Source organism: Actinomadura sp. NPDC048021, assembly GCF_040653135.1.
Lineage (GTDB): Bacteria > Actinomycetota > Actinomycetes > Streptosporangiales > Streptosporangiaceae > Spirillospora > Spirillospora verrucosospora.
In genome coordinates, this window is the sequence record NZ_JBEZJQ010000011.1 from 126305 (window position 1) to 241647 (window position 115343).

Sequence of the window (115343 nt, forward strand, 5' to 3'; positions counted from 1 at the left end):
CGGCGGCCGGGCGGGCGGGTGTGGGAACCCGGTCTTTCTCGTGGCGAGGCTCCCCTGCGCATGTGAGGGGGCCACAGTTGGGCAGGACCGCTTCCACGACGCCGTTCGTACTGTTCGGGCCGATGGTCCGGCGGGTCGACCGGACGAGCGTCACCGTCGTCGTCGGCGTGCGGGAACGCTGCCAGGCGACGCTCAAGGTGTTCCCGGTCGGGGACGGGTCGGAGTACCCGAGAGGCGCGCCGGAGATGTCGGCCGCGGCGCCGACGGTCCGGTTAGGAGAGTCCCTCCACGTCGTGGCGGTGACGGTGCAGGGCACCCTGGCCGGGGGGCGGCTGTACGGCTACGACCTCGACTTCGGCGGCGACCGGGGGAGCCTGTTCGCCGCGGGCGTCGTGCACGCCGACCCGGCCGAGGCGGCGCGGGCGCTCACCTACCCGGACGGTCCCGGTTACCCGACCTTCCCGACGCCGCCGGACGATCCGAACGACCTGCGCGTCTTCCACGGGTCGTGCCGCAAGCCCCACGGCGAGGGGTACGACCTGCTGCCGTCGCTCGACCACGTCGTGCGCGTGAACGTCGGGGACCCGCGCCTGCGGCCCCAGCAGATGATCATGACCGGGGACCAGATCTACGCCGACGACGTGGCGGACCCGCTGCTGGTGATGATCCAGCAGGTCACCGCGCGGCTGGGGATGGCCGCCGAGACCCTGCCGGCGGACGGCGGCCCGGCCGACACGGCGCTGCGTCCCGGGCTGCGCGCCGACGTGGTGCACGGGCAGGCGCACTTCACCTCCGGCCACTGCGACAGCCACCTGATGTCGTTCCGCGAGTACGCCGGGATGTACCTGCTGGTCTGGTCGGACGTGCTCTGGGACGAGACCGTCCCGCGGTTCGAGGACGTCTTCCCCGAGGACACCGCGGTCCTGAAGGACCCGGCGCGGCGCAGGCCCGGCGAGGACGTCCACAGCCTGATCGTGCGGGGGCTGCCGTACCGGCCGTTCAAGCACCAGAAGGCGATCGCCGAACGGTTCGTCCGGTGGCGGGAGGCCGCGCCGCGGCTGGAGGAGTTCCGCGAGGGGCTCGGCCTGGTCCGCCGGGCGCTGGCCCACACCCCGACGTACATGATCTTCGATGACCACGACGTCTCCGACGACTGGAACATCGGCACCGACTGGATCACCAGGGCCGTCATCGCCGACGGGCTCGGCCGGCGGATGGTGCGCAACGCGCTGGCCGCCTACTCGGTGTTCCAGGGGTGGGGCAACACGCCCGACCGGTTCGCGGACGGGCGGCCGGGCCGGGCGGTGCTCGGGGCCCTGGAGCGGTGGCTGGCCGCGCCCGGCGCCGCGGACGACGCGGCGCTGCGCACCGCCCTCGGGCTGCCCCTGGAGCTGAAGTACGGCGTCCAGGTGAAGCCGCCCGCGGCGGACATGCTGGCGTACCACTACACGATCACGTGGCCGCGGTACCAGCTCGTCGTCCTGGACACCCGGACCTGGCGCCGGTACTTCGGCCAGCGGGGCGTGCTGCTGTACGACGACGGCCCGATGGAGGCGATGCTGGCCGCGGAGCCGCCGCTCGGCGACGACGCGGTGACGATCGTGGCGCAGCCGACCGCGTTCCTCGGGGTGCCGGTCGTCGAGCAGATCGTGCAGCCGCTCGCCAAGGCCGTCGGCGGCCGGTACGAGGCCGACGCGGAGGACGCCTGGTTCCACGACGACGCGTCGATGCACAAGACGATCGGCCGGCTCTGCGCCGCGGCGCCGCCCGGCGAGGACGGGGTGCGGCGGCGCCGCCTCGTCCTGCTCGGAGGGGACGTCCACTACGGCTTCGCGGAGCGGACGCGGTTCTCGGCGGTGCTCCCGTACGCCTGCGGCCCCGACCGGAGCAAGCCGTTCGAGGGGGAGAACCGGACCGAGGCGGTGCTGGCCACGTTCGTGGCGAGCGCGCTGCGCAACCAGGACTTCAAGACCACGCTGCTCAACTGGACGGGGTTCGAGGTCGGCGACGACGTCCCGCACCTGCACTACGTCGGCTGGGCCGCCGAGGACCGCGGCGGGGCGCGCCGGCAGGTGGGCGTCGAGGTGCCGCTGACGGGCGGCGACCCGGTCGGCTGGTCGGTGCAGGGCAAGCCGTCGGTGGGGGAGCTGACCCCGGGACGGATGTTGACCGTCAAGCCCGAATGGCGGCTGGCCTCCCGGTTCGTCCGGCACGTGGAGGACGATCCGCGGCGGCCCGCCGGGACGCCGGTCCCGGTGGGCGACCCGATTGGCAGGACCGGGCCGGAGGCGCTGGCCGAGTACCTGGCGGCGTCCCGCGACTTCGACGGCTACCTCGGCGACTGGGGCAGCGGCAAGGAGATCGTCGGCTACTGCAACCTCGGGGAGCTGCGCTTCTCGTGGGGGGACGGGGAGGCCAAGAAGGCCACGCAGATCCTCTGGTGGCATCTCGACGACCGGCCGGAGCCGGGCCCGCTGACGACGTTCGAGGTCGGCATGGAGTTCGGTCCGTCCCTCACCGAGGACATCCCCTACGGCTTCGTGCTGCGGGAGTACGACCACGACGCGCGCGGCGGCGACGAGGCCGTCTACGACGGGCTGCGCCGCCCCGCCTCCGTCTCCGCCGGGACGGCCGTGGAGCGGCTGCAGAAGGACCTGGCCGAACTCGGCTTCGGGGCCCCGCCGCCCCGCTACGGGACCTACGACACCGACACCGTCCGCATGGTGCGGGAGTTCCAGACCTACGCGCGGCGCGCCCGCGCGGCCCGCGACACGGGCGTCGCCGCCGTCCGCTACTCCGACCGCCTGGAGCCGGTGGACGTGCCGGACGCCGACCGGTACGTCGGCCCGGCGAGCGGGGTCGCCGACCTGCCCACCCAGCTCGCGATCGCGAGGTGGAAGCGGAACCGGTGGCGCTGCCCGGTGGTGGTCGAGGGCTGGCGGACGGCCGGGACGACCCTGGTCGAGCTGGTCGACGCCAACGTGTGGGGGGCGGGGCAGGCCTCGGCGTCCACCACCCTGTTCGCGCGGGACGTCGCCGGCGCCGCCGTCGGCCCGGCGCCGCCCGGCCATCCGGAGCTGACGCCGCTCGGCGCGGTCGCCGTCGACCCGTCCTATCCGGAGGGGGCGGGGCCGGTGGCGCCGGGACGTTCGGAGCTGCTGCCCGAGCACCTGCTGCCGCGGCTGCCGGACGGGCCGTCCGGGCCGACGCTGCCGCAGCTCGTCGCCGGCCGGTCCGACGAGCACGTGGCGAAGCAGCTGTCGACGTTCAAGGTGCTGCGGGGCGTCGCCGAGGCGACGGCCGGGGCCTGGTTCGACGCCGTCACCGCCAACGACGCCGCGCTGCTGCGCCTCGGGCCGTTCGGCTGGGCGGGCGACGGACCGTTCCCGCCCACCACGACCGTGCGGCAGCAGCGGGAGTGGTCGGGGGAGCTGTGGGCCTACCTGGCCTTCCTGCGCGCCACCGACCGCGACGCGTTCGACTCGCTGACGGGCGGCGGCGGGCTCGTCCCGCTGCCCGGCTGGGGGGCCGACGGCGCCGGGCTGCTCGACACGGGGCTGCGGGTGCCGAGGTCGCGCCCGACGCTCACCGCGGAGAACGGCAGGCCGGGCGCGCCGCTGACCCACGCGTTCACGCTGGGCGTGTTCCGCGACTGGCACTGGATCCACCGGTTCGTCACCGCGACCCGGACGGACGCCGCGGTCCGCCGCGGTTTCTGGAAGGCGGCGCGGCAGCGGCTGCACGACCTGCTCGCCGCGCCGTGGGACGGCCCGGCGGCGCCCTCGACCGTGCAGTACGTGCGCGGCGCCGACGGCAACCCGCGCCCGGCGCGGGTGGGGGACCTGTTCACCTCCGAGCGGGCGGCGGGGATGCTCGGCTGCGCGCACCTGCTCGAACCCGGGTTCGTCCTGTCGGCGGCCGACCCGGGCGCGGCCGAGCCGCCCGAGAGCCGGTTCGCGGGACGGGCCGCGACGCCCCTGCACCAGGTGCTGGAGGCCGCGAAGGCGACCGGCCCGGACTTCTCCGGTCCGGCCCACGACTGGACCGACGACCACGAGACCGCGCTGATCGCCGCGCTGGCACGCGCGACGGCGACGCGCGCCGCGCTCGCGGCACCGGTCGATTCGGTGCGGAACTGGCCCTCCTGGCCCACCGGAACCCCCTACACCCTGCCGATCGAAGCACTGCCTCCCGCCGAGCGGAACCTGTCCGGACTGCGCCGCTCCCTGCGCCTGGACACCGACGATCTGCCCAGGAGGCAGCCGTGACGGACAAGACGGACCCGGCAGCGGACAGCGCCACGGCGGTGTCCGGGGACCCCGAGCGCGGCGTCCTCGCCCAGATCCTCACCGAGTTCGCCCTCTTCGTGGAGCCGGCGCGGTCGGCGGCCGACCCGTGGCGGCGCAACCATCTGCTGCGCGCGCTGGGCTGGGACCTGGGCCCGCTGATCGGCTACGACTCGCAGGCCTTCCAGGAGTGGGCGGACGGGATCGACCGCGCGGTCAAGGACATGGCCGAGGCCGCCGCCGAACTGCCGCGCGACTCGCTCGGCGGGCTGATCAAGGCGTTCCAGAAGCTCGGCGAGGCCGCCGGGCCGCTGAAGGCCCTGCCGCCCAAGGTCGGCGGCGAGGTGCCGGACGCGCTGTTCGACGCCATGCTCGGCGACCTGCTGAACCATCTCCCGGCCGCCTACCTCGCGCGCCGCGCCCGCTGGACGCTGCCGGCCGCCGTGCTGCTGGGGATCGTGACCCCGGCGGCGGACCAGGCCGAGCCCGGTCCGCCGATGCCGCCCGGGGACAACCCGATCCGGCTGCCGCGGCGCCGGACCGAGGTCCACCCGGACCGGCTGATCGACCTGCTGTCCGACCCCGGCGCGTACTTCCGGGCGCTGTACGTGCCGGACGGACTGGACACGCCGGAGGCGGTCGACCGGGCCGCGGCCCGCATCCTCCCCAGGGCGGCGGAGCTGCTGCGCGGTCTCGGCCTGGACGCCGCCTGCGGCGTCCGGCCCGGCGTCGGCCCCGACCTCGGGCCGGACGGCGCGCGGCTCGCCGGTCACCTGCTGTCGGTGCGCGCCCGGATCCCGGACGCGGACGGCGGGGACGAGGTGGAGCTCGGGGCGAGCTTCGGCCTCGGCCTCATCGACGGAAGGCCGGCCCTGGTCGTCGTCCCGCGGCTGGCGGCGCACGTGGCGGGCCGGGCCGGCGGCTGGAACGTCAGCGGCGACCTGGAGGTGTCCGCCGAAGCGTTCGCGTTCGGTCCGGGCGGTGTCACGGTGGCGGGCGCGGACCCGGCGGTGCGGGTCGCGGCGGAGGTGGCGCGGATCTCGGCGCCCGACGGCCCGGCCTGGGTGGTGGGCGCGCCCGACGGCGTGCACCTGGCGGTCGGCGAGCTGGTGCTCGCCCTGCGCGCCGCGCTCGGCGCCGGGCGCGACGACATCGAGGTCGGCGTGCGGGCCGGCCGGGCGGAGGTCGTGCTCGCGGGCGGCGACGGCGACGGCTTCGTCAAGCGGGTCCTGCCGCACGAGAAGGTGTCGATCCCGTTCGAGCTCGGGGTGGCGTGGTCGCACCGCGCCGGCCTGCACCTCACCGGGGCCGCCGGCCTGGTCGCGGAGTTCCCGGTGCACGGCACCGTGCTCGGGGTGAGCCCGGAGCTCGTCCGGATCGGCGTCGACGCGTCCCTCGTGGACGAGGCGGTCTCCGCGTGGGCGACCGCCACCGTCTCGGTGCGGCTGGGCCGGCTCACCGCGGTGGTCGAGGACGTCGGCGTCGCCGCCGACCTCACCTTCCCCGCCGACGGCGGCAACCTCGGCCGGGCGAACCTGGCGCCGCGCTTCAAGGCGCCGTCCGGCCTCGGGCTCCACCTGCTGCTCGGCGTGGTGGACGGCGGCGGCTACCTGTCCATCGACGAGCCGCGCGGCATGTACTCGGGCGCGTTCCAGTTCGGGATGGCGAGCAGCATCGCGCCCGGTTCGAGCGGGTTCCGCCTCCAGGCGGTCGCCGTCCTCAACACGAAAACCGCGGACGGGAGGCCGCTCACCGGGCGGGACGGGGGCGAGAGCTACTCGCTGCTGGTGTCCGGGTCGTTCCAGTGGCGCCCCGGCCTGGTGCTGCCGGCCGGCATCACCCTCACCGGGCTCGGCGCCGTCCTCGGCCTCAACCGCCGCGCCAACCTGGAGGAGCTGCGCAACGCGACCCGCTCGCGGAGCCTGGACGCGGTGCTGTTCCCGGCGGATCCGGTGGGCAACGCCCCGGCGGTCGTCGCCACGCTCGGGCGGATGTTCCCGCCCGACCCGACGGGCACCCTCGTCGGGATCATGGCCCGGCTGGAGTGGCTGGCCGGCGTCGTCCGCGCCGACCTCGGCATCATGATCGAGTTCCCGGAGCCGATCCGGCTGATCGTGCTGGGCCGGCTGCTGATCAACTTCCAGGAGGCGGGGAAGTTCCAGCTCGACGTGGTCGGCACGCTCGACCCCGACGCGGGGGAGGTGTCCCTCGACGGCAGCCTCGTCGACTCCAAGCTGTTCGGCCGCCCGGTCAGCGGCGACATGGCGCTGCGGCTGCGGTGGAAGGGCGAGAAGAACTTCGCCGTCTCCATCGGCGGCTTCCACCCGGCCTTTCCCCCGCCCGTGGGCTTCCCGGAGCTGAAGCGCTTCTCGATCAACTTCAACAAGAGCAACGACCTGCTGCGCGTCGAGGCGTATCTCGCCGTCACGAGCAACAGCGTCCAGTTCGGCGGGGCGCTCAACCTGCACTTCGAGTTCTGGGAACTGCGCGTCGACGGCCGCGCCTGGCTGGACGCGGCCATCCAGTTCAAGCCGTTCTGGGTGACGGCCGAGCTGGGCGCGACGGTGTCGGTGAAGTGGGGCGACCGGACCCTGCTCGCCCTCACCCTCCTCATCGGGATCAGCGGTCCCGGCCCCTGGCGGGCGCACGGCGAGGTCAGCGTCCACCTCCTCTGCTGGGAGATCAGCAAGCGCTTCGACAAGGAGCTCGGCGACCCGGCCGAGAAGGAGCGGGAGGCGTTCGTCGACGCGGCCCTCCTGCTGCTGGAGACGCTCAAGCAGCCGGCGACCTGGGACGTCACGACCCCGGACACCGGCGGGGAGATGGCCGCGCTCACCGCTCCCGAGACGACCGCGGGGCAGATCGCGATGCACCCGGGCACCGTCCTCGGCGTCCGGCAGAACCTGCTGCCGCTCGGCGTGGACCTGGACCGCATCGGCACCAGCCGCGTCCAGGGCGCCCGCCGCTTCGACGTCACCTCGTTCACCCTCGGCGGGGAGCCCGGCGACCTCGGCGACCCGATCCACGACTACTACGCGCCGGGCCAGTTCTTCGACCTGACGATGCCGGAGATGGTCGAGCGGCCGCAGTCCGAGCGCCGCGAGGCGGGCCGCAGGCTCGTGGCCCGGCCCGGGACGGCCCTCCCGGACGCCGCGCTGACCGTGTTCGCCGCGGCGGGCGGCGACGAGTCCTACGACCGGATCGTCATCGACGACCCGGACGCGGCGGGCCGTCCCCTGCCCGAGGGCGCCGCCCTCCGCGACGGCGCCGGGCGCTCCGCGGCGCGCGACGGCGCCCTGCTCGCCGCGCTCGCCGGGAACGGTCCCGCCGCGAACGCCCGGACGCGGAGCACCGGTTCCGCCCGCTTCGCCGCGCGGCCGCTCGCCGCCCGGATCGACCACTCGGAGGTGTCCTGACATGGCGGCCGGACTGCGCTTCCTGCCCTGGGTCCGCGACGGCCTGGCCCGCGCCGTCACCGGGACCGACCCGCGGACCGGGCCCCTGCCGCGCGTGCGCGGCGAGATCCCGCTGCGCGTGGAGTTCACCGCCGACGACGGGCGGGTGGTCCCCGCCGCCACCACCGCGGTGATCCACGGCCCCGGCGACGTCACCGGCCTGGACGACCGCCAGATCATCCGGAGCTTCCCGGCGCCCGGCACCGACGGCGCGGAGGACACCCTGTTCGCCGCGGTGGAGTTCGACCGTCCCGACCTGCCCTGGGCGTTCACCCCCGCCGAGGCCGACGGCCAGGGGCGGCTCCGCCCCTGGCTGGTCCTGGTGGCCGTCCCGGCGGCGGACGCGGAGCTCGCCGCGCCCGCCGGGGCGCTGCCGACCCTCACCTGCGAGGTCGGCGAGCTGCCGCCGCTGGGGGAGTCGTGGGCGTGGGCGCACGCCCAGGTGCTGGTCACCGGGGACGGCGACGACGTCGAGGACGTCCTGCGCGACCACCCCGAGCGCACGCTGTCGCGGCTCGTCTGCCCCCGCCGTCTCCGCGCGGGCACGCGCTACCACGCGGCGGTGGTCCCCGCCTTCGAGGCGGGGCGGCTGGCCGGCACGGGCGGGCGGGCTCCGCAGGCCGGGGAGCTGGCGCCCGCCTGGGGGCCGGGGTCCCCGAAGCCCGACCCGGGGGACGTCGTCGTCCTGCCCGCCTACCACCACTGGTCGTTCACGACCGGCCCGGACGGCGACTTCGAGTCCCTGGTCCGCAGGCTGCGCGCGCGCCCGCTGCCGCCCGAGGTCGGCAAGCGGCCGGTGGACGTCTCGGCGCCCGGCGGCGGCCTGCCCGTCACCGAGCCCGCGGGCCGGGAGGGCACCTCGGTGCTCGGCTTCGAGGGCGCGCTCGCCTCACCGGCGATGGAACCGACCGTCTGGGACGAGGGAGTCCGGGCGTCCTGGCGGCAGGTCATCGAGCTGCTCCTGCAGGACACCGGCGAATGGCTCACCCCGCCGCTGTACGGGGCCGCCCACGCGGCGGCGACGGGCCTGCCCGCGGGCGAGCCGGAGTGGCTGCGGGAGCTGAACCTCGATCCGCGCCACCGGGCCGCCGCCGCGCTCGGCACCGAGGTCGTGCGGCGGCACCAGGAGGAGCTGGCCGCGGCCGCGTGGGAGGCCGCGGCCGCCGTCCGGGACCTGAACGAGCGGCTGCTGGCCGGGCAGGCGGCGCGGGAGGTGTCGGCCGCGCTGCACGCCAAGCGGCTCGACCCCAGGCAGCCCGGCCGGGCCCTCGGCGACGCGCAGATGCTCACCGTCGCCCGGCCGGTGCTCGGCGCGGTCGAGGCCCCGCCGGCGTCGTCCGGGGGCGCCGCCCGCGCCGCCGCGGGCCCGTCCGGCGACCCGCCCACCGTGGGCGACGAGCTGGCCGGCAACGCCGGGCTGCGGGCCGCCACGTCGGTGCCGATGCGCCGGCTGCTGCGGCCGCGCGGCCCCCTGGCCCGGCGCGCCGGGGCCGCGCCGGCCGCCGTGGAGCGGCTCGCGACCGGCGACACGGCCGTCCCGCCCGCCGACGTCCCCGCGGGCGGCGCGCCGTTCGAGCAGGTGACCGGGCGGCCGCTGGGAACGCTGGACGAGGCGTCCATCCGCGCCGCGATGGCCGACCCCTGGTGGGACACCGCCCACAGCGCCGCGGTCGCCGCCGCGAGCGTCCCGGCCGGCGTGTCCGATGAGGTGCCGCGGACCCTCGCCACCGCCGGCGGCGACATGGTGCAGGGCCGGTTCTTCGCCGCGACGGACGACGGCCATCTGTTCGAGCGGCGCCTGGTCGAGGGCGGCTGGTTCTGGTACGACCACGGACTGCCGCCCAGCGGTCAGAAAGTGGTGTCCCCCGGGGCCGCGCTGGACTACGGCGGGCCGGTCCGCGTGCTGGTCCGCACGGCCGACGGGCGGCTGTGGGAGCGGCGCTGGGACCGGGTGCCGGGCGCCTGGGCGTGGGAGGACCGCGGGTACCCGCCGAACGGCGTCCGGAGCGATCCGCTCGCCCACGGCACCGGCGTCTACGTGATCGGCGGTGACGGCGGCCTGCACGCCTGCGACTTCGATCCGGCGACCGCCGCCTGGACGTGGCGGGCGCTCGGCAAGCCGTCCACGATCAGCCCGAAGGAGGTGGCCGTCGGGCCGCTCGCGACCCGGGGCCGCGGCTTCCTCTACGTCAGGACCAACCTCGGCGGGCTCCACGCGTGCGTCCGGCAGGGGACCGGCGCCGCGCTGTGGACCGACCTCAACGTCGGGGACGGCACCGTGCCGCTCGTCAACGGCAACCTCTCGGCCGCCTATCCCGACTACGGCGCCTTCAAGGGCATGGCGTACGCCTCCGTCGACGGGAACCTGATCATCACCCGCGGCGACCTCCGCCCGATCGCGAACGCGTGGCGCCCCTACGACGGCACGTCCGTGGTGTCCGTGGCGCGGCAGAGCGGCAAGGACTTCTCGGGGCGCCCCACGATCGGCGTGCTCGTCGTCTCCGACGCCGATCCGAACGACCTCTCGCTCTGCCGGATCGACTCCGTCGCCGACCAGTGGAACTGGAGCGGCACGCGCCTGCGCCCGCCGTCCGGCGGGCTCGCGCTCCGGCAGCCGGGCCCGGTCGCGCTGCGCCCCGGCCGCGACAGCGAGCTGTTCGCCGTCGCCGCCGACGGGCGGCTGGTGTCGGTCGACCACAACGGCCAGTGGCGCGACCACGGCGCCCCCCGGGACCTGCGGGGCGCCGGCGCGCCGGCCGACGTCCCGCCGCCGGAGAATCGGTGGGCGGCCCGCGTCGGCCTGTTCTCGTCCCTGATCGTGGCGGACTTCTCCCGCGAGGGCGGCGCCGGGCACGTCCGGCACCGGGTCGCGCACGGCTTCGACGCGGAGGGACGGCTCGGCGGGTTCTCCGCCGCCCGCACCGGCCCCGACCTCGGCGGCATCGACGTGGAGGTGATGGCGGTCGCCGTGGGACGGATCACCGCGTCCGGCCCGCAGGCCATGGTGGTGCTGGGCAACGTGCTCGGCGACGTCGCCTACCAGGTCGGCTTCGACCTCGACGCCGAGGGCGTGCCCGCCCGCTGGGGCGCGCCGCGTCCCGTGCACGACCCGGTCGGCGCGTCCGTCCGGGGCGCCGACATCGCGCTCGCCGACCTGGACGGCGACGGCCGGGCCGAGCTGGTCTTCGTCTACACCTCCGGCGACAGGATCTGCTACCGGATCGGCTGGCGGATCTCCGACGACGGCGCCGTCACCGGCGGCTGGGGCGACACGGTGACGCTGCCCTACACGGTCGGCGGGCTCGGCGACGTGGCCGTGGACGTCGCCGACCTCAGCCAGGACCTGCGGCCCGACCTGGTCGTGCTGTGGACCGGCGGGAACGAGTGGGGCCGCACCGTCGCCCGGTACGGCGTCGGCCGGACGCTGAACCGCCGCGGCGTCGTCCTCGGCGGCTGGAGCGCGCCCGTCCCCGTCCCCGAGGACCGGGAGGCCGGCTGGGACCACGGCGCCGGGATCGTCGTCGCCGACTTCAGCGGCACGCGCCGGCCCGACCTGCTGGTCTACCGGGTGGGGAGCACCGCGGACGGCAACGACGCCGCCTACCGCATCGGGTTCGACCTCGACCCGGACGGGATCGCGACCGGCTGGGGCGAGTCGCGCCCCGTCGACCGGCTGCCCGGCGCGTCCGTCCGGGGCGGCGGCGTCGCGCTCGCCGACCTGCGGCCGAGCCTCGTCGCCGACCGCGCCGCCATGGGCGACGACTTCATGAAGGCGGCGCTGCGGCACCAGCGGTACCTCGCCCCGGCGCAGGCCCTGGCGCGGGACGCGCGCGGGGAGGCCGTCCCGGTGGACGCCACGGCGGCGGCGGTCCGCGACCGGCTCAGGCCCGAGGACACGGTGCCGCCCAAGGTCCTGGACGGCCTGAGGCTCGGCGACGGGCCGCTCGCCTCGGCGATCCCCGACACCGGCGATCCGCTGCGGCGGCTGCTCGCGGGCGTCGCGTTCAACGTGCCCGCCTACGAGCTGCTGCGCGGCCTGTCGCAGGAGAACGTCGTCCCCGGCCTGCCGGAGGTGGCGCCGGAGACGCTGACCGCGCTGGCCGCGAACCCGCGCTTCATCGAGGCGTTCATGGTGGGCCTGAACCACGAGACGAGCCGGGAGATGCTGTGGCGGGAGTTCCCCGCCGACCCGCGCAACACCTGGTTCCGGCAGTTCTGGGACGTGCGGAACGCGGTCTCGGCCGGCGCCCCGCTGACCGACATCCCGCCGTTCACCGACCCCGCGTGGGGCGCCGGGCCGCTCGGCGCCCACCTCACCGCCGTGGGCGGGCCGGACGAGCGGTCGCTGATCCTCGTCGTCCGCGGCGAGGTGCTGCGCCGCTACCCCGCCACCGCCGTCACGATGCGCGCGGCGACGTGGACGGCCGCCGGCCGGCGCGACGTCACCGGCCCGGACATCCCGCCGATCTTCCACGCCCGGCTGGACCCCGACCTGCTGCTGTTCGGCTTCCCGCTGACCGCCGGGCAGGCCCGGGGCGACGCCGACCCGGCCGCCGGAAGGCCGGGGTACTTCTTCCTGCTGCGCGAGCAGCCCACCGCACCCCGCTTCGGCGTGGACGACCCGCCCGAGGACTGGGTGCCGGGGACGCCCTGGTCGGGCGCCCACTGGGACGACCTGCACTGGGGCCACCTCCCGGCGGACGCGCGGTTCCTGTCGCCGGGCGCGGGCGGGTTCGGCGGCGAGCCCCTGGACGGCGCGGTCTTCGGCCGCAACGCCGCCGACATGGCCCGCGTCGTCCTCCAACGCCCCGCGCTCGTCGCCCGGCACGCGAGCGACCTGCTGCCACCCGACCCGCAGCCGGCCGCCCTCGCCGGAACCGCTGGAACTCTGCGAGCCCTTGGAGCCCTCCGATGACCCGACCGCTGACCGAGCAGGCCCCGGCCGCGGCGTGGACGCTGTCCACCCGGTACCCGGTGACGCTGCTGCCCGTCCGGCTGGAGACGAGGTTCGACGGCACCCGGCTGCTCGTCCGCGTCTACCCCGACCAGATCCACGTCGACTCGCACGAGGCGGAGCTGACCGCGGCGGAGCGGCGGGAAGGCCGCCGCTACTGGGAGCGCGGCGGCGAGCCGGACGCCTGGGAGGAGCTCGTCCGGTACCACGGCGCGCCCCGTGCCACCTGGATCGCCCGGGTGATGCAGCCGGACGCCACCGGGAATTTCCCCGGCCCCCTCGAACGCACCGGCACCTGGATGCGGGCACCGCGCGCCCGGGCGCTGCCCACCCGCTGGCGCTTCTTCGCCCGCTTCGCCGGGGGGCGCGGCATCGAGGCTGACTTCCCCAACGAGGTGCGGCCCGACCTGGCGGTCGGCCCGTCGCCCGTCCGGACCGGCGACGACGCCGCCCGCCCCCTCACCGACGAGGACCCTCCGGTCGACGAGGGCATGCGCTGGCTGGTTGACTTCCAGGCCGCGGTGGACGCCGGGATGGCGGCCGTCGTCGAGGGCGTCACCGAGCACGTCGCGTTCCTCGCCGTGTACGGCGTGGACGAGGGCGCCACCCCCGCGCGGGGCGCCACGATCCTGTCGGAGCTGCTGGAGGCGCAGGCCGCGACGGTCGGGCTCGGGTTCGTCCCGCCCGGCACCCCGACCAACAACACCGAGACCGTGTCCAGCGGCTACGCGCCCCGGTCGCGCGAGGCGGCGCTCTCGGCGCGGGTGACCGGGGCGCCCGCGACGGCGGCCCGCCCGGAGACCGCGGCGGCCCTGCTCGCGGACACGCTGGGCCTCCCGCTCGCCCACCGGGACGGCGACGTCCTGGAGCGGACGCGGCGCGGGCCCGTCCCGTCCGGGGCGGCCACCGCGCTCGGCCGCGCCCCGAACGGCGCCGACGACCTGCGCCGTCCCGGCGCGGCGGTGCGGCGGCTGCTCTGGCCGGTCGGGCTCGACTACCTCGTCCGCCACCTGGCGGACGGCGCGGAGGCGGGCTGGACCGCCGACCTGCCCGCCGTCCGCTCGCACTTCGTCTCCCACGTCCACCCCGACGGGCCGCTGCCCGCGCTGCGCGTCGGCGCCCAGGTCTACGGGGTGCTGCCGGTCGCGTCGATGGCCCGGTGGAAGTCCGGCGGCGCGGGGGAGGCCAGGGCGGTCGACCTGCTCGTCCGGCTGATGAACCGGGTGTGGTCGCGGTCGCCGGTGCCGCGGATCCGCCCCGGCCTCGCCGACCCCGACGGCGTCATGCTCGACATCCTCGCCACCGACGCGCTCCCGCGCGAGATGCGGGTGCGCGGCATGCTCGGCAACGAGTACGTCGCCTGGCTGTGGCGGTTCGCGCGCCTGGAGCTCGGCGGCGACTGGCGCGAGCAGGTGGCCGGGCCGACCCGGCGGCTGCTCGCCGACCTCGGGCTCGCGACCGGCGACGACCCGCGGCTGGCCCTGGCGGTCTTCGCCGACAAGTCGATCCGGCTCGGCACGCCGGTGGCGGGCGCCGACGCGGCGGCGATCCGGGCGTACCTCACGGAACTGGCCGCGCCGGGGCTGCGCGCCGACGAGGTCCCCGTGCCGTCCGGGCCGGCGCCGCTCTTCCAGCGGCTGCTGCGCGCGGCGCTGCTGGGCGAGCACTCCAACGCGGCCGGGCTGATCGAGGGCGTCGGGCAGGTCCCCGACCCCGAGCTGGTGGACGTCTTCCCCCGCGAGGTCACCTCGACGCTCGCGCGGCGCCTCGCGCGGCCGCTGCCGCTGCCCGGCGGCGGCACCGACCCGGCCCTGACGGTCGGCGACTACCTCGCCGCCGCGCAGCGGCCCGGCGACGAGCGGCACGCGGCCGTCACCGCCGGGATCAGGGAGTTCCGCGACGCGCTGGACCGGCTCGTGGACCTCCGGGTCGCCCCGGAGCGCCTGGAGCGTGAGGTGGCGGGCACGCTGGCCCTGACCGCCCACCGGCTGGACGCCTGGATCACCTCGTTCCCGGCGCGCCGGCTGGAACGGCTCGTCCGGGAGCGTCCCGCCGGAGACGCCGCCGGGACGCACATCGGCGGCTACGGCTGGGTCTGCGACCTGGCGCCGCCCTCCGTGGCCCGAGAGGAGGTCCCGCTGCCCGACGGCGTCCCGGAGGGGCCGCTCCAACCGGCCCCGGACGGCGCCGGGCACGTGCACGCGCCGACGCTCGGCCAGGCGGTCACCGCGGCGGTGCTGCGCAGCGGCTGGCGCTCCCACGGCGTCGCGGACGCGCAGCCGGACGATGATCCTGCGGGGCGCGACGAGCAGGGGAATCCGCTGGCCGTCGACCTGACCTCACGGCGGGTGCGGCTGGCCGAGCAGCTGGTCTCCGGCGTCCGCGCCGGGCAGCCCCTCGGCCTGCTGCTCGGCTACCGGTTCGAACGCGGCCTGCACGAGCACCCGGACGGGCCCTTCGACCAGCATCTGCCGCTGTTCCGGGCCGCCGCGCCCGTCCGCGCGCACACCGTCACGCCGGAGGGGACCGCGGAACCGGCCGTGGAGTCGACCGCGGTGACCGACGGGCTGGAGCTTCACCGGCTGTACCGCGCGGGCGACCTGGAGGAGGATCTCGCGTCGCTCCCGCCCGGCGACCGGACGGCGGTCGAGGACGTCCTCGCCGACGTCGCGGACGCCGTCGACGCGGTCGGGGACGCGCTGCTCGCCGAGGGCGTCCACCAGATCGCCCAGGGCAACGCCACGCGGGCAGCCGCCGCCCTCGACGCCTCCGCGCACGGCGCGAGCACCCCGCCGGAGCTCCAGTTCTGCCGCACGGCCGACAGCGGCGCGGCGGTCACCCACCGGGTGCTCCTGCTGTTCAACCACGACGCACGGTTCGACAAGCTCCGCTGGGGCGCCGCCGTGGGCGAGCAGCCGCGGGTCGTCGCCGCGGCCCCCGCCGACGTCCTCGCCACCGCGCTGCTGCCGCCGAACTGGCGGGTCAAGTGGCGCAACACCTGGCGCTCGCCGGACGGGACGCGCACCGCCGTCCAGCCGCCGCTGAGCCTCGACTACCTGCAGATCCCCGCCGTCGACCACGTCGCCGCCCCGGTCCGGGGCGCCGTCCCGGACGCCGGCGCCGAACTGGAGCGACGGATCGAGGCGGCCGCCTGGCCGCGCCGGGACGCCTCGAAGATCGGCGAGGACTGGACGCTGGAGCCGGGCTTCGAGCGCGACCCCGCCTGGCCGTACGACCAGGTATCGCTCGCCGAGTTCCTGGAGGCGGCCTCGGCGGTGCGGCGGCTGCTCACGCAGTCGCGGCAGGTGGAGGCCGCCGACCTCGACGGGCCCGGGTCCGCCGCCGAGAGCGGGTTCGACCAGGCGACGCGCAACCGCGCCGACTTCGCCTGGCAGCTCGCCGGCACGGCCATCGCCGGCCTCGCCGGGGCGACCGCCGCGGCGGTGCGCCCCGCCCTGCGGACCGCCGCCGGGTTCGGCGTGCTCGGCGCGGTGGCCCCGCCGCCGAGGTCCGGCACCGAGCAGCAGGTGCTGGAGCAGGCCGCGTCCGCGCGGGCCGAGCTCCGGCAGCGCCGGCTGGCGCACTGCCGGCTGGTCGCCGAGTTCCGGGGACGCCCGCTGACCTGCACCGCCGAGACGTGCGGCTGCGCCATCGCCGACTTCGACGTCCCGGCGGCCGGCCCCGCCCGGCGCCGCGAGTTCCAGACCGCCCGGCTCCGGACGCTGTTCGGCCAGGACCTCCCCGTCCTGCAGTCGGTCACCCTGCCCGCCCCGGGCCCGCTCGCCGCCGCCCTCGCGGCCGGGAACGAGCTGGAGGGCGGGTCGGCGCACGACGTCCGGCGCTGGCTGGCCAAGTACGCCCGGGTGCGGCCGAAGCTGGCGAACCTCCAGAAGGTCCTCACCTACACCGAGGCGCTGACCGGGGCCGGCGCGGCGACCGTCCCCGCCACTCCGCGCGCCGTCCAGCTCCCCGGGAAGCCGGGCGAGCGGTGGGCCGGGGAGAGCCCCCCGGACGGCGACGTCGTGTCCATGGCGGTGATCACGGTCGGGGACCTCGACCTCACCCGGCCCGTCTCCGGCCTCGTCGTGGACGAGTGGACCGAGGTCGTCCCGGCCGCCCGGCGGACGACCGGGCTGGCCTTCGAGCACGACGCGCCCGGCGCCGCCGCGCCGCAGGCCGTGCTGGTCGCCGTGCCCGCCGACGACGCGCCCACCTGGGGCCCCGACGCCGTCCTCCAGGCGCTGAACTGGGCCTTCATCCTGACCACGACCCGCGCCGCCGACCTCGACTCGCTCGGCGACATCGGGCAGATCCTGCCCGCCGCCCACTTCCCGGTGAACATGGCCGAGCCGGGCACCTCGACCGACTTCGTCCCGGACGCCGCGGCCCCGGACGGCCCCGCCGCCGCGCCGGCCACCACGGAGGGAACGCGATGACCGTCTCCGACACCCGGGCCGCCGCGGAGCCCGCCGAGCCCGAGCACGTCCCGTCCATCACCACCTGGAGCCGGCTGGAGCCGCGCACCCGCGCGGAGGACCTCAGCCCGGCGCTGGAGGCCCGCACCGCCGACCCGCTCTGGCTCCTCGCCCGGCAGTGGCAGCTCGGGGAGTTCCAGGGCGAGGACGCGGGGACCCCGGTGCTGGCCAGGCTCGACGTCGAGTCCGCCCGGTTCGCCGAGGTCCGGTACGGGCCCTCGGGCGGGCCGGCGGCGCCGCTGCCCGCCGGCCGCCCGCTGGAATCGGCCGTCGAGGCCGAGGACGCCGCCGGGGCCCACGACCTGCGCTGGGCCGCCGAGACCGGGCAGGAACTGCTCCGCTTCCTCGCCGAGCACGGCGCCGGCGCCCTGCGGGCGGCGGTCGTCGCCCGCTACCCGATCCCGAGCCCGCCGCCCGCCGGTCCGTCCGAAGCCGACGAGGCGACGGCCGGCTACCTGCGGATCATGGCGGGACGGGCGCCCCACGGCACGGACGTGCTGCGCGACCACGCCAGGGGCCGGTTCCCGGGGACGGTGCCGGTCCCGCCCGAGCTGTCGGCGGCCGTCGCCGCCGCCGTCGCGGGGTGGCTGGCCTGGCTCCAGGCGGGGGAGGGCCCCGCGACCGACGGGTTCCTTCCGCTGGTCGACACACCGGGCGCCGGCGCCCGCGCCTGGCAGCGCGAACGGCTGGAGTACGCCTTCGCGGCCGCCGCCTCCGACTCCGTCGGCGAGACGGTGCTGACCGCGCCCGAGTACGACGGCGACCGGCTCGACTGGTACCAGCTCGACCACGACCCGGACGCCGCGCTCGGCGCCCCGTCCGATGCCGCGTCCCATTCGGAGCGCCGCACTCACGTCGTCGTCCCGACCGTGGCCGCCTACCCCGGCATGCCCGCGACGCGGTTCTGGGAGATGGAGGACGCCGACGTCAACCTCGGCCGGATCGGCGCGGGCACCACCGACCTCGCCCGGATGGTCCTGCTGGAGTACGCGACCGTGTACGCCAACGACCACTTCGTCGTCCCGGTGGAGGTGCCGAGCGGATCGGTCACCCGCGTCCGCTCGCTCGTGGTGACCGACAGCTTCGGCGTCCGCACCCTCGTCCCCCCGGCGGCCTACGGCGCCGCCGACGCCGGGCGCGGCTGGGGGCTGTTCCGGCCCGCGTCCGCGCGCGGCGGGCCGCCGGCGCCCCTGCTCGTCCTGCCGCCCACCACGTTCTCGACGCAGAGTTCGGCGCCCGTCGAGGACGTCCGGTTCCTGCGCGACGAGACCGCCAACCTCGCCTGGGCGATCGAGCGGACCGTCACCGGCGCCACCGGCGAGCCGATCGACCGGGACGGCCAGGTCCCGCGCGCCGGGATCCCGCCGCGCGCCGAGGTCCCCGGCCTGCCCGAGCTCACCTACACCTTCGCCACCACCGTGCCGGAGAACTGGGTGCCGCTCGTCCCGGCCCCGGCCGACGGGCGGCCGGACGGCATCCGGCTGCGCCGCGTCCCCCTCCAGCAGCCCACCAGGGACGGGACGCCGGTGCCGGTGATCGGGCACAGCCGCGTCCTCGACTGGACGATGGAGAACGACACCGGGCGGGTGGCGAGACTGGAGATCCCCGAGGAGGAGGTCGGCCGCGCCGGGACCCGCGTCGTGCGGGAATGGCGCCTCGCGCGCTGGACCGACGGCTCGGTGCACCTGTGGCTGGCCCGCGCCAAGCGCACCGGAGGCGGCACCGCCTCCAGCGGCCTGCGCTACGACGCCGTCGGCCCGCGCTGACCCGCCCCGCCCGCGTCACTCGGAACTCGACAACGCGGGACCGGACAGCACCCGGGCGGCGAGCTCGGTACGGCTGCGGACGCTCATCTTGGCGAAGACGCGCTTCAGGTGCGTCTCCACCGTGTACCGGGAGATGAACTCCCGCTCGGCGATCTGCGGGTTGGTGAGGCCCTCGGCGATGAGCGCGGCGATCTTCCGCTCCGTCGGGGTCAGCGCCTGCCAGCCGTGCGCGGGGCGGTCCGGGCGCCGCCGCCGCGCCCCCGGCCGCACGCCGAGCCCGCGGAGCGCGGCGGCGGCGCGGGCCGCGTCCCGCCGCGCGCCCAGCGGTTCGTAGCGTTCCAACGCCTCGGCGAGCATCCGCCTCGCGTCCGCCGCCCTGCCGTCGCGGGCCAGCGCCACCGCGGCGCTCTCGGCGGCCAGCCCGTGCTCGAAGCCGCGGGACCCGCCCCGGTACGCCTCGACCGACGCCACCAGCGCGCCGGTGTCCCCGCGGGCCAGGCCGGCGCAGTGCAGGCCGAGGCCCTCGGCGGTGGGGGTTCCGGCGCGCCCGGCGTACGCCGCGGCCTCCTCGGCGACCGCCGCGGCCGACCCCGCGTCGCCGGCCGCCACCGCGAGCCGCACCGCGTCCACGGCGGGCAGCCGGTTGCCGAGCATCCGGCAGCCGTCCAGCGCCCGCCACGCCCGCACCGCCGTCCGCGCCGCCGCGTCCCCCTCGCCCCTGGCCTCCAGCAGCAGGGCCTCGATCCACAGCGCCCAGCCCCGGCCGGTCGCGAACTCGGGGGCGTCCGGCCCGTCCAGCACCCGCCGCGTCTCGGCCGCCATCCGCCCGGCCGTCCGGAGGTCGTCGCGGGCCAGCGCGATCCGCCCGATCACGGTCTCGGCGAAGAACAGCCAGCGGGTGCCGATCTCCTCGTCCAGGACGAGCCCGGACTCCGCCTGCGACAGGGCCGACTCCCAGTCGCCGAAATGGAAGCCGCCGAGCGCCCGCACGCCCGGGAAGTACGGCCGGAACGTCAGCGCGCCGACCTCCTCCACCAGCGCGTGGCCGCGCTGCAGCACGCGCTCGGCCTCGGCGGGGCGGTCGGCGTCCAGCAGCACGAACCCGACCGGGACGTGCGGGAACAGGAACGCCCCCGGCGCCGGACGCGAATGGCCGACGGCCGCGAGCCCCCGCTCGCCCAGCTCCAGCGCGTCCCGCAGGTCGCCCGCCGCGGCCAGCGCGAGGCTCAGCGTGGTCAGCGCGGCGCCGAGCGCCTGCTCGTACTCGCGGCCCCGGGCCCTCTCCCGGACGTCCTCCGCGCGGCGCCGGCCGGCCCCCACGTCCCCGGCGTAGATGAGCGCGTACGCGGCCCGCGCGTCGAACAGCGCCCGCAGCGGACCCGCGGGCAGCAGCCCGGCGATGGACTCGAAGGCGCGCGCGGCCTCCGCCCAGCGGCCCTGCCGTGACAGCGCGCGGGCCTGGCCGCTGCGCAGCCTGATCTCGTCCTCCGTGGCGAGGCGCCCGTCCGGGATGGCCGCCGCGACCTCCCGCGCCTCCGCGAACCGGCCTTCGAGGGCCAGCAGCGGCACCAGGTCGGCGCGCACCGCGGCGGCGCGCTCCTCGTCCATGCCCGCCAGCTCCAGGCCCCGCTCCAGGTGCCGGACCGCCATCCCCACCGAGTAGGCGGAGACCTCCTCGGCGGCCCTGCGCAGCCAGGCCACGGCCTGCGGGTCGCCCGGCTCGGCGCCCTCCGCCAGATGCGCGGCGACCTGCGCGGTGGGACCGCCCGCCGCGGCGAGCGCCTGCCCGGCCTCGTGGTGCAGCCTGCGCCGGATCGCCGACGGCAGGCTCTCGTACAGCGCCTCCCGCATCATCGGATGGCGGAACGCGAGCGCGTCCCCGCGCTCCCCGATCAGCCCGTGCGCCACGGCGTCGTTGAGCTGCGGCAGCAGCCCCGCCAGCGGCCTGCCCAGCACGGCGGCCAGCTCGCCCGGCGCGAACGACGCCCCGAGCACCGACGCCACCTGCAGCAGCTCCGCCGTCGCCCTCGGCAGGTGCCCGAAGCGCCGCACGAGGATCTCCCGCAGCCCCGGCGGCAGCGGCCCGTCGGCGACGTCCGCGACACCGTCCCGCACCGTCAGGGACGCCTCGTGCTGGAGGGCGCGCAGGAGCTGGACGGCGAACAGGGGATTGCCGCCCGCGGCGGCCAGCCGCCGCCGCAGCGCCGCCGACGGCCGCGCCCCGAGCAGCCGTTCGCCCAGCGCCCCCACCGCCTCCTCGCCGAGGCCGTCCAGCCTGAGGACGTCCGCGCCCCGCGAGGTCACCCGGTCCAGCAGGGCCGCCAGCTCCGGGCTCCGCGGGTACCCCCGGAAGGTGCCGACGAGCAGCAGCGGCAGCGCGCCGAGATGCCGGACGACGGCGTCGAACGCCCGGAGCGTCTCCCGATCGGCCCAGTGCAGGTCCTCCAGGGCGAACACCACGGGCCCGCGCGCGGCGAGCCGCTCCAGCCCGGCCAGCAGCCCCTCGATCACCTGCAGGCCCCGCAGCCCCTTCTCCGCCGGCGCGCCGGCCGGCGAGAGCAGGCCCTCATCGTCCAGCGCGGCGGCGAGCGTGCCGAACGGCCGGCTCCCGCCCATCGCGTCGGCCGTTCCCGACAGCGTCCGCGCCCCCTGCCGTCCCGCCCGGTCGAGCAGCGCCTCCAGCAGATGCGTCTTGCCGATCCCGGGCTCACCCTCGATGAAGACGATCTGCCGAGCGCCCTCGGCGCTGCGCCCCAGTAACTCGATCAGCCTGCCGAACTCGGCATCGCGTCCGATGAGCGAAGGCTCCTGCACGGCCACCTCTTAGCAACCCACCACAAACCGAACTCCAGTCGGAGTGATCGTGCCCGGCTTCCCCTGCCCGCGAGCCCTCCTGGCCGATCCCGGACGGAAGGCGCGAAGGGCTGCCGGCGGGCGTTACCGCAGTGCAATGCCGCCGGACGTTTCCGCGGGCGCCGTTGAGAAAGATCTCTGCGTGTTTCGTCGCTTTCGCCGGGTCGGCGGCGGGGGCACGGGCGCGAGGAGGACCGAATGGGCATGCGGGACGTCTGGGGCCGGATGGGCAGGCGCCGCCGGTTGCGCCGGGTCGCCAGGGAGGTCTTCGGCTGGCCGGACCTGCGCCCGGGCCAGGGCGAGGCGATGGAGCACCTGCTGCGGGGCCGCGACGTCCTGCTGGTCATGCCGACCGGCGGCGGCAAGTCGGCCGTCTACCAGGTCCCCGCCCAGCTGCTCCCCGGGCCGACGGTCGTGATCTCGCCCCTGATCGCCCTGCAGCGGGACCAGATGCTCGCGCTGACCGGCCGCGACGCCGGCGGCGCCGTGATGGTCAACTCCGCCCAGTCCGACGGGGCGAGCGAGGACGCCATGGACCAGATCCGGGCGGGCCGGGCGGAGTACATCTTCCTGTCGCCCGAGCAGCTCGCCAAGCCGTCGGTCGTGGAGCGGCTCGCCGCCGTGCGCCCCTCGCTGATAGCCGTCGACGAGGCGCACTGCGTGTCCACGTGGGGCCACGACTTCCGGCCGGACTACCAGCGGCTCGGCCGGGTGATCGAGCGTCTCGGCCACCCCCCGGTGATCGCGCTGACCGCGACCGCCTCGCCGCCGGTACGCGACGACGTCCTCGCGACGCTCGGGCTGGCGGAGGCACGGCAGATCGTCCGCGGCTTCGACCGTCCCAACCTGTCCTTGGAGGTGCGGCGGTTCCATGAGGAGGCGGACAAGAGGAAGGCGCTGGTCGAGGACGCCGCCGGACGAAAGGGACTGGGCCTCGTCTACGTCGCCACCCGGCGGGACGCCGAGTCCTACGGCGAGGAACTGACCGCGGCGGGCCTGCGCGCGGCTTCCTACCACGCCGGGATGAAGGCGGCGGACCGCCACCGGGTGCACGAGGCGTTCCAGGGCGACGAGCTCGACGTCGTGGTGGCCACCTCGGCGTTCGGCATGGGAATCGACAAGCCCGACGTCCGCTACGTGCTGCACTCCGCTCCGCCCGAGTCCCCGGAGTCGTACTACCAGGAGATCGGCCGCGCCGGCCGGGACGGGGAGCCCGCTGCGGCCGTCCTGTACTACCGGTCGCAGGACCTCGGGCTGCGCCGCTTCTTCGCCGCGGGCAAGCCCGACGAGGAGAAGCTGCTCCAGACCGCGACGCTCCTCCAGACCCACGGCGGCACCGTCCCGGCAAGCGAGATGCGCACCACCCTGGGCGTCGGCGCATCCAAGCTCACCAGCCTGGTCAACCTGCTGGAACAGACCGGAGCCGTGGAGACGACCGGCCGCGGAAACCTGCGATACGCCCAGCAGGGCCCGCCGCCCGAAGAGGCCGTGGCACGTGCCGTGGAACTCGACGAGAACCGCCGCCGCGTCGACGACTCACGCATCGACATGATGCGCGCCTACGCGGAGACGACAGACTGCCGCCGCCGCTTCCTCCTGGAATACCTGGGCGAACCCCACCCAGGCTCATGCGGAACCTGCGACATCTGCCAAACCGGGGCGACCGCCACTCCGGACCGTCCCAACGAAACGTCCACCACACCGGATCAAACCGACGACGCCCCGTTCCCCCTACACGCCGAGGTGCAGCACGCCGCATGGGGCACCGGAACGGTAATGCGGGTGGAACCCGACCGCATCACCGTCCTCTTCGAAGAGGCCGGCTACCGCACCCTGTCCCTAGAGGCGATCGAACGCGACAACAACCTCCTAACCCTCCGCTCCGACACAACCCGACGCGGACGAGCCCGCCAACGCAAACCCCGAAACAAGGCCGCCGCAGGCACCAAGAAATCCACCACCGGCGTGCCCTAGCCCAGGCACAGATCCACCATTCAGCGCGCATCCTGGGCCGCCTGCAACGTGAGGGGGAGCCGTCGGTGCGGCGGGGGTCGGCTTGCGGGTTACGTGGGGGCTTGCCATAGGTGGATGGTGCCGTTCTCGCCGGCGGTGGCGAGGGTTCGGCCGTCCGGGCTGAAGCACACGGTGAAGACGGCGCCGCCATGCCCGGTGAGCGCGGGGCCCAGCTGCCGGTGGCGGGTCACGTCCCAGAGCCGGACGGTCCCTCCCGAGCCTCCGGCGGCGAGGATGCGGCCGTTCGGGCTGAACACCGTCGTGTTGCAGCGGCCGTCGCACTGGAACGGAGTGCCCTTCTGCTGGGTCCGGGCCACGTCCCACAGGCGGACGGTCTCACCGCCCGCCGTTGCCAGCGTCTGCCCGTCGGGGCTGAACGCCACGTCCTCTACCCAGGAGTCGTGGCCGGACAGGTTCTCGCTGAGCTTCTTGCGGTCGTAGACCTCCCACACTTGCGCCACACCGCGAGTGTTCCCGGTCTTGGGGTCCTGCTCGGTGCCGGTCGTGCCGATGGCCAGCATCCGGCTGTCCGGGGCGAACGCCAGGGCCTGCACGTTGCCTGCGTCGGTCCCCAGGAGCGGGCCCACCTTCCCGTCGTCCAGGTCCCACAGCCGCACGGACTGGTCCGTGTTGCTGGTGGCCAGGACGCGGTCGTCCGGGCTCAGGGCCAGGGACGTCAGGGGCCCGAGATCGATGTCGAGGTCGCCCGGCTCGCCCTTGCCCGACACCGGGAAGAGGCGGAGGCGGCCGTCGTCGCCCGCGGTGTACAGGGTGCTGCCGCCGTGGCTCATCGCCAGCGCGTTGACGCCGTCGGGGTGGTCGAGGGGCGCGCGGCGCTGTTTCCCGTCCGCGACGTTCCAGAGCCGTACCGTGGCGTCGTCGCTGGCGCTGGCCAGAGTCCGGCCGTCCGGGGTGAAAATCAGGTCGCGCACGGACGCGGTGTGCCCGCGCAGCGATCGGCTGGGCGGCGGGGCCGTGGACCGGTGCGCCGCGGGGTCGCTTCGGGCGGCCGATTCCGACCACGGCGCCACCACCAGGACCGTCGCCACGAGGGCCGCGACCACCAGGGTCGTGGCCACCGCCGCGCACGCCGCCAGGACGCCGCGCCGGGAGCCGAGGGCGGTGGACGGGCCGAAGCGGGGGCGGCGCGTGTAGGCCAGGGTCGCCGCGGGTTCCGGATTGGGCGTCCATCCGATCCAGGCCCGCCGCTCGTCGATCATCCTCTGCACCGCGGGCGGCCACGGCTGCGCGGCCGGGGCGACCGCGCCGAGCATCGCCGCGAGCCGGGCGGGGTCCGGCCGGCGGGCCGGGTCCTTGGCCAGGCACGCCGCGACGGCCGGCCGGAGCCGGTCCGGCACGCCGGACAGATCGGGCTCGGCGTGCACGACGTTGTAGAGCGCCTGCGCCGGGCCGGGCCCGTCGAAGGGCCCGCGGCCGGTGCAGGCGTACACCAGCACCGCCCCCAGCGAGAAGACGTCGCCGGCCGCGGTCGCCGACCCTCCCTCGGCCTGTTCCGGCGACATGTACCCGGGCGTCCCGGCCAGGACGCCGGTCTGCCCGTCGCCGTCGCTCTCGGCCGCCCGCGCGACCCCGAAGTCGATCACCTTCGGGGCGTCGGCGGCCAGCAGCACGTTGGACGGTTTGAGGTCGCGGTGCACCAGCCCTGCCCGGTGGATCTCCACGAGGGCGGCCGTGAGCCCGGCCGCCAGCCGCAGCACCGCCGGCTCCGGCAGCGGCCCGGCCGCCCGGACCGCGTCCCGCAGCGACGGCCCCGGCACGTACACCGACGCCAGCCACGGCGTCGGCGCGTCGGCGTCCGCGTCGAGCACGGCGGCCGTGTACGCGCCGGACACGCTGCGGGTGGCCGCCACCTCGGCGCGGAACCGCTCCCGGAAGCCGGGGGCGCCGGCCAGCCGGGCGTGCATGAGCTTCACCGCGACCGGCCGCCCGTCGGGCGCGGACCCCAGCAGCACCCGGCCCATCCCGCCGCGGCCGAGCTCGCCGAGCATCCGGTAGTGCCCGACCCGCTCCGGGTCGGACGCGGCGAGCGGTCGCATGGTCACCTCGCTCACCGGCGGTTCAGGCGCGGGTGCGGCCGGCGACGTCGTAGAGCCACACCTTCTCGTCGCCGCCGACGGCGAGGACCTTCCCGTCCGGGCTGAACGCCACGGCGGAGGCCTTGCCCGGCAGGTTGATCGGCTTCCCGACCTCCTTGCGCCCGGCGACGTCCCACAGCCGCGCGGTGGAGTCGTTGCCGACGGTGGCCAGCAGCCGTCCGTCCCCGCTGAACGCCATGCCCTGCGGGGCGTGGTCGCTCGCGGGCACGATCTCACCGAGCGGAGCCGTCCGCTGGACGTCCCACAGCCGCACGGTCGTGTCGGCGCCCCCGGTCGCCAGCGTCCGGCCGTCCGGGCTCATATCCGCCTTCGTGATCTGGACGGTGTGCCCGCGCAGGGGCTGCCCGACCACCTCGCGGGAACCCACGTCCAGCACCCGCACCAGATCCCGCTCGGTGAAGGCCAGCAGCTTCCCGTCTCCGCTGAACGCGATGAACGACATGATGTTCGCCTTGTCGAAGGTGAGCCCGCTCACCTCCTTGCGGGACTCGGTGTCCCACACCTTCAGGTGGGAGCCGATGGCCGCCAGCCGGTCCCCGGCGGGACTGAAGGCCACGTCGCTCACCGGGGCCGGATCGTCGCTGAAGTCGAACATGGGGATGCCGAGGGTCGCGCCGACCTGCTGGCGGCTCTGCACGTCCCACACCTTGACGCCGCCGTCCATGCTGGCGGTGAGCAGCAACCGCCCGGCCTTGTCGAACGTGGCCTTGAGGGCCGACTTGGGGGCGATCTTGAGCGGCTGGCCGGACGGCCGCCGGGTCCTGGCGTCCCACAGCCGCACGGTGCCGTCCTCCCCGGCGGTGACGAGGAGAGCACCCGCGCGGTCGAACTCGGCGTGGTGCACGGAACCGGCGTGACCTTCCAAGACCGCCAGCGGCTTCGCGTCCGTACCGCCGTTCCCGCCGGACACGCTTTTCTTGCCGGACGCCGGCTCGTCGTCACCGCGCAGCGCCCAGGCGGCGGCGCCGCCGAGCGCGGCGAGGCCGAGGGCGCCGCCGCCCGCCATCAGCAGGAACCGCCTCCTGCCCGGCGCCGGCGCGACGGCCGTGGGTGTGGGCGCCGGTGCGGGCGGGACGTGCGGCGGCGGGGCCTGCGGGGCCTGGAGCAGCCAGGCGACCTCGGTACCCTGCCGCGCGATCGTGGCGTGCACCGCGTCCGGCCAGGGTCGCGCGGACGGCGGGACCTCGCCGATCCACCGCAGCAGCTCGGCGGGCGCCGGCCGTGCGGCCGGGTCCTTGGCCAGGCAGGCAGAAACGATCTCGCGGATCCGGTCCGGCAGACCGCCCAGCACGGGATCGGCGTGGATCACGTTCTGCAGGGTCTGCGGAGTGCTCCGCGCGTGGAACGGGCCCTGGCCGGTGCAGGCGTACACCAGCGTCGAGCCCAGGGAGAAGACGTCGCTGGCGGTGGTCAGGTCCCGCCCCAGGGCCTGCTCCGGGGACATGAAGCCGGGCGTGCCGACCAGCGCGCCGGTGCGGGTGAGCTGGGTGCCGTCATCGCCCTCGACGGCCCGCGCGATACCGAAGTCGATCACCCGCAGGCCGTCCTCGGTGAGCAGCACGTTGGACGGCTTCAGGTCGCGGTGCACCAGCCCGGCGCGGTGCACCTCGGTCAGCGCGGACGCGAGCCCGGCGGCCAGCCGGAGCGCCGGCCCGGCCGCCAGCGGACCGGCCGCGGCGACGACCTCGTGCAGCGAGGGACCCGGAACGTACACCGACGCCAGCCAGGGCTCGGCCGCCTCGGAGTCGGCGTCGATCACCGCCGCGGTGTAGGCCCCGGCGACCCGGCGGGAGGCGCGGACCTCGCGGCGGAACCGGCCGCGGAACCCGTCGTCGTGCACGAACTGCTCGTCGACCAGCTTGACCGCGGCCAGCCGACCGTCCGGCCCGCTGCCGAGCAGGACCCGTCCCATGCCTCCGCGGCCGAGCTGGGCGAGCATTCGGTAATGCCCGATCTGGCGGGGATCGGACGCCTCCAGGGGTCTCACGGCACACCTCCTCTGTCAAAAAGACAATAGCGTCTGGTTGATCAGAGCGGAGGCGTCCGCAGCCATCCGTCACCACCCCGCCACGTCCCGCCCCCGCCGGCGGCGAAGCCCGGGTCGCGGCATCCGCTGCGGTTGAGGTCCGTCCACCGCCAACGCGAAACACCGAGTGCGAAAGGAGCGCTTTCCAGTTGACGCGCGATGTGGAAAAGGCGACTGAACGACCATGCGGCGTCCGGACCCGAATGGGATCACGCGCGGGCGGCCAAGGCGCTGGACGCCCTCAAAGAGCCGAACCGCTCGTGCAGGGTGACGGGCGCGGCTCGGCCTCATACGACAACAGCGACGACTCCCAGTAAGGAGATCGTCGCTGGTGGTAGCGGGTGCGCCGTCAGGGACTTGAACCCCGAACCCGCGGATTAAGAGTCCGCTGCTCTGCCAATTGAGCTAACGGCGCCTGTCGTACGGGCCTCGGCGGTGGGCCGGGGTCCCTCGCGACAGGAAGAACAGTATCAGGCCCTGCGGACCAGTGCGAATCGGTTTACTCGCGGGCCGGAAGGACGCTCATCATGCCCCGCCACAGGGCGATCGCGGTGGCGCGAGAGCCGACGCCGAGCTTCGCGTAGATCCGGTTGACGTGGTTCTTGACCGTCTTCTCGCTGAGGAAGAGCTGGCGGGCGATCTCGCCGTTGGAGCGGCCGGTGGCGATGAGGTCCATGACCTCGGACTCGCGGGCGGACAGCCCGAGGGTGGTGCGGGACGCGTGGCGGACGCCGCGGACGAGGTCGTGGGCCGTGAACGACCCCGGGACGAGGTGCCCGCAGGCGCCGGCGCGGAGAGCGGCCTCGACGCCGGGCTGGTCGTCGGCGGCGAGCACGAACACCCGCGAGGACGTGCTCAGCGGCAGCGCCTGACCGGCGGCCGCCGTGTCCAGCAGGACGATGTCGGGACGCAGGCGTTCGACCAGGGAGACCGCCGCGGCGGGATCGGAGGTGTCGGCGACGACCTGGAACTCGTCGCTGCCGTCCAGCACGGAGATCACGTCAGCCCTGCACCGGGCGTCGCCGTCCACCACGAGTACGCGCAGCGGAGCCGTCTCGTCGACACTCATCCGTCGCCCTTGGCGTGTCGTTGACATTTCTAGGGTCGGAGCATAACCACATGATCTTCGAAGGTCGATGAACCTGCCCCGGCGGACGCCCTATCGAGACCGGAACGACATCCGGACCTGGCCGCCTGCAGGAAACCTAAGTCCGACCAGCCGCGGGAACCGGTCACTCCAGCGGTTCTCCCGGCCGCGGGGGAGCGGGGCCTCGGGACTTCAACGCCTGCTGGTTGCGAGTCGCACGGTCTAAATAACGATCTTTCCAATCGCGGTTGCGAGCGTGTCAGGCGTACAGAGGACGACCTCGGTGTCGGTTGCCGGCTGAAGCCCTTTGCCCCAGGCAACACCGACACCGTACGGCTCGCCGCTGCCGCCGAGGACATGGTCGAAGGAGCGGCGGTAGAAGAGCAGGTCGCTAAGGGCGTCGCGTGCCGCCCGGCCCACACCGCCTGACTGGCTGAGTTTGCATTCGATCAGGAGCCAGCGGTCGGCATTCGACTGATCGCACCACTTCAACACCACGTCGGGTCGCAGGGGTGCCTTGGACTCGAACTTGTGAGCGCCGAGGACGCCCGTGTAGCGATCATTCTTCTCCAGCTCGTCCGGGCAGCTCTGGTACCAGAGCCGAACCTGTCGGCCGTCCCGCCGGAAACCTTGGCTCTGTACTGCGCCCTTGAACGTGTAGAACGGGTCCATCTTCCAGCCGTGAAGCTGCAGGGCGTCCATGACACGGAAGGTCGTGAGGAGCTCGAAGAGAGTGGATTCGAGGCTAGTGACGATACCGGCTTGCTCGATGGATTCGCGGATGGCCTGGCGATCGATCTGCTCGACGAGCCGGACGGCTTTGTCGTAGGCGGCGATGGCTGCGGCGTAGCGGGTACCAGTGCGGCCAGAGCGAATGCTCGCGACTGCCCGAGCGCTCGGTCTTCTGGGCTCGATACTCGTGAAGATCTTGTGCTGCCGGAACTTGGCCGCCTGGGTCACGCGCTTGCGGATCAGTAGCGCAAGCCCCTTGCGCTCGACCTTGGTGGCCCAGGCCGTAAGCGCCGCCGTCTCGACGATCGTGTCGAGCACATGGACCAATATCTCGTTCTCCGGCGTCTGGTATTCACGCTTGGCAGGTGAGGTGACAAAGCTGCTCTGGTTGCCGGATGTGCCGCGAAGGGCTTGGGTTCGGCTCCAGTTCACCGGACCTTCGATACGTTCAGTCGTGGTCTTCTCGTCGCGGGTTGAACTTGTTGAGAGGCGGCGGAGCTGTTGTGGCATGTCAGCGAGGAAGGCGCCCACCTCGTCGCAGAGCAGGAACTGGAGATGACCCAGGCGTGACGCTTCGTCCTCGGGCCAGTCGAGCAGGGCGGCGGCTACCAGCAGGCCCGGACCTTCCATCTGGGCTGCGGGACTGATGTACGCCCAGATTCGGTCCCGCACCTCGGTGATCCGTGCTTGGCGGTTCCAGGCGACTTTCTTCATCAGGATCCCGGCTCGTCCTCATCGATGTCGCTGGCACTGAGCCTGGAAGCCGCGTCGAAGTCAAGGCCGAGGACTCTGGTAAGAGTAACCCGAAGAGGCTTCCGGTGCTCCTCGCCTACCAGCTTGACCACCCGGTTGAGAAGATGCCTCCCCTCCTGGAGAGAAACCCCCTCGAACTGCGGAAGCAGGTAGCTGTAGAAGAGTTGCAACGTGAGTTCCTTGCGTTCGGAGTCAGTGATCTGGAGATCCTCGGTGTACTCTCTGGCGAACCGCGCCATGTCCTTGAAGGTCGCGGGACCGATCTCTCTCATGGCGGCTATGTCGTAGAGAGCGTCGAGGACTTTCGCGATCTCCACGCTGCTGGGAGTTTCCAGGTCGCCGAGTTCACCCTGGCAGATCTCGGCGAAGACTTCGCGGGGCGGCGGGGGGATCTCGATGAACGCGAATCGCCGCATGAGCGCATACGACATCTCGAACAGCAGGGACTTGTCGAAGACGTTCATCGTCGCGATGATCCGCCATGTCCCGGGAATGCGGACGACGTCGTAGCTTTCCGACCCGTAGGGGTCGCCGGCATCGTCCGGGACCAGGGCGATGGGGCGGCCCTTCGCGTCCTCGTAGGGCAGTACGACCGCCTGTTTCGAGAGTACAGTGAAGAGCTGCCCGAAGGCGCGATCAAAATTTGACCGGTTGAGCTCGTCGATCACAATCCAGCGGTTGTTCCGGATGGCTTCGAGGAACAGCCCGTCCCTGAATTCTAGAAGAGAATTCTCCTTGGAGGGCCGCAGGCCTCCGATCGTCTCGTAGGTTGTCCAGTCCGCGGTCGCTGTGGTGAGTGTGTAGCCCGAGCAGTACTGGGCGTTCTGGGCCAGTCGGCCGACGACTTCGGCGAGCGTCGTCTTCGCGGTTCCCGGAGGCCCGGTGAGGATGATGTGCTTTCCGCTCCTGATGGCGGCGACGATGGCTCGATGGACCTTCTCGTCCAGAGCCAGCCGGGCAGGCGGCTCGGCCGCGGCTCGCTGGAGCGCTTCGACATCGAAGGGGCCTGGAGAGGCCACTGATGAAACCCTTCCAAGGTAGCAGTGCTCGAACAGCGGAGCTGACGCGTTCGCCATCTCCAAGAATCTGTCGATGACACCCGTCCGACTTAGCTGCTCCGGGGTGAGGTAGATCGATACGCTCGCTTGGGCGCCTTCCGGACCGGAGGCGTACTCCAGCCACTCGCTTAGCGAGCTGAACTCTTCGCCGCCGGGCTCAAGACGCCAGGATTTGCGGAAAACCGATCCAGCGGGAAGGGAACTTCCGACAGCCGCGACAACGCTGTCAGGCGCTGAAGCCAGGTCGTTCTGGAGAAGTTCGAACGCCTTCATCTCGGTGTCGGGGTTCTTCAGCTTGGACCGGCCTGCGCCCATGCAGAGGCAAATCTCTGCGCCTCTTTTCGAGATGATGAGTGCTACCTGGAGTGCGTATGACTTGTTGGAGGCCTTGGCGGGAAAAATGCAGCACCAGACGTCCTTCTGTGTTTGGGCGTTAGCCTGGTACATGCTCGTGAAAGGCTGCATCTCCACTTCTGTTTCTGCATTGACGCTAAGCCATTCGGCAACTTCCCTCAGTCGTGTCTGTATGTCCTTGAAGTGTTGTTTGTCGCTCTGGGGAACGTTCTGGTCGTGCCAGCGGACGGGATTTGGATACTTTGCGAAGAGTTCGCAGTCGGCGACCGTGAAGACCACATTGATGGGCGCCTTCTCCGCTGAGCGGATCTCGAACCCCAGGGCACGGAACCTGCTCGTGGTCTGCTCGCCGCCACTGAACATGTCGTTGGAAAGGGGGCCCTTGTCGGGGTACTGGAACCCATGGGCGGCCGCGAGAAGGGCCTTGGAGTCGTAGTCGTGCCCGTTGTGGTGGACGACGAACTTCGTAGACTTCCTGAATCCGTAGCGCTCGAGGAAGCTCTTCTGCCCCAGCTGGTCGTACTCCTCGATGGCTGTGAGGACTGCAGGGCGGCTCGTGACGTCACCAGGTCCCATGAAGCCACCTTAGTAGCGACTATCGGACAAAGCCAACTGATTGGCGGAATCTATGTCATATGCGTCAAGGCTTGGCGAGTTCGGTGTTGGCCGGGTCTCGTGACGATGCGAGGGTAATATGCCTCTTATGGACCTGATTGTCGTGGCCTGCGGTGCTACCAAGAGATCCCAGCCGTGTCTGGCCGGCGAGATGTACACGGGAGGCTTTCACAAGGCATGCCGACGGGCTGCTGATGTCCTTTCGGGGGAGTCGGGAAGAGTGATGATCTTGTCGGCGAAGTACGGGATCATCGATCTCGACCAGCCCATCGAGCCGTACAACCTTCGGCTCGGCCGACCGGGCTCGATCGCCCCGGAGACGGTCCGCGCCCAGGTTGCCTCTTTGGGGTTGCAGTCCTGCCAGGTCACGGCGCTCGCCGGGGCGGACTATGTCAACTTCCTCCGGCGGGTGTTCGCAGACGTCAGAGCTCCGCTTGCAGGCTCCAAAGGCATCGGTGAGATGCAGGCACGGCTGGCTGCCATCTATCGCTGACCTGTCCTGCGCGCAGGGCTGGTACGGACCGGTGGTCGGCCGTAGGCCGCCCCTCACCTCAGGCGGAGGTTCTGATGCGCTCTACGTCCGTTCCACTGGCCCGCAGGCTCTGTCTGGCTGAGTGCTGGGAAGGGGACCGCTGCCCTCTTCTGGCAGAACGGAACGAACTGCGGCTGCCGCCAGAGGCAGCGGATTCTCAACGCTCCCGGGCGTAGTGCCCCCGTGTAGCAACTGCTGGAGGTGGGAGGGGGGAGATGCCGAAGCGTCAGTCCTGGCTGCAGCGGACAGCGCGGACGGGGCTGGTGCCGGTGGAGACCTCGACCGCCGTTGAGAACCGTTTCGGGAGGGAGTGCAGGGTGCGACCTGCTCGCCGGTCACGGCAAGATCTCAACCGTCTGGGGACAGGACGCCGAAGATTCCCGGTCATGAACCCCGGGAACGAGAAAGGGTCTGGTTCCCTGGGAGACCAGACCCTCTCGCTGGGGTGAGTGAGGGGACTTGAACCCCCGACATCTTGGACCACAACCAAGTGCTCTGCCAGCTGAGCTACACCCACCGTGGCCGGGATCGCTCCCGGCTCCCAGTAGTGTAGCGGCTTCTTCGGGGTGGGTCAGCCGGAGGCGACCTGGGAGGCGATGGAGCGGGCCGTGTCGGAGTCGGGGCCGGGAGGCTGGACGAAGACGGCGGCGCGGTAGTAGCGCAGTTCCTGGATGCTCTCGGTGATGTCGGCCAGGGCGCGGTGGCCGCCCTTCTTCTCGGGGCTGGCGAAGTAGACGCGGGGGTACCAGCGCCGGGCCAGTTCCTTGATCGAGGAGACGTCGACCATGCGGTAGTGCAGGTGGGCGTCGAGGGCCGGCATGTCGCGGGCGAGGAAGGAGCGGTCGGTCGCGATGGAGTTGCCGCACAGGGGGGCCTTCTTGGCGTCCTTCACGTGGCCCCGGATGTACTTGAGGACGACGTCCTCGGCCTCGGCGAGGGTGACGCCGCCGGGGAGGGCCTCCAGGAGGCCCGACGTGGTGTGCATGTCGCGGACGACCTTGGTCATCTGGGTGATGGACTCCGGCGGCGGTTTGATGACCACGTCGACGCCCTCGTCGAGGATGTTGAGCTCGCTGTCGGTGACCAGTGCGGCTATCTCGATGAGCGCGTCGTCGCGCAGGTCGAGTCCCGTCATCTCGCAGTCGATCCAGACCAGCCGCTCGTTCATGGACTCACCCTACGGCCATGAACGACTGCGCGGGGCATCGCGGGCGATCGATTTAGGAGGTCACGCGCTGGGCGATATGTCCTGGAACGGGGATGCCGGGACGGAGGAGGGGGTCGGGGGCGGGAACGCCGAAGGTCTGGGTGACGGGGACGACGCCGGCCCAGATGTCGAGGGCGTAGTCCTCTTCCTCGTCTCCGGGAGGGCCCTGCCGCACCTTCACGGAGGCCTCGTCCAGGGGGAGCGCCAGGACGGAGACGCCGGCCAGTTCCTTGCGGTTGGGCCGGCGGGCCACGTTCCACTGGCCGGGGGTCAGTTGCTCGGTGATGACGCGGAGGCCGGTCAGCTTCTCTTCGGGGTCGTCGACGAGGCGGGGTGTGCCGTAGACGACGGCGCTGCGGTAGTTGATGGAGTGGTGGAACAGGGAGCGGGCGAGGACGAGGCCGTCGAGGTGGGTGACGGTGACGCAGACGTCCTGGGACGGTCCGGCCCTGAGGCTGCTCGCGCCGGTGGATCCGTGCAGGTAGAGGGTGTCGTCCAGGCGGCCGTAGCCGGTGGGGATGACGCGGGGGGAGCCGTCCACGACGAGGCCGAGGTGGCAGATCAGGCCGTCGTCGAGGATCTCGTACAGGACGGTCCTGTCGGTGCTGGAGCGTTCCGGAAGGCGGCCGAGACGGGTGCGGGCGGTTGAGGAGAGTGGGTTCATGTCCGTTTACGCTAGGAGGCGAGTGGCCTGGCGGGTATGGCCACTTGGCGCGTATAGCAGGTGACCACTTTGTCGATCGATCTGCCTCTTTCCGTGGAGCGGGACGCTCCGGAGCCGATGAGCGCGCAGCTTGTCGCGCAGTTGCGTTCCGCCATGGGGGAGGGACGGCTCGCCGCGGGCGAACGGCTTCCGTCCAGTAGGGCTCTGGCCGGTTTGCTGGGTGTCAGCCGGACGGTCGTGACGGAGGCGTATGAGCAGCTCTACGCGGAGGGCTGGCTGGAAGGGCGCCATGGGTCCGGCACGTACGTCACGGAGGGTGTGGCTGCCTCGCCTATGCCGAGGCCACGGCTGACGATGAAACCGGCGCGGAGGGCGGCGGCCCCTGGCGAGATTGACCTGAGGCCAGGTCTTGCGTGGGTCGGGGCACTGGACACGCCCGCGTGGCGCAGGGCGTGGCGGCTCGCTGCGGGCATGCCGCCGCAGCAGCGTCAGGATCCGCATGGTTCGCTCGGCCTACGGCAGGCCCTGGTCGACTACATCAGGCGTAGTCGTGGTGTGGCCTGCCCTGTGGACGGCCTTCTTGTCACGCGGGGGGCGACGAACGGGCTCGATCTGCTTGCCGCGACCGTCCTTCGTCCTGGTGACCGGGTGGGTGTGGAGGAGCCCGGCTACGGCAGGGCGCGGGCGGTTCTGAGGGGACGGGGTGCGGAGCTCGTTCCGTGTCCTGTGGACGAGCACGGCCTCGTCGTCGATGCTCTGCCCGATGACCTGCGCCTTGTCTATACGACGCCGTCGCACCAGTTCCCGATGGGGGGCGTGCTGCCCGTTCCGCGGAGGCAGGCTCTGCTGGCATGGGCGAGGCGCAACGGGGCGCTCATCGCCGAGGACGACTACGACGGAGAGTTCCGCTACGACGTCGCCCCTCTGCCCGCGCTCTACGGTCTGGACCCGGACGTCGTCGTCTATCTGGGCACGACCGCCAAGATCCTCACCGCGGACATGGGCGTCGGCTGGCTGGGGGGCCGTCCCGACCTGGTGGCGGAGGTGGCGCTCCGGAGGGAGGAGCTGAACGACCGCACCGCCGTGGTGCCGCAGGACGCGCTGAGGCTCCTCCTGGAACGGGGTGACCTGGACAGGTACGTCCGCCGGATGCGCGGGGAGTACGCGCGGCGCCGCGAGGTGGTGGTGCAGGCGCTGGACGGCCTGCCGCTGCGCGGCGACACGGCCGGCCTGCACCTGGTGGTGGACGTCCCGGAGGCGGTGGCCGCGCGGGTCGTGGACGAGGCGGCCCGGCGCGGCGTCGTGGTGGAGACGCTGGACCGCCACCACATGGGCCCCGTGGGCGCGTCCGGGCTCGTGATCGGCTACGGCTCGGCCGCGACCCCGGCCGAGCTGCGCAAGGGGTGCGAGATCGTCCGGACGCTCGCCGGGTAGGGCCGTCAGTTGGACAGGGGCCCGACCGGGACGGGCTCCGACGCGGGGTGCAGCGGGCCGGGGCGCGCGGCCGGCGTCTCGCTCGGCGCCGGACGGAGGGCCTCGGGCGTGCGGGGGCGCGGCGTGACCAGCCGGGGGCCGGCGGGGGCGCCGGGGAGGCGGGGCTTGGGGACGGGGGCGACCGGGGTGTCGGGCCCGGTGATGCGCCGGACGTCGATGCCGCCGGGGTCGGGACGGTCCAGCAGCGGCACCTGGGACGCGCCGTAGTGCCCGCCGCGGGCCCAGTCCTTGCGGCTGCGCTGCGCGTGGTACGACTGCGGCGACGGCAGCGGGGGGCCGGCGGGCCAGCGGCGCGCGACGCCCCACGCGTCCAGCCACTGGACGATCGCCTCGACGCCGGTGAGCGGCGAGCCGGTGAACGGCGACCGCGACTGGCCCACCACCATGATCTGCGCGCAGACGCGGCCCTCCCGCCCGAGCGCGCCGCCGAGCAGCCGGGCCGCGCGGGTGATGGGCAGGAGCTGGACGATCTCACCGGTTCCCGGGTGCCACACGAGGTGGGCCGGGCGGTTCTCCTTCAGCAGGTCGGCGGCCACCGAGCGCGCGGAGACGGTGTGCGGGTCGTGCTCCTCGGCGCACCAGACGACGCGGGGAGCACCTCCCCGCAACGCTCCGCCGTCGTTCGGTGCCGGCATGCGGCCGGCTCTTGGCAGCCATGCGTCTGCCACGGTGCGTTCCCCCCCCAATCGGGCGGTTTGACCCCCGAGTGGTCCCAGTTACTTCTCTTGGTCCGGCGAGACTCGCAGGTACGGCTCGCCGCGTCGTGGCGGGATGACGGCTGACGACGCCTCAACCGGGTTCGATCAGGTGTGGCGGCAGACGGGCACCCCGCGTGTCCGAGCATTCCACCTTGTGTCACCTTTTTCCTCCCGGGAGTTCGGTCGACTTGCTCACCCTGGGGGAAAGAGGGGCTGAGGGTCGCCGCGTTCGCGCAGGTCAGCGTCGACCTCGAAGATCGGATTACACGCGGTCGCAAGTCGGCCGGAAGTGGCCGGGGTCTCACGGACCGGACGGCGGTACGGGGGTGGGGTTCACAGCCCTGACCGAGCCACGTTCTAATAGGGCGTCATGACCGTTGACGCAGAACTGCCCGCCGGGGTGCCCGGTATCGACGTCCCCCGGCTGGCGGCCTGGCTGGCCCGTGAGCTGCCCGGATCGGGACGGATCAGCGCGATCGACCTGATCGCGGGCGGGCGGTCGAACCTCACGTACGGCATCGCGCTGGACGGGGGCCGCCGCGTCGTGCTGCGCCGGCCGCCGCTCGGCCACGTCCTGCCGACGGCGCACGACATGGGCCGCGAGTACCGCGTGCTGTCGGCGCTCGGCCGCGGGACGGCGGTGCCGGTGCCGACGGCGCTGGCCTTCTGCGACGACGAGGACGTCATCGGCGCCCGCTTCTACCTCATGGACTTCGTCGAGGGACGCGTCCTGCGCACCCGGGAGGACGCCGCCGGCATCACCCCCGAGCAGGCGCGCGGCCTCAGCGACGCGCTGGCCGAGGCGCTCGCCGCGATCCACACGGTCGACGTGCGGGCCGTCGGGTTGGGGGACTTCGGGCGTCCGAGCGGCTACATGGAGCGCCAGCTCAAGCGCTGGGGCAAGCAGTGGGACTCCTCGCAGGAGGCCGTCCGCGCCACGGGCAACGCCCGTGACCTGCCCGAGTACGACCGCCTCGTCGCGCGGCTGGCCGAACGGCTGCCGGCCGACGCCCCGGCCCGCCTGGTGCACGGCGACTTCCGGCTCGACAACGCGCTCGCCCGGCTGGAGCCGCGCCCGGAGATCGCGGCCGTGGTCGACTGGGAGATGTCGACGCTCGGCGACCCGCTGTCCGACCTCGGGCTGACGCTCGTCTACTGGGCCGAGGCGGCCGACGCCGAGCAGCTCCCGGTCGGCGCCACGATCACCTCCGCGCCCGGCTTCCTCACGCGCCGCGAGTTCGCCGGACGGTACGCCGAGCTCACCGGTTTCGACCTCGCCGACCTCGACTTCTACGTCGCGTTCGCGTGCTTCAAGCTCGCGGTGATCCTGGAGGGCATCCACGCCCGCTACCTGCAGAACGCGACGGTCGGCGAGGGCTTCGACCAGATCGGCGGCGGGGTGCCGCTGCTGCTGGACCGCGCCCACCGCACGCTCGACGCGGGCTCGGTCTGGTAGGCGCCCGCCCGGCGGCGGGCGCCCCGCTCAGCAGCGGTAGGTGACCGTCGCCGAGCGGCCGGAGGAGAACATCACCGTGCCGGTCTGCCGCCCCCAGCAGAACCCGGACGCCCGCGAGACCCGCACGCCGCCGCTCTGGCCCGCGTCGAGGTGGCCGGAGCCGCCCGCGCTGACGGGCCCGGACGTGCCGGTCACCTGCCAGTTCACGGAGCCGCCCACGGCGGTGACCGTGACGGTGCAGGAGTCGTTCCTGCCCATGTCGCAGCCGCTCACCGACAGCGTGCCGGGCTTGGGCGGCTTCGGCGCGCTGGTGGTGGGCGGCGCCGGCGGCCTGCTCGACGGCGGCTTCGACGAGGCCTCCGACGCCGACGGCGACGGTGACGGCGACTTCGACGGCGACTTCGACGGGGACGCCGTCGGCGACGTGGGGGACGAGGGGTCGGTCGGTATCGGCTCCGGCGCGGTGGAACCGCCGGGCGGGGTGCTGCCGCCGGGCGTCACGGGACGGGTCGCCGCCGCGTTCTTCCCGTCGTCCCCGCCGCCGAGCCACGCCATGCCGCCGCCGAACAGCACGAGGACGCCGACGCCCACCGCGACGGCGGCGAGCAGCGGCGCGCGCCGCTTGCCGGGCGCGCGGTCGCGGGCGCGCGGGGCGGTCGGCTGGTAGGGCAGCGGCCAGCCGTACTCGTCGAACGGCTCGGTCCAGGCGGCGATGGCGCGGCGGTTCCCGGCGCGGTCCTCGGCGGTCGCGGCGGTCAGCACGTCCAGCCGCAGGTCGGCGGGGATCGCCGCGATCGGCAGCACCGACAGCAGCCGGTCCGGCGGCAGCGGCGGCGTCTCCCGCGCCCCGCACACCGGGCAGTTCTCCACGTGCCGGACGAGCGCCGTCGACGTCTGCGGGGACAGCGGCCACGACTCGGTCAGCGCCGCGACGCTCGGGCAGTCCTTCCAGTGGTTCTGCGCGATGAGGGCCGCGTGCAGCGCGGCGGCGAGGTCCTCGCGGGCCTGCTGCGCCAGCGCGAGCGTCTCCTCCAGCGGCATGCCGAAGATGCCGGACAGGTCCACCTCGTCCAGCTCGTGGCGGACCGACAGGTCGATGGCCTCGCGCTGCCGCCCGTTGAGCGCGGCGAGCGCGCTGTGCGCGAGCAGCCGGCGCTCCTCGCGGCGGGCGAGCTGCTCGGGCGTCAGCTCGTCCTCGGCCTCCGGGGCCTCCTGCCCGGTGTGCCGGTTCGGGCTGTCGCGGCGCCGCATGCACTCCTTGCGGGCGATCGCGTAGAGCCAGCCGCGCAGCCGCGCCGGCTCGGTGAGCCGGTCCACGTGCTCGCGGGCGGCGATGACGACGTTGCGCAGGGCCCCGGACGCCTCGACGCGGTCGCGCAGCAGGCCGTGGCAGTAGTCGAAGAGGAACGGCGCGTAGGTGTCGTAGACCTCGGTCAGCGCGATGACGTCCCCGGCTCGCAGCGAGTCCGCCAGCCTGAGGTCGTCATTCTGCGCGGCCCCTGGCTCACCGGCCACGGGAACCCTCCCAGTCGAAATCGGTTTCACAGATCTGCCCCCGACGAGCCCCGACGCGCGTCGGCCGACTCAGGTTGCCTGATCTTGCCACCAAGTTGCTGGGATTTCTCCTTTATGAGCGGATTTAAGTGACGAATCCGGTACGCCCCGTGGCCGTATCGCCATGTGGGAGAGGCCTCCCGGCGATGAAAGTGATCTGGGTCACTTCTGCGATCAACTGGTCCGCCGGCCGCCGCCGGGGCCGCCCCCGTCCTCCGGCTGGCACGACAGCGTCACGGTGCGCACGTCCCCGTTGGAGAAGCTGACCGTGCCCGAGCCGCCGGGCGGAGTGCAGGTCCCGCTGACGCGGGCGTAGCCGGACTGGCCGCTGCGCAGCGTGCCGCCGCCGCTGGCGCTCAGACCGCCGGACGCGCCCGTGACCGACCAGGTCACCGTCCCGCCGACGGCCCGCACGAGGATGGTGCAGCTGCCCGGGCCCGGGCCCTCGATGGTGCAGGAGCCGATCGCCAGCCGCCCGGTCCTCGGCTGGGTGCGGGTCGCGGTCGGCTTCGGCGAGCGCGACGGCTCGCGCGTCCTCGTCGGGGTCGGCGTCGGCGACGTGGTCGTCGGCGTCGGGGTGGCGGACCGCGTGGGCGTCGGGGTGTCGGACGGCTCCCGCGACTCGGTCGGGGAGGACGGCGAGACCTCGGGCGCCGACGTCCCGTCCGAGGGGCTCCGCGCGGCCGTCGGCTCGCCGGACGGGCCCGACATCAGGTAGAACGCCGCCGCGACGACCGCGATGACGGCGGCCGCCGCCGCCAGCGCGGCCCACACCCCGCGCCCGCTCCCGCCGCCGGTTCCGGACGGCGCCGCGCGCACGGGCTCCTGCTCGACCATGGAGGGCCAGCCCCAGTCGTCGAACGGCTCGGCTCTGTGCGCGATGGCGGCGAGGTCGGGAGCCAGCGCCGGGTCGGTGGCGGTCGCCATGACGAGCCCGCGCAGGTCGTTCGGCATCATCGCGACCGGCAGCACCTGCAGGAGCCGCGCCGCCGAGACGGCGCGGTCGCGCCGGGGCCCGCAGACGCCGCACGCGTCGATGTGCTGGACGAGCCTGTGCACGGCCGGCGGCGGCAGCGGCCATCCGGCGCCGTCGACGATCTCCGCGGCCTCGGGGCAGTCGCCGCGTCCCGCGCGGGCGATGTAGGCGGCGGAGAGGGAGTCGTCCAGGCGGGCGCGGGCCTCGGCGGTCAGCCCCGCGGCCTGCTGCGCGTCCATGCCGAGGACGCCGCCGATCTCCCCGGCGTCCAGGCCGTGCCGCAGCAGCAGGTCGAGCGACTCGCGCTCGCGTCCGCGCAGGCCGGACAGGGCCGCGTGGACGAGCCGCCGGGCCTCCTGGCGCCGGGCGAGCTCCGCGTCGTTCAGGAAGCCGTCCTCGACCTCGGGCGCCTCGCGGCGCTGCGCGGGACGGTCCGGGTCGCGCAGCCGCCGCATGCACTCGTTGCGGACGAGCGCGTACAGCCAGCCGCGGAAGCTCTCGGGTTCGCGGAGGACGGACACGTGCGCGTAGGCGGCGATGAGCGCGTCGTGGAGCGCGCCGGCCGCCTGGTCCTGGTCGCGCAGCAGTGCGTGGCAGTAGTCGTACAGGCGGGCCGCGTAACGGTCCATGACCTGGATGAGGGCGCTCGGATCGCCTGCCGCCAGCGTCCGCGCCAGGCGCTCGTCGTCAGCGCGGTCGAGACTGGGCCAACCGGACACGAAGTCCTCCCGCGGGCTTGCTCGGAATCCTCGTCCGGGACGTCAGGGACGCCGGGGACGAGGCTGGAAAATCTCAGAGGGAGCGGTGCGCTCTCCCGGCCCCGGTTCGGTCGTCCGACCGGCGGCCGCCTCCCGGTCACGGGCCAGGGAGGGGAAGAGGTCGGAGGCCCGACGGCCCCGCTCCCCGTCGGGCCTCCACATAGATTGACGGCCGAATCCGGCGCCCGGTTGACATGGATTTCAGGGAAAAATCAAGAACTACCTGGCGCATCCGGAAGATCACCGATTGGTGGTCACTGGATCCGGCGGGACAGCATCTTCAGGAAGATCTTGGAGATCTCGCCGGGCGTCATGGCGATCTGCACGTTGCCGTTCGTCGCCGTGGCGATCTGCTCCAGCTCGCCCCGGTCCACGCCCTTGCCGAACCCGATCATGTTCACCTGGATCGGCTTGTTCGGGTCCTGCATGTCCTTGAGCTGCTTCAGCGTCTCCTGCAGCGAGGGGCCGTCCGGGTCGTCGTTCTTCCCGTCGGTGAGCAGCAGGATCGAGTTGCCGAACTCCGGCTTGTAGGAGTCGTTCATGCTCTTGTACGCGGCCAGCATCGTCCGGTACAGGCCGGTGTCGCCGTCCGGCTTCGGCTTCATCTGGTTGAGCGTGGACAGCACGAGGCCGCGCCGCGTGTTGGACCCGATCCGATCGCCCAGGGCGCCGACCGGCACCGTCTCCTTGTAGGGGGTCTTGCCGTCCATGTTCGTCGAGAACAGCCACTGGCCGAGCTCGGTGTCGTTGGACATCATGCTGAGCCCGCCCTGCGAGACCTGCGCGATGGCCTGGAGGCGGTTGACGTTCGGCCCGACCTTCTCGGCCATCGAGCCGGACACGTCGATCAGCGTCAGCATCCGCAGGCCGAGCGACAGCTTCGACCACGCCTGCATGACCTTCGCGACGTCCTCGCTCTTGGGCGCGGGCAGCTGCCGCGGCCGGGCGGGGCTGACGCCGGCCGCCTCGCCGAACCCGGGCGGAGCCTTGCCGTCCGTCGCCCGGAAGCCGGCGTCGAGGACGTCCCTGCGGGTCGCCTCGGTCCGCATCGCCTGTTCGAGCAGGCGGGCGGCCTTGCGCTGGGAGTCGCCCTTGGCGGTGACGGTGAACGGGTAGTCCATCGACAGCGTGCCCTCGATCGGGTACAGCGCGACCGCGGGCTCGGCGGGCCTGCTCCGGTTGTAGGAGTAGAGGGCCTGCTCCGACGACAGCGAGATCGGCTGCTTGCCGGTGCGGTCCTTGCGGAAGTGCTCGAACTCCGCCTTGACGTTCGGGACGGTGCTCTCCCGGACGGTCCGCACGATGCCGGTGAAGATCGAGTCCCGGTTCGGGTCGTTCGCCAGCAGCGTGCTCGTGACCATCAGCGAGCCCATGCCCGCGGCGTTGCGCATCGGGTCGGGCACGACGAGCCGCACCGAGCCCGCCGGGATCATCTGGTTCTTGGTGACGGCCCCGCCCGCGACGCCGCCCGCGGCCTTCAGCAGGTTGTCCCACGACGGGCTGGCGGTGATGCCCTGCTTCTTCAGCTCCACCGCGAGCGTCCGCGGCAGCCCGACCACGATCGGGCTCGTCGCGAGGGAGGTCTTGGTGGAAACGACGCCGCTCTTGTCGCCGTTGTCGCCCTCGGTCCGCGCCAGCGAGATCCAGAGGGACGAGTCGGGGATCCACACGTCCGGCCGGTCGTTCGCCACGGCCTGCCCGGACAGCAGCGTCGTCACCGAGAAGGGCTCGGTCCTCTTCACGGTCGCCCTGACGCACTTGCCGTCGACCTTGTGCTTGCCGTCGTTGAACCGTCCGGCGGCCTTCTCCACCACGGGCGCGATGTCGGGCGCGACCGCCACGGACAGGTCCATCGCGCCGTCGCCGGAGCAGCCGCCGCCGCTCTCGGCGAACGCGTAGACGCCCACGCCGAGCAGCAGCGCCAGGCCCACGGCGCCGGCCATGGGCCCGATCAGCGCGGTCGCGCTGCGTTTGCGCCTGCGGCGCCCGTACTCGTAGCCGCCCGAACCGCCGCCGTAGCCGCCCGAACCACCGGAACCGCCCGAACCACCGGAACCGCCGCCGTAGCCGCCGGAGTCACCCGAGCCGCCGGAGCCGCCGAAGAATCCGGTCTGGCCGCCGTCCGACCCGCCGATGGCGTCGTACTCGCTGTAACCCGTCCCGGCCAGGGGCGAGGACGCCGGGGCAGGGCCCTGCGGCGACGCGGTCCTCGGCTCCTCCCCGTACCGGCCCTGGCCGTAGACCGGCTGCTCGGAGGACTGCCGGGGCGTGAACCACTCGGGCGTCTCGCCGGGCGCGCCCGGCGCCGTGCCGGGCGGGGCGCCCTGCGGGCCCGCCGGGGGCTGGGCGAGCGGCGGGCCCTGGCCCTCCCGCCCTCCGAACCAGTCGGACGACCCGTCATTGGCCGGCCCGAAGACGGGAGTGGACGGGTCGTACCCGCCTTCACCCGTCCCTTCGGGGAAGTCATTGCGATGACGTCCGCTCACGGCTGCCCTCGATTCACCTGAAACCGGCCGATGTTCCCCGGCACTGTAGTAGTACGCCCCAGAGGTTACAAAGGACTCAAAACTGCTAATGACGCAGGTCATGAGCGTGAGCCCGGACGAACCTGGCGGCGCGCACGGCCGCCGCGCCCAGCGATCGGAGGGGTACGAGCGTACGCGAATCCCTCTCTAGAACCTGATTCAGTCCCCTTCCGCGGCCGGATCCGGCCGCCGCGCAGCCGGGGCACCGCCCGCCCGGCGGCAGACTTGGGGAATGGCCAGCCTGATCCCCGTCTCCGACCCCGCCGACCCGCGCCTCGCGGACTACGTCCGCCTCCGCGACGTCAACCTCCGCAAGAGCCTGGAGGCCGAGCACGGCCTGTTCGTCGCCGAGGGCGAGAAGGTGATCCGCCGCGCGGTCGGCGCCGGATACCCCGTCCGGTCGCTGCTGATGGCCCGGCGCTGGGCCGAACCGCTGGCCGACCTGCTGGACGGCGTGGACGCCCCCGCCTACCTGGTCGACGACGCCACCATGGAGTCCCTCACGGGCTTCCAGGTGCACCGCGGCGCCCTGGCCTCGCTGGAGCGCCTTCCCCTGCCGTCCGTCGACGCCGTCCTCGCCCCGGCCCGCCGCGCCGCCGTCCCCGAGGAGGTCGTCGACCGCGCCGACGTCCCCGCGCCGCACGCTCGGCCGCCGCGGCGCGTCCTCGTCCTGGAGGACCTCGTCGACCACGCGAACGTGGGCTCCATCTTCAGGTGCGCCGCCGCCCTGGGCATCGACGCGGTCGTCCTGTCGCCGAGGTGCGCCGATCCCCTCTACCGCCGGGCGGTGAAGGTGTCCATGGGCGCGGTCTTCGCGATCCCCTACGCCCGCATGGCCAACTGGCACGACGACCTCGGCAGGCTGCGCGCCGCCGGCTTCACCCTGCTGGCCCTGACCCCCGACCAGACCGCCACGCCCATAGAGAAGGCGTCCATGGGCGACCGCGTGGCCCTGTTGCTCGGTTCGGAGGGCGACGGCCTCTCGTCCCACTGGCTGGACGAGGCCGACGAGCCGGTGTGCATCCCCATGAGCGGGGACGCCATGTCCGCGGGCGTCGACTCCCTGAACGTCACCGCGGCCGCCGCGATCGCCTGCCACACCCTGATGCGGTAGCGGGGCCGTCCGAAGGCCGGAAAGGGTGCGGCCCTCCTGCGCTTCCAGCGCAGGAGGGCCGCATCAGGCCGGTCAGTTGTAGAAGGTCGCGCTGTGGATGTCCACCGGGTTGGCGGCCTGGCCGGTGGCCACGCCGTAGACGGCCACGAAGGACGAGCCGGTCGAGACCAGGCCGGTGTAGTCACCGAGCATCCGGCCGGAGCTCGTCGCCGGCACCGTGCGCGCGTCGAACGGGCCCTCGATGTGCCGCTCGCGCCACGACGCGGGCTTCGTGCAGTCGTCCGCGCAGGTCACGGCCCAGAAGTCGGTGGGGAGGGTGGCGGCGGACGTGTTGTTCCGGAAGTCGTAGTAGGTGATCGCCACGGTGCCGCCGGGGGACACGGCGATCGCCGGCACCGCGGCGGAGCCGGTGGGCGTCTTGTCCACCCGGACCGGGGCGGACCAGGTCTTCCCGTTGTCCGCGGACCGCGCGTACGCGACGTGGAAGGTGCCGTCGGCGTCCTGGCTCGGCCAGACCGCGTTCACCACCTTGCTGCCCGGACGGGCCGCCAGCAGCGGGAGCGTGGCGTTGCGCACCGGGTCACCCGAGTCGTCCGGGTCGGGGATCCGGGTGCCCACCGCCATCGGCGCCGCCACGTTCAGCGTCGGCGCGGACCACGTGGCGCCGCCGTCGGTCGAGCGGATGACCTGGGTGGCCGCGGCGGTGTCGGTCTCGTGGTGCATGCCGATCAGCAGCGTCCCGTCGGCCATCGGCACCAGCTCGGTACCGATGACACCGCTGTTGGCCGGGAAGTCGTACACCTTCTTCGTGGTCCAGGTGCGCCCGTCGTCGGTCGACTTCGCCATGTAGACCGGCTGCACCCAGGCGCCGCTCGGCTGGGTGTCGACCCGGTCCCACACCGCGTAGACCGTGCCCGGGTGGTACGGGTCGGCGGTGATCGCCGGGCGGTCGTTGAAGAACCGCGCGTCGTCGTCGCGCTGCAGGGTCACCGGGGCGCCCCAGTGGTCGCCGCCGTCACCGGACCGCGAGACCAGGATCGCCGTCACCTCGCCGGTGCGCGAAAGCGAGAACGACGCGGCCACCGCCGCGCCGGACGGCGTCATCGTGACCCAGTGGTCCGTCGTGACGTCGTAGTCCCCGCCGTTGGCGGCGGTACCGCCGTCGCACCGGGAGAACGCGGGCTGGTTCGCCGACCGGCGCCAGGTCGCGCCGTAGTCGTCGGACACGGCGGTGCCGGTCCCGTTACCGCCGTACCGGTTCCACCTGTCCTGCTGGTACACCGTGACGAGACGCCACGGCCGCTTCGGGTCCCGCGCCACCATGGGCTGGACCTCGGTGTTCGGGTTCAGGACATAGCCGTCGCCCTCGGGCAGCCCGCATCCCTGCGGCAGGGCGCTGGTGCCCGACACCGGCACCACCGCGGCGGGATCGGTTCCGTCCGCTGACGCGGCCGGGGCCGCGAAGGCGAAGGCGAGCAGGGTGGTCGCTGCGACCATGGCCGACCTGGAACGTCGATTCAACGGTGCATTCCTCGTCCTCGATGGGGGGTCTTGCCGGAGACGCCGCCACCTGGCCGGCAGCGCGTTTCCAACGAAGGCCGAACAGCAGGACGACATTACAGCCCAAGATCGACTTCTTCTCGCCCTTTGGCTCGGCACCCTTCCGCTCTCGCGGCGAGTATCGTCCGGACGGTCAATTTGGACAATGTCCAACCTGGTCCCGGGGATGTGCCGTGCGGCCGAAAATGAGGACATCCATAAATGGAATTCCGGCCAATCTGAGCGGGGTCGAGCGTCTCGACGCCGCCGCGGCCGCCGCTCGCCCGCCGTGCCCTCGCGCGGAGGGCGCCTCCTGGCGGGGAGGGGCGCCGCGCCGGCGCTACGCGACGGCGGCCTCGTCGTCCCGGTCGGCCAGGAGCCGGGCCAGCCGCTCCCTTTCCATGAACGCCCAGTCCTCCGGGTCGTCGTCCCAGTCGACGCGCTCCTCGATGTCGAGGCCCGCCATGAACTCCTCGTGGAGGCCGGACGGGTTCTGCCGGACCGGGTCGGAGAACTGCCACACCTCCACGGCGGCCCTCAGGTCGCCGCGGTCGGCCAGCAGTTCGGCCAGCCGCCTCGTCGTCGGCGCGGCGTCGCCGTAGGCGCGGGCCCACACGTCCAGAGCGGCTGCCAGGTCGCCGTGCTTCGCCAGGAGCTCGCCGAGGCGTCCGGCCGCGTTCCGGTCGCCGGCCTCCGCTCGGGCGCGCAGCTCAACGATCTCGTCCTGGTTCGGTACGTCACCGTTTGTCCGAATTTCCATTACCGGTCACCTCTTCCGGGGGCAGCAAGGGCGCTGGCAAGGAACAGCCGCTCCGGGAAAGTAACCATTCCCGGGAGCCTCAAACCGCTTCCGTCCGGCGAGTTGCCGGGCCGGGCCCCTGATTGCCGAAGGAACGGCGCGCGGTCGCCGCCGTTTCGCCGGACGCGCCGCCCGCCCGCCGACGATCGTCAAGGCGCGCTGCGTGAACAGGGGTATTCGCTTGCCTTGGAACGGGCCCGCCGGTGCCGGACCGCCTCACGGCCTACGCGGTTCCCGACGTCATTCATCGGTTTCGCCGGGAGACGGTTCGCATAGGCTCGGACCCTTGGCGTCGCCGTGCGTGAGTATTTCCGGTCCCGTTCTCCGCGCCCCGGAAAGGCGTTTGTGAGATTCTCATTCGAGAATCCGCCGTTTCTGGAGCCCGATGGGGTGCGGGGTGCCGGCGGTCGAGTTCCTCGGGGCATGCCTCCAACGAACGCGAGCCACTCGTCGAAAGCGTGACCAGCGCGTGAGCTGCGCTGATCGCCCGGGTGAAGGGCGCGCGCGGCGGAGATCAGCGGCCGAACATGCCGCCCCGCGGTCGGCGGTGCGTTCCCCGGGGCCGCCGCGGAGCCCCCACCGGCGCGCGGCGGCGGCCGAGGCGCAGCTGCGTCAGCAGCAGCGAGAACGCCACCATCAGCGCCGCCAGCCAGGCGATCTGCGTGCTGGCCATCCGCTCGAACGTCAGATCCTGCGCGACGGGCGCCTGGTTGCCCTGGAGGCGGCTCTGCGGCGTCTCCGCCCCGGGCGCCGGGCTCGGCGCGACGGACGGGTTGGGCGCCTGGATGGACGGCAACGCCACCTGCGGGTTCTGCGGCTCGAACGACGCGTTGGGCGACGTCTGCACGGACCCGTTCGTTCCCGTGCCGTTCCCGCTCCCCGAGGAGCCGCTTCCACTGCCGGACCCGCCGTGCGACGTCCTGGAGGACGTGGAGTGCGAGGGCGTGGGCGACGGCTTCGTGGGTTTGCGCGACGGCGACTTCGTGGGCGTCTTCGAGGGGGTCGGGGTCGGCGTCTTCGTGGGCGGCGGCTTGGACGGGACGACGTACTTGAACGTCGTGGTCCCGGCGACCGGGGCGAGGTCGGTCGCGTCGACGGTCACGATGATCGTGTAGACCGCCGTCTCCTTCGGCCCCTCCTTCGGGACCGTCACATGCGATGTGACGGGCGTGCCGCTCTTCCCGGCGGCGAGGTCGCCGACGGTGCACCCCGCCGACTCGAACGGCGCGCCGCAGTCACCGGTCACCGCCGTGCCCTTGAGGGTCGCCGTGATGTTGGTGACCTTGATGTTCGCCACGTCGCCGCCGACGGCGGTGACCGTCGTCGTGATGTCGAGCGAGCCGCCCGGGTCCAGCCTGGCCGCCGTGGAGGCGACGTCCACCGTGAGCTTGCCGGTCGCGGGGGACGCGGGATCCGACCCTGAGGGGGAGGGCGTCTCGTCGGCCACGGCGGACGCGCCGCCGGCGGCGAGGATGGCCGCCGTGCCGAGCCCAACAAAGATCGGTTTCACCGTCGCTCGGCAGATCACTGCCGCCGCACCTCCGTCGCGTCGCCGTTGAGCGCTTCCGTCCGAGGGATCGCCTCGGCACACATGCGAACACGGATCCAAGGGGCAAATCAACCCCGCCCGGTCAGACGAACTCCTCCCGGACGTCCTCGATCTCCGACCCGGGCGCCCAGGCCTGCCAGATGCCCTGGTCGACGCGGTCGAGCCCGAGGCTCTCGGCGACCGGGGCCCGCCCGCCCGCGTACTCGACCCGCAGCCACGTCTCGTGCTCCCCGACGATGACGAAGCGCTCGCCGCGCCAGCGGCACGTCGTCCGGACGTAGCGGAGCTCCTCGACCTCGGACGCGGGGACGATGCGGCGGAAGCGCCCCGGGCGCAGCTCCTCGAACCCGTCCGTCGGCCCGGGCGCGTACAGCCTGATCTCGCCGTCGGCGCCCGGCGCGGCCTCGAAGTCGCGGCCGAGCCACCGCGCGACGTACCCGTCCCGGATCACTGCGCGGCCTCCGTCCGTCCGTCCCACGCCTCGGCGCCGGCGTCCGGCCGCAGCCAGGCGAGCCGGTCCGGGTCGTACATCGCGATGAACCGCTCCGACCGGTCCCTGCCGATGTAGTACATCTCCGCTCCGTACGGCAGCCGGACGCTGGTCACCTTGTACTCGCGGATCGACCCGGCGCTTCCCGGCGCGAAGCCGCTCCCCGTGAACGGCGGCCGCTCGATGACCCAGCCGGACTCGCCCCAGGACGCCATCTCCTCCTCGTCGCGCCCGCCGAACGGGACGCGGTACAGGTCGGGGCAGTACGCCGGCCACCGGATGACGTACACGCCCTCGTCGTCGAGGGAGAACGAGGAGTCGGGGAACAGCAGCCCCAGCGCCTCGTAGAGCTGGGAGGGCGTCTGCAACTCGGCCACGTCGTTCGTGGAGTGGACGAAGCCGCCGACGCGGTCGTACCCCTGCTCCAGGTACCAGGAGACGTGACTGTGCGGGACGACCTTCTGCATGATGGCCGGCGACGAGACGCGGTCCTCGGGGTCGGTGGGCGCCTGCGGCACCGGCTCCCGCCGCGGCGGCGGCAGCGGAACCTCCGGCCGCGCCTGCACGAGCCCGACCCGCACCGCCCACTCGCTGAGCGACCGCACCTGGTCGCCGTGCAGCGACGCCCCGATGTGGGTCCCCGGGTTGAGCACCATGGCCCAGTCCTCCCGGGGCCACGCGCCGATCAGCTCCCTGAAGTCGGCGTACACGAACCGGGACTGCGGCAGAACCTCCCGCAACCGGACCATCGACGTGAACACCTGGACGGACACCGCGTCCCGCAGCGCCGCGTCCCACCGGAACTCCCGCTGGACGGGCGTCACCTCAAGCGGCGCGTCATCGGGGATCGGCACGAGCACGTTCGCGTTCAGCAGCACCCGCAGGAACGCGTCGGAGTCGCCGCCGGAAGCCGCCTCGTAGAGCTCCTGGTCGATCCGGTTCCCCGGCTCGAACGCGGGCTCCGGTTCCTCGACGGCGTGCAGCGACCGTCCCGCCCCCCGCTCTCCGGCGGGCGCGCCGTCCTCGCCCCCGCCTGCCTCCGCCTGGCCAGGGTGTGCAGCGTCCTGAGGGACCGCCGCGAGGCCGCCCGGCGGTGGGGTCGGCGTGCCCGCGCGGTGAGGTTCCGCTTCCCCCGGGGTGCCGGGCGTGGCACCGACACCGGCGGGGCCGGTTTCCACGGCGCCGCTGGTCGGCGAGGACTCGCCCTGGTCAGCGGGCGACCCCGCCCCGCGAGGCGTGACGGGCCCCGCGACGCGACGGTCGGTGCCTTCCGGCACGTTGGGGACGGCGGCGTCCCCGACCTTGTCTCCTGGCTCGGCGGCCGTCTCAGGCGCGGCCGCGTAGGGACGGCCCGCGTCATCTCGACCCGGCGCGGCCCCGAGAGATTCGGTGCCCCGAGGCACAGGCCCGGGAACCGGCGGGTTCGACGGCACGCCGGGCGCGTCTGTCCCGGTGTTCGGCGGTTCAGTGCCAGGAATCCCGGCACCGGGAAGGGCCGGCTCCACGCCGGAACCCGCCGCCCCGGGCACGCCCGCGTCGCCGGGAAAGCCGGGCGCGGCACCGAAAGGCCCGGTGCCCTGAGGAGCGGCGGTGTGCGGCGTGACGGCGGGCGCGTCCGAGCCTGGGCCCCTTGTCGGGGGGCCATCGATCGGATTGGCCGCGCCGGGGTGGGGGCTCACATCGTCCGGCGCACCTGGTCCGCTGTTCGGCTGCTCGATGTTCTGAGACACGACCCCGGGAAGCCCTGGCTCTGCACCCCCGCCGGACGGGGTGGTCGCGCCAGGGGCAGGCGCGTCCGTGTGGGGACGGCCGGCGTCGTCTGGCGCGCCCGATCCGGTGCTGAGCGGTTCGGTGCTCTGAGACACGACTCTGGGGAGACCAGGCTCTACGGCCCCGCCGGACGGGTTAGGCGCGCCCGGTCCGTTCCCTGGCGTCGCGGGGTTCTGGGAGGAGGTTTCCGGAAGGCTCGGCTCCGGGACGCCGCCGGACGTGTCGGAAGGGGTTGTGCTCGGTGCGGCCGTGTAGGGACGGCCCGCGTCGTCTGGCAGGCCGGGCTTGGCGTCGAGGGGCCCGCTGTTCTCAGGCGCGGGCCCGGGAACGCCCGGCTCTGCTGTGCCGCCAGGCGGGGTGGGGGTGCCGGCGTCACCTGGCGCGGCACTGAGGGGACCGGTGTTCTGGGACGCGGGTGGCGGGAGGCCGGGCTCCGCGAAGCCGCCGGTGGGGCTGGTCGTTCCGCGCGCGTCTCCGAGAGGGGCGCCCGCGTCTTCCGGCACGGCCGGTCCGGGGCCCGGGGGGTCCGGCTCCGCGACCTCGCCGGACGGGCTGGGCGCGGCCGCTGGCTCAAGGCCGGGCATGTGGCCCGGGTCGACGGCGGTGCTGGACGGGTCCGCGAGGCGGCGGGCCGCTTCTCCCGGAACGCCGGGCAGGGGAGCGCGGGGTTCGTCGGCCGGGCGGGGAGCGGGCGCCTCGCCGAAGTGCGCGGGGGCCGGGGGCACGGCTTCGGGAAGGCCGGGCTGCGCGGGGCCGCCGGGCGCTCCGGCGTGGTGGCGGCCCGGTTCCACGGGCGCGGGGACGGCGGGCTCGTCCGGCACGGGCGGGCCCGCGTGGCGGCCCGGGCCGGACGCGGCGGGGTCGGCCGGGACGGCGGGGGCGACCGGCACCGAGGGCGCGGCCGGGGGCGGCGGCGTCGCGGCGGACGGGGGAGCGGGCGGGCCGCTGAGGGTGCGGACCTGCTCGCCCGGCATGGACGCGTCGATGGGCGTGCCCGGGTTGAGGACGAGCGTCCACGAGGCGTCCGGCCAGGCGGTGACCATCTCCAGCAGGCTCGGCATGATGAAGCGCGACGTGCCGATCGCCTCGTTCATCCACCTCAGCGACGTGAAGATCTGGATCGACGTCCGGCCGTGGACGCGGACGGGGCGCCACGGGAAGTCGGGGTCACCGGGGACGATGCCCCACGGGGTCTCGGCGTCCACGGGGACGAGCACCTGGGCGCCGAGAATGATCTTGAAGAAGGTCTCGGTGTCGCGGCGGCGGGCCGCGTCGAAGAGGCGCTGCTCGATGTCGTTCTGGGGCTCGAAGCGGTCCGTCATCCGCTGGGCGGCGCGCTGGTCGGCCCAGGTGGCGAGGCCGGGGAGCTGCTGCGCGAGGACGGTGCCGCCCGCGGGCGAGCCGGAGTTGATGGCGAGGAGCCAGTCGGGGTCCGGCCAGTAGCGCAGCACCACGGTGAACGGCAGCGCGATGTGCTCGGTGCCGGGCCCGGACGCCTCGGCCAGCCGCTCCGGCGAGGTGAAGACCGGGACGACGGTGGAGCCGTCGACCTCACGGGTCTGCCACGGGAAGCCGGGACGGCCCGGACGGAGCGAGAAGTCCATGTCGTCCGGGACGGGCAGCAGCACGTCGGTGGCCGCCAGCGTCTGCAGGAACAGGTCGTGGTCGTTGTTCGCGGCGGCCCGCAGCAGCTCGCGCTCGACGTCGTTGGCCGGCTGGAACTCCGGGCGCGGCGCCTCGCGGGGCAGCTCGCGGTGCTGGTCGCGCAGCTCCTCCCACGGCGGGGACGCGCGGCCGACCTGCGGGGGGCGGCCGTCGCCGTCGGCGACCTGCCGGACGAACCAGGACGGCAGCCGCGCCTCGATCGGCAGCGCGGCGGGGACGCCGCGCGCGGGAACGTCGACGGCGAGCCACCAGCGGTCGTCCGGCCAGGTCTCGGCGATGTCGCCGAACCGCACCGTCATGAAGTGCTGGTAGGACGGCCCGAGGCACGCCCGCATCGCCGCCGCCGACGTGTAGGCCAGGACGTGGATCCGGCCGTCCTCCTCCTGGGTGGGCCACGACGGCTGCGCCTCCCCCGCGAGGACGCCGTCCACCAGGTCGGGCGGGACGGGAACGACGAGGTCGGCGTCCCCGAGGAGGCGGAAGTAGCTCTCCTGGTCGCCGGCCCGTACGGTCTCCTGCAGTCGGTGCTCCAGTTCCGACGTGGGTCGCCACGCGTCGGCCACGGTCGCCACCCCCTGTTTCTAGCGTGCTCGTCCCCGCGCGACTGCCTACGCTACATGGGCGAACAGGACCAAAGAGCATAATCATCTGACTGCGCGCGGGAGTTCGCAGGTCAGAGGCTGTCAGCGCGCAGTCAACGCGGCGAGGGCGGCGAGGAGCCGGTCGATGTGCTCCTCCTCCGTCCCGATGCCGATGCTCGCGCGGACGGCGCTCCGGTCCTCGCCCAGCAGGTGCCGGACGAAGGGGTGGGCGCAGAACTTCCCGTCGCGGACGCCGATGCCATGCTCGTCGGACAGCGTAAGCGCCACGTCCCGCGCGTTCCAGCCGTCCACGGTGAACGACACGATCCCGACGCGCGGCGCCCGCTCGCCCCACAGCGTCAGCTCCCTGACGTGGGGGAGCGCCGCGAGTCCCGACCGCAGCCGTTCCACCAGCGCCTCCTCCCGGACGACCAGGTCGTCCCAGGCCGGGGTCAGCGTCTCGCACGCGGCGGCCAGCGCGAGGGCGCCGAGGACGTTCGGGGAGCCCGCCTCGTGCCGCTGCTCAGCGGAGGGCGCCCACCGGGTCGTCTCCCCGACCGAGGCGCTGGCGCCACCGCCCCTGAGGTAGGGCTCGGCGGCGCGCAGCCAGTCGGCGCGCCCGGCGAGCACGCCCGCACCGAACGGCGCGTACAGCTTGTGCCCCGAGAACGCGACGTAGTCGAGGCCGAGCGCGGTCATGTCCAGGGGGCGGTGCGGGACGAGCTGCGCCGCGTCGACCGCGATGCGGGCGCCGTTGCGGTGCGCGACGTGCGCGAGCTCCTCGATCGGCCACAGCTCGCCGGTGACGTTGGACGCGGCGGTGACGACGAGCAGCCGCGACCCGATCGGGCACGCGCGCAGCGCGCGGTCGGCGGCCGACAGCGCCTCGGCCGGGGTGGCGGGCGCCGGGAGGCGCACGGCGCGCTTCCACGGCAGCAGCGACGCGTGGTGCTCGCTCTCGAAGACGACGACGCTCGTCCCGGCCGGGACGGCGTGCGCGAGCAGGTTCATCGAGTCGGTGGTGTTGCGCGTGAAGATCACGGCCGCGCGCCGCCACGCGCCGAGGAACGACCGCACGGTCTCCCGCGCGTCCTCGTAGGCGGACGTCGTGACCTGCGACGCGTACCCCGCGCCGCGGTGCACGCTGCTGTAGTACGGCAGCGCGCGGGCGACGGCCTCGTGCACCGCCTCCAGACAGGGCGCGCTGGCCGCGTAGTCGAAGTTGGCGTAGGGGACGCGGCGGCCGTCCCGCACCGGGACCGGGACGTCCGCTCCGATGACGCGGGGAATCGGGCGAACCCGGACCCCCTCCGGGCGCGTCACAGCAGGCGTGATGGGGGAGCGGGCGAGCAGCGTGGGCATGCCTGGACCTTCCGGGGTCAGGGACCCCGGGATGCCGGCCGGGATCCGCGCTTGCCGGAACGCGGTGCGCGTCCGGCCAGGTCCTCACCCGGGGCACCCCATCGCGGACGAAGGGTTGCCGGCCAGCAAGCCGGGGCTTCGCGCTGGCGCTCATGACCTCATGCGGAAGTATATGCGGAGTCGAACGGGGATCAAGGGGAGGGTGCGATGCGGTACCGGGTGGTTCGGACGCTGGCCGGCGGCGCGCTGGTGCTCGGCGCCCTCAGCGGGTGCGGGGCGCTGGGCGGCGGCAACTCCGCCCAGGTGTGCACCGACACGAAGAAGGCGTTCCAGCAGTACGTCACCCAGGTGCGGAGCGTTCCGGCGGCCGAGCCCGCGCAGTGGCGGCAGGCCACCGAGCAGCTCGCCGGACGCGTCGACGGGCTCGCGAAGCAGGCCGACGACGCCGACCTGGGCAAGGCGCTGAAGGCGGAGGCGGGCAGGCTCCGCGAGGCCGCGCCTGGGGTCGGCGACGGCGACGTCTCCCGGCTCGACAGCGTGATCAGGGAGACGCCGGCCGTCATCGGCAAGGCCTGCGACTGAGGGGCCGCGGGGGCGGCTACCCGCCGGTCCCGCCCAGCGGTCCGCCGCCGGTTCCGCCGTTGGGGTCGCCGCCCGGTCCGCCGCCCGGATCGCCGCCCGGTCCGCCACCGGGGTCGCCCCCGCCGGGATCCTGCGGCGGGATGATGGTCGGCAGGTCGGTGGGGGGCGTCGGAAGGTCGGGCTGCTCCGTGGACGGCGGCGGCCGGACCGGGCCGCGCGTGTCCGGCGGCTGCGGGCCGCTCGGGGGAGTGTCCTGCGTCGGGCCGCCCCAGCCGCTGCCGGGGGTCATCGACGGCTCCCCGAACGAGTCGGGCTCGTAGCCCTTGATGTTCACCGCGTCCGCCATGTACGAGCGCCAGATCTGGGCCGGGAGCTGCCCGCCGTACGCGCCGTACCCGGGGATGTTCAGCGGCTTGCCGTCGCTGCGGAACATCGCGACCGTCGTCGCCATCTGCGGGATGAACCCGTTGAACCAGATCGCGCGGCCCTCGTCGGTGGTGCCCGTCTTCCCGGCGACGTCGCGGCCGTCGGGCAGCTGCGCGCCGGTGCCGGTGCCGCCCTGCACGACCTTCTGCAGGGCGTAGGTGGCGTCGCGGGCGACCTGCTGGCTGAACGCCCGCTCGCCCTTCTCGGTGAACGTGCGCTTGTGGTTCTCGTTGTCGGTGACCGACTTCACCACGAACGGCGTCCGGTGCACGCCCTCGGAGGCGAACGTCGAGTACACGCTGGCCTGCTCGACGGGGTGCAGCGACACGATGCCGAGCGGGAACGTGGCGGCGTCCCGCTGCTCGGGATTCATCCGCGCCGCCGGGATGCCCATCTTCTCGGCCATCGCGGCGATCTTCTTGTTGCCGATGTCCTGGCCGAGGTTGACGTAGGCCGTGTTGATCGAGTGCTCGGTGGCGGTCACGAGGTTGACCGTCCCGAAGTTCTCGTTGCTGTCGTTGTGGATGGACGCGCCGTGGAAGTACTGCGGGGAGCTGCCGTCGTAACTGGTGGACAGCGTCTTCCCGTCGTCCAGCGCGGCCGCCAGCGCGATCGGCTTGAACCCCGACCCGGCCTGCGCCCAGTCGCCGAAGGCGCTGCTCAGCGCCTCCTCCAGGTAGCCGCGGCCACCGTAGAAGGCGACCACCTGCCCGGTCTTCGGGTCGACCGACACCACGCCGGTGCGGATCTTCTTGCTCATCCCGTTCGGGGCGTTGTTCGCGACGGCCTGCTTCATCGCGTCCATCAGCCGCTTGTCGAACGTCGTGGTGATCTTCAGCCCGCTGCGGTTGATCTCGTCCTCGCTGTAGCCGCGGCGCTCGGTGAGCTCCTTCTTGGCCACGTTCACCATGTAGCCGCGCTGGCCCTTGAGGACGTCGGTGATCTTCTCCTTGCCGGGGGCCGGGAAGGTCAGCGAGGCCGCCTCGGACTGGGTGAGCGCTCCGTCCCGGACCATGTTGCCGAGGATCGCGCGCCAGCGCTGCTCGGAGTAGGCGCGGCGGGGGCCGGTCGGGTCGGCGAAGTTGCTCGGCTGCTGGATCGCGGCGGCGAGGTAGGCGCCCTCCGCCGGCGTCAGCTTCGAGACGTCCTTGTCGTAGTAGGCGTGCGCGGCCGCCTGCACGCCGTAGGCGTCGCGGCCGAAGTAGATGGTGTTGAGGTACTGCTCGAGGATCCAGTCCTTGTCCTTCTCCCGGCCCACCTTCAAGGAGACCATGATCTCCTTGAGCTTGCGGGTGACCGAGCGGTCCTTGCCGATGCCGCCGTAGTAGTTGCGGACCATCTGCTGCGTGATCGTCGAGCCGCCCTGCAGCTGCTTGCCGGTGGCGGTGGACCACAGCGCCCGCGCCGTGCCCTGGACCGACACCCCGGGGTCGTCGTAGAAGCTGCGGTTCTCCGCGGCGATCACCGCGGCCCGGGTGCTCTCGGGGATCCTGTCGAGCTTGACCGCGTCCCGGTTCATCCCGGTCTTGGCGATCTGCGTCTTGCCGTCGGAGTAGTAGAACGTCGGCCCCTGCGCGATCGCCTGCTCCTGCGCCGACGGCACCGGCGTGAACAGGTAGGCGACGCCGAACGCGGCGATGCAGAACCCGATGAAGCCGAGGATGAGGAACAGCGCACGGCGCAGGAACCGCGACCTGCGGCTGCGCGGCTTGCCGGGCCCCTTGCCCCCGCCGCCCTTGCCGCGCCCGGGTCCGGACCCGGGCGGCGGGCCCCCGGCCTGGGAGCCGCGCGGGGTCGAGTCGCGCTTCGAGGCGGCGGCCATGCTCTTGGTATCTCCGGTGACGGCCCCATCGACACCATCAACCGCGGTGGCATCACCAGACGCGGAGACATCACCGGTCACAACCGCCTCATCGGACGCGGCCGCCCCACCCGCCGCGCCACCGTCACCAGACGCGGCCACCTCGCCGGGCGCGGCCACCTCGCCGGGCGCGCCCTCGGCGGGCGCGCTGGCCTCGTCGGGCGCGGTCGCCTCGCCGGGCGCGACTTCGGCGGACGCGGTGGGCTCGTGGGACGTGGGCGTCTCGCCGGGCGTCGCGATCACGTCGGACGCGGTGGCCTGGTCGGACGCGGCGGCGTCGTTCTCGGGGGCGGCCTCCGCGGGGGCGGTCGGCGCCTCGGTGGCGGGTTCGTCGGCGCCGGGGCCGGAATCGGCGGAGGCCGTGGCGTTATCGGCGGAGGGCGAATCGGGTCCCCCGCTCGTGCCGGCGGCCTCTTCGGGCTCCTTATCGCCGTTTCGAGATATGTCGCCCTCGTCGACGAATTCGGCGTCACCGGCGGTTTCTCCGGTGGCGGCTTCGGTGTCCGCGGTCAGCGTGGCGGTCGCGGGACCGTCCGTGCCGGCCGGTGCCCCGGCCTCGCTTTCGCGCCGGTCCGCCTGGCCCGTCCCGGAGCGTTCCTGGCGCTCCGGGATCTTCTCGCTGTCGCTCACAAGCCCCCCGTGTTTATTGCGTTACAGACGATACCTGAGGGAATCCGTGCGTCGGCCGCCAATGCGCATCCGCGCTCTCCCAAAGGAGGACGGGCAATCCGCCTCGCCGGTTGTCGTGACGGATGTCGCAGCGTGCGGCCTTTCGTGAAAAGCCGAGCGGCGGGGACCCGACCGGGTGCCCCGCCGCTCTCGCGCACGGCCGCGCCTGGGTCAGGTCACTTGTAGACCTTCGCGAGGATGTCCACCACGAAGACCAGGGTGTCGTCTCCCTTGATCTTCGGCGGGCTGCCCTTCTTGCCGTAGCCCTCGTCCGGAGGCAGGACGAGCAGCACGCGGCTGCCGACCTTCGCGCCGGTGAGCCCCTTGTCGAAGCCGGGAATGGTCTGCCCCATGCCGATCGGGAACGTCGCGGGCTGCTTGTTGTCCCAGCTGGAGTCGAACTTGTCGCCGGACTTCCAGATCTTGCCGGTGTAGTTGACGACCGCCTCGTCGCCCTTGGCCAGCGCGGGCCCGTTGCCCGCGACGAGGGTCTTGGCCTGGAGCTTCTTGGGCGCGTCCGCGTCCGGGACCGTCACCTTGGGCTCCTTGCCGGCGCCCTTGTCCTCGACCTTGGGCAGCGACTTGTCGTCCAGCTTCTGCGCGGTGCCCTGCGGCTGCTGGCTCTTCGGGACGACCGCCTGGACGTCCATGATGAAGAGGATCGCGTCCTTGTCGGTGATCTGCTGCGGGCTCAGCTGGGTGAGCTCCTTGGACGGCGGGAGCTGCATGACGAGCCGGCTTCCGGCGGACTTGCCGACGAGGCTCTTGTCGATGTCCTTGAGCCCGCTCTTGCCGATGACGAGGTGCATCGGGCCGCCGCCGCCCTGCTGCTGGCCCTCCTCGTAGGACGAGCGGACCTTCTCGCTGGTGCTCTTCACCCGCGAGTTCTCCTCGTCCTTGGCCCTCGACCACTTGTAGGTCGCGAACTGGACGTAGGCGGTGTCGCCCTCGGCGGCGACGGGGCCGCCGCCCTTGATCGGCGTGCTGACCTTGAGCGTCTTGGTCGGCTCCAGCTTCGTGGGGATCTCGACCTTGGGCTCGGCGGCGAACTTGCCGGTCACCTCGACCTTCGGGCCGGGGCGGCTGACCCACCAGTACACCCCGCCGGAGACCGCGAGCGCGACGACCACGATCCCGGCGATCATCATCAGCCGGCGCTTCTTCGCCTCCTTGGCGGTCAGCGCGGACGGCCGGTTCAGCCCGCTGCCGCGGCCCGCGCTGATGCCGTGCGGGGTGAACTCGGGGCTGCGGATGCTCTGGGCGTTCGGGATCTTCGCCTTCGCCTTGACCGCCGGCTTGCCCCGGGGCTTGTCATCCTCGGACATGTTTCCTCACTTGCTCCGGGTTCGACGACACCACAACCGTGACCACCCTTCCAGGGCCGGGCTAAGCACAGCGTGAAAACCGGGTAAAGGAGGCCGACCCGCAATCTACCGGTCACACATGGAGCGGTGTCGTCTGGCAGGGGACAGGGGAAGGCGTCAGGATATCCCCGCCGGAGGGGTGACACACGCCTCCACACCGCCGGTAACAGCGGACGGACGTTCAAATCCATCCGCGGCGCTGAGCGGTGATCGCGGCTTGGAAACGGCTCGTGGCGCCGAGGAGGGTGAGCAGTTCGCTGACCCGCCGGGCGTAGGTGCGCGCCGACAGCCCCAGGCGCGCGGCGGCGGCGTGGTCGGGCAGGCCGTCCCGCAGGGTGACCAGGACCGGGACCAGGTGGGCCGGCGGCTGGTCCGGGTCGCGGTCGGTGACGAGTTCGTCACCGGACATCCAGGAGCTGTGGTGCATCCGGGTCAACGCCCTGACCACCGCGGGGTCGCGGATGATGAGCATGCCGTTGTAGAAGATGTCCAGATCGAGCGGGATGACGGCCGTCGTGCGGTCGAACACGGCCAGGCGGAAGGGGACCTGTTCGACGAGGCGTGCCTCGCCGCCGTTGCGCCACTGGATGGTCTCCAGAGCGGTGTCGTGGGCCAGCCCCTGCGGAGAGGTGATCTGGCGGAGGCGGGGGACCTGGGAGGCCGCGCGACGGACGCACTGGGCCGCGTGCAGGAGCATGCGCTCGGGCACGCCCTGCCTGACGCAGCCCGACGGATCGTCGAAGGTCAGCAACTCCCGCTCGGTGGCGTCCGCGAGGCGCGCGACCACGGCTCCCACCTTGGGCGGATCCACGCGCTGGGTCGGAGGCCGCAGACCTCGGGCCGCATGGAAACCGGCCTCCTCCAGGGCCTGCCCCACGGCCTCACGCGCTTCGGTACGCCGCGGGGGCCGTTTCCCTCCGTCGCCTGACCGTGTCACCTGGCGGCTCCCCACTCCGGCATCGCGCCGAGGGCGGCTTCTCACCCCCTGCCGTTGACGGTTCAATCGCTGGCATGTTCACGCCATGAGGTTGTCCATTAACTCTAAGTAGCCGCAATGTGGGAGGCAAGAGAGTTTCCATCGGCACTCCAGGCGAGGCGAACCATGTTGAAGACCGTCAGCGCTCTGGCCGTCGCGATCACCGCGATTCCGGCGGCGCCCGCCATGGCCTCCCCGGCGCCCGCCGCCCGGCACGCCGCCCCGGCACGCGTCGCCGATCGCACCGGTGACTTCACCGTTCCCGGTGTCAGGATCCGCGCGACCCCCCGGCTCGACGGCCGCGTCCGCGGGATCGGCAACCCCGGCGACGGCTACACCTGGAACGGAGGTCAGAGCTTCGCCGACCCGGTGACCTGCCCGAACGGCGACGTCAAGGACCACTGGACTTATGTGATCAACAACAGGACGAGGGTCGAGGGCTACGTCTCGGACTGCTTCATCCAGGAGCGGCCGTGACGCCGCCGCGCCGTCCCGTCGTGCCGCTCCGCGCCCCCGCCGCCCACCACGAGCAGGAAGGAGCGCCCGTGCGCCCGTCCAAGAAGATCGTTCTTGCTTTTCCCGCAGTCGTCGCCGCCGTGGCGAGCGCGGCTCTGACAGGACCCGTCCCGTCGGCCGAGGCGTCGGCCGGACGGGAGCACCGGCCGGCCCCGTCCGCCCTCGGGGGATGGGCCGGCACCGGATCGAGGGCCGCTCCCTGGTGGGCGCTGCGCACCGTCCGGCAGGAGGACGCCGTCGGCACGCTCTGGTACCACCCCGGCCAAAGATCATGGCACGCCGACATCCGCGACGCCCCGGTCGGCTCCGAGGTGTCGGGTCAGGAGGAGCACGGCTCCCGGGGGGAGCACGCCACCGTGCCCATGGGGGCGTCGTCGGTCAACACCCCGGACTGGTTCGGGGGCGGCTCGTTCCGGGTCTGCGTCCAACTGCCGGCCCGGCCCCGGGTGTGCTCGACCTACGCCAACCCCGAGGGCCGCCTGAGGACCGCGGCCTCGCGCAGGATCGCGGCCTCGCACCGCCGCGCGTATCCCGACTTCCGGGTTCCCGGCGTGGTCATCTGGGACAACCCCCTGAACACCGCCCGCCGTGTCGGGCTCGGCTATCCGGGGCAGAAGTTCGACGCGATCCGCGGCAGCGGCCCCTGGGACTACTACTCCTGCGACAACGGGGTGACCAGCAACTTCTGGATCTACGGGCGGAACATGGCCACCGGCGTCGTCGGCTGGGTTCCCGACTGCAACCTGACCCCGTCCTAGGTCTTCCGGATGGCAGGCTTGGGGGATGCGCCTCGCGACGTGGAACGTCAATTCCGTCAAGGCACGCCTCCCGCGCCTTCTCACCTGGCTGGACGAGACGAAGCCGGACGTGGTCTGCCTCCAGGAGACCAAGTGCCGGGCGGACCTCTTTCCGGCCGCGGAGGTCGAGGAACTCGGGTACGCCACAGCCGCGCACGGCGACGGGCGGTGGAACGGTGTGGCCGTCCTCTCGCGGGTCGGCATCGAGGACGTCTCGAACGGCTTTCCGGGCGAGCCCGCCTACGCGGGTGAGGCGGGGGCCGAAGGCGAGGACGAGCAGATGGCGTTGAACGAGCCCGTCCTGCTGGCGCCCGAGGCCCGCGCGATCGGCGCCACATGCGGCGGCGTGCGGGTCTGGTCGCTGTACGCGCCGAACGGCCGCACCCCCGAGTCGGCCCACTACGCCTACAAGCTCGCGTGGTTCGCGGCCCTCCGCGACGCGCTCGCGGAGGAACTGGCCGCGGGGACGCCGCTGGTCGCCTGCGGTGACTACAACGTCGCCCCCACCGACGAGGACGTGTGGGACCCGGCCGTCTTCGTCGGCTCCACGCACGTCACGCCCCCCGAGCGGCAGGCGCTCGCCGACCTGCGGGCCCTCGGCCTCCGCGACGTCGTCCCGACGATCGAGAAGGGGCCCCACCCGTACACGTACTGGGATTACCGGGCGGGCGCGTTCCACAAGGACATGGGCATGCGCATCGACCTGTTCTACGCGAGCGAGGACGTCGCCGGACGGGTCGCGTCCGCCTACGTGGACCGCGAGGCCCGCAAGGGCAAGGGCCCGTCCGACCACGCCCCGGTCGTCGTCGACCTCGACTGACCCGCCCCCCGCCTCGCGCCTTGCGGATCGTGCCGAAGGCGGCACGGTCTAGGGCAAGGTCCTGCTGATCATTTCCAGCAGGGCGCAACCGAGATGGAGGAAACTGATCATGGCGATCGACAACGCCCCGCACAGCGGGGGGTACAGCAACGCCCCGCACAGCGGCGGGTACAGCAACGTCCCGCACAGCAGCGGCCACAGCAACGTCCCGCACGGCAGCGCGGCCGGGTCGGCCGGAGCCGACGAGGCGCCCGCGCAGGCCGACTCCGACACCCCGGACCCGTGGGCGCCGGTGGTCGAGGCGTTCAAGAACCTGGGCAACTGAGCCCCAGGGCTGACGCATGACGGTTCTGCCGTCCTGCGACAGGTGAGCTAGTGTTCCGGCGGGCGAGTGGCTGCTTCACGCGCCCGCTCGCCGGAACATCTTCCCTCTGGCCCGAGTGAAAGGCGCTAGTCGCCGCGGCGGGCGAGGAAGCGGCGCTTGCCGCCGTCGTCGTACTGGTCGAGGACGGTGTAGCCGTCGGGCAGCAGCGAGGCGGGTTCACCGGGTCTGAGGCACCATTCGGCGGGCAGCCGCGGCCGGTCGCGGCGGGCGGCCTCGGTGAAGGCCTCCCAGGCCAGCAGGCCGCCGGGCAGGACGGCCCCGGCGGCGCGCTCGAACACGGCGCGGTCCCAGAACCCCGTGCACAGGACGAGGGCGTACCTGTCAGGGCCGGGCCGCCAGGCGCCCAGGTCGGCCTGGACGAGCGTGACCAGCGGGCCGAGCCCGCGCCGCCGGGCCTCCGCGCCGAGCCGCGCGAGGGCGATCTCGGAGATGTCGACGGCCGTGACGCGGCGTCCCGTCCAGGCGGCCAGCAGGGCGCTGCCGGACGGCCCGGACGCCAGGTCGAGCACCTCGCCGTCGGGCATGCCGAGCGACAGCGCGCGCTCGGCGAGCGGGTGGGCCCGCGACGGTCCGGACGACTCCGCGTACTTCTCGTTCCACCGGAGCCTGTCCGGATGCCCCGTTAATTCCGCCGGCACGTCCTCCATGGGGACGACTCTAACGGCGCTCCGCGATCAGGAGCATGAACATGGCCGTGGGGAAGCCCTTGCGCCACCACGGGTCGTCCCGCAGCTGCTCCTCCGTGGGATGCGGTTCGCGCAGGTCCGCGATGACGAATCCGGCGTCTCGGAGCGTTCCAGCGTAGTACTCCAGCGGCCGGAGCCAGCTTGTGATCATCGAAGGGGATTCCAGGCCGTCCACCATGAACCGCTGGTCGATGCCGCGCGGGGTGAAGTACTGCGCCGCCGGGACGCTGCTCGCCGCGCCCTGCTCGGCGTTCTCCACGTAGAAGCAGGGGTGCAGCGTCAGCAGGATCAGCCGCCCGCCGCTGCGCAGGACGCGCGAGAACTCGCCGATGGCGCGGGTCGGGTCCTGCAGGTGGCTGAACAGGTGGTTGCACAGGACGAGGTCGAACCGGTCGTCCTCCAGCGGCAGGTCCTCGACGCTGGCGCGGGTGAACGTGGCCTTGCCCCCCTGCGCCGGGTGCGAGGAGGCCGCGTCGATCAGGCCCTGAGCCGCGTCGACGCCCGTGACCTCGGCGCCCATGGAGGCGAGCCTGCGCGCCAGGTAGCCCTCGCCGCATCCGGCGTCCAGGACGCGGAGGCCGGCGCAGTCGCCGACGGCGTCCAGGACGGCGGCGTCGGTCAGCTCCGTCCGGTACCGGTCGCGGCGCTCCCGGATGATCTTGACCCAGTACTGCGCGTTCGCCTCCCATCGCGCCCGCGTCAGTTTCGCGATGGCTTGCGCCGTGTCCTCCACCGGCTCCCCATTCTCCAAAGCCTGGTTCAGGCGATGCCCTTGAGCCGCCGCACCAGCGTGTTGCAGGTCTGTCTGATCCTTCTGTCCCGGCAGTCGACCACGCGCAGTTCCAGCGCCTGGATCAGCTCGGGGAGCCTTCCGCCGAACGCCGGGTCGCGTCTGAGCGCCAGCGGAATGTAGGTGGACGCCAGGTAGTAGAGGTAGGCGTCGTTGTAGACCGCGATCTCGCGGAGCACCTCGGCGGCCGTGTTGCGCAGCGACAGGGAGCTCGGAAGGGTGAAGTCGCTGCTGATGCGGCCGTCTCGCGTGTAGGTCGGGAACGACCATTCCTCCAGCGCCGCGTAGACGGGCGTCGCGTCGAGCTCCTGGCGGTAGCGCTCGGCCAGGTCGAAGTCGTTCGAGCTGATCAGCGAGCCCATCACCACGCCGCGCATCATGAAGGCGGTCTGCCGGCCGGGCACCTCGAAGCCGAGGTCGGCCTCCAGCGCCCCGGTCACCTTGCTGACCTGGTGCGTGAGGATGTTGAGCGCGAGGATCGAGTGGAACGAGTAGGTCTTGCGGTTCAGCCGCGGGGCCAGGTCGATGGACGAGTCGTAGAGCTTCTGGGGGTCCTCCAGGAGCCCCTGGCCGGCCTTGGTGGAGTAGAGCGCCTCCAGCGCCGTGTCCTGCTCGCGGCCCCAGAAGCGGGCGATGAACGAGGACGTCTTCTGCGTCGCCTGGCCGCGCATGATGTGCAGCCCGGCCTCCAGCGCGTTCAGCAGGTGCTGCTGGGCGACGGCCGAGTTCTGCAGGGCGTCCAGGTCGACGGTGAGCCCCTCGCGGTGCAGGTCGGCGACGAGCCCGTCGCGCCTCTTCCGGACGGCGTGCGCCATCGAGTACTCGGCGATGCCCGGCACGGACGACATGAGGCTCTGCAGCGACCGCCCGCTGACCCGGTCGAGCCACTCCACGTTGTCCCACAACCGGAAGACCGTGCTCTCGTCGAGCCCGGAGAAGGCCGCAACGTCGGACATGTTGAGTCCCATGTCCTTGGTGATGTCGGAGAGAGACCGAGGCTCGCCGTCCGCTGTCATCACTCGCCCTAGATGTGGCAGTTGCTGGCGCTTCGATCGTAGCGAAGCGCCGCGCGGACGGGACGGGCGATCGGCAGAAGTCCGGGAAAGCACCGCGGGGGTCATGCCGGCGTCACCCCGGGACGCGCCCGACGCAGCCGATGAGCGGCAGCGGGCGCGTGTCGGGCAGGGGGGCGGGCCCCGGCAGCCGGGCGGGATAGGGGGCGAGCGTCCGCAGGCTCGCGAAGATGCGGGCGATCTCGTCCTCGCTCCGGGGGCGGAACGGGGTGTCGACGCCCTCGCACGGCCCGGAGACCGGGTCCAGCTCCGGCGACCGCACGGCGTGGCTGATCACCAGGTGGCTGCCGGGGGCGAGGCCCGCGGCGAGCGCGGCGACGATCCCGGCCGGGTCGTCCTCGTCGGCGACGAAGTCCAGGACGCCGAGCAGGAACACCGCGACGGGCTCGGAGAAGTCGACCAGCCTCCGCAGGCCGGGGTCGCCGAGCAGCGCGGCCGGGGCGCGGACGTCCCCGGCGAAGGCGCCCATCCCGGCGTCGACGGCGAGCAGCGCCCGCGCGTGCGTCAGCACCATCGGGTCGTTGTCGACGTAGGCGACCCGGCAGGACGGGTCGGCCCGCCGGACGAGGTCGCCGAGGTTCTCGGCGGCGGGCAGCCCGCAGCCGACGTCGACGAACTGCCGCAGGCCGGCCTCCCCGGCGAGCAGTGCGGCGGCGTGGTCCAGGAAGCCCCTGTTCGCCTGGACGAGCCGCGGCACCGCCGGGCAGCTGCGCAGCGCACGCTCGGCGGACTCTCGGTCCGCGGCGTAGTTGTCCTTGCCGCCGAGGAGGTAGTTGCACATGCGGGCGACGCTGGCCGGCGCGGCGCCGGGCGCGGTCCCGCCCCCGGGAGGGGACGGTTCGGCCCGGCGGGCCGGGCTCAGCGCCGCCCCGGAGGTCACGGCAGCCGCCATCCGTCCCGGACGCCGACGCCGAACCAGAAGGTGGAGGTGCCGCTCCTGCCCCGGCAGGTGCCGTAGTCGGTGGCGAGCGCCTTCATCAGGGCGAGCCCGCGCCCGCCGGTCGGCAGCGCCTCGTCCGTCGGCCGCGGCGGCCCCTGGACCGCGCCGCCGTCGGTGATCTCGACGCGCACGTACCGGTCGACGTGCAGGACGGCCAGCGCGATCGTCCCGTCCCGGCGCGGCCGCGCGTGCAGCACCGAGTTGGTCAGGGCCTCGCTGGTCAGCAGTTCCAGGTCGCCGAGCTCGGACCGGTCGGCGCCGAAGTGCTGCCCGACGAGCTCGCGGACGTAGGAGCGGCCGAGCCGCACGGCGGGCGGCGTGGCGGCGAGGTCGATCTCGCCGATGAGGCGCCCGGACGACTTGCCGTTGTGGTTCCAGGCGGACGGGATCCCGATCTCCAGTGAGGGAGCGGGCGCGGGCACCAGAACGGGCGCCCCGGACCATGTGTCTGATGCGTTCATGGCGTTGTCGGCTTCACGTCTCCGTGTCGGGCTGTAAGCGAACATGTGCTTCTCGGCCAGGTCGATGTCGGACGTGGAAGTGAAACAACACACACTCTTACGCAGGGGCCTCGGGCCAGTCACCAACGCTTGCGCGCATGCAAGGGCCTTGCCGCACCCTGCGGGACGTCACACGCCGTCCAAGATCCGCCACATGGCGGCGCCTTACCGCTCTCCGCCGGGCCTGCGTCCCCAAGCGGAGATCAGTGGGGCGAGGGTGAGGTCGAGGGTCCCCGCGGCGATGGCGGCCAGCAGGTGACGGATCTCCTCGGCGGTGGCGTGCCCGCCCTCGATGAGCCGGTCGCGCACCTGGAGGATGGACGCGGTCTCCAGGACGCCGCAGGCCGGGGCCGACAGGGGGAAGAACGCGTCGGCGCGCACGTCGTCCAGGCCGGCGTCGCGCAGGAGCCGGGGGAGCCTGCGGCCGTAGGCGAGGTCGGCGCCGCGCTCGGTGAGCAGCGCGCGGAAGCCGCGCCGGACGGCGTTGGCGAGGCGCTCGTCCGGCCCGCGCTCGTCGGGGCAGGCCAGCGGCTGGAGCCCAGGGTCGGCGTCCTCGACGAGCAGGACGCCGCCGGGCCGCAGGGCGTCGACCATCGTCCGGAGGGCCCGGTCGCGGTCCGCGAGGTGGACCAGCACGAGCCGGGCGTGGACGAGGTCGAACGGCCCCTCGGGCGGGGCGTCGCGCACCAGGTCGTGGCGCCGGACCTCGACCGGGCCTCCGGCGAGCTCCGGCGCGTCCGCCAGCCAGGACACGTCGATGTCGGTCGCCAGCACGCGGCCGGCCGCCCCGACGCGGCCCGCGATCCAGGACGCCACGGACGGCCCGCCGGCGCCGACCTCCCAGACCCGCAGGCCGGGACGCAGGCCCGCGTCGTCGAGGTGGCGGAAGGTCCACGGGTCGAACAGCTCGGAGATCGCCTTGAAGCGGACGCCCGCCTCGGCCTGCCGGTTGTCCAGAAGGTAGTCCACCGTCCGATGATGCCCCCCCGGTGGCGCGGGCGCGTGTCAGGGGACCAGTTCCGGCAGGAGGGTGTCGCGGAGGTCCGCGAGGGCCGCGCTCTCCGCCGTGGCGGCCTCCACCCGCCGGGCCAGCGCGGCGGCGAAACCGCCGAACGAGCGGGCGGCGCCGTCGCCGGGCCAGGGGACCGTGAAGGCGGCGATGTCCTGCCACTTGACGCGCGGCATCTTCGTACCGTCGCCGACGGCGCAGGCGTGCGCCACGACCTCGTCGCTCGCCAGGGCGGCGAGGAGCCAGCCCCGGCGGGCGGCGTCCTTCGGCCGGACGACGAGGACGTCGGTCGAGGCGACGCCGTCCACGAAGGCGAGGCCCGCCTTGTGGAAGGCGGGGCGGAGCCTGCCGAACAGGACGTCGCCGGCCGCGAAGCGCAGTTTCGCGCTGGTGACGCCGGACGCGTCGGTCCAGGTCGAGAGCCACATGTGCCTCTTCGGCATGTGCTCCAGGGCGATGTAGTTGTCGTCCCGTCCGATCCGCTCCGGCGGGACGGCGCCGCGCACCAGGTCGCCGAGGTCGCCGATCGGGACGGCGGACGCGGACGCGGCCGCCGCCTCGTCGTAGCGGGCGCGGACCAGCGCGTCGCCGCCGGCCGCGATGCGCCCGTTCACCTCGATCTTGTCGTCGAGCGCCCCCAGCACGGACGCCGCCGCGTCCTGCTCCGCGCGGGTCGGGCGCCGGACGGCGAGGCCGTTCAGGATCGCGTGGGTGAGGAGCGGCTGCCCCGAGCCCATGCGGTACCGGTTCAGGCCGAGCCGCCTGAGCAGGTAGGGGACGTAGCGCGGGTTCACGCCGTCCCTGGCCGTGGCGATGATGGCGTTGTCGGTGACCCAGCACTGGTCGGGGCTGTAGTGGACGGCCCCGCAGTAGCTCCCGACGCGCCCGACGATGGTGGAGCCCGGCCCGGCGTTGAACCCGCCGGACGTCCCGATGACCCCGTTGGCGCCGAACGTCCGGTAGCGGGTGCCCGGGACGGGTCGCGACCGGCCGTTCGAGAACGTGACGAGGTCGCCCAGGGCCACGTCAGTCATCGAGCCGCCCGGCCCGGCCGCCGAACCGGTCCAGCTCGTCCCGGACGACCTGGTCGAGCCGCGCCGACTCGTCCAGGTGCGTGAGGAGCTCCTTGGTGAGCCGCTCCACCCGGTCGGCCGCGGGCTCGTCGCCGCGGTCGGTCTCGGCGGCGCCGACGTAGCGTCCCGGCGTGAGGACGTGGCCGTGCGACCTGATCTCGTCCCGCCCCGCAGCGTGGCAGAAGCCGGGGACGTCGGAATGGCCGCCGTCGCGCCAGGCCCGGTAGGCGCCGGCGATCCGGGCGATGTCGTCGCCGGTGAGGATCCGCTCGGTGCGGTCGACCATCGTCCCCATCTCGCGGGCGTCGACGAAGAGCACCTCGCCCGGGACGCTCTTGCGCTTGTCGAGGAACCAGAGGCAGGCGGGGATCGGGGTGGTGCGGAAGAGCCGGTCCGGCAGCGCGACGACGCACGAGACGAGGTCGGCCTCCACCAGCGCCGCGCGGATCTCGCCCTCGCCCGACTGCCGGGACGACATGGATCCGTTCGCCATCACCACGCCCGCGCGGCCGCGCGGCCCGAGCTTGGCCACGATGTGCTGGATCCAGGCGAAGTTGGCGTTCCCCGCGGGCGGGACGCCGTACCGCCAGCGCGCGTCGCCGGGATCGCGGTACCAGTCCGACATGTTGAACGGCGGGTTGGCGAGGACGTGGTCGGCGGCGAGGCCGGGATGGGCGTCCTCGTAGAAGGCGTCGGCGCGGCGGACGTCACCCGCGATCTCGTGGACGGCCAGGTTCATCCTGGCCAGCCGCCATGTCCGCTCGTTGGCCTCCTGCCCGTACACCGCGATGTCGTCGGGCCGCCCCCGGTGGCTGAGGACGAACCTCTCCGCCTGCACGAACATGCCGCCGGAGCCGCAGCACGGGTCGTACACCCGTCCCCGGAACGGCTCCAGGACCTCCACCAGCAGCCTGACCACGCCGGCGGGGGTGTAGAACTCGCCGCCGCGCTTGCCCTCGGCCCGCGCGAACTTCTCCAGGAAGTACTCGTAGACCTCGCCGAGCACGTCCCGCGCGGGCCGCGTCCCGGATTCCGCCGCGAACCGCACCCGGCCGATCAGCTCGACCAGCTCGCCGAGGCGCCGCCGGTCGACCCGGGTGAAGATCTGGGGGAGTGCGCCGTCCAGCGACGGGTTGGCGCGCATGAGGGCGCCCATCGCCGCGTCGATCCGCTCACCGATGTCCCCGGCGGCGGGGGAGAGGTCCGCCCACCGCGCCCCGTCCGGGACCCGGAAGGCCCCGTCCCCGGAGGAGTCGGACACGTACTTGAGGAACACGAGCCCGAGGACGAAGTCCCGGTACTGCGCCGCGTCGACGGATCCGCGCAGCTTGTCGGCGGCCTTCCAGAGGACATCGCCCTTCCAGAGGAGATCGCCTTTCCCAGGGACATCGCCTTTCTTGAGGACACCGTCCATCCGCGTGACTTTAGCGCTCGGCCCGCCACGCCCGCGGGACGCCGTCGATGGACGGAGAGCCGGTGCGGTGCGAGGCTGCGGACGTGATGGTCGTGGGCGTCCTGGCGGTGGCGGCGCTGGCCGGATGGCTGTACCTGGCGTTCGCGCACGGCGGCTTCTGGCGGACGGGACCGGGGCTGCCCGACGCGCCGGAACCGGACGAGTGGCCCGAGGTCGTGGCCGTCGTCCCGGCCCGCGACGAGGCCGCCGTCCTCCCGGAGACGCTCCCGACCCTGCTCGCCCAGCGGTACCCGGGCGCCTTCCGCGTGGTCCTGGTCGACGACGCGAGCAGCGACGGCACCGCCGGGACGGCCGCCGCCCTGGCGGACGGCGACCCGGCCCTGACGGTCGTGCCCGCGAGGGAGCGGCCGGAGGGGTGGGCGGGCAAGGTCTGGGCGATGGCGGAGGGCGTCCGGGCGGCGGGCGAACCCGGCTTCCTGCTCTTCACCGACGCCGACATCGCCTACGCCCCCGGCGCCGTGGACGCGCTCGTGCGCGCCGCGGTGGCGGGACGCCGCGACCTGCTGTCGCAGATGGCGACGCTCAGCACCCGCACGGGCTGGGAGCGGGTGGTCGTTCCCGCCTTCGTCTACTTCTTCGCCCAGCTGTACCCGTTCCGCCGCGTCGGCCGCGACGGGGCGCGCACGGCCGCGGCCGCGGGCGGCTGCATGCTCGTGCGCCGGACCGCCCTCACCGGGGCGGGGGGCCTCGACCGGATCCGCGACGCGCTGATCGACGACGTGGCGCTGGGGCGGATGCTCAAGCGCGCGGGCGGGCGCTGCCGCCTCGATCTCAGCCGCGACGTCGTCAGCCGCCGCCCCTACCCGCGCCTCGCCGACCTCTGGGCGATGATCGCCCGCAGCGCCTACCACCAGCTGCGCTACTCGCCCGTCCTGCTCGCCGCGACCGTCGCCGGCCTGCTGCTCCTCTACGCGGTCCCGCCCGCCGCGACGGTCGCGGGCCTGGTCGCGGGCCCGGCCGGCGCAGGCGCGCCCGCCCTCGCGGCGGGCGGGCTCGCGTGGGCGCTCATGGCGGCCACCTATGCGCCGATGCTGCGCTTCTACGGCCTGTCGCCGCTGCGCGCCCCGGCCCTGCCGCTCGTCGCCCTGCTGTACGCGGCGATGACGCTCGACTCCGCCCGCAGGCACCGTGCCGGGCGGGGCGGCGCCTGGAAGGGGCGGACCGCGCCGGAGGGGGCTCCGTCAGGGCGGACTTTGTCAGGACGGCACAAATCCGGTGCCGGCGATGCGTCCCGCGCCACATTGGAGTAAGTGTCCAATTACGTTACTGTCGGGTGGCCGTCACGCCGGCGGCAGCGGCGAAGACTCCGCCGCCACGTCGAAGGGTTACCCGCCATGTCCCTCACCGTTCGCCGGGTCGTGCGCGCCGCGCTGGCGTCGTGCCTCGGCCTCGCCATGACGGCGGCGGCCCTGCAGGGCACCGCCGCCGCGGCGCCGCAGGACGCCAAGCCCCCGGCCGAGGACCCGTTCTACCAGCCGCCCTCCCCGCTCCCGGCGGGCGCGCCCGGTGACGTCATCCGGTCGCGGCCCGCGGTGTTCACCGTCGACCCGGTCGGCCACTCGCCGTACGCGGGCGTCCGGTCCTGGCAGGTGCTGTACCGGTCGGAGACGGTGCAGGGGCAGCCGACCGCCGTCTCGGGCATGGTCCTCGTCCCCACCAAGGAGTGGACGGGCGAGGGCAAGAGGCCGCTCGTGTCCTACGCCGTCGGGACGCGCGGACTCGGCGACGCCTGCGCCCCGTCCTACACCCTCACCCAGGGCATGGACTACGAGGAGCTGTTCATCGCCGACGCGCTCAGCCGCGGCTGGGCCGTCGCCGTGACCGACATGGAGGGGCTCGGCACCCCGGGTCAGCACACCTACGAGGTCGGCGGCTCGCAGGGCCGGGCCCTGCTGAACGTCGCCCGCGCCGCGCAGCGCCTCCCGGACGCCGGGCTCGGCGGCTCGCCGGTCGGCCTCTGGGGCTACTCGCAGGGCGGCACCAGCGCGGGCTGGGCGGCGGAGCTGGCGGGCACCTACGCCCCCGAGCTGGCGATCAAGGGCGTGTTCGCGGGCGGCGTCCCGGCGGACCTGCAAGCCGTCGCCAAGAGCCTGGACGGCTCCCCGTTCGTCGCGCTCATGTTCATGGCCGCCGTCGGCTACGACGCCGCCTACCCCGAACTCGACCTGGCCAAGTACCTCAACGACAACGGTCGCGAACTACTGGCGAAGGCCCAGGACATGTGCCTGGTCAGCTTCGACGGGCCCCTCACGGTCGTGCAGACGGCGTTCAAGCACATCAGCGACTACACGACCAGCGACCCGCTGGCCACGCCCGAGTGGCAGCGGCGCCTGGACGCCAACAAGCTCGGCTCCACCGCCCCGAGCGCGCCGGTGCTCCAGACGCAGGCCGTCTACGACGAGATCATCCCCGCCGGTCAGGCCGACACCCTCCACAAGGCGTGGTGCGCGAAGGGCGCCAACGTGACTTGGAAGACCTACACCTTCGCCGAGCACGCCACCGGCATGCTCTGGAGCGAGCCCGACGCGATGGCGTTCCTCGGCGACCGCTTCGCGGGCAGGCCGGTCACCGGCAACTGTGCCGCCTGAACCCCTGAGCCATAGGGCCGTCCCGCTCCGCAGGGGGCAGGATGGCCCTATGGATCTGGTGGAGTTCCTCCGCGCACGGCTGGACAGGGACGAGCAGACGGCCCGCGCCTGCTCCGGCGCCCCCTGGAAGGCGGCCCCCTCCGGCACGGTCAGCACCGCCGCCGGCGATCCCGGCGCGGACGCTCCCGCCTTCGTCGCGACGGCGGAGAACGGCGCGTACGCCGAGCACATCGCGCGCCACGACCCGGCCCGCGCGCTCGCCGAAGCGTCCGCCAAGCGCCAGATCGTCGACGACTACGAGAAGCAGTCCTGGATCCTCGGCCAGGGCCACCGCACCCCCGAGCTCGACGCGGCGCAGGCCGTCCGCGAGACGGTCCTGCGCCTCCTCGCCCTGCCCTACGCCCACCACCCCGCCTACCGGGAGGAGTGGCGGCCCTAGGCGTCGGTGACCAGCGCGGGGTGGCCCGGGTCGTCCACCTTCAGGACGACGTCGGCGGTCCGCACCGGCTCGACCTCGGAGTCGTAGCGCGCGTAGGCGGGAAGCGTCCACGCCTCGTCGCCGGCCGTCCGGCGCGCCAGCGCCCCGCGCGACAGGGACAGGTGGACGGTGAGCTCGAACGGCAGTCCCCGCCCGAGCAGCAGCGAGCCGTCCAGCAGCAGGACCCCGCCGGGCCGGACGCTCACGTAGTCCGCCCTCGTCGCCCGGTCGAGCGCCGCGTCCCACAGGCTGGGCAGGACCCTCCCCGTACCGGACGGCTCCAGCGGCCCCAGCACCTCCCGGACGAGCCCGCCCACGTCGAGCCACTCGTCGTAGAAGAGGTCGGGGTCGTCCCGCCCGTGCTCGTAGCGCAGGGACGCCGGCCGCAGGAAGCCGCGCGCGGACACCCTCACGACGTCCCGCCCCCGAGCGCGCAGGGGCGAGACGAGGGCGTCGGCCAGATCCGAAGGCGCCGCGGGCGGCGCCCCGTCGATCGCCACCCGCGACCAGGAGCCGGTCCCGAGCGCCGCGATCCGGTCGGCCAGCTCCTCGACCACCAGAGACGGCGAGATCGGTCGTGCGCGCATCACCTCATCCTGCCCGCAACCCCGGGCGCGCCTGACACACCGGCCTCTCGGAATGTAACCTCGGTACCGGGCCGAGAGGCGCTGCAACGGGCGAGAGCCCGCCACGCTCGGCCCGTGACACCTGATTCCGCAAGGGCGCCTCCCAGATTCCATGGGAGGTGCTCGAAAACAATGACTCAGACTCCATTGCGCGAACTTCTTGAGCAGCGGATCGCGGTGCTGGACGGCGCGTGGGGCACGATGCTCCAGGGCGCGGGCCTGACCCCCGCCGACTACCGCGGCGACCTCATCGGCGACGACCACCCCAAGGACGTCACCGGCGACCCCGACCTGCTGAACCTCACCCGCCCCGACGTGATCCTGGACGTCCACCGGCAGTACCTGCGGGCCGGCGCCGACATCACGACCACCAACACCTTCACCGCGACCGGCATCGGGCAGGCCGACTACGGCCTGGAGAGCCTGGTCCGCGAGATGAACGTGCAGGGCGCCCGGCTGGCCCGGCAGGCCGCCGACGAGTTCGGCGGGCGCTACGTCGCCGGCTCCATCGGCCCGCTGAACGTCACGCTCTCGCTGTCCCCGCGGGTCGACGACCCGGCCTACCGAGCCGTCACGTTCGACCAGGTCAAGGACGCCTACGCCGAGCAGATCGGCGCGCTCGCCGAGGGCGGCGTCGACCTGCTGCTGATCGAGACGATCTTCGACACGCTGAACGCGAAGGCCGCGATCGCCGCGGCCCGCGAGGTCGCCCCGCACCTGCCGCTGTGGATCTCGGTGACCATCGTCGACCTGTCCGGCCGGACGCTGTCCGGGCAGACCGTCGAGGCGTTCTGGCGGTCGATCGAGCACGCCGAGCCGCTGGTCGTGGGCGTGAACTGCTCGCTCGGCGCCGACGAGATGCGCCCCCACGTGGAGGAGCTGGCGCGCCTGGCCGGCACCTACACCGCCTGCCACCCGAACGCGGGCCTGCCGAACGCCTTCGGCGGCTACGACGAGACCCCGGAGGAGACCGCCCGCAAGGTCGGCGAGTTCGCCGCCTCCGGCATGGTCAACGTCGTCGGCGGCTGCTGCGGGACGGGCCCCGAGCACATCGCCAGGATCGCCGAGGCGGTGCGGGGCGTCGGCTCCCGCGAGGTCGTCCGGCCCGGCGCGGCGAGCCGGTTCAGCGGCCTGGAGCCGTTCGCGATCGGCGCCGACACCGGCTTCGTGATGATCGGCGAGCGCACCAACGTCACCGGCTCCAAGAAGTTCCGCAAGCTCATCGAGGCGGGCGACCACCAGGCCGCCGTGGACGTGGCGCTCGACCAGGTGCGCGGCGGCGCGAACCTGCTCGACGTCAACATGGACGCCGACCTGCTCGACAGCGAGCGGGAGATGACGACCTTCCTCAACCTCATCGCCACCGAGCCCGAGGTCGCCCGCATCCCGATCATGGTCGACAGCTCGCGGTGGAGCGTGCTGGAGGCGGGGCTGAAGACCGTCCAGGGCAAGGGCGTCGTCAACTCCATCAGCCTCAAGGAGGGCGAGGGCCCGTTCCTGGAGCAGGCCCGCCGCATCCGCGACTTCGGCGCCGGCGTCGTCGTCATGGCCTTCGACGAGACGGGCCAGGCCGACACCACCGAGCGCAAGGTCTCGATCTGCGCCCGCGCCTACGACCTGCTCACGCAGGAGGTCGGCTTCCCCGCCGAGGACATCATCTTCGACCCGAACGTCCTCGCCGTCGCGACCGGCATCTCCGAGCACAACGGCTACGCCAAGGCGTTCATCGACGCGCTGCCCCTCATCAAGGAGCGCTGCCCGGGCGCCCGCACCAGCGGCGGCATCTCCAACCTGTCGTTCTCCTTCCGGGGCAACGACGTCGTCCGCGAGGCGATGCACTCGGCGTTCCTGTTCCACGCCGTCCGGGCCGGCCTCGACATGGGCATCGTCAACGCCGGGCAGCTCGCCGTCTACGAGGACATCCCCGCCGACCTGCTCGAACTGGTCGAGGACGTGCTGTTCGACCGCCGCCCCGACGCCACCGACCGGCTCGTGTCGTTCGCCGAGAACGTCAAGGGCGAGCGGACGAAGCGGGAGGTCGACCTGTCCTGGCGGGACGCGCCGGTCGCCGCACGCCTCTCCCACGCCCTCGTGCACGGCATCATCGACTTCATCGAGGACGACACCGAGGAGGCCCGACAGGAGGCCGAGCGCCCCCTCGACGTCATCGAGGGCCCGCTGATGGACGGCATGAAGGTCGTCGGCGACCTGTTCGGCTCCGGCAAGATGTTCCTCCCCCAGGTGGTCAAGAGCGCCCGCGTGATGAAGCGGTCGGTCGCCTACCTGGAGCCCTTCATGGAGAAGGAGAAGCAGGAGGCGATCGCCGCCGGCCGCGCGCACAGCGACCGCGGCCAGGGCAAGATCGTCCTCGCGACGGTCAAGGGCGACGTGCACGACATCGGCAAGAACATCGTCGGCGTCGTCCTCGGCTGCAACAACTACGACGTCATCGACCTCGGCGTCATGGTCCCCGCCGCCAAGATCCTGGAGACCGCCGTCCAGGAGGGCGCCGACGCCATCGGGCTGTCCGGGCTGATCACCCCGTCCCTGGACGAGATGGTCTCCGTGGCCGCCGAGATGGAGCGCCGCGGCATGCGGCTGCCGCTGCTGATCGGCGGCGCCACCACGTCCCGGCAGCACACCGCCGTGAAGATCGCCCCCGCCTACGACGCGACGACCGTGCACGTCCTGGACGCCTCCCGCGTCGTCGGCGTCGTCTCCGACCTGCTCGACGACGAGCGCGCCGCGGCCCTGGACGCCGCCAACCGCGAGGAGCAGGCCCGGCTCCGCGAGCAGCACGAGAAGAAGCAGCGCCGCCCCCTGCTCACCGTCGAGCAGGCCCGCGAGAACCGGGAGCGGGTCGACTTCGGCGACCTGCCGGCGCCCGACTTCACCGGCGTGCGGATCGTCCGCCCCGAGATCTCCGCGATCCGCGAGATGATCGACTGGCAGTTCTTCTTCCTGGCCTGGGAGCTGAAGGGCAAGTACCCGGCGATCCTCGACCAGCCCGTCGCGCGCGAGCTGTTCGACGAGGGCAATGAGCTGCTCGACCAGATCATCGCCGACGGCTCGTTCGAGGCCCACGGCGCCTACGGCTTCTGGCCCGCGCACTCCGACGGCGACGACATCGTCCTGCCCGGCGCCGCGCGCTTCCCGATGCTGCGCCAGCAGACGTCCAAGCCCGCGGGGCGCCCCAACCGCTGCCTCGCCGACTACGTCGCCCCGTCCGGCGACCACCTCGGCGGCTTCGCCGTGACGATCCTCGGCGCCGAGGACCTCGCCGCGAAGTACGAGCACGACAACGACGACTACAAGTCGATCATGGTGAAGGCCCTCGCGGACCGCCTCGCCGAGGCGTTCGCCGAGTACATCCACCTGGAGGCCCGCCGCGCCTGGTTCGAGCCGGACGCCGACCCCGCCCTGGAGGACCTGCACGCCGAGCGGTTCCGCGGCATCCGCCCCGCCCTCGGCTACCCGGCGAGCCCCGACCACAGCCTCAAGCAGACCCTGTTCGACCTGCTGGACGCGGGCCGCCTCGGCATGAAGCTCACCGAGTCGTACGCGATGGCCCCGGCCGCCAGCGTCAGCGGCCTGATCTTCGCCCACCCGGCGTCGCGCTACTTCACGGTCGGGCGCGTCGGCAAGGACCAGATCGAGGACTACGCCCGCCGCTGCGAGCTCCCCGTCGCGGAGGTCGAGCGCTGGCTCGCCCCCAACCTCGCCTACGACCCGTCCTGACGGTTCGGCCACTGCCCGGTGGCGTCCACGGGACCGTGGATGTCACCGGGCGGTGGGATCATGCTCGCGTGGAGATACAGGCACTGATCGACCAGTTGGCCGGGCCCGAGAGCAGGGCCGCGGCCGACGCCCTCGTGGCCGCCGGAGAGCCCGCCGTCCGACCCGTCCTGGCCGTCCTGTGCGACGAGGACTCCCCGGTCGCCTGGACCACCGGCGCCACCATCCTGCGGCGCATCGGCCTTCCCGCCCTCGACCCCCTGGTCGAGGCCATGGCGGCGGCGCCCACCGACGAGGTCGCCCGCCGCTGCGGCTGGGCCCACTGCGGCCTGCGGATCGAAGATCTGGCGGCCTTCCTCCCCGGCCTGAGCCACCCGAGCCCCAAGGTCCGCGCGAACACCGCCTACGTCCTGCAGCTCAAGGGGGAGGCGGCCCTCCCGCACGCCCCCGCTCTGCTCGCCCGCCTGGACGACCCCGACCCCGACGTCCGGCAACGCGTCGCCTGGGCCATCGGGGAGATCGGCCCGGGCGTCGTCCCGCACCTGCGCCGGCTCCGCCGCTCCCGGGGGGCCGTCCGCCGCCGCGCCCTGGAGGTCCTCGCCGCGGTCGGCGGCCCGTCCGCGCTCGACGACCACGACCTGGCCCTCGTCCGGCGGCTGATCCGGTCCAAGCTCGCCACCGAGACGCCCGAGCCCATGCACCTGTGCGGCACCTGGTACGCCGTCCCCACCGGCGACCGGGACGCCGTCCTCGACGCCTTCGGCCTCTCCGATCCCGAGCCGGTCACGATGCGGCTCGGCGCGTCCGCCTGGAACCAGGACCACCACGTCTGGGGCGGTGACCACCGCTCCTGCCGCCGCGTCTACGTCACCCCGCGCCTGGACGGCTGGACCCTCGTCTTCGGCGACCCCTTCCCCGACCACGAGGACGGCATCGACGCCGCCGCGGTCCAGGACCGCTGCCGCGACCTGAGCCGCCGGTTCGGCGCGGCCCACTGGTACGGCGCGAGCTGCGGCGACGAGTGGACGGCCTGGTGCGTCGCCGAGGACGGCGGCCTCGTCCGCTACTACGACGTCTTCGAGCCGGCCGACCAGATCGGCTCCCACCCCGCCGAGGACGGCTACGTCCTCCCGCACGACGACGCCTTCCCCGACGACGCCTTCGACGGTGTCGAGGTCAACGACAGCGCCGCCTTCCAGGCCCGGTACTTCCAGGTCAAGGAGGACCTCGGCATCCCCGACGAGTGCCACGCCACGAGCTTCGCGGCCCGCGCCTCGGTCGACCCGTCCGCTCTGGGCGCGGAGACGTCAGTCCAGGGGCACGCCGTCCTGGCGCTGACCTCCTGCGGCCGCCGCCACGGCCACCCCCCGGGCGCGCTGGAGATCTGACCGGGCGGGCGCCGGTAGGATCACCTGCCGAGATGGAGATCGAGATGGTCGCCGTCCCCGCGGGGACGGTGACGCTGTCGGACCGGCGGACGCGGCGCAGCTGGCCGGTCGACCTCGCGCCGTACCGGCTGGCGGCGTATCCGGTCACCCAGGCGCAGTACGCGCGGGTCGCCGGTCGACGGCCGAGCACCGCCCGGGGAGACCTGCTGCCCGTCGAGTGCGTCTCGTGGTCGGACGCGGTGGAATTCTGCAACGCCCTGTCCCGGTGTGAGGGGCTGGCGCCCGCGTACCGGCTCGACGCCGGCGGCGAGGGCGCCGAGTGGGACGCCTCCGCCGACGGGTACCGGCTGCCGACCGAGGCCGAATGGGAGCACGCCTGCCGCGCCGGCACGACCGGCCCGCGGTACGGGCCGCTCGACGAGATCGCCTGGTATCGCGGCAACGCCCAGGAGCACGTGCACGACGTGGGCGGCAGGCGGCCCAACGCCTGGGGCCTGTACGACATGCTGGGCAATGTCTGGGAATGGTGCTGGGACCTCTACGACGCCGAGGTCTACGGCGCCTACCGGGTGCTCCGAGGCGGCGGTTGGTCCGACGAGCACTGGAGTTGCCGGGCCTCGGTGCGGCGCCGCAGCCACCCGACGTTCCGGATCGACGACGTGGGCCTGCGCGTGGCGCGTTCCGCCGTCCGCTGACGGCGGGCGGAGGGGCGGCGGAAAGGGCCGCCCGCGCGCGTGCAAACGGCGAGTAGATCATTCGTTTTTGCAGGCCAGTGGCGCTTTTGCCGTTTTAGTCCCTAATCCTCAGGCTATGTCGTCAGGGTCAGGGGAAATCGGCAAGGAAGCGAAGGCTGATCATGGCGGAAGCGGGCACGGGGAACGGCAGCAAGGCCCAGGATCTCCCCGTCGAGCAGCTCAAGGACGCCGGCCGCGCCCTGGCTCAGGCGCTCATGGTGCGGGCGCTGGAGAAGGCGAGCGGCCAGATCGAGGGCCTGACCGAGCGGCTGGACGGCGGGAACGGCGGCGGAGCCGCCGGGAAGGCGGCGGTCAAGGGCGCGCAGAAGATCGCCGAGGGTGAGTCGCCGCTCAAGGCCGGCCTCAGCGCGGGCGCCACCGGGGCGAAGGAAATGGTGAAGGGCAAGATCAAGGACGCCCTCCCCGGAGGCGGGGGCAAGGGCAAGGGCGGTGGCCAGGGCAAGATGAAGGTCACCAACATCCTCGAGGAGTTTGACGTGGGGCTGCCCCGCCGCGTCGCCTACGACCAGTGGACGCAGTTCGCCGACTACCCGAGCTTCACCAAGAAGGTCGAGAGCGTCGAGCAGGAGTCCGACGAGAAGATCAACTGGCGGGCGCAGGTCTTCCTGTCCCACCGCACCTGGGAATCGACGATCATCGAGCAGGTTCCCGACGAGCGGATCGTCTGGAAGTCCAAGGGCCCCAAGGGCTACGTCGACGGCGCGGTGACGTTCCACGAGCTGGCGCCGTCCATGACCCGGGTCCTGCTGGTGGCCGAGTACCACCCGGACGGGTTCTTCGAGAAGACGGCGAACATGTGGCGCGCCCAGGGCCGCCGCCTCCGCCTGGACTTCAAGCACATCAAGCGCCACATGATGACCAAGACGCTGCTGGAGCAGGAAGAGGTCGAGGGCTGGCGCGGCGAGATCCGCGACGGCGAGGTCGTCAAGACCCACGAGGACGCCCTCAAGGAGGAGCAGGAGGCCAAGGACCGCGAGGAGGGTGAGAAGGAGGAGCCGGAGGCGAAGCAGCACGAGGAGAAGGAGAAGCAGGAAGGCGAGAAGGAGCCGGAGGCGAAGCAGGAAGGCGAGGAGCCGGAGGCGAAGCAGGAGGACGAGAAGGAAGAGTCCGGGGCGAAGCAGGAGGAGAAAGAGCCAGAAAGTGCCCGTGCCTGATGTCTTCGCTGGTGGAAGGCGGGGCTGAGGGGGAAGGACGTCCCCGGGACCAGGATCGAGCATCGGGGGGAACGATGAGCGACGGTGCGTCCGGCAAGCCTGATCGCGAGCGGAACGAGTCCCGCGATGACTCGGAGGGCCTGACCGGAAAGACCATCCAGCCGGACCGGCGGGCGCAGCCCGCGGAGGGCCCGGACGTCCATCTCGACGTCCCGCAGGTCAAGGTCGAGGAGATCTCGCTGGAGGTCGAGAACCTGGAGGCGCACGTCTCGCTCGTCGCCGAGGTCCTCGACCTGCTCAAGCTGAACGTCGGCGCGGACGTGTACCTCGGCAGGGTCAAACTGGAGATCAAGGGCGTCGAGGCGGAGGCCGAGCTCCAGGTCCGGCTGGACAACGTCGCCATCATCGTCGACCGCGTCCTGACCACCCTGGACCGCAACCCGGAGATCCTCCAGCACATCGGACGCGGACTGGAGTCGGCCGTGAGCGACATCGGCTCCGGCACCGGCAGCGCCGTGGGCGAGGTCGGCAAGGGCGCCCGGGGCGCCGTGGAGGACGTCGGCCGCGGCGCCGGCGGTGCCGTCGAGAGCGTCGGCGAGGGCGCGGGCGGCGCGGTGAAGGACGTCGGCGAAGGCGCGGGCGGCGCGGTCAAGGAAGTCGGCAAGGGCGCGGGCGAAGGCGTCAGCGAGGTCGGCCGAGGCGCGGGCGAAGGCGTCAGCCAGGTCGGCCGAGGCGCGGGCGAGGGCGTCAGCCAGGTCGGCAAGGGCACCGGCCGAGCGGCCGAGCACGTGGGCGAAGGCGCGGGCGAAGGCGTCGGCGAGGCGGGCAAGGGCGCGGGCCGAGCCGCCGAACAAGTGGGCCAGGGCGCGGGCGAGGGCGTAGGCGAAGCAGGCAAGGGCGCGGGCCGCGCGGCCGGACAGGTAGGCGAAGGCGTCGGCGAAGCGGGCAAGGGCGCAGGCCGAGCCGCCGAAGGCGCAGGCGAGGGCGTCCGGGACGCGGGCAAGGGCGCCGGACAGGCCGCCGAAGCCACCGGCAAGGGCGTCGAGGACACGGTGAGCAAAACGGCCGAAACCGCAAAAGGCGCCACCGACACGGCGACGTCCGAGGACTCCTCCGAAGAAGGCAAGGAGCAGGCAGAGCCCAACGCCTCGTCAGAGCAGGACACAGAGGGCACGGAGCCAAAGAACCCTCCCGACCAAGACAAGGAGGGAGCGGACTCCGAGAACTCCTCCGACCGAAACGAGGAAGGAGCGGAGTCAGAGAACTCCTCCGACCGGGACGAGGAAGGAACGGACTCCGAGGACACCTCCAACCGGGACGAGGAAGGAACGGACTCCGAGGACTCCTCCGAGCGGGGCGAGGAGGAAGTGAAGTCGGACGCCTCCTCGGGCGACGGCGAGGACAAGCCGGAGGGCGAAAAGAACACGGACAGCGGCGCGGGCACGTCCGACGGAGAGCAGGAGATCACGGCCCTTCAGGGCGCCCTGCGCGAGACCGAGGATTCCGTGCGCGAACTCGGCAAGGCACTCCTGCGGATGCTCTCCCAGCAAGGCACGCGCTCATGAGCCCCGGCGACCTCCCGGACGCAGAGATCCAGCGCACGGCGGACATCCTCTTCACCGCCAGAGTGAAGGCCGACGAACTCCGCTTCGAAGTGGTCCCCGATGTCTCGGTGACGTTCACCGAGGGCTCGTCCGACGAGTCCGCCTCCGGAAGCGCCCGCACCAACCTCCCGGACAAGGTCGAGTCCCACACCACCTACCAGGACATCCAGATCGACTACGCCATAGCCGCCAAGCTCACCCCACCGCCGGAGTGACCCCGCCCGATCGCTGCGGGGTCGACCTTCGACCAGATGTTCGAGAAACGGGGGTGCGGGGGTGCCGGGCGGTCTAGGGTCGCGGCGTGGTGAACGTTGATGGGGTTGAGCCCTGCGGTGGGTTCTGGGCCGATTCCGCGCGGATCCGGGGCGGTTACCTTGCTGAAGTGCCGACGCACGCGCTGGTGATGAAGGTCGCCGAGGAGGTCGGCGAGGTCGTCGAGGCCTATCTGGGAATGACCGGCGGCAATCCCCGCAAGGGCGTCCACAAGACCGTCGCGGACGTCCTGGACGAGTTGGCCGACGTGATCCTGTCCGCCGCCGTGCCCATGGTCGACTTGGCCGGAGGCCCTGAACAGGCCGGTCAGCACCTGGCCGGGCGGCTCGGCGTCGTGTCCGGCCGCGAGGTGGCCGCGATGCCCGGGAACGGCTGGCACGGCTCGTTCATCGCGCCGCACGTCCTGTTGCGGCGCGATGACGGGGCGGTGCTGATGCTGCGCCGCTTCAACACCGGCTACCGCGACGGCTGGCTTTGCCCGCCCGCCGGGCGCATCGAGCCCGGCGAAGACGTCCTGGCGGCCGCGATCCGCGAGGCATGGGAGGAGACCGGCGTGACGCTGCATCGCGACGATGCCGTGTTCAGCCATGTCATGCACCGCACCGCCGCGTCATTGCCCGGCCCCTGCCATGCCGTCAGCGACTACTGGTTCACCTTTCGGAACTGGGCGGGCGAACCGCGCGCGGCCGAACCCGACAAGGCCTCGGAAGCGCTGTGGATCGATCCGGCGGAGCCACCGCCTGACCTGATTCCCCACTGCGCGCAGGTCCTCGCAGCCATCGGCCGCGGGGAGGCGTTCAGCGTCCACGGGTGGGAGGAATCCCGCTGAGTCAGCGCAGCAGTGTGTTGCGCAAGGTGATGCTGTGCAGGAGGCGCAGCCTGCGCACCTCGTAGTAGGCGAGGGCCGACACCGTCACCGGCGCTCCCAGTATCAGCGCGAAGGCCAGGAGGTTCGGAACTCCCTTGAAGGAGTCGTCGAACACGTTCACCACGGCCATCACCCAGGACGCGGCCACGCTCACCAGGGGCGGCACCAGCTCGTGGATGTCGGCCGTCCGGAACACGTTGGTCAGGGAGAGGACGATGCCGTAGAGGGTGAAGGGGAGCATCCAGAGGAAGAGGACCACGCCCACGGGGACCATCACCACCGGCCCGGCCGCGTCGCGCACACCTTCCAGATCGGGGACGGCCGCGAGCACGAACGTGAACATGGAGCCGAACATCGCGCCGACCGCGATCAGGGGGTAGCGGAGCCGGCGCGCGAACGCGCCGCGGTTCGGTGGCCGGGCGGCCACCACGAAGCCCCCGACGACCAGGGGCAGGACGCACGTGAGGATCAGGACGTTGATCCAGGCGTCGCCGAACCGCTCGCTCGCCAGTTCCTTGGGGGCGGTGACCCTGTAGACGGCGGCCACGGCGAGCGTCACCACGATGCCCGCCCAGGCGCGGAGGACCTGCAGCTTCCGGACGCGCGCGTCGACGATCAGGTCCGGCCGCGAAGGCCGGAACGCCTTCTGCGCGACGCGGAACGGGTTCACCTTCCGGATGCCCCGTCCCATCCGCGACGGCGGACGCGGCGGGGGCGGCTGGAATCCCGGAGGCGCTTGGTATCCCGGGGGCGGATACGGCGGGTGCGGAGGCGGAGGCTGCGGCGGGTAGGGACGCCCCGGGTAAGGCGGGTAAGGCTGATAGTGGGGCGGCGGTGCCCCGTATCCGGGATGAGGCGGCTGACTGTGCGGCGGAATCGGGGGCGGTCTGTGCCCACCGGGTCCCCATGACGGACCACCGGGACCTGTCACCAAGGGCTCCTCAGGGGTGTCGCTGTGGACGTCCGAAACACCGGCCCGGATGGGCCCGGGACCATGGTGCATGATCTGGCCGAATCCGTGCAGTGGAGTCGACCCGAACGTTAGATGCGGCCAGGGCGCCGTCTGTTCAGGCGCCGTCGCGTTCGTCCGTGAGCGCGGCGTGCCGCCGTCATGACCCCTCCCCAGGGCGGCGGCACGCCGCGTACTCGATGTTCGGGGGGAAGGACACGGGCGGATGCGCCACCAGACCCACTTTCCGCAGGCCGGGCCACAAGTGACGCCGCGTCGCCGACGAGTGGGGGACGACGAGAAGCGCGGAAAGGACGTCGGGGGGGCCTGGCAGTGCCAGGCCCCCCGAGAACTGGACCTGGCCGGTGCCAGGCCCTGCGAGTGGGTCAGACGTCGGCCGCGGCCTTGGTCACGGCCACGGCGTCGCGGATGCCGACGACCATGCCCGTGCCGACGCCGCAGAAGACGGGCAGAGCCAGCCAGAAGGTGGGGTGCCCCTTGGCGATGTCGAGGCCGGCGATGCTGAAGGCGGCCATGACGAAGCTCAGGGCGACTCCGACGGTGGTGATGCGGGCGGCGGTGCGGGAGGCCGCCTCCCGCTGGTCGGCCGTGCCGGGGGCGCAAGCGCCGATCAGGACGCCGCAAACGCCGGAGAGGAGGCCGTAGCGGGCGCCGAAGATGGCAGCGGAGACGAGAAGGTCGAGGTCAGCGGGGCCGGCGGCCCCCATCCAGCTCGCCCCCATGGCGATGCCCTGGACGACGGCGCCGAAGACGGCACCGATGACGATCGAGATCACTCGGATCCGCTTCGCCGTGGCCCGCCGGTACAGGTCCGTCGAGCTCTGCCGAACCGTCCTCCAGAGCGGCTGACGCTTCTTCATGGTGTTCCCCTCTTTGGGTCAGGGTGCGCGTGCCTTGCACGGGCAACCGAGTTGTTTGTCGAGCGCTCGTGGTCCCACCACGATGCTTGGGTCCTACCGTGCCGAGCATCGCCCTCCCGGCAATCGATCGAGCACGCTCTCGGATGAGAGCGCCGATCCGGAGCCGCGCCGACCGGCCCTGGTGATGAGTTGTCGCGTCCGGGGCCGTCATACCTGTGACAGGACACGACGAGGGGGAGGATGACGTGATGGGTGCGGACACGCGGTCGGAGGAGCCGGGCGTGAGCGGGCTGGGCGAGGTCGACGAGCCGGCGTTCACGGGGCTGGCGGAGCGGCACCGGCGGGAACTGCACGTGCACTGCTACCGGATGCTCGGGTCGTTCGAGGACGCCGAGGACACCGTGCAGGAGACGTTCCTGCGGGCCTGGCGCCGCCGGGAGACCTTCGAGGGACGGTCGACGTTCCGGGCCTGGCTGTACCGGATCGCCACCAACGCCTGCCTGGACCTGCTCGCCAAGCGCCGCCCGGAGCCCGCGACCGGCGGCGAGGTGCTGTGGTTGCAGCCCTACCCGGACCGGCTGCTCGACGAGTTGCCCGCGGGCGACGCGGACGAGCCGGAGGCCGTCGCCGTCGCGCGGGAGACGATCGAGCTGGCGTACCTGGTCGCGGTCCAGCATCTGGCGCCGCGCCCGCGGGCCGTGCTGATCCTGCGGGACGTGCTCGGCTGGCCGGCGAAGGACGTCGCGGAGCTCCTCGGGAAATCCGTCAACTCCGTGAACAGCATGCTGCAGCGGGCCCGCGCCGGCATGCGGGAGCACCTCCCCGCCGAGCGGCAGGACTGGACCGGCGGCGAGGACGACGCCGGGACGCGCGAGCTGGTGCGCCGCTTCACCGACGCCAGCGTGGCCACGGACGTCGACGGGCTCGCCGCGCTGCTGCGGGACGACGTCCGCTGCTCGATGCCGCCCACGCCGGGCCTGAACGTCGGCCGCGACGCGGTGGTGAAGGACTGGGTCGAGGACGGCTTCGAGCACCTGACGGGTTTGCGCGCCGTCCAGACCTCCGTGAACCGGCAGCCCGCCGTCGCCTTCTATCTCTGGCGGGAGCGGGAGGGCGCGTACCTGCCGCTGACGATCGACGTCCTGCGCGTCACCGGCGGGGCGATCACCGAGATCGTCACCTTCCACGACGACCGGTTCCCGAGTCTCGGGCTGCCCGAGCGCCTGCCGGCGGACGGCACGGAGTAGTCCCGGTGCGAACGCTCGCGCTGCGCGGCGGCGGGCGGGTCGCGGTGGTCGCGGCGGAGTGGCGCGACGCGTTCCTCGTCGTCACCCAGGGGCGGGTGCAGCTGGAGCTGCGCGACGGCGAGCCCGGACCGGTCCTCGGACGCGACGCCGGGTTCTGGCTCCGCGGCACTGGCGTCCGCGCCCTGCGCAACCCCGGCCGTCGCACGGCGAGGGTGCGCGTCGTCACCCCGAAGCCAGGGCCGTCACCTGCCGGACACCACACCCCGTACGCCCGTTACCGAATGCGGAGAAACGACATGAACATGAATGACACCGGGGCCGTCGCAGGCCGGACCTCGGGCCGGACAAGCGGCATCCGCCGCCTCGTCGTCACCGGCTTCGTCGCCACGCTCGCGGCGATGGCGGCCACCACCCTCGCCGCCGCGCTTGCCCAGGCCGTCGGCGTCGACTTCGAGATCCCCGATGGCGGCGAGTCGATTCCGTTGCCCGGGTTCGCCGTGGTGACCGGCTTCTTCTCGGTCGTGGGCATGGGCGTCGCCCTCGCTCTCCTTCGCTGGAGCGCGCGCCCCGCCGAGCGATTCGTGTGGACGGCGGTGTCGCTGACGGCGATCTCGCTGGTCCCGCCCTTCCTCGCCGGGGCCGACACCGCCACGACCACGGCCCTCCTCGGGCTGCACCTCCTCCCCGCGACGGTGGTGATCCCCACCCTGGCGAGAAGCCTCCGCACCCGAACCGGCTGACGTTCCAGCGACGGGAACAAACGAACGGGGGCCTGGTGATTCCAGGCCCCCGGCGAGCTCGGCCGGGCGTGTGCCGGGCCGTGAGTAGGTCAGTCGTCGGTGCCGAGGGCGACGACGAGGATCCCCGCGGCGTAACTGCAGATGCCGCTGAAGGCGCCGCGGACGCCGGCGTCATCGATGGGGTCGAGGACGTCGGCGAGGGGCAGGCCGAAGGCGGCCATGACGATGCTCGCGACGCAGGCGGCGACACCGGTGAAGACGACACCGCAGGCGATGTGGATGGTCACCTTCCGCTCGTCGGCGATGTCGAAGGCGGTGAAGGCTCTGTGGCAGGCGCCGATGATGCCGCAGCCGGCGCCGATGACGATGCCGATGATGATCTTGGCGCCGAGGTAGCCGAAGTCACCGGACTCCATGGGGTCGAGCCCGTGGTGCCACTGGTCGGCGAGGACGACGCCGTAGTCCAGGCCCTGGATGACGGCTCCGACGAGGGCGCCGCCACCGGTGCCCAGAGCGAGCAAGCCCAACAGGCGCTTGTTCATGGTGTTCCCCCTGTTTGGGTCGGGGTGCGCGTGCCTTGCACGTGCACCGGGTTGTTTGTCGACCGCCAGTGGTCAATGGCGGTTCTTGGGCTTTTACCGTGTCGAGCAGAACCCTCCCGGCAACGCCTGGCGCGCCTGGTACCGCGTCTCGGGATCTGTCGGTGACTCGGGCGAGTCGGTGCATGGCTTCACGGGGCGGCGCGCCGCGTACTCGGCATCGCCTGGACGGGTCATGGGTGGATGCGCGACCAGATCCACTTGCCGCCGGCCGGGTCTCCCGTGACGCCGCACTGGCTCGACAGCGCCTGGACGATGTGAAGGCCCCAGCCGCCGTTGTCGTCGAACGCCTCATGGGAGAGGTCGAGGTCTTCGAGGGTGAGTTCCTTCATCGGCTTGGCCTGGGGGAGGGCGAAGTCGGCGTCCCAGACCGCGATGACGATGCCGTGCGCGTCCCGGCTGAGCTGGAGGCGGATCTCCTTGTGCGGCGTCTGCCGGGCCGCGTTCGTGACGAGCTCCGAGACGACGAGAAGCGCATTGTCGAGAATGTGAGAATAGCTCCAATTGCGGATTCTCGCGTCCACGAGCGTACGTGCTAGCCCCACTGCGGACGGTGTGCCCATAAGGGGCATAAGTAGATCTTTGGCGGCCGCCGTCATCATCGCCCCGGCCTCGCTTGGGATTTCGGTTTCATGTGGCAAGGGTCGCTGGCTCGATCTACGGTTTCCTTGTTATCGGGAGAACTGAAAACAGGAGGAACGATGCCGATCGTCCGCGACCCTCTCGACCCCAAGATCTCCATGTGGCACTTCCTGGCCTTCTGCATGCGCTTCTTCAGAGAAAAGATGGGGCTGTCGCTGACCCAGTGTGGCGAGATCATCGGCGTCGCTCGCTCGACTGTTTCCAATCTGGAGGCGGGGCGGCGGCGTCCACAGGACGATCAAATGCGTCTGCTTGACAATGCATACGGAACTGGGGTGCTTTTCCAGGTTCTACTTTGGTTTGCCCGAATGGCGCATGATCCGGACTGGGCTCATCAGATCGACAAGTACGAGGAGGAAGCCGTCTCGATCAAGACCTACCACGGCCAGGTCGTCCCGCTTGCGCTCCAGACCGATGACTACACCTGGGCCTACGTCAAGGCGAGCAAGTTCAAGGACCTGGACGCGATCATGGCGGTCCGCACTGCGAAGAAGAGGGCGTACTGGCAGAAGGGTGACTCGCTGCTCACATGGACAGTGATCGATGAGGCTGTCCTGGCCCGCCCGGTCGGTGGGGTGGAGGTCATGACGAGGCAGCTGGAACACCTGTTGAAGTTGGCCGAGCTGCCGCACGTGAGCTTGCGAGTCATTCCTTTCTCGTCAGGCGAGCACATGGGCGTCGATGGGTCCATGCAGATCATCGGCCTGGAGGACCGAGACGTCGCCTACTCTGCCGCGCAGAACGGAGGACGGTTGATCGAATCACCTCGCGAGGTTCGTGAGCTGTCCGTTATGTTCGATCGCATCGGCGTGAAGGCTGCTCCAGAGGAAGCCTCCCGACAGATCATCAAGCGGTACTTGGAGAGCTACGCATGATCGTGAGATGGCGCAAGAGTTCCTATACCGGTGGCGCAAACGACAATCAGTGTGTCGAGCTGGGGCGACTTGCGCCGGGGGCCGGGATCGGGGTGCGGGACAGCAAGGACCCGGGCGGGGGACACCTCACGCTCTCCAGCGTCCAGTTCGCCAGTCTGATCGAGCAGATCAAGCAGGACTCGGCCCGCTGAAGACGAGAACGGGGAGCCTGGCAGTGCCAGGCTCCCCGTCGAACGAGGCCCGAGGGGTACCGGGCTTCGCAGGTGGGTCAGTTGGCGGCGCGGACGGCGCGGACGGTACCGACCACGCCTCCCGCGGCCATGCCGCTGATGGTGGTGAGAACGATCCCGAGGTTGCTGGAGATTGCGCCTGCTCCGAGGGACCCGGTGATGGGGACGACGACGCCGCCGGAGGCGGCCACGACGACGCATACGACGCAGCCCGCGACGGCCGCGATGACGATGCCGGCGGAGATCCGGATGAAGAGCTTCCGTCCGCCGGGGGTCTCAGGGCCGTCGTAGGTGCTGTAGAAGACGCCGCCGACGGCGCCGATGACCCCGGCGACGATGCTGACGATGGCCTTGAGGGCGAGGTAGTCGAAGTCGCCCGACTCGAAGGGGTCGGCCCCGGTGCGGTGGTGGTCGGCGAGGAAGACGGCGAAGTTCAGCCCCTCGATGACGCCTCCCAGGATCGCTCCGGCGAGGGCGCCCACTGCGTTCGAGACCAACTGACGCTTGATCATGGTGATCCCCTGTTTGGGTCGGGGTGCGCGTGCCTGGCACGTGCACCAAGGTCGTTTGTTGAGCGTTCGTGGCTTGGCCACGGTTCTGGGACCTACCGTACCGAGCGCGGCCCTGAGCGCCGATCGAGCCGTGGCTCCGGCGGTGCGGACCGATCGCGGATCAGACGAAGACCGCGCGGATGTCGCCGCCGAAGTAGCCACTGCCCGCGTAGGCCCAGGAGATCGCGGGAGCGTCCACGACGGGTCCGCCGATGGTGGTGCAGTGTCCCGGGCCGCACGCCGTGCCGACGACGTAGTAGCGGCCCGCGTCGCAGTTGACGCCGATGCGCTTGCCGTCCGAGGACCGGTACGTCGAGCAGACGATCCTCTTGCCGGCCTGCCCGACGGCCTGGACGGTCGGGGCGGCGTGGGCGGGAAGAGCGGTCAGGGTGGTCAGCCCTGCGAAGGAGGCCGCCGCGGCCGCGAGTGCGGCCACAGCGAGTCGCGTGCTCGCGATCATGGCATGTCCTTTGTCGGAGTCCGGATGGCGTCAGTCGTCCGGGGCTCGCCCGGGTCCGGTGCGCGTGCACGTCGGACGACAGTGCCATCACTTAAAGTTCCTGTTCGAATACGTAGAGTAATTGATGTCGAGCGGGACGGACATCCGGGTAAACGCGTACAAGCAGGGGTGCGGAGTCGCTGACCGCGAGGCCTGTCGATCGCGGTCAGGCTCGTGCCAGGACCAGCAGCTTGCCCGAGGGCGGCTCGTCGGAGGCAGGGATGTCCGAGTCCGGCGTCAACGCGATGAGCCCGTTCAGGGCACTTGAGAGATGGCTTGCGAGCTCCTCGTCCGCTCTCTCTTCTTCGTTGGCGATAAGTGCGCCCAGAAGCGAGGTGACCGCCAACACCACGCTGCTTCTCGTGCTGGGGCGGGTCCGTTCCCAGAGAGGCGCGGCAAGTCGCATCGCGTTGACGATCAGGTCCGTGGCCTCTTTCGCGTCGATCGTGTTCGCGCGGTGCAGGGCGTCCTTCAGGACCACTTCCGGGTCACGGGCGGGCGGGTAGGTGGCGGAGGAGGGCAGTTCGTCGCGGATGAACGAGGCCATCGTCCATCCGATCCTGCGCCTCGGAGACTCTCCCGTGTGCCGGGGCCCGGGTGTCGCGAACGCGTTTCGCAGTGAGAGGCACGCCCGAGCCGTGCTCGCCACGACGTCCATCCCCTTCGTTCCCAGCTCGTTGGCGAAGATGAGACGCGCCAGGATCAGGTCTTTCACGAGCTCTTCCGCAGTGAAGTCAGGCGCGCGGAGACCAGGCTCGCCGTCCTTGAACTCGGCAAGGAAAAGGGCGTGGTCGCGGGCGCGGTCCAGGGCCTGGTGGAGCTCGTTCGCGAGGGCCGGGCCCGATCCGTCGTCGGTGTCGAGATCGTGCAGGGCTTCCGCCGAACCGGCAAGTCGGTGAAGGACGCGGAGGACGTGGAGGACGTGATCGATGCCCGTGTCCCGCGAGTTGGCGCCGCCGCCGACCATGGTGGAGTTCCCGATGGGGACGAGGGGACCGGAACTACGGAAACTCTCGGCGTGGAGCCGCTGGATGCGCGTGGCGATCTCCTCTGCGACGGCACCGACGCGGCGGCTGGTAGAGCGTCGCCTGACGGCGTCCGCGAGCTTGCGCGCGGCGGCCATGGCGCGGTCGAGATCGTCTATCAGGGCCACGTCGAGGCCGCCGAGCGCGAGGGCGGGGGTGAATGGGTGGACGGAGCGGCTTCTGAGGGCGAGGGCATCAAGGGAGGGGTGGTCCCGAACGATGTCGTGGGACTGCTGGTGAACGACCTCGAAGAGAGTGCCGGCCAGAGAGGCGAGAACGGTCCCGTTGTGGAAGGACAACCATCGGTGACCGGAGGCGAGATCGCGGCCGAGTTCCCGGCCGAGCGCGGTGGCGTGGCCGAGAGCGCGGTCGCGGAGGCCGGCGATGGCACGCTGATCGACTTGGTCGGGAAGAGCGTCGAAGCCGAGGTCGGCGGCGCGCTCGCTGAGGCGGCCGCGGGCGGCGTCGATGACGCGCTCACTGGCGAAGGTGAGATCGAAGGCCAGGTCGAGCGCCTCCAGCAACCGGTCTTCGGCCCGGCTGGGGTCGCGGGGGCGCGCGAAGGCCAGCAGGTCGGGGAGGACGGCCGGCGCCGCGGGCGTGAGAAGCCGGAAGAGGAGGTGGGTCTGCTCGATGATGAGGGCCGGGTAGGAGTCGATCTGCTTCCGGGTGGGCCAGTGCGGAGCTGCATCCGGTGGGGAGGAGATGAGATGGATCTGGCCGTTGGGGCGGGCCCAGTCCTGGTCCGCGGCGTAGAGGACCGCCCCGGCGCCGCCGGTGGCCCCGGGGTAGAGGTCGCGGTCGAGGGCCTGGCGCGCCTCGGCCGGCGTGGGCAGGCGGTAGGCGGTGCCGTCGCCGAACAGGCCGTTGAGCCAGGTGAGGAAGGCCTTGATGTCCTTCGTCCAAAGATCGCCGGACGCGTTGTCCGGCGCGTGACGGTCCTCGGTGCGGGCGGCGAAGCGTCTCCAGAGGTCGTCCGGGACGGGATGGGCGCAGAGCCGGGTGCCGTCCTCCAGAACATGGGCGTCCTGGAGGGCCCGGGCCGCGGTGACTCCGTCCAGCAGCCGGATCTCCTCGGGGTCGCGGTTCTCCGACCGCAGCAGCCGGTCGAGTCGCGCGCGTAGGGCGGGGTCGAGTTCGCGGGCCTCCTCCGCGCACGCATAGGCGAGGTTGAGCGCTGGGACCGTCCGATCGGCCAGGCACGCCTCGACGACGGGACTGGCGTCGGCACGGGCGGCCCAGAGGAGCGTCACCTCCCGCCACCAGGGATTGCCGACATTGTCCATGAGGAGTTCACGCCGGGACGCGTGCGCGGGCACGCGCATGGAGGCGAGGTACTCCTGCAAGGTGAGGTGCGCGAAACCGTAGCGGCCGTACTGGTGCTCCAGCAGTAGGCCGCTGCGTTTGACATGGAGCAGGAAGGCAGCGGGTGTGACGTCCGGCGCGGTCCGCGCCATCACGGCCTGGACGGCGCGCTCGGCCTCTTCGGCCTCGATGTCGCGCAGCTCGCGCCGCATCATGTACCAGGCCAGTTCCTGGACGATGCGCTCCTTCTTGTCCCCGCTCAGCCCGTCCACGTCGCAGTCGGGGAGCCTCTTGGCCTCCTGGCGGCGGTGGAGGAGTACCTGGCACACCTCCTCGTAGAGCGCGACGCGGCTGCCGGGGAGGCTGCCGCGGTACCGGTGCACGTTCGCGATCATGGTGAGCAGCAGCGGGTTGGCGGCCAGGTCGGCGAGCACGGGACGGCCGCTGATCCGCCGGAACAGGTCGTCGGCCGCCAGCGCCGCGATCCGGTCGATCTCCTCCGGATCGCCGTGCCGCGCGCGCCGCTCGATGGCCCGGTACCAGGCGTGCAGGAAGTCGCGGATCTGCTGGTTGGTGAACCGCTGCACCTGGAGGACGTCGGCGCGCGACAGCCGGGCGGCGTCGTACCCGAGCGGACGGGAGGTGACCACGAAGGCGTTGGCCGGGTAGCGGCTGATCTGGTCCTCCACCCACCGCACCACGCGGCCGCGGTCCCCGGTGTCGGCCACCTCGTCCAGGCCGTCCAGCAGGACCGCGCACCGGCCTTGCCGCAGCCGCTCGTCCAGCCACTCGGCCGAGACGGCGCCGTCCAGCCAAGGCGCGGTCACCGCGACCTGTGCGAGCCCCTCGGGCTCTCCGTCCGCGATGGCCTCGGCGTGGTCGCGCAGATAGAGCAGCACCGGGAGCAGCCCGTGGCGCCGGCGCCACGGCTCCCGCCGCTCCGCCATCTCCAGGGCGGTGTAGCGGGCCAGTGTCGTCTTCCCGGACCCTGCGGCGCCGAGGACCGCGAGCACCCGCCCCGGCGTGAGGAAGGACGCCAGCGACGCGCGCCGCCCGGCCTCCGTGGAGGAGACGGAGCCGATGCCGGTGTCCGTGACCGTGTCGGCCACCGGCCTCGGCCGCAGCATCACGTCGACGTAGACCTGGCGGGTCCGCAGCACGTACTCGGCCTGGGTGACCAGCCCTATCGTCTCCATCTGGTCGACCGCCGAACGCATCCGCCGCAGATACCCGCGTCGTGACCGTCTCCTCCGCCCTCTCGAAGGGGGAGGAGAAGCGGTCGTTTCCTGGGAGGGCGCGGCCGCTTGCGGGGCGACCTCGACCAGCGCGCCTAAGACCGTGGCCACCAGCGCCAAGTATCCCCAACTCCAGCTCAGCTTGTTGTCGTTGAGGACTTGGTTGATCGCCACGCCTATCACGACCGTCAGCGACGCCCCGAGCAGAACGTGCCCCGCGTATCTCAGCCTGCGCACAGCAGTAAGCCCCCCAGCCGCTCGACGTCAAGCCCGGCAACACCACTCAACTGTGCTGTACCGCAATTCGCCGGACGAGTCGCGGAACCGGCCGCTGTCGGTCGCCGTCGGCGCGTCAGGTGAGCAGGTCCTCGGGGCTGGTGGCGGTCGGGAAACCGGTGCTGGCGCCCCACATCTCGGCGAAGCGGCCGTTCTCGAAGCGGAAGATCTCGAACAGTTCGGGGCGCGCGGCGCCATCGGGGAGGGCGAGGCCCTCGACGGCCGAACGGACGGCGGCCCTGTCGCCGTCGACCAGGATGTCCTGGGCGACGACCCGGATGCCGGGGAAGCGGGCGGCGAGCACACGCCAGGCCGCCGTGCCCGCCTCGATCCCGGCGCCGAGGGGGTGGCTGAAGAAGTCGGGCGTGTGCAGAGCGGCGGCCTCGTCGAACCGCCGGCTGTTGAAGCATTCCTGCATCCGTCGCACCAGGGCGCCGGCGTCCTCGCGGATGGTCATCGGTGCGGTCTCCTCGTGGCCGGTACGTGACGAGCGGCGCGGAGCTAAACGGTGCGCCGCCCCGGTTAGCCCCCACGATATCCGGTGCGGCGCCCCGGTTGTGCTTCGCCGCGATGGGGCCGGTGGCAAAAGCGTAACCTGTAGGTTACGCTTTCACCGTGGACGACGTGGTGAGAGCGATCGCGGACCCGGTGCGCCGGGAGATCCTGGTCATGCTGCGCGGTGAGCGGCTCACGGCAGGGCAGATCGCCGGACACTTCGAGATCAGCAGGCCGGCGGTGAGCCGTCACCTGCGCGTGCTCCGGGAAAGCGGTCTCGTACGGGACGAACTCGTCGGCAGGGAACGGCTCTACGAGATCGATCCTGCGCAGCTGACCCCGCTCTCCGCGTGGCTCGCCCAGTTCGTCCAACCCCACGGCTGGACGCACCGCTTCGACGCGCTGGAGACCGAGGTCCATCGGACCCGCCGAGAACGCCGCGTCTCCAGCACCTCCGACGAGAAGAAGGAGAACACCGCATGAATCCCCGACCCACCGGCAGGCTGGTTCGCGGCGCGACGGGAAGTGATCTCGTCCTGACCCGGTCGTTCCGGGCATCCGTCGAGGACGTCTGGGCCAGCGTCACCGAGCCCGAGCGCACGGCGCGCTGGTTCGGCCCATGGAAGGGCGACGCCGCGCCGGGCCGGACGATCCAGGTTCAGATGGCGTTCGAAGACCAGGCGCCGTGGTGCGACATGCGCATCGAGGCATGCGAGCCTCCGCGGCGCCTGGCCCTCTCGGCGACGGACGAGTTCGGTACCTGGCGCATCGAGCTGCTGCTGTCCGAAGAGGACGGCTCGACCCAGCTGCGGTTCGTGGAGCATCTCGACAAGGAGGAGCAGATCGGGGAGAACGGTCCGGGCTGGGAGTACTACCTGGACAGGCTCGTGGCCGCGCGCGACGGCTCCCCCGAGCCGGACTTCGACGCCTACTATCCCGCCATGAAGCCGTACTTCATCGACCAGATCAAGCAGGACCCCGCCCGCTGACCGGCGGCCCTCCCGAGCGTTCGGCCGGGACGGAAGAAGACGGTACGGGGGGCCTGGCAGGCCAGGCCCCCCGGTGAGCGAGACCTGGTGGGTGCCAGGTCCGCGGGTGAGTCAGTCGTCGGTGCGGGCGACACCGGCGACGAGCCCAGCAGCGCAGCTGCAGAGGCTGATGAGGAAGTCGCCGGGAGAGACGAAGCCCTGAGGGCCGACCGGGCCGTGGACGGCGATGCCGATGGCGGCCAGGGCGACGAACCCGATGCAGGCGACGACTCCGACGATCACGGCACCACCGGCGACGCGGAGGACGATCTTCCGCACGCCGGGGCGGGTGAAGGCGCCGAGGGTGCCGATGACGACGCCGAGGGTGCCGATGAGGCCGCAGACGGCGCCGATGCCGGCCCCCTCGATGACGCGGTTGAGAAGGAAGTCGAGGTAGCGGAACGCGAAGGCGTCGATCTCGTGGCGGTGGTGGAGGTCGGCGATGAAGGCGAGGTAGTCCAGGCCGTCGATGAGGCCGCCGACGACCGCACCGGTGACGACGCCCAGGGCGAGCGAGATCAGCAGACGCGCTTTCGTCGAGATCCGCCGGAACGTGTCCCGCGAGATCAGTAAGAACCTGTCCATGTCGGATTCCCTCTTTGGTCGAGGTGCGCGTGCCTGGCACGTGCACCGGGGTTGTTTGTCGATGGCTCGTGGTTCTCCACGGCCGTGGGTCTTACCGTGCCGAGCGCGGCCTTCCCGGCAAACGACTGGTGCGTCCTTTCGCCTCCCCTGAGCCGCGGTCCGGCGGATCGCGGAGGATCCGGTGCGGCGCCCCGGTTAGGCTGGGGGGCGACATGTCCAGACGGCCACCTGACTCCGAGCCCTCGGCGGTCCCGCGGCGCGACCGGGGGCTGCGGGCCGATGCGCGCCGCAACCGCGAGCGGGTCCTGCGGACCGCTCAGCGGCTGTTCGCGACGGAGGGGCTGGGCGTCTCGCTCGACGAGATCGCCCGCCGCGCCGGCGTCGGCCCCGGCACCGTCCACCGGCACTTCCCGGCCAAGGAGGAGCTGTACCTCGCCGTCGCGATCGACATGCTGGAAGGGCTGACGGCGGAGGCGGAGGCACTCGCCGCCGCCGGCGACCCCGAGGCCGTCTTCACGCTGCTGGCCCGGATGGTGGCCGCGGGGGCCGAGAACGCGGCCGTGAAGAGCGCGCTCGCGGCCGCCGAGTTCGACCTGCGCACCGCCGCCCCGGACGTCGCGGCCGACCTCACCCGCCACGTGGCCGACCTGCTCGGCCGCGCGCACGCGGCCGGAACGGTGCGCGACGACGTCACCGCCGACGAGGTGATGGCCCTGGTCGCCGGCGCCTTCGCCGCGATCCGCCACGCCGGCGCGGAAACCGACCCGGACCGATCAGCTCGCATCGCCCAGCTGATCCTGGACGGCCTGCGCCCCCCGACCCGGTGAACGCCGAGGGGGCCGATAGGGCCCCCGGCTCCGTTGATAGGGCCCTAGGGCCCTGAAGGGGATCGCCTTCTCTTTTCTAGCCTTCGGAAGGCAAAGTGACCCAAGAAAAGGGAGACCCCGGCCGCAGCCCGGCCAGGCGCGGGGCCTGTTACCACGGCACTCCGTTCAGATCGATGAAGAATCGCTCCAGCAAGCGCCTCTGGGTGTACATCGATATGAAGTGCAGAGGCAACCTCTATGAGGTCGTCCGGCCCGGCGCTTCTGTCAAGAAGTTCTACCGGGGCGGGAACAGGTGGAGTTACAAGGTCAAGTGAGCCTCGTCCGGCAGAAGGCCGCCGCCGTGCGCGGTTTTCTGCCGGACGGTTGAACCCCGGGCGAGGTTGGCGCGTCGGTAGGGGGCGTAGATCGACGAAGGGAACAGGATGCTCAATCTGGACGGGTGGAACGCGATCGACGGCGTGCTCAAGGCGCGGTACGGGGACGCGGCGCGGCTGGAGTGGGACGCTCCCATGCCGTACCGGCCCGCCGGGCCGATGCCGATGGGCCGGTTCGTCACCAACACGATCGCGATCTATCCGCGGGACGAGCCCGTTCCGCACTGGCATCTCGTCGGGTACGCGCTGACGGCGCCGTACGAGGAGCGCGGGTACGAGTTCACGTTGCGGGTGCCGAGGCGGCCGGAGGAGACGGAGGCGCCGAACTGGGCGCTGGCGCAGCTGGAGCACCTGGCGTCGTACGTGGTGAGGAGCGGCAACGACTTCCAGGTGGGGCACTACATCGAGTTGCCCGACCCGCTCGACCCCGAGCGCCCGGACTCCGAGGTCCGGGCCGGGGGGCTGGTGCTGGACCCGGAGCTCGGGCGGGCGCGGACGGAGCTGGGGGAGATCACCTTCCTGCAGTTCGTCGGCCTCACCACCGACGAGCTGCACGCGGCGCAGGCGTGGCATGTGGACGGGCTCGTGGAGGCGATGGCCCCGCACCTGCCGATGCTGATCACCGACCTCGGCCGGATGTCGCTGGCGGACCTGCCCGACGTGGCGCGGGCGGTCCGCGAGGGTTCGGCGCGGGAGGGCGCCGGGACGGGGTTCCTGTTCTTCCAGCGGCTGGCCGCCGACACCTCGGACGGGGTCACGCTGGAGCTCGGCGTCCAGCACGTCTCGCAGTTCACCAAGGTGCTGCCGGGGCGGTTGCCGCACGGGAACCCGCTGATCCTGCGCGGTCCGGGGGAGCCCGTCGTGTTCCTCCCGGGGCGGGAGTTCCGCCACTCCCGCACCGGCGAGGCACTGGAGATCACGATGCCGGACGGAGTGGCCCGCGCCGTCGCCGAGGCCCTCCGGCCGCGGCCCGGGACGTACCGGGTCGGGCCCCTGACGGTGAACGTGGTCGACTAGGGCGTCTCCCTCGGACCGGTCGGCGACGGACGCGGTAGGGAGATTTCCCCCGCATGGCGGCCCAAGAATGGCTTTTAGAGTCTTCTCCTCCGCGCCGGAGCCGGGATAGCTTGCGGACATGCCCTGAACTCCAGAGACATGATCCAATGCGCCCACCCTCGGTCGAGGCGGGCATGGGAGGCGGCGGAGATGGCGCCCGTAACGCTTTTCGTGAGAGATTTCGTTCACAACAAGAAATCGTTGTACGCGATCACTGCCGACGGTCGTCTCGCACAGATCTGGGACACCGACAGATGGAACGTCGACTTCCCGCTCGACGGCACGGCCCAGCCGGGCCTGCGCTTCAAAACCGCGCCAGGGGTCATCCCGAGAGAGATCGGGAACAACAAGAAGCTGCTCTACGCCGTGACGGACGACGGGCGGCTCGCGCAGATCTGGGACACCGACAGATGGAATCTCGACTTCCCCGCCGACCTGGCGGGGGAGCCGGGCTTGCGTTTCGACGACGGGACTCCTGCCGCACTGGCCGGGAACGCCGTGGCCGGCAAGAAGATAGTGTGGCTGAGAAGCGACGCCCGGATGGCCCAGGTCGCGGACTCCTCGGCCTGGCGAGTCGGCTTCTTCGGGTTCCCGGCGGGCAATGAACGCTACACGGGAAACCCGGCCTTCTTCGGAGCGCTTTTCGACATCCCCGATCTGGCCGACCTGCCCGCGGCGGGTCTCGTGGGGCTGTACGCCATCACGGCCCATGGACGGCTGGCGCAGATAACGCGCGGCAACATCGACTTCCCGGCCGAACTCGCCGGCCACCCGGACCTCCGATTCCAGGGAAGTCCAGCCGTTTTCGGAAGGGACGCCGTTCACAACAAGAAGTCGTTGTACGCGATCACCACCGACGGGCGGCTCGCGCAGGTCTGGGACACCGACAGATGGAACCTCGACTTCCCTGTGGAGAAGACGAGCCAGTCGGGTCTGCGTTTCGGGGGCGATCCCGCTGTATTCGGAAGGGACGTCGCCGGCGACAAGAAGTCGATCTATGCGGTGACGTTCGACGAGCGTCTCGTGCAGATCTGGGACACCGACGGCTGGAACGTCGACTTCCCCGCGGAGCGCACGGACCAGCCGGATGTGCGTTTCCGGCAGACCCCCGCCGTCTTCGTGAGGGAGACCGCCGGCGACAAGAAGTCGATCTATGCCGTGACGTCCGAGGGCCGACTCGCGCAGGTCTGGGACACCGACAGGTGGAACATCGACTTCCCGGCCGAACTCGCCGGCCGGGAAGATCTGCGCTTCCGTGCGGAACGATTCGTTCTGTGACGGCCGGCGGGCGGCTCCCGCAAGGTCCGGGACACCGGCGAAGGGAACGTCGCCCCCGGCGCCGGTGCGGCAGCGAGCGCTAGCCGGGTTCGGCCGTGGTGTGGGGGAGGGCGACCATCGCCATGACGTGCTGCGCCGGGCTGCCCGGAGGGGCGTACAGGAGGAACGGGCGGCCCGGGGAGTCGGTGCGGATCTCGGCCTCGTAGAGGACGGCGACGCCCGCGCTGGACAGGTGCGTGACGCCGGTCAGGTCGACGGTGAGGGGCATGGTGCCGCCGCGGGTGCGCACGACCAGCTCCTCGCGCAACTGCTCGGCGGTGGCGGCGTCGACCGGGCCGTCCAGGCGGATCCGCGGGTTCCCCTCCGAGGGCTGGTCCAGGATCAGCAGCAGGTTCGGCAGGTCCGACAGGTCCGGCGCCGGCGTGACCTCGCCGGGGGTGAGCAGCCGCGCGGGACGGGTCAGCCGGTGCCGGACGGTCGCCGTCGTGCCGCGCGGGCCCGTCTCGACGTGCAGGTCGTCGGCGAAGTCGCTCGCCATGGCCAGGCCGCGTCCGCGGTCCTCGGTGGGCTGCCACGGCTCGCGCCAGTGGCCGTCGTCGGCGACCTCGATCTCGACGCCGCCGCGCCCGGTGCACTCGGCCCGGATCCGGACGGCGCCGGGCGTGCCGTCGTAGGCGTGCTCGACCGCGTTGGTGACGAGCTCGCCGATCGCGTGCCGCAGCAGGATGACGTCCTCGGCGCGGGCCCCGAGGTCGTACAGCCACTCGTCCAGGGCCTTGCGGGCGGCGGGGATCGCCTCCGACTCGGCCGGCAGGTCCAGCAGCAGCGGCGCGTGCGGCGCGGTCCGCTGCGCGGCCAGCAGCGCGATGTCGTCGTCGTGCCCGGACGTCCTGACCAGCAGTTCCAGCGTCTGCGTGGTGAGGCGGTCGACGGCGGCGAGCCAGTCCTCGCGCAGCGCCCGCCCGGCGGCGACGTCCGCGGCGACCTCCGCCAGCTCGACGGTCCCCGCCGCGACCTCCTGGCCCGGCCGCCGCACGATGCCGTCGCTGTAGAGCAGGAGCTGGTCGCCGACGGCGAGGCGGTCCTCGGCGAGCGGGAAGCCGGTCCCGGTGCCGAGCGGTCCGCCGCCGGACGAGCGCAGGTAGCGGGCGGGGCCCGCGGACGGGATCAGCAGCGGCGGCGGATGCCCGGCCGTGCAGTACGTGAGCCGCCCGTCCGCCGGGTCCACGGCGGCGACGCACAGGGTCGCCGCGCGCGCGGCCGGGAGGCGTTCGGCCAGCCGGTCGACGGCGGCGAGCGCCTCGGCGATGTCGCCGGTGAGGTCGAGCCGGTCTTCGAGGACGGCGCGGATCCGCCCCATCGCCGCCGACGCCTCGACGCCGTGCCCGGCCACGTCCCCGACCACGAGGGCCGTCCGGCCGTCCGGCAGGGGGACGGCGTCGAACCAGTCGCCGCCCGCGGCCGAACCGCCGCCCGCGGGCAGGTAGCTGCCGCCGATCTGCAGGCCCGGCAGGATCGGCAGGCCCGCGGGCAGCAGCTGCCGCTGGAGCACCCCGACGACGTCGGCGGGCTCGACCGGGCCCTCCTCGGCGGCCCGGCGCGCCGCCTGCCGCTCCCGCACCCGCTCGGTGACGTCCTGCGCGAACGCCACGAGCCGGACGACCTCCCCGGTCGCGGACTTCTGCGGGACGATCGTGCAGTCGATGTAGACGTCCTCGTCGGGGCCGGTCTCGCGGGGGAGCTGGATCCGCCACTCGCGCGCCGTCACCGTCTCCCCGGTGCGGAACGGACGGTCGAACAGGTCGAACAGCTGCTGGGCGACGAGCTCGGGGAACAGCTCGGAGGTGGAGCGGCCGAGCACCTCGTCCCGCTCCACCAGCGCGCGGTAGGCGGCGTTGACCGCGACCAGGCGGTACTCGCCGGGGCTCTCGACCCCGGCGACGGCGGCCGGGATCGCCTCGAACACCTGGCGGACGGTCCGGGCGTCGCCGGTGAGCCTGTCCATGTCCTCGTCGCGTGCGGACTCTCGCATCAACCCTCCGGATGGTCACCTCCGTGCGTCCCTTTGTTTCCGACTCATCCGGGTTAACACCTTGTGACGCACTCGTTGCGCAAGCATCCGGTACCCGCTTGCGTCGAGGAGATTCATTCATACCCGGGGTGTTCCGCGCCAGGCCCGGCGCGTCCGCCGGGCCGCGCCGGGACGCCGCCAGCGCGCGCCGCCTGGTCCTAGGCCGAACGGACCTCACCGGACGGGACCGCGGACCGACGCGGCCGACCGGGCCCGGCGACCAGCATGGACGCATGACCGCAGACCTCACCGCCGAGGCGGCGGCGCGACCGGCCGGGGCGAGGACCCCCGGCTGGGCCGCGCTGCTCGCCGCGTCGATCGGCCAGTTCCTCGTCGTCCTCGACATCTCCGTCGTCAACGTCGCCCTGCCGCACATCCGCGAAGGCCTCGGCCTCGGCGCGACGGGCCTTCAGTGGGTCGTCAACGCCTACTCGCTGACCTTCGCGGGGTTCCTCCTCCTCGGCGGGCGCGCCGCCGACCTGTTCGGTCGCAAGCGCGTCTTCATCACCGGGCTCGGCCTGTTCACCGCCGCCAGCCTCGTCGGCGGGTTCGCGCAGGACGGCGCCATGCTGATCGGCGCGCGCGCGTTCCAGGGCCTCGGGGCGGCGATCCTCGCACCCGTCACGCTGTCGCTCATCACCGGGACGTTCCCCGAGGGCCCGGCCCGGACGAAGGCGATCGCCATGTGGACGGCCGTCGGCACCGCGGGCGGCGCGACCGGCGGCCTCGTCGGCGGGCTGCTGACCGACTACCTGAGCTGGCGCTGGGTGCTGCTGATCAACGTGCCGGTCGGCGCGGCGGTCGCGGCCGTCGCCGCCCGCTGGCTGCGCGGCGACGGCGACGCGGCCGGGCGGCGCCGCCTCGACCTTCCCGGGGCCGTCCTCGTCACCGCGGGCGTGGGCCTGCTCGCGTTCGGCATCGGCGAGACCGGGGACCACGGCTGGAGGGGCGTGGTGCCGGTCGCGGTCGGCGTCGTCCTGCTCGCCGCGTTCGTCGCCGTCGAGGCGCGCACTCCCGAGCCGCTCGTGCAGTTGCGGCTGTTCCGGCTGCGCAGTGTCGCGGTCGGCAACCTCGCGACCCTCGTCGGGACGATGGCGGGCTTCGCGCTGTGGTACTTCCTGTCGCTCTACATGCAGAACGTCCTGCACTACAGCGCGGTCCGGACGGGCCTGTCGTTCCTGCCGCACACGGCGGGGATCATCATCGGCTCGCGGCTCGCGCCGCCCCTGATGGCCCGGATGGGCACCCGGCGCCTCGCCGGCATCGGCGGGGTCATGGCCGCGGCGGGCTTCGCCTGGCAGAGCCTCGTGCTGGACTCCGATGGAACGTTCCTGACCGCGATCCTCGGTCCGGGCGCGACGATGGCCCTCGGCTTCGGCCTCCTGATGACCCCGCTGGTGGAGGCGTCGACCAGCGGCGCGAGCTCGTCCGAGGCGGGCGCGGTCGCGGGCGTCGTCAACACGTCCCGCACGATCGGCGGCGCGATCGGCCTCACCGTCCTCGGCACCGCCGCCGCGCACACCGGGCCGGACCTGGTGGACGGCTACGCGGCCGCCTTCCTCGTCGCGGCCGCGATCACCGCCGCCGGGACGGCCATCGTCCCGTTCCTGCCGCGGCCTCAGGGAGCGGCCCGGTCCGAGGAGCCCGTGATCGCGTGACGCACGGCCCCGGCCGCGACGACGGCGGTCATGCCGGGGCTTCCGCCGCCACTCACTGGTCGCCCGCCCCGGTCGCGTTCCCGCCCGGTGCTCGTTCACGGATCCGCTATGGCCGCGTCGCGGGGCTCGGGCCAGTGACCGAAACAGAACGGGCGCGCCGGAAGGCGCGCCCGTTTCTGTCAGAAGCGAGGAAAGCGAAAGGGCTGGTTTCATCTGTAGGTATGAGAAGGAAGCCCTTTCATGGCCTCGCACGGCGACTTTAGCAGTCAGGCCGGGATCAGGTCACTCAGGTTTTCCGGCGTGTAGACCGTGGAATCCGCGTGCAGGCCGTCCGGGCGTTCCAGGCCGATGAACGTGACCGGCTCGCCGGGCGCCGTGCCGTCCCAGACGGTCGTCTTCCCGGCGTCGAGCAGGTCCACCAGGTGGCGGACGGTCAGGTGGCGGCGTTCCACGATGCCGCGCAGCAGCGTCGACGTCGTCACGCGGTTGTCCTCCACCCGGTTGAAGTTCGTCGCGCCTCCCAGGTGCAGGTGCAGCCACTTGGCGCGCCACCGGCCGTCGTCGCCGCGCAGGAACACCAGCGGCAGCGCGATCCTGCCCGGCCCGCGCAGGTCCGACTTCATCCGGACGGTCCGCGCCTCGAACGGACGCCCCCGCTGCTCCGCGTCGCGCAGCATGAATCCGAAGAACGACTCCTCGACCTCCTCGAATCCCTCCCCGGAGAAGACGTTCACCTGCGGGACGACGAACCGGGCCCTGACTTTCGCCAGGGTCAGGTTGATGAACTCCGAGGCCCCTTCGGGCGCGTCGGTGATATCGCCGGAATGCTCTCCCGCCACGGTGCTGAGATTGGTGTAGGACAGCCATTCGGGGCTGCCGTAGTCCTGGTCGAGCATGAGCGCGGAAAGGTCGAAGTCCGTCCTGTGCTCGTGCTGCCGCCAGTAGACGAAGAACCGCAGCAGCTCGCCGTCGACCGGGGTCACCGACCCGCGCGGCAGGACGCCGAGCCCCTTCCCGGCGGCCTTCCCGCTGAGCGGCAGCGCGACGTCGAGCACGTCGGGGTCGACGACCAGGCGGCCGACGGCCGGGAGGCGGCCCCGGATCTCGTCCTCCAGCATCGCCGCGAGCCGCTCCGCCGCGTCCGGCTCCAGGGGCGGGCGGGTGTCGGGCACGGCGGCGCCGCGGCCGAGCCGGTTGGCGAACAGCCGCGTCCGCCCGGGCTCGCCGGCGCGGTTGAGCAGGTGCTCCCGCACCGACAGCAGCACCCGTCCCGACACCCGGTCGATCACCGACTCGGCCGTGTCGAGCACCGCGTCCCGGGAATCCGGCGCGAGGCGCAGCAGCCGGTCCAGGGACCGGAACAGCGTTCCTGGCGCGCCCGCCGCCACGCGCGCCGCGCCCGTGACGTCGCCGTCCGCCAGCCGCGCCTCGAAGCGCGCCGCGAACGACGGCGCCTTCTTCTCGCCGCGCGCGACCGCGAACACGTCCGCCGCCCCCGCCCACCTCGGGTGCTCGTGCGGGTGGAGCCGCTCGCCGAGCCGCTTCCACGGCTCGCGCCGGGCGGCGACGTCGCCGAGCTTGCCGGGGTCGTCGCGGACGACGCCGTCGAGCGCGGCGAGCAGCGCCCGGCGCGTGGGGCGCGGCATCGAGACGAACCGCGTGGGCTCCTGGAGGGTCACGTCGCCGTCCGACAGCGCGCACGCCAGGCGCAGCACGTCGGTGACCGTGTCGACGAGCAGGCCGGCGCCCAGCGCCAGGCGGACCCGGTTGATCACGGCGCGGTTCTCCCGGACGGGGATCCGCTCGGGATGGGGGCCGGAGGCGTGGTGCGCGGCCAGCTTCTCCAGGGTCTCCAGGTCCTCCTCGCCCAGCGGCGTGGTGCTCTCGGCGAGCCGCAGGTACAGCTCCGCGGCCTCCTCGGCGAGGGCCCGCCCGAGGTGCAGGACGGTCACCCGGTCGCCCGCGGCGGTGACCAGCTCGTCCTGCGCCGCCAGCATCTCCTCGTAGGTGTGCTGGTAGCGGCCGTAGCCCTTGAGGGTGAGCAGGTCGAGAACGCCGTCTCGCAGGGCGCCGCGCGCCGCCGGGGCGAGCGCGGCGTCCTGAAGCGTCTCGTGGAGGAGCCCGAGCCAGAAGTCCAGGGTGTCGGGCACGTTGCGGGGGAAGTCGCGGAAGTAGGAGTTGTGCCGGACGTGGTCGCCCGCCATCTCGCGGACGGTGGCGAGCGTGCGCACCGCGACGCTCCGGACGGTCTGCTCCGACAGCCCCGACAGCGCGCGCAGGACGTCCGCGGAGAGCTTGAAGCCGACCGACATCAGGGCGGCGTCGAACTGCCGCGCCACCGTCGCCCCTTCTCCGGACGGACCGGACGGCGCGGGAATGCGATGCGTGTTCCGGACGACCAATGCCTCAAGCCAGATGTTCACCGCGCCATGGTGACAGAGCGCCATAAATCACTGCACGCTATTAAGTGAGCCGATCAGGAGGCGAGGGCGTGCTGTTCCCGCCGCGCGTCCGGAGTGCGCGAGCGGGCCAGGCGCCGTCCCAGCCTTTGCGCGGGCGCCTCGATCCAGCGCTGCGAGGCCCAGCTCGCCGCCACCAGGACGAGAAGGAACAGTGCGAGGCCGGCCGCGTCCTCGCGTCCGGAAGCGCCGAGGAATTGCGCGGCCACCATGAGCAGCAGCGGATGCAGCAGGTACACCGAGAAGCTGATGGTGCCGAGACCGGTCGCCCAGGCGGGGAAGCTCCGGTTCCGCAGCCGCCAGCCCGCCGCGAACGTCGCGGACGCCGCCAGGACAGCGCCGCACCACACGAGCTGGGCGTTGCGGCCGTAGGGGGCGGCGTTCCACGTCCCGGCGGCGAGCGCGCCCGTCAGGACCGCCGCGCCCGTCGCTCCGGCCGCGCGCCGGGAGATCTGGCCGTGCTCGGCGCGGTGCACGGCGGTGCCCGTGAACATGGCCGCCAGCATGAGCAGGCCCTCCCACGCGCCGAGGCGGCCGTTGACCGCGACCAGCGCGAGGGCGAGCAGCCCGCCGAGCAGTCCGCCCGCGAGGCGCGGCGCGGGACGCCGGGACGACGCCGCCGGGATCGCCACCGCCAGGGCGGCCACCGTCACCGCGACCACCGGGCCCGTCCCCGCGGTGCGCGACAGCAGGGCGGCGGGGGCGTACGCGCCGGTCAGCAGGCCGCAGGCGGTCAGCGCGACCGCCGCCAGCGCGACCACGGTGAGGACCACGGCGGCCGGGGCCGAGCGGCGGTGCCCGCCGACGATGAACAGGGCGACGACCAGCAGGTAGAAGGCCATCTCGTAGGAGAGCGTCCACAGCACGTTCATCGCGTTCGGGACGTTGAGGACGTCCTGCAGCATCGTCATGTGCGCGAGGACGGCGGTCGCGGGGGAGTACTGCTCAAGCCCCGCCCGGAGCCCGAGCACGCCCAGCAGGAAAGGCAGGACGGCGAGGAGGCACGTCACCGCCAGCAGCGGGTAGATGCGGAAGAACCGGCCGACCCAGAACCCGCGCACGCTGCCGCGCCGCTCCAGCGAGGCGGGCACGATGTACCCGCTGACCAGGAAGAACACCAGGACGCCGAACAGGCCGGGGTCGAACCAGTCGGCGAGGCGCACCCGCAGGTCGGGCAGGTACACGTAGCTCGCGTGGTGCAGCGCCACCGCCAGGGCCGCGGCCCCCCGCAGCGCATCGAGCCACCCAAGCCTGGACGATACGGGGGAAACACCCAAAGCGGGAAGCATTCCGACAGACTAGTAGCTCTCGCCTCATCTTCACCATCCAGCTCAGGCCTTCCCTTAATCGAATATCTGCCGTGAAATGGACGAGAAAGGTTTCTCGCTCGCCGCGCTGAATGCGGCGGATCGGAGGGGAAATGCCGGGAATCACGCATCGCTCGACCAGGAAACCCGCGATCAAGTCGCGTTTCCTTTCGCACGGCACGCTGAAGATCACTGATGTGGCGGCGACGCGGCGCTTCTACGAGGAGGTGCTCGGCCTGGAGGTCGTCCAGCCGATGACGGCGGTCCTCTACGTCCGGCTCGGCGGCGACCACACCTACGTGTGCGTGGAGTCCAGGCCGGACCGCCCCGACATGCCGCTGCTCTACCACAACGGGATCGACGTGGGCAGCGACGAGGAGGTGGACGAGGCCTACCGCGCGATAGCGGAGACCGGCGAGGAGTACGGGGTCAGGGAGCTCAACAAGCCCGTCCGCCAGCACGGCGTCTACTCCTTCTACCTCAAGGACCTCGACGGCAACTGGTGGGAGATCGGGCACCTGCCGCCCGGCGGCTACCGGTTCCGGTTCACCGACGCGCGCAACGACCTCACCGGCCGCACGGACCTCACCCCGCGGGAGGCGAAGGACGTCTTCCTCAACCCGGTCGTCGACACCGGCTGACGGCGGCCCTCCCGGGTAACCCGGGGCCGCCGGGGGACGATGGTGGCATGACGACCGACCAGGGTAAGACCACGCTGCCGCTGAGCCCGGACGAGCTGCTCACCACGACGCGCACCGTGCGCAAGCGCCTCGACCTCGACCGCCCCGTCCCCATGGAGCTGGTCCGCGAGTGCCTGGAGATCGCCGTGCAGGCGCCGAGCGGCAGCAACCGGCAGGGCTGGCAGTGGATCGTCGTCACCGATCCCGGGACCCGCGCGGCGATCGGCGAGCACTATCGGCGGGCGTTCGCCGCCTACGCGCAGGCCGGCGGCGCCGGCGGCGCGCAGTACGAGGGGGACCCGGAGCGGGCCGAGGTGCAGCGCCGCGTCGGGGAGAGCGCCGCCCACCTGGCCGACCGCATGGGCGACGTGCCGGTCCTGCTGATCCCGTGCCTGCGCGTGCCCGGCGGACGGCTGCCGGAGGGCAACCAGGCGGGCCTGTGGGGCTCGCTGCTGCCCGCCGTCTGGAACTACGCCCTCGCGGCGCGCGCCCGCGGACTCGGCACCGCCTGGACGTCCCTGCACCTGGTCTACGAGCGGGAGGTCGCCGAACTGCTCGGCCTTCCCGAGGACGTCCGCCAGGGCGCGCTCATCCCGACCGCCTACTACACCGGCGACACCTTCCGCCCGGCCCCGCGGGTCCCGCTGGAGGAGATCCTCCACCTCGACCGCTGGTGAGAGCTTATTGTCGCAGCGCCAATAAGCGTCTAGGATCCGGAGTGCGCCCCGGAGACACCGGCGGCCCCGCGTGATCCCCGTCTACGCGCCAGACGCACGCGGGACCGCCGGCTTCCGGACCGGAGAGGGAGGCCCCGGGGACGGCGTCCGGGCATGGAACAGGGCCGGCGCCGCGAGCGGGCAGCGACGCCGGCCCTGGGATCGGGGACGGGACGGGCTCAGGCCGTCATCTCAGGCCGTCATCTCGGGCCCGCTCATTTCAGGCCGTCGTCGAGGGCCTTGGTCAGGACGCCCGGGTCGCCGGACATCTCCCAGATCATGGCGCCGAGCAGGTTCTTGCTCCGCAGCCAGGCGGTCTTCTTCTGGATCGACCAGGCGTCGTCGAAGGTCCACCACTGGCCGTTGTCGCCGGTGTAGCAGGACGTCGCCACCGCCTGCTCGTCGTGGACGACCCGGCAGTTGGGCACGCTGGCGATCAGGTTGCTGTAGCCGCGCGTCCCGGCCTCCTCCTGGAACTGCCCGGGCGCCGCGCCCTTGGCGGCCTGCCATTCGCCGCTCTTGCCGCCGTCGGTCACGTTCTGCCAGCCGCGGCCGTAGTAGGCGAGGCCGAGCGTGAGCTTGCGCGGGTTCACCCCGGCGTCCAGGTACGGCTTGACCGCGTTCTCGACGCTGAAGTGGAACGGGTACGGGTCGTCGGTATCGGCGTAGAGGTTGCCCTGGTGGCCCGTCCGGTTGGGCTCCCAGGAGTTGTCGCTGCCCGCGCCGTGGAAGTCGTAGCCCTGGACGTTGAAGATGTCCATGGACTTGGCGACCTCCGCCAGCTCCCAGCCCGCGTCGATCTTCGCGGGGTCGGCGGGGGTGAACGCCGACAGCAGGTAGCGCTTGCCGGTCGACTTCGTCAGCTCGTCGAGCTGGCGGCGGAACTCGGCGATGAGCAGCGTGTTGTTGTGCTTGTCGTCCGGGCTGACGTGGTTGCCCGCGTGGCCCTCGGCGCCCGGCCACTCCCAGTCGAGGTCGATGCCGTCGAAGATCCCGGCGGCCGTGCCCGGACCGCCCGCGCCGTTGTAGTCGGGCAGGTTGCCCTTGATGTAGGTGTCGATGCAGGACGCGGCGAACTTCCTGCGGGACGCGTCGGTCCTGGCGACGTCGGAGAAGTACTTGGAGTACGTCCAGCCGCCGATCGAGATCAGCACCTTCAGCTTCGGGTACTTGGCCTTGAGCTTCTTCAGCTGGTTGTAGTTGCCGCGCAGCTTCTCCCAGCCCGTGTCGGCGACGCCGTCCACCGACTGGGCGGCGCTGAACGGGCGCCCGTAGTCGGCCTCGGCGTCGCCCGCTCCGTCGCCCTGGCTCGGGTCCTGCGGGTCGGCCGTGGTGCCCTTCGTGACGCCCTGGAGGCACGTCATGTTGACCGGGTCGACGTTCGCGAACGCGTAGTTGATGTGGGTGAGGCGGGCCGCGTTGCCGGTGGTGTCCAGGTTCTTCACGAAGTACTGGCGGCCGTAGATGCCCCACTGGACGAAGTAGCCGACGCGCGCGTAGCCGCCGCTGACCACGTCGTCGGTCTTCACCTTCACTGCCGCGCTCGCCGCCGACACGTTGTCGTACAGGTCGCGCGCCCGGACGGCGAACGCGTACTCGGTGGACGGCGAGAGCCCCGCGACCGTGGCGCTGGTGCCGGCCACGGTCGTGGCGACCTTCCCGTCCACCAGCACGTCGTAGTTCGCGACGCCGGTGTTGTCGGTCGAGGCCGTCCACGCGAGCTTCACGCTGGCGGAGTCCTTGCCGGTGCTCTGCAGCCCGGTCGGGACGGACGGCGCCTGCGTGTCCGCGGCTGGGTCGTTGGTCCTGACGGTGACGGGCGCGCTGGCGGGGGACAGGTTCCCCTTCCGGTCGCGGGCCTTCACCGTGAACGTGTACTCGGTGTTCGGGGTGAGGCCGGTGACCGTGGCGTTCGTCTCGGGGACGGTGGTCGCGAGAGCCGACCCGTTGTAGACCTCGTACGCGGTGACCGGCAGGCTGCCCGCCTTCGCCGCGTCCCAGGCCAGCGACACGGTCCTGGTCGTCCTGACCGTGGACTTCAGGCCGCCGGGCGCGCCCGGCGGCACGTCGGCGGCGCCGTCGCAGTTGACGTCGTTGACGCGGCAGCTCGTCGGCTCGGCGCCGGACCTGCTGACGGTGAACGTCGGGCTGTAGGGCTCGGTCGTCCGCCCGGCCCCGATCGTGGAGTTGTAGTAGACGGGGCTGAGGGTGACCGTGGTGCCGCTCTGGCTGACCGTCCCGTTGTCGGCGCCGCTCGCGGTCACGCCCGCCGGCAGGTCGAACACGACCGACCAGTTGCTGATCGACGCGCTGGTGTGGTTCGCGACGACGAACTTGGCCTGGGTCCCGCTGACCGTGTACTCGGCGGTGATCCCGGCCGGCGCGGGCGGCGGTTCACCCGTCCCGTCGCAGTTCGCGCCGTTCAGCGTGCAGCTCGTCGGCTGGGCGGCGGAGCTGAGCGTGAACGTCGGGCTGTAGGGCTCGGTGGTCCCGCCCGCCTTGACGGTGTTGATGTAGAACGCCGGGGTCAGCGTCACCTTCGTGCCGTTCTGCGACAGCGCGGCGTTCTGCGGGTTGCTCGCCGTCACCCCGGCGGGCAGTTCGAAGACGAGCTTCCAGCCGCTGACGTCGGCCGTCCCGGGGTTGCCGACCACGTACTTGCCCGTCGTGCCGGACAGGCTGAACGTCGCCGTCAGCCGGTCGGCCGCCTGCGCGGGCGCGGCGGCCAGCGCCGCCACGACCACGAAGGCGACAAGGATTCCGATTAATCTGCGCATGCGCGAACACCTACTTCTGGGGGTGGTTCTTCGGGGTCGGGGAACCGAGGAGCGCCAGCATCCGGTCGATCTCGGCCGAGCGTGAGCTGTCGACGCGCCGCGCGAGCCGCCTCGTCCAGGCGTCCTCGCCCCTGCCGGTCTCCAGCCGCGCCAGCTGGACGGCGTCGTCCTGGTGGGCGATCAGCAGGTCGAGGAAGGCGCGCTCGAACCGGTCCGGCGGCGTCCTCGCCAGCGCCTCCAGCTCGGCGTCGGTGGTCTCGGGCATTCCGCCGTGCAGGTCGTGCTCGTGGGAGTGCGGGTCCGCCGTCGGCGGCCGGTGCCAGGCCCTCAGGCGTCCCGCCATGTCACTGATCTCGGCGAGCTGCGTCGTCTCGATCGCCGCGGCAAGGGTCGCGACCTCGGGGCGGACGGCACGCCCGCGGGCCGTCCGGGCCAGCTTCACGCCCTGGCCCTGATGCGGGACCATCATCTGCAGGAACATGACGTCGGTGGAGTTGAATCCGGTCCCGCCGCGCGCCTGCACGGGGACCGGCGACGGCGGACCGCCGCCGGCCCCGCACTGGACCGCGAGCAGGACGACGCACGCGGCGACAAGCGCCAGCGAGCCGGACGTCGTCAGGCCGCGCCTCATCGTCGCGGGCTCGTCAGACCGGCTGCCAGAGCGCGGCCGTGGTCGGGGGCTCCCAGCCGGCGATCGCCGTGTGCGCCTGGCGGCACGCGTAGGTCGCGCCGCCGTAGGTCACCCGGTCGCCCGCGGCGTAGGCCGTCCCCGCCTTCCACGTCCCGCCCGGCGTCCCGGTCGGCGTGGGAGTCGGCGTGGGCGTCGGCGTCTCGGTGGGCGTGGGGGTCGGAGTGGGAGTCGGGGTCGGGGTCGGGTTGTTCGTCCCGCCGAAGTCGACGTCGGAGCAGGTGTAGAACGCCTCCTGGCTTCCCAGCACCCGCTGCCAGATCGAGTACAGGATGTGGCGGCCCGTCCGCGGCGGGATGTTCAGCGTCCAGTTGGTGTACTCGGACGGGTTCTGGTGCGTGAAGCTCGCCAGCGGGACGAGGTCGCCCCAGCGCAGCGGCTGTGTCGGGTCCCAGCCTTCGCGGGTGAGGTAGAACTCGAAGTTGCTGTCCCCGTGCGGCGCGGACGCGCGGTAGGTGATCGTCTGCTGGCCCGCCCTCATCGGCTTGGCGGGCCAGTCCGCGCGCCGGAGGTCCAGGCCCCGGTACTTGGCCCGTCCGGCGCTGCACAGCTGCCCGTCCGGGATGATCTCCCGGTGCCGCCCGCCCGCGTCCAGCAGCGACACCTCGTTCCAGTCGTAGAAGGCCTGCGCGCCGCTGGCCGCGACGGCCGCCTTGCACGCCTCCGACTTGGGGCTCTCGGGGCCCTCCTGGTTGCACACGTACACGCGGCTGGGCGGATCGGACATCGTGCCGTGCGCGCTCGCGGCCGTCGCCGTGCCGAGCACGGCCAGCGCGGACGCGGCCGGCACCGCGGCCGCCGCCACGGCGGCCTTCCTGCGGGTCGATCGCATGGGTTTCCTTCCGGTGGGGGTGGGGTCCGGTGAAGGAGGCGGGGGGCGGGTCAGGGGGAGGCCGGTCCGGAAGGCCGGTCGGGGAGGGCGGCTCAGGGCAGGCCGTTCAGGAAGGGCTCGTGGCTGTTCATGAACTCCCAGCCGTAGTAGCGGTCCCAGTTGATCGACCACGTCATCAGGCCGCGCAGATCGGGGGACGTCCCGCCGCGGAGCGTGTAGGACCCGCAGTTCTGCCCCTTGACCAGGCAGTTCACGGCCTGCTGCACCTGGGCGGGCGGCGTGTGCCCGTTGCCGGCGCTGACCGCGGCGGGCAGGCCGACCGCGATCTGGTCGGGGCGCAGCCCGGGGAACGTGCGGCCGGTGTTCGCGACCGGGAACCCGGCCTTCACCATGTCGGTCATCGCGATGTGGAAGTCGGCGCCGCCCATCGTGTGGTACTGGCCGTCCAGGCCCATCACCGGCCCGGAGTTGTAGTCCTGGACGTGCAGGACGGTCAGGTCGTCCCGCATCGCGTCGATCACCGGCAGGTACGCGCCCGTCCGGTTGTCGCCGCCGCCCGCGCCGCCGTAGAACTGGTGCCCGACCTGCACGAAGAACGTCTCGGGCGCCATCGTCAGGACGAACTTCGCCCCGTACTTCGCCTTCAGCGACTTCAGCGCCGAGATCAGGTTGACGATGACCGGGGTGGTCGGGTCGCGGAAGTCGGTGTCGCCCGCGTTCAGGTAGAGCGAGTGGCCCTCGAAGTCGACGTCGAGGCCGTCCAGCCCGTAC

General features: G+C 72.7%; 83 protein-coding genes, 2 tRNA genes and 2 riboswitches (1 of these 87 cut by a window edge). Of the genes, 37 read left to right on the forward strand and 48 right to left on the reverse strand.

Features of this window, described 5'->3' with window-relative positions; translation table 11 throughout:
* Nucleotides 1-77 precede the first annotated feature (77 nt).
* From AB0C87_RS20055 to AB0C87_RS20075, 5 genes are read left to right on the forward strand one after another with little or no spacing between them, the layout of a single operon-like run.
* The gene (locus tag AB0C87_RS20055; RefSeq protein WP_360578893.1) at nt 78-4268 is read left to right on the forward strand and encodes a peptidoglycan-binding protein; all 4191 of its coding nucleotides are present in this window, start codon (nt 78-80) and stop codon (nt 4266-4268) included.
* Nucleotides 4265-7702: a DUF6603 domain-containing protein gene (locus AB0C87_RS20060; protein WP_360578895.1), complete on the forward strand. Its 3438-nt coding sequence runs from the start codon at nt 4265-4267 to the stop codon at nt 7700-7702. Before AB0C87_RS20055 ends, AB0C87_RS20060 begins: the two co-directional genes overlap by 4 nt.
* 1 nt (nt 7703) lies before the next feature.
* A complete protein-coding gene (locus AB0C87_RS20065) occupies nt 7704-12656 on the forward strand; it encodes a hypothetical protein (RefSeq protein ID WP_360578897.1) in 4953 nt (1650 codons plus the stop codon).
* A complete protein-coding gene (locus AB0C87_RS20070) occupies nt 12653-17131 on the forward strand; it encodes a hypothetical protein (RefSeq protein WP_360578899.1) in 4479 nt (1492 codons plus the stop codon). Before AB0C87_RS20065 ends, AB0C87_RS20070 begins: the two co-directional genes overlap by 4 nt.
* A complete protein-coding gene (locus tag AB0C87_RS20075; protein ID WP_360578900.1) occupies nt 17128-18936 on the forward strand; it encodes a hypothetical protein in 1809 nt (602 codons plus the stop codon). Before AB0C87_RS20070 ends, AB0C87_RS20075 begins: the two co-directional genes overlap by 4 nt.
* Before the next feature lie 15 nt (nt 18937-18951).
* Here the strand turns inward: AB0C87_RS20075 and AB0C87_RS20080 are convergent, their stop codons facing one another.
* A complete protein-coding gene (locus AB0C87_RS20080) occupies nt 18952-21750 on the reverse strand; it encodes an AAA family ATPase (protein WP_360578902.1) in 2799 nt (932 codons plus the stop codon).
* Between the two features lie 237 nt (nt 21751-21987).
* Between AB0C87_RS20080 and AB0C87_RS20085 the strand changes: the two genes are divergently transcribed.
* Nucleotides 21988-23763, forward strand: a complete 1776-nt coding sequence (locus AB0C87_RS20085; RefSeq protein ID WP_360578904.1) for an ATP-dependent DNA helicase RecQ — start codon at nt 21988-21990, stop codon at nt 23761-23763.
* Between the two features lie 89 nt (nt 23764-23852).
* Here the strand turns inward: AB0C87_RS20085 and AB0C87_RS20090 are convergent, their stop codons facing one another.
* From AB0C87_RS20090 to AB0C87_RS20115, 6 genes are all read right to left on the reverse strand, one after another.
* Entirely contained in the window at nt 23853-25859 is a 2007-nt protein-coding gene (locus tag AB0C87_RS20090) for a serine/threonine-protein kinase (RefSeq protein ID WP_360579015.1), read from the reverse strand.
* A gap of 22 nt (nt 25860-25881) precedes the next feature.
* The gene (locus tag AB0C87_RS20095; RefSeq protein ID WP_360578905.1) at nt 25882-27906 is read right to left on the reverse strand and encodes a serine/threonine-protein kinase; all 2025 of its coding nucleotides are present in this window, start codon (nt 27904-27906) and stop codon (nt 25882-25884) included.
* Nucleotides 27907-28287: 381 nt separating this feature from the next.
* Nucleotides 28288-28360 (reverse strand) — tRNA-Lys (locus AB0C87_RS20100).
* An 84-nt stretch (nt 28361-28444) separates the two neighbouring features.
* Nucleotides 28445-29014, reverse strand: coding sequence for a response regulator transcription factor (locus AB0C87_RS20105; protein WP_360578907.1), 570 nt, complete (start codon nt 29012-29014; stop codon nt 28445-28447).
* Between the two features lie 240 nt (nt 29015-29254).
* Nucleotides 29255-30478, reverse strand: a complete 1224-nt coding sequence (locus AB0C87_RS20110) for a hypothetical protein (RefSeq protein WP_360578909.1) — start codon at nt 30476-30478, stop codon at nt 29255-29257.
* On the reverse strand, nt 30478-32505 hold the full coding sequence (locus tag AB0C87_RS20115; protein WP_360578910.1) for an AAA family ATPase: 2028 nt from the start codon (nt 32503-32505) through the stop codon (nt 30478-30480). The genes AB0C87_RS20110 and AB0C87_RS20115 overlap by 1 nt, the downstream gene beginning before the upstream one ends.
* 127 nt (nt 32506-32632) lie before the next feature.
* On the opposite strand from AB0C87_RS20115, the gene AB0C87_RS20120 reads away from it, so the two are divergent.
* A complete protein-coding gene (locus tag AB0C87_RS20120; RefSeq protein ID WP_360578912.1) occupies nt 32633-33037 on the forward strand; it encodes a DUF6884 domain-containing protein in 405 nt (134 codons plus the stop codon).
* 480 nt (nt 33038-33517) lie between these two features.
* On the opposite strand, the gene AB0C87_RS20125 is transcribed toward AB0C87_RS20120, so the two are convergent.
* The 3 genes from AB0C87_RS20125 to AB0C87_RS20135 form a co-directional block, all read right to left on the reverse strand.
* Nucleotides 33518-33593: transfer RNA gene (locus tag AB0C87_RS20125), tRNA-His, on the reverse strand.
* Nucleotides 33594-33647: 54 nt separating this feature from the next.
* Nucleotides 33648-34244 (reverse strand): oligoribonuclease, encoded by a 597-nt coding sequence (gene orn / locus AB0C87_RS20130; protein WP_345179603.1) that lies wholly within the window; start codon nt 34242-34244, stop codon nt 33648-33650.
* A gap of 52 nt (nt 34245-34296) precedes the next feature.
* A complete protein-coding gene (locus AB0C87_RS20135; protein ID WP_360578914.1) occupies nt 34297-34947 on the reverse strand; it encodes a pyridoxamine 5'-phosphate oxidase family protein in 651 nt (216 codons plus the stop codon).
* Nucleotides 34948-35064: 117 nt separating this feature from the next.
* Between AB0C87_RS20135 and AB0C87_RS20140 the strand changes: the two genes are divergently transcribed.
* On the forward strand, nt 35065-36381 hold the full coding sequence (locus AB0C87_RS20140) for an aminotransferase class I/II-fold pyridoxal phosphate-dependent enzyme (protein ID WP_353832150.1): 1317 nt from the start codon (nt 35065-35067) through the stop codon (nt 36379-36381).
* 5 nt (nt 36382-36386) lie between these two features.
* On the opposite strand, the gene AB0C87_RS20145 is transcribed toward AB0C87_RS20140, so the two are convergent.
* Nucleotides 36387-37076: a hypothetical protein gene (locus tag AB0C87_RS20145; protein WP_345179598.1), complete on the reverse strand. Its 690-nt coding sequence runs from the start codon at nt 37074-37076 to the stop codon at nt 36387-36389.
* A 433-nt stretch (nt 37077-37509) separates the two neighbouring features.
* Here AB0C87_RS20145 and AB0C87_RS20150 point away from each other — a divergent pair, with 433 nt between their 5' ends.
* Nucleotides 37510-38595 carry a phosphotransferase gene (locus tag AB0C87_RS20150; RefSeq protein WP_353832149.1) on the forward strand — a complete coding sequence of 362 codons (1086 nt, stop codon included), beginning with the start codon at nt 37510-37512 and terminating at the stop codon, nt 38593-38595.
* A gap of 27 nt (nt 38596-38622) precedes the next feature.
* Here AB0C87_RS20150 and AB0C87_RS20155 read toward each other — a convergent pair whose 3' ends face one another.
* From AB0C87_RS20155 to AB0C87_RS20165, 3 genes are all read right to left on the reverse strand, one after another.
* Nucleotides 38623-40110, reverse strand: coding sequence for a sigma-70 family RNA polymerase sigma factor (locus AB0C87_RS20155; RefSeq protein WP_360578916.1), 1488 nt, complete (start codon nt 40108-40110; stop codon nt 38623-38625).
* Between the two features lie 213 nt (nt 40111-40323).
* Nucleotides 40324-41844 (reverse strand): sigma-70 family RNA polymerase sigma factor, encoded by a 1521-nt coding sequence (locus AB0C87_RS20160; protein WP_360578918.1) that lies wholly within the window; start codon nt 41842-41844, stop codon nt 40324-40326.
* 293 nt (nt 41845-42137) lie between these two features.
* The gene (locus tag AB0C87_RS20165) at nt 42138-44369 is read right to left on the reverse strand and encodes a substrate-binding domain-containing protein (protein ID WP_360578920.1); all 2232 of its coding nucleotides are present in this window, start codon (nt 44367-44369) and stop codon (nt 42138-42140) included.
* Between the two features lie 271 nt (nt 44370-44640).
* Between AB0C87_RS20165 and AB0C87_RS20170 the strand changes: the two genes are divergently transcribed.
* Entirely contained in the window at nt 44641-45522 is an 882-nt protein-coding gene (locus AB0C87_RS20170) for an RNA methyltransferase (RefSeq protein ID WP_345179591.1), read from the forward strand.
* Nucleotides 45523-45594: 72 nt separating this feature from the next.
* Here the strand turns inward: AB0C87_RS20170 and AB0C87_RS20175 are convergent, their stop codons facing one another.
* The 6 genes from AB0C87_RS20175 to AB0C87_RS20200 all read right to left on the reverse strand — a co-directional run bounded on the left by AB0C87_RS20175 (nt 45595) and on the right by AB0C87_RS20200 (nt 55277).
* Entirely contained in the window at nt 45595-47019 is a 1425-nt protein-coding gene (locus AB0C87_RS20175; protein ID WP_353832145.1) for an exo-alpha-sialidase, read from the reverse strand.
* A 382-nt stretch (nt 47020-47401) separates the two neighbouring features.
* Entirely contained in the window at nt 47402-47821 is a 420-nt protein-coding gene (locus AB0C87_RS20180) for a hypothetical protein (protein WP_345179587.1), read from the reverse strand.
* A gap of 553 nt (nt 47822-48374) precedes the next feature.
* A complete protein-coding gene (locus tag AB0C87_RS20185) occupies nt 48375-49370 on the reverse strand; it encodes a hypothetical protein (RefSeq protein WP_360578922.1) in 996 nt (331 codons plus the stop codon).
* A gap of 121 nt (nt 49371-49491) precedes the next feature.
* The gene (locus AB0C87_RS20190; protein WP_353832141.1) at nt 49492-49860 is read right to left on the reverse strand and encodes a hypothetical protein; all 369 of its coding nucleotides are present in this window, start codon (nt 49858-49860) and stop codon (nt 49492-49494) included.
* The gene (locus AB0C87_RS20195) at nt 49857-53906 is read right to left on the reverse strand and encodes an SseB family protein (RefSeq protein ID WP_360578924.1); all 4050 of its coding nucleotides are present in this window, start codon (nt 53904-53906) and stop codon (nt 49857-49859) included. Before AB0C87_RS20195 ends, AB0C87_RS20190 begins: the two co-directional genes overlap by 4 nt.
* Nucleotides 53907-54017: 111 nt before the next feature.
* Nucleotides 54018-55277 (reverse strand): aminotransferase class V-fold PLP-dependent enzyme, encoded by a 1260-nt coding sequence (locus AB0C87_RS20200; RefSeq protein ID WP_360578926.1) that lies wholly within the window; start codon nt 55275-55277, stop codon nt 54018-54020.
* Nucleotides 55278-55319: 42 nt separating this feature from the next.
* A riboswitch (SAM riboswitch) is annotated at nt 55320-55435 on the reverse strand.
* A gap of 49 nt (nt 55436-55484) precedes the next feature.
* Between AB0C87_RS20200 and AB0C87_RS20205 the strand changes: the two genes are divergently transcribed.
* A complete protein-coding gene (locus tag AB0C87_RS20205; RefSeq protein WP_345179579.1) occupies nt 55485-55859 on the forward strand; it encodes a hypothetical protein in 375 nt (124 codons plus the stop codon).
* A 16-nt stretch (nt 55860-55875) separates the two neighbouring features.
* On the opposite strand, the gene AB0C87_RS20210 is transcribed toward AB0C87_RS20205, so the two are convergent.
* The 3 genes from AB0C87_RS20210 to AB0C87_RS20220 form a co-directional block, all read right to left on the reverse strand.
* Nucleotides 55876-58776 (reverse strand): transglycosylase domain-containing protein, encoded by a 2901-nt coding sequence (locus AB0C87_RS20210; RefSeq protein ID WP_360578928.1) that lies wholly within the window; start codon nt 58774-58776, stop codon nt 55876-55878.
* A gap of 215 nt (nt 58777-58991) precedes the next feature.
* Nucleotides 58992-60140, reverse strand: coding sequence for an FKBP-type peptidyl-prolyl cis-trans isomerase (locus AB0C87_RS20215; RefSeq protein ID WP_345179577.1), 1149 nt, complete (start codon nt 60138-60140; stop codon nt 58992-58994).
* Nucleotides 60141-60360: 220 nt separating this feature from the next.
* Nucleotides 60361-60966 (reverse strand): hypothetical protein, encoded by a 606-nt coding sequence (locus AB0C87_RS20220; protein ID WP_360578930.1) that lies wholly within the window; start codon nt 60964-60966, stop codon nt 60361-60363.
* Nucleotides 60967-61281: 315 nt separating this feature from the next.
* Between AB0C87_RS20220 and AB0C87_RS20225 the strand changes: the two genes are divergently transcribed.
* The 4 genes from AB0C87_RS20225 (at nt 61282) to AB0C87_RS20240 (ending at nt 63613) form a co-directional block, all read left to right on the forward strand.
* Nucleotides 61282-61632: a hypothetical protein gene (locus tag AB0C87_RS20225; protein WP_360349905.1), complete on the forward strand. Its 351-nt coding sequence runs from the start codon at nt 61282-61284 to the stop codon at nt 61630-61632.
* Complete coding sequence (locus AB0C87_RS20230; RefSeq protein WP_360578932.1) at nt 61629-62429, forward strand: hypothetical protein; 801 nt, start codon at nt 61629-61631, stop codon at nt 62427-62429. Before AB0C87_RS20225 ends, AB0C87_RS20230 begins: the two co-directional genes overlap by 4 nt.
* A 25-nt stretch (nt 62430-62454) precedes the next feature.
* Nucleotides 62455-63288 carry an exodeoxyribonuclease III gene (locus AB0C87_RS20235; RefSeq protein ID WP_345179570.1) on the forward strand — a complete coding sequence of 278 codons (834 nt, stop codon included), beginning with the start codon at nt 62455-62457 and terminating at the stop codon, nt 63286-63288.
* Nucleotides 63289-63397: 109 nt separating this feature from the next.
* Nucleotides 63398-63613, forward strand: a complete 216-nt coding sequence (locus tag AB0C87_RS20240) for a hypothetical protein (protein WP_345179568.1) — start codon at nt 63398-63400, stop codon at nt 63611-63613.
* A gap of 125 nt (nt 63614-63738) precedes the next feature.
* On the opposite strand, the gene AB0C87_RS20245 is transcribed toward AB0C87_RS20240, so the two are convergent.
* The 8 genes from AB0C87_RS20245 to AB0C87_RS20280 form a co-directional block, all read right to left on the reverse strand.
* Nucleotides 63739-64320 (reverse strand): class I SAM-dependent methyltransferase, encoded by a 582-nt coding sequence (locus AB0C87_RS20245; RefSeq protein WP_345179566.1) that lies wholly within the window; start codon nt 64318-64320, stop codon nt 63739-63741.
* A gap of 10 nt (nt 64321-64330) precedes the next feature.
* Nucleotides 64331-65092, reverse strand: coding sequence for a class I SAM-dependent methyltransferase (locus AB0C87_RS20250; protein ID WP_345179565.1), 762 nt, complete (start codon nt 65090-65092; stop codon nt 64331-64333).
* 26 nt (nt 65093-65118) lie between these two features.
* The gene (locus tag AB0C87_RS20255) at nt 65119-66105 is read right to left on the reverse strand and encodes a hypothetical protein (protein WP_345179563.1); all 987 of its coding nucleotides are present in this window, start codon (nt 66103-66105) and stop codon (nt 65119-65121) included.
* Nucleotides 66106-66277: 172 nt separating this feature from the next.
* A complete protein-coding gene (locus AB0C87_RS20260; RefSeq protein WP_360349923.1) occupies nt 66278-67114 on the reverse strand; it encodes an SAM-dependent methyltransferase in 837 nt (278 codons plus the stop codon).
* On the reverse strand, nt 67099-67623 hold the full coding sequence (locus AB0C87_RS20265) for an ATP-binding protein (RefSeq protein ID WP_345179559.1): 525 nt from the start codon (nt 67621-67623) through the stop codon (nt 67099-67101). The genes AB0C87_RS20260 and AB0C87_RS20265 overlap by 16 nt, the downstream gene beginning before the upstream one ends.
* Nucleotides 67624-67827: 204 nt before the next feature.
* Nucleotides 67828-68631: a methyltransferase domain-containing protein gene (locus AB0C87_RS20270; RefSeq protein WP_345179557.1), complete on the reverse strand. Its 804-nt coding sequence runs from the start codon at nt 68629-68631 to the stop codon at nt 67828-67830.
* Between the two features lie 36 nt (nt 68632-68667).
* Nucleotides 68668-69705, reverse strand: a complete 1038-nt coding sequence (locus AB0C87_RS20275; protein ID WP_345179554.1) for a hypothetical protein — start codon at nt 69703-69705, stop codon at nt 68668-68670.
* Complete coding sequence (locus AB0C87_RS20280; protein WP_360578937.1) at nt 69698-71158, reverse strand: class I SAM-dependent DNA methyltransferase; 1461 nt, start codon at nt 71156-71158, stop codon at nt 69698-69700. Before AB0C87_RS20280 ends, AB0C87_RS20275 begins: the two co-directional genes overlap by 8 nt.
* 62 nt (nt 71159-71220) lie before the next feature.
* Between AB0C87_RS20280 and AB0C87_RS20285 the strand changes: the two genes are divergently transcribed.
* From AB0C87_RS20285 to AB0C87_RS20295, 3 genes are all read left to right on the forward strand, one after another.
* Nucleotides 71221-72468: a glycosyltransferase gene (locus AB0C87_RS20285; RefSeq protein ID WP_345179550.1), complete on the forward strand. Its 1248-nt coding sequence runs from the start codon at nt 71221-71223 to the stop codon at nt 72466-72468.
* An 84-nt stretch (nt 72469-72552) separates the two neighbouring features.
* Complete coding sequence (locus tag AB0C87_RS20290; RefSeq protein WP_360355375.1) at nt 72553-73806, forward strand: lipase family protein; 1254 nt, start codon at nt 72553-72555, stop codon at nt 73804-73806.
* Between the two features lie 49 nt (nt 73807-73855).
* Nucleotides 73856-74245, forward strand: coding sequence for a DUF6221 family protein (locus AB0C87_RS20295; RefSeq protein WP_360578939.1), 390 nt, complete (start codon nt 73856-73858; stop codon nt 74243-74245).
* Here the strand turns inward: AB0C87_RS20295 and AB0C87_RS20300 are convergent.
* Nucleotides 74242-74871 carry a uridine kinase gene (locus AB0C87_RS20300; protein ID WP_360578941.1) on the reverse strand — a complete coding sequence of 210 codons (630 nt, stop codon included), beginning with the start codon at nt 74869-74871 and terminating at the stop codon, nt 74242-74244. The two genes, AB0C87_RS20295 and AB0C87_RS20300, sit on opposite strands and share 4 nt — an antisense overlap.
* A gap of 67 nt (nt 74872-74938) precedes the next feature.
* Nucleotides 74939-75019, forward strand: a riboswitch (S-adenosyl-L-homocysteine riboswitch).
* 23 nt (nt 75020-75042) lie between these two features.
* On the opposite strand from AB0C87_RS20300, the gene metH reads away from it, so the two are divergent.
* The 7 genes from metH to AB0C87_RS20335 all read left to right on the forward strand — a co-directional run bounded on the left by metH (nt 75043) and on the right by AB0C87_RS20335 (nt 84648).
* Nucleotides 75043-78648, forward strand: a complete 3606-nt coding sequence (gene metH / locus AB0C87_RS20305; protein WP_353832131.1) for a methionine synthase — start codon at nt 75043-75045, stop codon at nt 78646-78648.
* A 68-nt stretch (nt 78649-78716) separates the two neighbouring features.
* Nucleotides 78717-80033 (forward strand): HEAT repeat domain-containing protein, encoded by a 1317-nt coding sequence (locus AB0C87_RS20310; protein ID WP_345179537.1) that lies wholly within the window; start codon nt 78717-78719, stop codon nt 80031-80033.
* Nucleotides 80034-80065: 32 nt separating this feature from the next.
* A complete protein-coding gene (locus tag AB0C87_RS20315; protein WP_360578943.1) occupies nt 80066-80728 on the forward strand; it encodes a formylglycine-generating enzyme family protein in 663 nt (220 codons plus the stop codon).
* Between the two features lie 161 nt (nt 80729-80889).
* Nucleotides 80890-81942, forward strand: coding sequence for an SRPBCC family protein (locus AB0C87_RS20320; RefSeq protein WP_360578945.1), 1053 nt, complete (start codon nt 80890-80892; stop codon nt 81940-81942).
* Nucleotides 81943-82016: 74 nt separating this feature from the next.
* Complete coding sequence (locus AB0C87_RS20325) at nt 82017-83507, forward strand: hypothetical protein (protein WP_360578947.1); 1491 nt, start codon at nt 82017-82019, stop codon at nt 83505-83507.
* Nucleotides 83504-83761 (forward strand): hypothetical protein, encoded by a 258-nt coding sequence (locus AB0C87_RS20330; RefSeq protein WP_360578949.1) that lies wholly within the window; start codon nt 83504-83506, stop codon nt 83759-83761. The genes AB0C87_RS20325 and AB0C87_RS20330 overlap by 4 nt, the downstream gene beginning before the upstream one ends.
* 86 nt (nt 83762-83847) lie before the next feature.
* Nucleotides 83848-84648, forward strand: a complete 801-nt coding sequence (locus tag AB0C87_RS20335; protein ID WP_360578950.1) for an NUDIX domain-containing protein — start codon at nt 83848-83850, stop codon at nt 84646-84648.
* 1 nt (nt 84649) lies between these two features.
* On the opposite strand, the gene AB0C87_RS20340 is transcribed toward AB0C87_RS20335, so the two are convergent.
* Nucleotides 84650-85378 carry a hypothetical protein gene (locus AB0C87_RS20340; protein ID WP_345179528.1) on the reverse strand — a complete coding sequence of 243 codons (729 nt, stop codon included), beginning with the start codon at nt 85376-85378 and terminating at the stop codon, nt 84650-84652.
* Between the two features lie 644 nt (nt 85379-86022).
* Complete coding sequence (locus AB0C87_RS20345; protein WP_360578953.1) at nt 86023-86517, reverse strand: hypothetical protein; 495 nt, start codon at nt 86515-86517, stop codon at nt 86023-86025.
* A 248-nt stretch (nt 86518-86765) separates the two neighbouring features.
* Here AB0C87_RS20345 and AB0C87_RS20350 point away from each other — a divergent pair, with 248 nt between their 5' ends.
* Both AB0C87_RS20350 and AB0C87_RS20355 read left to right on the forward strand, forming a co-directional pair.
* Nucleotides 86766-87764, forward strand: coding sequence for an RNA polymerase subunit sigma-70 (locus tag AB0C87_RS20350; protein WP_360578955.1), 999 nt, complete (start codon nt 86766-86768; stop codon nt 87762-87764).
* Nucleotides 87765-87769: 5 nt separating this feature from the next.
* Entirely contained in the window at nt 87770-88504 is a 735-nt protein-coding gene (locus AB0C87_RS20355; RefSeq protein ID WP_360578957.1) for a DUF6069 family protein, read from the forward strand.
* Nucleotides 88505-88593: 89 nt separating this feature from the next.
* On the opposite strand, the gene AB0C87_RS20360 is transcribed toward AB0C87_RS20355, so the two are convergent.
* Nucleotides 88594-89046, reverse strand: coding sequence for a hypothetical protein (locus AB0C87_RS20360; protein WP_360578959.1), 453 nt, complete (start codon nt 89044-89046; stop codon nt 88594-88596).
* Nucleotides 89047-89276: 230 nt separating this feature from the next.
* Nucleotides 89277-89627: an ATP-binding protein gene (locus tag AB0C87_RS20365; protein WP_360578960.1), complete on the reverse strand. Its 351-nt coding sequence runs from the start codon at nt 89625-89627 to the stop codon at nt 89277-89279.
* Between the two features lie 177 nt (nt 89628-89804).
* Between AB0C87_RS20365 and AB0C87_RS20370 the strand changes: the two genes are divergently transcribed.
* Together AB0C87_RS20370 and AB0C87_RS20375 are read left to right on the forward strand one after the other, a co-directional pair.
* The gene (locus AB0C87_RS20370; RefSeq protein ID WP_360362126.1) at nt 89805-90620 is read left to right on the forward strand and encodes a helix-turn-helix transcriptional regulator; all 816 of its coding nucleotides are present in this window, start codon (nt 89805-89807) and stop codon (nt 90618-90620) included.
* Nucleotides 90617-90811 (forward strand): DUF397 domain-containing protein, encoded by a 195-nt coding sequence (locus tag AB0C87_RS20375; protein ID WP_360578962.1) that lies wholly within the window; start codon nt 90617-90619, stop codon nt 90809-90811. Before AB0C87_RS20370 ends, AB0C87_RS20375 begins: the two co-directional genes overlap by 4 nt.
* Nucleotides 90812-90888: 77 nt before the next feature.
* Here the strand turns inward: AB0C87_RS20375 and AB0C87_RS20380 are convergent, their stop codons facing one another.
* The 4 genes from AB0C87_RS20380 to AB0C87_RS20395 form a co-directional block, all read right to left on the reverse strand.
* Nucleotides 90889-91362 carry a hypothetical protein gene (locus tag AB0C87_RS20380; RefSeq protein ID WP_360578963.1) on the reverse strand — a complete coding sequence of 158 codons (474 nt, stop codon included), beginning with the start codon at nt 91360-91362 and terminating at the stop codon, nt 90889-90891.
* A gap of 160 nt (nt 91363-91522) precedes the next feature.
* Nucleotides 91523-91861, reverse strand: coding sequence for a hypothetical protein (locus AB0C87_RS20385; RefSeq protein WP_360356064.1), 339 nt, complete (start codon nt 91859-91861; stop codon nt 91523-91525).
* Between the two features lie 205 nt (nt 91862-92066).
* Complete coding sequence (locus tag AB0C87_RS20390) at nt 92067-95447, reverse strand: NACHT domain-containing protein (protein ID WP_360578965.1); 3381 nt, start codon at nt 95445-95447, stop codon at nt 92067-92069.
* Between the two features lie 370 nt (nt 95448-95817).
* Nucleotides 95818-96198, reverse strand: a complete 381-nt coding sequence (locus AB0C87_RS20395) for a nuclear transport factor 2 family protein (RefSeq protein WP_345179511.1) — start codon at nt 96196-96198, stop codon at nt 95818-95820.
* Between the two features lie 158 nt (nt 96199-96356).
* Here AB0C87_RS20395 and AB0C87_RS20400 point away from each other — a divergent pair, with 158 nt between their 5' ends.
* Nucleotides 96357-96719, forward strand: a complete 363-nt coding sequence (locus AB0C87_RS20400) for a metalloregulator ArsR/SmtB family transcription factor (RefSeq protein WP_345179510.1) — start codon at nt 96357-96359, stop codon at nt 96717-96719.
* Nucleotides 96716-97225, forward strand: a complete 510-nt coding sequence (locus tag AB0C87_RS20405) for an SRPBCC family protein (RefSeq protein WP_345179508.1) — start codon at nt 96716-96718, stop codon at nt 97223-97225. Before AB0C87_RS20400 ends, AB0C87_RS20405 begins: the two co-directional genes overlap by 4 nt.
* A 111-nt stretch (nt 97226-97336) precedes the next feature.
* On the opposite strand, the gene AB0C87_RS20410 is transcribed toward AB0C87_RS20405, so the two are convergent.
* Nucleotides 97337-97849, reverse strand: a complete 513-nt coding sequence (locus tag AB0C87_RS20410) for a hypothetical protein (protein ID WP_345179506.1) — start codon at nt 97847-97849, stop codon at nt 97337-97339.
* Between the two features lie 212 nt (nt 97850-98061).
* On the opposite strand from AB0C87_RS20410, the gene AB0C87_RS20415 reads away from it, so the two are divergent.
* The 3 genes from AB0C87_RS20415 to AB0C87_RS20425 all read left to right on the forward strand — a co-directional run bounded on the left by AB0C87_RS20415 (nt 98062) and on the right by AB0C87_RS20425 (nt 101384).
* Complete coding sequence (locus AB0C87_RS20415; protein ID WP_345179505.1) at nt 98062-98676, forward strand: helix-turn-helix domain-containing protein; 615 nt, start codon at nt 98062-98064, stop codon at nt 98674-98676.
* A gap of 422 nt (nt 98677-99098) precedes the next feature.
* Complete coding sequence (locus AB0C87_RS20420; RefSeq protein ID WP_345179504.1) at nt 99099-100067, forward strand: suppressor of fused domain protein; 969 nt, start codon at nt 99099-99101, stop codon at nt 100065-100067.
* A 189-nt stretch (nt 100068-100256) separates the two neighbouring features.
* Nucleotides 100257-101384, forward strand: coding sequence for a hypothetical protein (locus tag AB0C87_RS20425; RefSeq protein WP_345179503.1), 1128 nt, complete (start codon nt 100257-100259; stop codon nt 101382-101384).
* 79 nt (nt 101385-101463) lie between these two features.
* Here AB0C87_RS20425 and AB0C87_RS20430 read toward each other — a convergent pair whose 3' ends face one another.
* Nucleotides 101464-103416 carry a SpoIIE family protein phosphatase gene (locus tag AB0C87_RS20430; protein WP_345179502.1) on the reverse strand — a complete coding sequence of 651 codons (1953 nt, stop codon included), beginning with the start codon at nt 103414-103416 and terminating at the stop codon, nt 101464-101466.
* Nucleotides 103417-103688: 272 nt separating this feature from the next.
* Here AB0C87_RS20430 and AB0C87_RS20435 point away from each other — a divergent pair, with 272 nt between their 5' ends.
* A complete protein-coding gene (locus AB0C87_RS20435; protein WP_345179499.1) occupies nt 103689-105113 on the forward strand; it encodes an MFS transporter in 1425 nt (474 codons plus the stop codon).
* A 266-nt stretch (nt 105114-105379) separates the two neighbouring features.
* Here the strand turns inward: AB0C87_RS20435 and AB0C87_RS20440 are convergent, their stop codons facing one another.
* The gene (locus tag AB0C87_RS20440; RefSeq protein WP_360578969.1) at nt 105380-107452 is read right to left on the reverse strand and encodes a hypothetical protein; all 2073 of its coding nucleotides are present in this window, start codon (nt 107450-107452) and stop codon (nt 105380-105382) included.
* A gap of 137 nt (nt 107453-107589) precedes the next feature.
* Nucleotides 107590-108861 (reverse strand): acyltransferase, encoded by a 1272-nt coding sequence (locus AB0C87_RS20445; RefSeq protein WP_360578971.1) that lies wholly within the window; start codon nt 108859-108861, stop codon nt 107590-107592.
* Nucleotides 108862-108992: 131 nt separating this feature from the next.
* Between AB0C87_RS20445 and AB0C87_RS20450 the strand changes: the two genes are divergently transcribed.
* Complete coding sequence (locus tag AB0C87_RS20450) at nt 108993-109520, forward strand: VOC family protein (RefSeq protein WP_360356598.1); 528 nt, start codon at nt 108993-108995, stop codon at nt 109518-109520.
* 47 nt (nt 109521-109567) lie between these two features.
* Nucleotides 109568-110236 carry a nitroreductase family protein gene (locus AB0C87_RS20455; RefSeq protein ID WP_345179494.1) on the forward strand — a complete coding sequence of 223 codons (669 nt, stop codon included), beginning with the start codon at nt 109568-109570 and terminating at the stop codon, nt 110234-110236.
* Nucleotides 110237-110490: 254 nt separating this feature from the next.
* Here the strand turns inward: AB0C87_RS20455 and AB0C87_RS20460 are convergent, their stop codons facing one another.
* From AB0C87_RS20460 to AB0C87_RS20475, 4 genes are all read right to left on the reverse strand, one after another.
* Nucleotides 110491-113052, reverse strand: coding sequence for a glycosyl hydrolase family 18 protein (locus AB0C87_RS20460; RefSeq protein WP_353833067.1), 2562 nt, complete (start codon nt 113050-113052; stop codon nt 110491-110493).
* Between the two features lie 10 nt (nt 113053-113062).
* Nucleotides 113063-113683, reverse strand: coding sequence for a DUF305 domain-containing protein (locus tag AB0C87_RS20465; protein ID WP_353833066.1), 621 nt, complete (start codon nt 113681-113683; stop codon nt 113063-113065).
* A 13-nt stretch (nt 113684-113696) separates the two neighbouring features.
* The gene (locus AB0C87_RS20470) at nt 113697-114572 is read right to left on the reverse strand and encodes a lytic polysaccharide monooxygenase (protein WP_345179490.1); all 876 of its coding nucleotides are present in this window, start codon (nt 114570-114572) and stop codon (nt 113697-113699) included.
* Between the two features lie 92 nt (nt 114573-114664).
* Nucleotides 114665-115343, reverse strand: the 3' end of a protein-coding gene (locus tag AB0C87_RS20475) for a glycoside hydrolase family 18 protein (RefSeq protein ID WP_345179489.1). The gene runs 1085 nt beyond the window's last position; 679 of the gene's 1764 nt are visible here — the last part of the coding sequence; its start codon lies off the right edge, out of view — the gene reads right to left on this strand; it ends in the stop codon at nt 114665-114667.

What these genes read in the sequence shown, in the direction of transcription:
- AB0C87_RS20105 (WP_360578907.1), bottom strand. Translation starts at nt 29,014, where the DNA reads ATGAGTGTCGACGAGACGGCTCCGCTGCGCGTACTCGTGGTGGACGGC.
- metH (WP_353832131.1), top strand. Translation starts at nt 75,043, where the DNA reads ATGACTCAGACTCCATTGCGCGAACTTCTTGAGCAGCGGATCGCGGTG.
- AB0C87_RS20260 (WP_360349923.1), bottom strand. Translation starts at nt 67,114, where the DNA reads ATGGCGGCTGCCGTGACCTCCGGGGCGGCGCTGAGCCCGGCCCGCCGG.
- AB0C87_RS20375 (WP_360578962.1), top strand. Translation starts at nt 90,617, where the DNA reads ATGATCGTGAGATGGCGCAAGAGTTCCTATACCGGTGGCGCAAACGAC.
- AB0C87_RS20170 (WP_345179591.1), top strand. Translation starts at nt 44,641, where the DNA reads ATGGCCAGCCTGATCCCCGTCTCCGACCCCGCCGACCCGCGCCTCGCG.
- AB0C87_RS20345 (WP_360578953.1), bottom strand. Translation starts at nt 86,517, where the DNA reads ATGAAGAAGCGTCAGCCGCTCTGGAGGACGGTTCGGCAGAGCTCGACG.
- AB0C87_RS20290 (WP_360355375.1), top strand. Translation starts at nt 72,553, where the DNA reads ATGTCCCTCACCGTTCGCCGGGTCGTGCGCGCCGCGCTGGCGTCGTGC.
- AB0C87_RS20450 (WP_360356598.1), top strand. Translation starts at nt 108,993, where the DNA reads ATGCCGGGAATCACGCATCGCTCGACCAGGAAACCCGCGATCAAGTCG.
- AB0C87_RS20415 (WP_345179505.1), top strand. Translation starts at nt 98,062, where the DNA reads ATGTCCAGACGGCCACCTGACTCCGAGCCCTCGGCGGTCCCGCGGCGC.
- AB0C87_RS20150 (WP_353832149.1), top strand. Translation starts at nt 37,510, where the DNA reads ATGACCGTTGACGCAGAACTGCCCGCCGGGGTGCCCGGTATCGACGTC.
- AB0C87_RS20350 (WP_360578955.1), top strand. Translation starts at nt 86,766, where the DNA reads ATGGGTGCGGACACGCGGTCGGAGGAGCCGGGCGTGAGCGGGCTGGGC.
- AB0C87_RS20340 (WP_345179528.1), bottom strand. Translation starts at nt 85,378, where the DNA reads ATGGGACGGGGCATCCGGAAGGTGAACCCGTTCCGCGTCGCGCAGAAG.
- AB0C87_RS20330 (WP_360578949.1), top strand. Translation starts at nt 83,504, where the DNA reads ATGAGCCCCGGCGACCTCCCGGACGCAGAGATCCAGCGCACGGCGGAC.
- AB0C87_RS20425 (WP_345179503.1), top strand. Translation starts at nt 100,257, where the DNA reads ATGGCGCCCGTAACGCTTTTCGTGAGAGATTTCGTTCACAACAAGAAA.
- AB0C87_RS20065 (WP_360578897.1), top strand. Translation starts at nt 7,704, where the DNA reads ATGGCGGCCGGACTGCGCTTCCTGCCCTGGGTCCGCGACGGCCTGGCC.
- AB0C87_RS20360 (WP_360578959.1), bottom strand. Translation starts at nt 89,046, where the DNA reads ATGAACAAGCGCCTGTTGGGCTTGCTCGCTCTGGGCACCGGTGGCGGC.
- AB0C87_RS20215 (WP_345179577.1), bottom strand. Translation starts at nt 60,140, where the DNA reads ATGTCCGAGGATGACAAGCCCCGGGGCAAGCCGGCGGTCAAGGCGAAG.
- AB0C87_RS20280 (WP_360578937.1), bottom strand. Translation starts at nt 71,158, where the DNA reads ATGGACGGTGTCCTCAAGAAAGGCGATGTCCCTGGGAAAGGCGATCTC.
- AB0C87_RS20090 (WP_360579015.1), bottom strand. Translation starts at nt 25,859, where the DNA reads ATGCGACCGCTCGCCGCGTCCGACCCGGAGCGGGTCGGGCACTACCGG.
- AB0C87_RS20245 (WP_345179566.1), bottom strand. Translation starts at nt 64,320, where the DNA reads ATGGAGGACGTGCCGGCGGAATTAACGGGGCATCCGGACAGGCTCCGG.
- AB0C87_RS20410 (WP_345179506.1), bottom strand. Translation starts at nt 97,849, where the DNA reads ATGGACAGGTTCTTACTGATCTCGCGGGACACGTTCCGGCGGATCTCG.
- orn (WP_345179603.1), bottom strand. Translation starts at nt 34,244, where the DNA reads ATGAACGAGCGGCTGGTCTGGATCGACTGCGAGATGACGGGACTCGAC.
- AB0C87_RS20075 (WP_360578900.1), top strand. Translation starts at nt 17,128, where the DNA reads ATGACCGTCTCCGACACCCGGGCCGCCGCGGAGCCCGCCGAGCCCGAG.
- AB0C87_RS20200 (WP_360578926.1), bottom strand. Translation starts at nt 55,277, where the DNA reads ATGCCCACGCTGCTCGCCCGCTCCCCCATCACGCCTGCTGTGACGCGC.
- AB0C87_RS20470 (WP_345179490.1), bottom strand. Translation starts at nt 114,572, where the DNA reads ATGCGATCGACCCGCAGGAAGGCCGCCGTGGCGGCGGCCGCGGTGCCG.
- AB0C87_RS20300 (WP_360578941.1), bottom strand. Translation starts at nt 74,871, where the DNA reads ATGCGCGCACGACCGATCTCGCCGTCTCTGGTGGTCGAGGAGCTGGCC.
- AB0C87_RS20385 (WP_360356064.1), bottom strand. Translation starts at nt 91,861, where the DNA reads ATGATCGCGAGCACGCGACTCGCTGTGGCCGCACTCGCGGCCGCGGCG.
- AB0C87_RS20110 (WP_360578909.1), bottom strand. Translation starts at nt 30,478, where the DNA reads ATGAAGAAAGTCGCCTGGAACCGCCAAGCACGGATCACCGAGGTGCGG.
- AB0C87_RS20405 (WP_345179508.1), top strand. Translation starts at nt 96,716, where the DNA reads ATGAATCCCCGACCCACCGGCAGGCTGGTTCGCGGCGCGACGGGAAGT.
- AB0C87_RS20390 (WP_360578965.1), bottom strand. Translation starts at nt 95,447, where the DNA reads ATGCGTTCGGCGGTCGACCAGATGGAGACGATAGGGCTGGTCACCCAG.
- AB0C87_RS20240 (WP_345179568.1), top strand. Translation starts at nt 63,398, where the DNA reads ATGGCGATCGACAACGCCCCGCACAGCGGGGGGTACAGCAACGCCCCG.
- AB0C87_RS20380 (WP_360578963.1), bottom strand. Translation starts at nt 91,362, where the DNA reads ATGATCAAGCGTCAGTTGGTCTCGAACGCAGTGGGCGCCCTCGCCGGA.
- AB0C87_RS20325 (WP_360578947.1), top strand. Translation starts at nt 82,017, where the DNA reads ATGAGCGACGGTGCGTCCGGCAAGCCTGATCGCGAGCGGAACGAGTCC.
- AB0C87_RS20420 (WP_345179504.1), top strand. Translation starts at nt 99,099, where the DNA reads ATGCTCAATCTGGACGGGTGGAACGCGATCGACGGCGTGCTCAAGGCG.
- AB0C87_RS20370 (WP_360362126.1), top strand. Translation starts at nt 89,805, where the DNA reads ATGCCGATCGTCCGCGACCCTCTCGACCCCAAGATCTCCATGTGGCAC.
- AB0C87_RS20275 (WP_345179554.1), bottom strand. Translation starts at nt 69,705, where the DNA reads ATGACTGACGTGGCCCTGGGCGACCTCGTCACGTTCTCGAACGGCCGG.
- AB0C87_RS20320 (WP_360578945.1), top strand. Translation starts at nt 80,890, where the DNA reads ATGGCGGAAGCGGGCACGGGGAACGGCAGCAAGGCCCAGGATCTCCCC.
- AB0C87_RS20085 (WP_360578904.1), top strand. Translation starts at nt 21,988, where the DNA reads ATGGGCATGCGGGACGTCTGGGGCCGGATGGGCAGGCGCCGCCGGTTG.
- AB0C87_RS20235 (WP_345179570.1), top strand. Translation starts at nt 62,455, where the DNA reads ATGCGCCTCGCGACGTGGAACGTCAATTCCGTCAAGGCACGCCTCCCG.
- AB0C87_RS20145 (WP_345179598.1), bottom strand. Translation starts at nt 37,076, where the DNA reads ATGCCGGCACCGAACGACGGCGGAGCGTTGCGGGGAGGTGCTCCCCGC.
- AB0C87_RS20255 (WP_345179563.1), bottom strand. Translation starts at nt 66,105, where the DNA reads ATGTCCGACGTTGCGGCCTTCTCCGGGCTCGACGAGAGCACGGTCTTC.
- AB0C87_RS20430 (WP_345179502.1), bottom strand. Translation starts at nt 103,416, where the DNA reads ATGCGAGAGTCCGCACGCGACGAGGACATGGACAGGCTCACCGGCGAC.
- AB0C87_RS20070 (WP_360578899.1), top strand. Translation starts at nt 12,653, where the DNA reads ATGACCCGACCGCTGACCGAGCAGGCCCCGGCCGCGGCGTGGACGCTG.
- AB0C87_RS20175 (WP_353832145.1), bottom strand. Translation starts at nt 47,019, where the DNA reads ATGGTCGCAGCGACCACCCTGCTCGCCTTCGCCTTCGCGGCCCCGGCC.
- AB0C87_RS20120 (WP_360578912.1), top strand. Translation starts at nt 32,633, where the DNA reads ATGGACCTGATTGTCGTGGCCTGCGGTGCTACCAAGAGATCCCAGCCG.
- AB0C87_RS20460 (WP_353833067.1), bottom strand. Translation starts at nt 113,052, where the DNA reads ATGCGCAGATTAATCGGAATCCTTGTCGCCTTCGTGGTCGTGGCGGCG.
- AB0C87_RS20180 (WP_345179587.1), bottom strand. Translation starts at nt 47,821, where the DNA reads ATGGAAATTCGGACAAACGGTGACGTACCGAACCAGGACGAGATCGTT.
- AB0C87_RS20265 (WP_345179559.1), bottom strand. Translation starts at nt 67,623, where the DNA reads ATGAACGCATCAGACACATGGTCCGGGGCGCCCGTTCTGGTGCCCGCG.
- AB0C87_RS20115 (WP_360578910.1), bottom strand. Translation starts at nt 32,505, where the DNA reads ATGGGACCTGGTGACGTCACGAGCCGCCCTGCAGTCCTCACAGCCATC.
- AB0C87_RS20445 (WP_360578971.1), bottom strand. Translation starts at nt 108,861, where the DNA reads ATGCTTCCCGCTTTGGGTGTTTCCCCCGTATCGTCCAGGCTTGGGTGG.
- AB0C87_RS20395 (WP_345179511.1), bottom strand. Translation starts at nt 96,198, where the DNA reads ATGACCATCCGCGAGGACGCCGGCGCCCTGGTGCGACGGATGCAGGAA.
- AB0C87_RS20205 (WP_345179579.1), top strand. Translation starts at nt 55,485, where the DNA reads ATGCGGTACCGGGTGGTTCGGACGCTGGCCGGCGGCGCGCTGGTGCTC.
- AB0C87_RS20140 (WP_353832150.1), top strand. Translation starts at nt 35,065, where the DNA reads ATGAGCGCGCAGCTTGTCGCGCAGTTGCGTTCCGCCATGGGGGAGGGA.
- AB0C87_RS20455 (WP_345179494.1), top strand. Translation starts at nt 109,568, where the DNA reads ATGACGACCGACCAGGGTAAGACCACGCTGCCGCTGAGCCCGGACGAG.
- AB0C87_RS20135 (WP_360578914.1), bottom strand. Translation starts at nt 34,947, where the DNA reads ATGAACCCACTCTCCTCAACCGCCCGCACCCGTCTCGGCCGCCTTCCG.
- AB0C87_RS20225 (WP_360349905.1), top strand. Translation starts at nt 61,282, where the DNA reads ATGTTGAAGACCGTCAGCGCTCTGGCCGTCGCGATCACCGCGATTCCG.
- AB0C87_RS20295 (WP_360578939.1), top strand. Translation starts at nt 73,856, where the DNA reads ATGGATCTGGTGGAGTTCCTCCGCGCACGGCTGGACAGGGACGAGCAG.
- AB0C87_RS20465 (WP_353833066.1), bottom strand. Translation starts at nt 113,683, where the DNA reads ATGAGGCGCGGCCTGACGACGTCCGGCTCGCTGGCGCTTGTCGCCGCG.
- AB0C87_RS20315 (WP_360578943.1), top strand. Translation starts at nt 80,066, where the DNA reads ATGGAGATCGAGATGGTCGCCGTCCCCGCGGGGACGGTGACGCTGTCG.
- AB0C87_RS20435 (WP_345179499.1), top strand. Translation starts at nt 103,689, where the DNA reads ATGACCGCAGACCTCACCGCCGAGGCGGCGGCGCGACCGGCCGGGGCG.